The sequence below is a fragment of the bacterium genome (assembly GCA_031082185.1).
Classification (GTDB): Bacteria; Sysuimicrobiota; Sysuimicrobiia; order Sysuimicrobiales; family Humicultoraceae; genus VGFA01.
Genome location: JAVHLI010000005.1, coordinates 109778 through 223323, shown reverse-complemented (window position 1 = coordinate 223323; position 113546 = coordinate 109778). Strand labels below are relative to the sequence as shown.

107 protein-coding genes and 2 tRNA genes (1 of these 109 cut by a window edge) are annotated in these 113546 nt (G+C 67.1%); 84 read left to right on the top strand and 25 right to left on the bottom strand.

What is annotated here, in order from left to right; all coding sequences use genetic code 11:
• The 10 genes from RDU83_07215 to RDU83_07170 all read left to right on the top strand — a co-directional run.
• Positions 1 to 325, top strand: a 325-nt coding sequence (locus RDU83_07215) for an ISAzo13 family transposase (protein ID MDQ7840803.1), incomplete at its 5' end; no start/stop codon positions are given.
• A 156-nt stretch (positions 326 to 481) separates the two neighbouring features.
• On the top strand, positions 482 to 1738 hold the full coding sequence (gene ahcY, locus RDU83_07210) for an adenosylhomocysteinase (GenBank protein ID MDQ7840802.1): 1257 nt from the start codon (positions 482 to 484) through the stop codon (positions 1736 to 1738).
• Positions 1739 to 1791: 53 nt separating this feature from the next.
• A complete protein-coding gene (locus RDU83_07205; GenBank protein ID MDQ7840801.1) occupies positions 1792 to 2553 on the top strand; it encodes a ComF family protein in 762 nt (253 codons plus the stop codon).
• 74 nt (positions 2554 to 2627) lie between these two features.
• On the top strand, positions 2628 to 2753 hold the full coding sequence (locus tag RDU83_07200) for a hypothetical protein (protein MDQ7840800.1): 126 nt from the start codon (positions 2628 to 2630) through the stop codon (positions 2751 to 2753).
• Positions 2754 to 2829: 76 nt separating this feature from the next.
• Positions 2830 to 3840 (top strand): TOMM precursor leader peptide-binding protein, encoded by a 1011-nt coding sequence (locus RDU83_07195; protein MDQ7840799.1) that lies wholly within the window; start codon positions 2830 to 2832, stop codon positions 3838 to 3840.
• Positions 3822 to 5156 (top strand): YcaO-like family protein, encoded by a 1335-nt coding sequence (locus tag RDU83_07190; GenBank protein ID MDQ7840798.1) that lies wholly within the window; start codon positions 3822 to 3824, stop codon positions 5154 to 5156. The genes RDU83_07195 and RDU83_07190 overlap by 19 nt, the downstream gene beginning before the upstream one ends.
• Positions 5157 to 5165: 9 nt before the next feature.
• A complete protein-coding gene (locus RDU83_07185; protein MDQ7840797.1) occupies positions 5166 to 5993 on the top strand; it encodes a SagB/ThcOx family dehydrogenase in 828 nt (275 codons plus the stop codon).
• Entirely contained in the window at positions 5986 to 6723 is a 738-nt protein-coding gene (locus RDU83_07180; protein MDQ7840796.1) for an ABC transporter ATP-binding protein, read from the top strand. Before RDU83_07185 ends, RDU83_07180 begins: the two co-directional genes overlap by 8 nt.
• Positions 6724 to 6730: 7 nt before the next feature.
• Positions 6731 to 7459, top strand: coding sequence for an ABC transporter permease (locus RDU83_07175; protein MDQ7840795.1), 729 nt, complete (start codon positions 6731 to 6733; stop codon positions 7457 to 7459).
• A complete protein-coding gene (locus RDU83_07170; protein MDQ7840794.1) occupies positions 7447 to 8376 on the top strand; it encodes a hypothetical protein in 930 nt (309 codons plus the stop codon). The genes RDU83_07175 and RDU83_07170 overlap by 13 nt, the downstream gene beginning before the upstream one ends.
• Here RDU83_07170 and RDU83_07165 read toward each other — a convergent pair.
• Complete coding sequence (locus RDU83_07165) at positions 8356 to 9318, bottom strand: dihydrodipicolinate reductase (GenBank protein MDQ7840793.1); 963 nt, start codon at positions 9316 to 9318, stop codon at positions 8356 to 8358. The genes RDU83_07170 and RDU83_07165 overlap by 21 nt on opposite strands.
• Before the next feature lie 153 nt (positions 9319 to 9471).
• On the opposite strand from RDU83_07165, the gene RDU83_07160 reads away from it, so the two are divergent.
• Positions 9472 to 10659 (top strand): pyridoxal phosphate-dependent aminotransferase, encoded by a 1188-nt coding sequence (locus tag RDU83_07160; GenBank protein ID MDQ7840792.1) that lies wholly within the window; start codon positions 9472 to 9474, stop codon positions 10657 to 10659.
• 48 nt (positions 10660 to 10707) lie between these two features.
• On the opposite strand, the gene RDU83_07155 is transcribed toward RDU83_07160, so the two are convergent.
• The 5 genes from RDU83_07155 to RDU83_07135 are packed head-to-tail and all read right to left on the bottom strand — an operon-like array spanning position 10708 to position 16263.
• Complete coding sequence (locus RDU83_07155; protein MDQ7840791.1) at positions 10708 to 11502, bottom strand: sugar phosphate isomerase/epimerase family protein; 795 nt, start codon at positions 11500 to 11502, stop codon at positions 10708 to 10710.
• Complete coding sequence (locus tag RDU83_07150) at positions 11499 to 12551, bottom strand: ABC transporter ATP-binding protein (GenBank protein MDQ7840790.1); 1053 nt, start codon at positions 12549 to 12551, stop codon at positions 11499 to 11501. The genes RDU83_07155 and RDU83_07150 overlap by 4 nt, the downstream gene beginning before the upstream one ends.
• Before the next feature lie 24 nt (positions 12552 to 12575).
• The gene (locus tag RDU83_07145; GenBank protein MDQ7840789.1) at positions 12576 to 14279 is read right to left on the bottom strand and encodes an iron ABC transporter permease; all 1704 of its coding nucleotides are present in this window, start codon (positions 14277 to 14279) and stop codon (positions 12576 to 12578) included.
• A 15-nt stretch (positions 14280 to 14294) separates the two neighbouring features.
• Complete coding sequence (locus tag RDU83_07140) at positions 14295 to 15290, bottom strand: ABC transporter substrate-binding protein (protein ID MDQ7840788.1); 996 nt, start codon at positions 15288 to 15290, stop codon at positions 14295 to 14297.
• A 31-nt stretch (positions 15291 to 15321) separates the two neighbouring features.
• Positions 15322 to 16263 carry a MurR/RpiR family transcriptional regulator gene (locus tag RDU83_07135; protein ID MDQ7840787.1) on the bottom strand — a complete coding sequence of 314 codons (942 nt, stop codon included), beginning with the start codon at positions 16261 to 16263 and terminating at the stop codon, positions 15322 to 15324.
• Between the two features lie 93 nt (positions 16264 to 16356).
• Between RDU83_07135 and RDU83_07130 the strand changes: the two genes are divergently transcribed.
• Positions 16357 to 16848: a hypothetical protein gene (locus RDU83_07130; protein ID MDQ7840786.1), complete on the top strand. Its 492-nt coding sequence runs from the start codon at positions 16357 to 16359 to the stop codon at positions 16846 to 16848.
• 22 nt (positions 16849 to 16870) lie between these two features.
• Here RDU83_07130 and RDU83_07125 read toward each other — a convergent pair whose 3' ends face one another.
• The 8 genes from RDU83_07125 to RDU83_07090 form a co-directional block, all read right to left on the bottom strand.
• Positions 16871 to 18217: a 6-phospho-beta-glucosidase gene (locus RDU83_07125; protein MDQ7840785.1), complete on the bottom strand. Its 1347-nt coding sequence runs from the start codon at positions 18215 to 18217 to the stop codon at positions 16871 to 16873.
• 27 nt (positions 18218 to 18244) lie between these two features.
• The gene (locus RDU83_07120) at positions 18245 to 19189 is read right to left on the bottom strand and encodes a carbohydrate kinase family protein (protein ID MDQ7840784.1); all 945 of its coding nucleotides are present in this window, start codon (positions 19187 to 19189) and stop codon (positions 18245 to 18247) included.
• On the bottom strand, positions 19186 to 19659 hold the full coding sequence (locus tag RDU83_07115; protein ID MDQ7840783.1) for a helix-turn-helix transcriptional regulator: 474 nt from the start codon (positions 19657 to 19659) through the stop codon (positions 19186 to 19188). Before RDU83_07115 ends, RDU83_07120 begins: the two co-directional genes overlap by 4 nt.
• Before the next feature lie 61 nt (positions 19660 to 19720).
• Positions 19721 to 20701 (bottom strand): amidohydrolase family protein, encoded by a 981-nt coding sequence (locus tag RDU83_07110; GenBank protein ID MDQ7840782.1) that lies wholly within the window; start codon positions 20699 to 20701, stop codon positions 19721 to 19723.
• A gap of 17 nt (positions 20702 to 20718) precedes the next feature.
• Complete coding sequence (locus tag RDU83_07105; GenBank protein ID MDQ7840781.1) at positions 20719 to 21546, bottom strand: carbohydrate ABC transporter permease; 828 nt, start codon at positions 21544 to 21546, stop codon at positions 20719 to 20721.
• On the bottom strand, positions 21546 to 22472 hold the full coding sequence (locus RDU83_07100; protein MDQ7840780.1) for a sugar ABC transporter permease: 927 nt from the start codon (positions 22470 to 22472) through the stop codon (positions 21546 to 21548). Before RDU83_07100 ends, RDU83_07105 begins: the two co-directional genes overlap by 1 nt.
• A gap of 21 nt (positions 22473 to 22493) precedes the next feature.
• On the bottom strand, positions 22494 to 23774 hold the full coding sequence (locus RDU83_07095) for an extracellular solute-binding protein (protein MDQ7840779.1): 1281 nt from the start codon (positions 23772 to 23774) through the stop codon (positions 22494 to 22496).
• 149 nt (positions 23775 to 23923) lie between these two features.
• Positions 23924 to 25120, bottom strand: a complete 1197-nt coding sequence (locus RDU83_07090; GenBank protein ID MDQ7840778.1) for a hypothetical protein — start codon at positions 25118 to 25120, stop codon at positions 23924 to 23926.
• A gap of 667 nt (positions 25121 to 25787) precedes the next feature.
• Between RDU83_07090 and argF the strand changes: the two genes are divergently transcribed.
• The 8 genes from argF to RDU83_07050 all read left to right on the top strand — a co-directional run bounded on the left by argF (position 25788) and on the right by RDU83_07050 (position 35530).
• Entirely contained in the window at positions 25788 to 26789 is a 1002-nt protein-coding gene (gene argF / locus RDU83_07085) for an ornithine carbamoyltransferase (protein MDQ7840777.1), read from the top strand.
• Between the two features lie 31 nt (positions 26790 to 26820).
• Positions 26821 to 27744 (top strand): carbamate kinase, encoded by a 924-nt coding sequence (arcC, locus tag RDU83_07080; protein MDQ7840776.1) that lies wholly within the window; start codon positions 26821 to 26823, stop codon positions 27742 to 27744.
• Between the two features lie 45 nt (positions 27745 to 27789).
• Positions 27790 to 29130, top strand: coding sequence for a cyclic 2,3-diphosphoglycerate synthase (locus RDU83_07075; protein MDQ7840775.1), 1341 nt, complete (start codon positions 27790 to 27792; stop codon positions 29128 to 29130).
• 50 nt (positions 29131 to 29180) lie between these two features.
• Positions 29181 to 30365, top strand: a complete 1185-nt coding sequence (locus tag RDU83_07070) for a serine/threonine protein kinase (protein ID MDQ7840774.1) — start codon at positions 29181 to 29183, stop codon at positions 30363 to 30365.
• A gap of 129 nt (positions 30366 to 30494) precedes the next feature.
• Positions 30495 to 31976: a sodium:solute symporter gene (locus RDU83_07065; protein MDQ7840773.1), complete on the top strand. Its 1482-nt coding sequence runs from the start codon at positions 30495 to 30497 to the stop codon at positions 31974 to 31976.
• Between the two features lie 45 nt (positions 31977 to 32021).
• Positions 32022 to 33206, top strand: coding sequence for an ABC transporter substrate-binding protein (locus RDU83_07060; GenBank protein MDQ7840772.1), 1185 nt, complete (start codon positions 32022 to 32024; stop codon positions 33204 to 33206).
• Positions 33207 to 33395: 189 nt separating this feature from the next.
• Positions 33396 to 34400, top strand: coding sequence for a GNAT family N-acetyltransferase (locus RDU83_07055; protein ID MDQ7840771.1), 1005 nt, complete (start codon positions 33396 to 33398; stop codon positions 34398 to 34400).
• Positions 34397 to 35530 carry a C45 family peptidase gene (locus tag RDU83_07050; protein MDQ7840770.1) on the top strand — a complete coding sequence of 378 codons (1134 nt, stop codon included), beginning with the start codon at positions 34397 to 34399 and terminating at the stop codon, positions 35528 to 35530. The genes RDU83_07055 and RDU83_07050 overlap by 4 nt, the downstream gene beginning before the upstream one ends.
• A gap of 27 nt (positions 35531 to 35557) precedes the next feature.
• On the opposite strand, the gene RDU83_07045 is transcribed toward RDU83_07050, so the two are convergent.
• Positions 35558 to 36250 carry a hypothetical protein gene (locus RDU83_07045; protein MDQ7840769.1) on the bottom strand — a complete coding sequence of 231 codons (693 nt, stop codon included), beginning with the start codon at positions 36248 to 36250 and terminating at the stop codon, positions 35558 to 35560.
• Between the two features lie 92 nt (positions 36251 to 36342).
• Here RDU83_07045 and RDU83_07040 point away from each other — a divergent pair, with 92 nt between their 5' ends.
• On the top strand, positions 36343 to 37227 hold the full coding sequence (locus tag RDU83_07040; protein MDQ7840768.1) for an EamA family transporter: 885 nt from the start codon (positions 36343 to 36345) through the stop codon (positions 37225 to 37227).
• A gap of 4 nt (positions 37228 to 37231) precedes the next feature.
• Here RDU83_07040 and RDU83_07035 read toward each other — a convergent pair whose 3' ends face one another.
• The gene (locus tag RDU83_07035; protein MDQ7840767.1) at positions 37232 to 37738 is read right to left on the bottom strand and encodes a hypothetical protein; all 507 of its coding nucleotides are present in this window, start codon (positions 37736 to 37738) and stop codon (positions 37232 to 37234) included.
• A 257-nt stretch (positions 37739 to 37995) separates the two neighbouring features.
• On the opposite strand from RDU83_07035, the gene RDU83_07030 reads away from it, so the two are divergent.
• From RDU83_07030 to RDU83_07020, 3 genes are read left to right on the top strand one after another with little or no spacing between them, the layout of a single operon-like run.
• Positions 37996 to 38817 (top strand): radical SAM protein, encoded by an 822-nt coding sequence (locus RDU83_07030; protein ID MDQ7840766.1) that lies wholly within the window; start codon positions 37996 to 37998, stop codon positions 38815 to 38817.
• A complete protein-coding gene (locus RDU83_07025) occupies positions 38814 to 39473 on the top strand; it encodes a phenylalanine--tRNA ligase beta subunit-related protein (protein ID MDQ7840765.1) in 660 nt (219 codons plus the stop codon). Before RDU83_07030 ends, RDU83_07025 begins: the two co-directional genes overlap by 4 nt.
• Positions 39474 to 39482: 9 nt before the next feature.
• On the top strand, positions 39483 to 40484 hold the full coding sequence (locus tag RDU83_07020; GenBank protein ID MDQ7840764.1) for a zinc-dependent alcohol dehydrogenase family protein: 1002 nt from the start codon (positions 39483 to 39485) through the stop codon (positions 40482 to 40484).
• Positions 40485 to 40514: 30 nt separating this feature from the next.
• Here RDU83_07020 and RDU83_07015 read toward each other — a convergent pair whose 3' ends face one another.
• Genes RDU83_07015 through RDU83_07000 form a run of 4 tightly spaced genes read right to left on the bottom strand, consistent with a single transcriptional unit; the run spans position 40515 to position 42736 of the window.
• The gene (locus RDU83_07015; GenBank protein MDQ7840763.1) at positions 40515 to 41051 is read right to left on the bottom strand and encodes a thioredoxin family protein; all 537 of its coding nucleotides are present in this window, start codon (positions 41049 to 41051) and stop codon (positions 40515 to 40517) included.
• Positions 41052 to 41053: 2 nt separating this feature from the next.
• The gene (locus RDU83_07010) at positions 41054 to 41383 is read right to left on the bottom strand and encodes a DUF2703 domain-containing protein (protein MDQ7840762.1); all 330 of its coding nucleotides are present in this window, start codon (positions 41381 to 41383) and stop codon (positions 41054 to 41056) included.
• Between the two features lie 8 nt (positions 41384 to 41391).
• Positions 41392 to 42192, bottom strand: coding sequence for a hypothetical protein (locus RDU83_07005; GenBank protein MDQ7840761.1), 801 nt, complete (start codon positions 42190 to 42192; stop codon positions 41392 to 41394).
• A 10-nt stretch (positions 42193 to 42202) separates the two neighbouring features.
• Complete coding sequence (locus tag RDU83_07000; GenBank protein MDQ7840760.1) at positions 42203 to 42736, bottom strand: nitroreductase family protein; 534 nt, start codon at positions 42734 to 42736, stop codon at positions 42203 to 42205.
• 100 nt (positions 42737 to 42836) lie between these two features.
• On the opposite strand from RDU83_07000, the gene rlmD reads away from it, so the two are divergent.
• A complete protein-coding gene (gene rlmD / locus RDU83_06995) occupies positions 42837 to 44189 on the top strand; it encodes a 23S rRNA (uracil(1939)-C(5))-methyltransferase RlmD (GenBank protein ID MDQ7840759.1) in 1353 nt (450 codons plus the stop codon).
• Here rlmD and RDU83_06990 read toward each other — a convergent pair.
• Positions 44186 to 44623 (bottom strand): hypothetical protein, encoded by a 438-nt coding sequence (locus RDU83_06990; protein ID MDQ7840758.1) that lies wholly within the window; start codon positions 44621 to 44623, stop codon positions 44186 to 44188. The two genes, rlmD and RDU83_06990, sit on opposite strands and share 4 nt — an antisense overlap.
• A gap of 54 nt (positions 44624 to 44677) precedes the next feature.
• Here RDU83_06990 and RDU83_06985 point away from each other — a divergent pair, with 54 nt between their 5' ends.
• From RDU83_06985 to RDU83_06975, 3 genes are read left to right on the top strand one after another with little or no spacing between them, the layout of a single operon-like run.
• Positions 44678 to 45748 carry a D-glycerate dehydrogenase gene (locus RDU83_06985; protein ID MDQ7840757.1) on the top strand — a complete coding sequence of 357 codons (1071 nt, stop codon included), beginning with the start codon at positions 44678 to 44680 and terminating at the stop codon, positions 45746 to 45748.
• Entirely contained in the window at positions 45745 to 46581 is an 837-nt protein-coding gene (locus RDU83_06980; protein ID MDQ7840756.1) for a basic amino acid ABC transporter substrate-binding protein, read from the top strand. Before RDU83_06985 ends, RDU83_06980 begins: the two co-directional genes overlap by 4 nt.
• Positions 46582 to 46588: 7 nt before the next feature.
• Entirely contained in the window at positions 46589 to 47440 is an 852-nt protein-coding gene (locus RDU83_06975; protein MDQ7840755.1) for an amino acid ABC transporter permease, read from the top strand.
• A 23-nt stretch (positions 47441 to 47463) separates the two neighbouring features.
• On the opposite strand, the gene RDU83_06970 is transcribed toward RDU83_06975, so the two are convergent.
• The gene (locus RDU83_06970) at positions 47464 to 49359 is read right to left on the bottom strand and encodes a DUF2207 domain-containing protein (GenBank protein ID MDQ7840754.1); all 1896 of its coding nucleotides are present in this window, start codon (positions 49357 to 49359) and stop codon (positions 47464 to 47466) included.
• Between the two features lie 146 nt (positions 49360 to 49505).
• On the opposite strand from RDU83_06970, the gene RDU83_06965 reads away from it, so the two are divergent.
• The 5 genes from RDU83_06965 (at position 49506) to holA (ending at position 55851) form a co-directional block, all read left to right on the top strand.
• A tRNA-Val gene (locus tag RDU83_06965) sits at positions 49506 to 49580 on the top strand.
• Between the two features lie 395 nt (positions 49581 to 49975).
• A complete protein-coding gene (locus RDU83_06960; protein MDQ7840753.1) occupies positions 49976 to 50470 on the top strand; it encodes a hypothetical protein in 495 nt (164 codons plus the stop codon).
• A 16-nt stretch (positions 50471 to 50486) separates the two neighbouring features.
• Positions 50487 to 52406, top strand: coding sequence for a threonine--tRNA ligase (gene thrS / locus RDU83_06955; protein ID MDQ7840752.1), 1920 nt, complete (start codon positions 50487 to 50489; stop codon positions 52404 to 52406).
• 57 nt (positions 52407 to 52463) lie between these two features.
• The gene (locus RDU83_06950) at positions 52464 to 54875 is read left to right on the top strand and encodes a DNA internalization-related competence protein ComEC/Rec2 (protein ID MDQ7840751.1); all 2412 of its coding nucleotides are present in this window, start codon (positions 52464 to 52466) and stop codon (positions 54873 to 54875) included.
• Complete coding sequence (gene holA, locus RDU83_06945) at positions 54859 to 55851, top strand: DNA polymerase III subunit delta (protein MDQ7840750.1); 993 nt, start codon at positions 54859 to 54861, stop codon at positions 55849 to 55851. Before RDU83_06950 ends, holA begins: the two co-directional genes overlap by 17 nt.
• Here holA and rpsT read toward each other — a convergent pair.
• Positions 55848 to 56087 (bottom strand): 30S ribosomal protein S20, encoded by a 240-nt coding sequence (gene rpsT / locus RDU83_06940; protein MDQ7840749.1) that lies wholly within the window; start codon positions 56085 to 56087, stop codon positions 55848 to 55850. The two genes, holA and rpsT, sit on opposite strands and share 4 nt — an antisense overlap.
• A gap of 98 nt (positions 56088 to 56185) precedes the next feature.
• Between rpsT and murJ the strand changes: the two genes are divergently transcribed.
• The 40 genes from murJ to RDU83_06740 all read left to right on the top strand — a co-directional run bounded on the left by murJ (position 56186) and on the right by RDU83_06740 (position 102118).
• On the top strand, positions 56186 to 57772 hold the full coding sequence (gene murJ / locus RDU83_06935) for a murein biosynthesis integral membrane protein MurJ (GenBank protein ID MDQ7840748.1): 1587 nt from the start codon (positions 56186 to 56188) through the stop codon (positions 57770 to 57772).
• A 78-nt stretch (positions 57773 to 57850) separates the two neighbouring features.
• Entirely contained in the window at positions 57851 to 58882 is a 1032-nt protein-coding gene (hrcA, locus tag RDU83_06930) for a heat-inducible transcriptional repressor HrcA (protein MDQ7840747.1), read from the top strand.
• A gap of 36 nt (positions 58883 to 58918) precedes the next feature.
• Complete coding sequence (gene dnaJ, locus RDU83_06925) at positions 58919 to 60043, top strand: molecular chaperone DnaJ (GenBank protein MDQ7840746.1); 1125 nt, start codon at positions 58919 to 58921, stop codon at positions 60041 to 60043.
• 22 nt (positions 60044 to 60065) lie between these two features.
• On the top strand, positions 60066 to 60932 hold the full coding sequence (locus RDU83_06920; protein ID MDQ7840745.1) for a 50S ribosomal protein L11 methyltransferase: 867 nt from the start codon (positions 60066 to 60068) through the stop codon (positions 60930 to 60932).
• On the top strand, positions 60929 to 61657 hold the full coding sequence (locus RDU83_06915; protein MDQ7840744.1) for an RsmE family RNA methyltransferase: 729 nt from the start codon (positions 60929 to 60931) through the stop codon (positions 61655 to 61657). The genes RDU83_06920 and RDU83_06915 overlap by 4 nt, the downstream gene beginning before the upstream one ends.
• Before the next feature lie 43 nt (positions 61658 to 61700).
• Positions 61701 to 62738 carry an N-acetyl-gamma-glutamyl-phosphate reductase gene (argC, locus tag RDU83_06910; GenBank protein ID MDQ7840743.1) on the top strand — a complete coding sequence of 346 codons (1038 nt, stop codon included), beginning with the start codon at positions 61701 to 61703 and terminating at the stop codon, positions 62736 to 62738.
• 60 nt (positions 62739 to 62798) lie between these two features.
• The gene (argJ, locus tag RDU83_06905) at positions 62799 to 63989 is read left to right on the top strand and encodes a bifunctional glutamate N-acetyltransferase/amino-acid acetyltransferase ArgJ (protein ID MDQ7840742.1); all 1191 of its coding nucleotides are present in this window, start codon (positions 62799 to 62801) and stop codon (positions 63987 to 63989) included.
• Between the two features lie 23 nt (positions 63990 to 64012).
• On the top strand, positions 64013 to 64882 hold the full coding sequence (gene argB / locus RDU83_06900; GenBank protein ID MDQ7840741.1) for an acetylglutamate kinase: 870 nt from the start codon (positions 64013 to 64015) through the stop codon (positions 64880 to 64882).
• 3 nt (positions 64883 to 64885) lie between these two features.
• On the top strand, positions 64886 to 66100 hold the full coding sequence (locus RDU83_06895; GenBank protein MDQ7840740.1) for an acetylornithine transaminase: 1215 nt from the start codon (positions 64886 to 64888) through the stop codon (positions 66098 to 66100).
• Positions 66101 to 66146: 46 nt separating this feature from the next.
• Positions 66147 to 67370, top strand: coding sequence for an argininosuccinate synthase (locus tag RDU83_06890; GenBank protein MDQ7840739.1), 1224 nt, complete (start codon positions 66147 to 66149; stop codon positions 67368 to 67370).
• The gene (argH, locus tag RDU83_06885) at positions 67354 to 68832 is read left to right on the top strand and encodes an argininosuccinate lyase (protein ID MDQ7840738.1); all 1479 of its coding nucleotides are present in this window, start codon (positions 67354 to 67356) and stop codon (positions 68830 to 68832) included. The genes RDU83_06890 and argH overlap by 17 nt, the downstream gene beginning before the upstream one ends.
• Positions 68833 to 68843: 11 nt before the next feature.
• Positions 68844 to 69296 (top strand): arginine repressor, encoded by a 453-nt coding sequence (locus RDU83_06880; protein MDQ7840737.1) that lies wholly within the window; start codon positions 68844 to 68846, stop codon positions 69294 to 69296.
• Positions 69297 to 69359: 63 nt separating this feature from the next.
• Positions 69360 to 70361, top strand: coding sequence for a PhoH family protein (locus RDU83_06875; protein ID MDQ7840736.1), 1002 nt, complete (start codon positions 69360 to 69362; stop codon positions 70359 to 70361).
• Entirely contained in the window at positions 70358 to 71782 is a 1425-nt protein-coding gene (locus RDU83_06870; GenBank protein ID MDQ7840735.1) for an HDIG domain-containing protein, read from the top strand. Before RDU83_06875 ends, RDU83_06870 begins: the two co-directional genes overlap by 4 nt.
• 9 nt (positions 71783 to 71791) lie before the next feature.
• Positions 71792 to 72262, top strand: a complete 471-nt coding sequence (ybeY, locus tag RDU83_06865) for an rRNA maturation RNase YbeY (protein MDQ7840734.1) — start codon at positions 71792 to 71794, stop codon at positions 72260 to 72262.
• A gap of 9 nt (positions 72263 to 72271) precedes the next feature.
• A complete protein-coding gene (locus RDU83_06860) occupies positions 72272 to 72736 on the top strand; it encodes a diacylglycerol kinase family protein (protein ID MDQ7840733.1) in 465 nt (154 codons plus the stop codon).
• A 62-nt stretch (positions 72737 to 72798) separates the two neighbouring features.
• Positions 72799 to 74076, top strand: a complete 1278-nt coding sequence (locus RDU83_06855) for a hemolysin family protein (protein ID MDQ7840732.1) — start codon at positions 72799 to 72801, stop codon at positions 74074 to 74076.
• Positions 74076 to 74699, top strand: coding sequence for a DUF502 domain-containing protein (locus tag RDU83_06850; protein ID MDQ7840731.1), 624 nt, complete (start codon positions 74076 to 74078; stop codon positions 74697 to 74699). The genes RDU83_06855 and RDU83_06850 overlap by 1 nt, the downstream gene beginning before the upstream one ends.
• The gene (locus RDU83_06845) at positions 74696 to 75133 is read left to right on the top strand and encodes a cytidine deaminase (GenBank protein ID MDQ7840730.1); all 438 of its coding nucleotides are present in this window, start codon (positions 74696 to 74698) and stop codon (positions 75131 to 75133) included. The genes RDU83_06850 and RDU83_06845 overlap by 4 nt, the downstream gene beginning before the upstream one ends.
• A gap of 127 nt (positions 75134 to 75260) precedes the next feature.
• Complete coding sequence (locus tag RDU83_06840) at positions 75261 to 76547, top strand: CBS domain-containing protein (protein MDQ7840729.1); 1287 nt, start codon at positions 75261 to 75263, stop codon at positions 76545 to 76547.
• A 6-nt stretch (positions 76548 to 76553) separates the two neighbouring features.
• Complete coding sequence (locus tag RDU83_06835; GenBank protein MDQ7840728.1) at positions 76554 to 77786, top strand: divalent metal cation transporter; 1233 nt, start codon at positions 76554 to 76556, stop codon at positions 77784 to 77786.
• A gap of 3 nt (positions 77787 to 77789) precedes the next feature.
• Complete coding sequence (gene recO, locus RDU83_06830) at positions 77790 to 78530, top strand: DNA repair protein RecO (GenBank protein ID MDQ7840727.1); 741 nt, start codon at positions 77790 to 77792, stop codon at positions 78528 to 78530.
• A gap of 40 nt (positions 78531 to 78570) precedes the next feature.
• Positions 78571 to 78825: a hypothetical protein gene (locus RDU83_06825; protein ID MDQ7840726.1), complete on the top strand. Its 255-nt coding sequence runs from the start codon at positions 78571 to 78573 to the stop codon at positions 78823 to 78825.
• 170 nt (positions 78826 to 78995) lie between these two features.
• Positions 78996 to 79889 (top strand): glycine--tRNA ligase subunit alpha, encoded by an 894-nt coding sequence (locus RDU83_06820; protein ID MDQ7840725.1) that lies wholly within the window; start codon positions 78996 to 78998, stop codon positions 79887 to 79889.
• Entirely contained in the window at positions 79882 to 81993 is a 2112-nt protein-coding gene (gene glyS, locus RDU83_06815) for a glycine--tRNA ligase subunit beta (GenBank protein MDQ7840724.1), read from the top strand. Before RDU83_06820 ends, glyS begins: the two co-directional genes overlap by 8 nt.
• Positions 81994 to 82009: 16 nt before the next feature.
• Positions 82010 to 84904, top strand: coding sequence for a pyruvate, phosphate dikinase (ppdK, locus tag RDU83_06810; GenBank protein MDQ7840723.1), 2895 nt, complete (start codon positions 82010 to 82012; stop codon positions 84902 to 84904).
• A gap of 4 nt (positions 84905 to 84908) precedes the next feature.
• Positions 84909 to 85973, top strand: a complete 1065-nt coding sequence (locus RDU83_06805) for a deoxyguanosinetriphosphate triphosphohydrolase (GenBank protein ID MDQ7840722.1) — start codon at positions 84909 to 84911, stop codon at positions 85971 to 85973.
• 45 nt (positions 85974 to 86018) lie between these two features.
• The gene (locus tag RDU83_06800) at positions 86019 to 87971 is read left to right on the top strand and encodes a sodium-translocating pyrophosphatase (GenBank protein MDQ7840721.1); all 1953 of its coding nucleotides are present in this window, start codon (positions 86019 to 86021) and stop codon (positions 87969 to 87971) included.
• Between the two features lie 78 nt (positions 87972 to 88049).
• A complete protein-coding gene (raiA, locus tag RDU83_06795) occupies positions 88050 to 88646 on the top strand; it encodes a ribosome-associated translation inhibitor RaiA (protein ID MDQ7840720.1) in 597 nt (198 codons plus the stop codon).
• Positions 88647 to 88687: 41 nt separating this feature from the next.
• Positions 88688 to 89341, top strand: coding sequence for a hypothetical protein (locus RDU83_06790; GenBank protein MDQ7840719.1), 654 nt, complete (start codon positions 88688 to 88690; stop codon positions 89339 to 89341).
• A 41-nt stretch (positions 89342 to 89382) separates the two neighbouring features.
• Positions 89383 to 92031: a preprotein translocase subunit SecA gene (secA, locus tag RDU83_06785; protein ID MDQ7840718.1), complete on the top strand. Its 2649-nt coding sequence runs from the start codon at positions 89383 to 89385 to the stop codon at positions 92029 to 92031.
• A complete protein-coding gene (gene lnt / locus RDU83_06780; protein ID MDQ7840717.1) occupies positions 92028 to 94034 on the top strand; it encodes an apolipoprotein N-acyltransferase in 2007 nt (668 codons plus the stop codon). The genes secA and lnt overlap by 4 nt, the downstream gene beginning before the upstream one ends.
• Before the next feature lie 35 nt (positions 94035 to 94069).
• Positions 94070 to 95171 (top strand): peptide chain release factor 2 gene (gene prfB, locus RDU83_06775; GenBank protein MDQ7840716.1). Its coding sequence is split into 2 segments (ribosomal slippage): positions 94070 to 94141 and positions 94143 to 95171, totalling 1101 coding nucleotides; the frame shifts between segments, so codons are not numbered across the junction.
• Positions 95171 to 95860, top strand: a complete 690-nt coding sequence (locus RDU83_06770; protein MDQ7840715.1) for a DUF2993 domain-containing protein — start codon at positions 95171 to 95173, stop codon at positions 95858 to 95860. The genes prfB and RDU83_06770 overlap by 1 nt, the downstream gene beginning before the upstream one ends.
• Positions 95857 to 97824, top strand: coding sequence for a DUF5693 family protein (locus RDU83_06765; protein ID MDQ7840714.1), 1968 nt, complete (start codon positions 95857 to 95859; stop codon positions 97822 to 97824). Before RDU83_06770 ends, RDU83_06765 begins: the two co-directional genes overlap by 4 nt.
• On the top strand, positions 97728 to 98900 hold the full coding sequence (gene csaB, locus RDU83_06760) for a polysaccharide pyruvyl transferase CsaB (protein ID MDQ7840713.1): 1173 nt from the start codon (positions 97728 to 97730) through the stop codon (positions 98898 to 98900). The genes RDU83_06765 and csaB overlap by 97 nt, the downstream gene beginning before the upstream one ends.
• Before the next feature lie 63 nt (positions 98901 to 98963).
• A complete protein-coding gene (locus RDU83_06755; protein ID MDQ7840712.1) occupies positions 98964 to 99227 on the top strand; it encodes a stage V sporulation protein S in 264 nt (87 codons plus the stop codon).
• 9 nt (positions 99228 to 99236) lie between these two features.
• Positions 99237 to 100190, top strand: a complete 954-nt coding sequence (locus RDU83_06750) for a ribose-phosphate pyrophosphokinase (protein ID MDQ7840711.1) — start codon at positions 99237 to 99239, stop codon at positions 100188 to 100190.
• Between the two features lie 7 nt (positions 100191 to 100197).
• On the top strand, positions 100198 to 101697 hold the full coding sequence (gltX, locus tag RDU83_06745; GenBank protein ID MDQ7840710.1) for a glutamate--tRNA ligase: 1500 nt from the start codon (positions 100198 to 100200) through the stop codon (positions 101695 to 101697).
• A complete protein-coding gene (locus RDU83_06740; protein MDQ7840709.1) occupies positions 101666 to 102118 on the top strand; it encodes a protein tyrosine phosphatase family protein in 453 nt (150 codons plus the stop codon). The genes gltX and RDU83_06740 overlap by 32 nt, the downstream gene beginning before the upstream one ends.
• 6 nt (positions 102119 to 102124) lie before the next feature.
• Here the strand turns inward: RDU83_06740 and RDU83_06735 are convergent, their stop codons facing one another.
• Together RDU83_06735 and RDU83_06730 are read right to left on the bottom strand one after the other, a co-directional pair.
• Complete coding sequence (locus tag RDU83_06735; protein MDQ7840708.1) at positions 102125 to 104440, bottom strand: glutamine--tRNA ligase/YqeY domain fusion protein; 2316 nt, start codon at positions 104438 to 104440, stop codon at positions 102125 to 102127.
• A gap of 55 nt (positions 104441 to 104495) precedes the next feature.
• A complete protein-coding gene (locus RDU83_06730) occupies positions 104496 to 105434 on the bottom strand; it encodes a dipeptidase (protein ID MDQ7840707.1) in 939 nt (312 codons plus the stop codon).
• A 279-nt stretch (positions 105435 to 105713) separates the two neighbouring features.
• On the opposite strand from RDU83_06730, the gene RDU83_06725 reads away from it, so the two are divergent.
• The 11 genes from RDU83_06725 to hisIE all read left to right on the top strand — a co-directional run.
• A tRNA-Gln gene (locus tag RDU83_06725) sits at positions 105714 to 105787 on the top strand.
• Positions 105788 to 105858: 71 nt separating this feature from the next.
• Complete coding sequence (locus RDU83_06720; GenBank protein ID MDQ7840706.1) at positions 105859 to 106179, top strand: YerC/YecD family TrpR-related protein; 321 nt, start codon at positions 105859 to 105861, stop codon at positions 106177 to 106179.
• A 120-nt stretch (positions 106180 to 106299) separates the two neighbouring features.
• Positions 106300 to 107541 (top strand): ATP phosphoribosyltransferase regulatory subunit, encoded by a 1242-nt coding sequence (gene hisZ / locus RDU83_06715; protein ID MDQ7840705.1) that lies wholly within the window; start codon positions 106300 to 106302, stop codon positions 107539 to 107541.
• The gene (gene hisG / locus RDU83_06710; protein ID MDQ7840704.1) at positions 107538 to 108188 is read left to right on the top strand and encodes an ATP phosphoribosyltransferase; all 651 of its coding nucleotides are present in this window, start codon (positions 107538 to 107540) and stop codon (positions 108186 to 108188) included. The genes hisZ and hisG overlap by 4 nt, the downstream gene beginning before the upstream one ends.
• A complete protein-coding gene (hisD, locus tag RDU83_06705) occupies positions 108181 to 109512 on the top strand; it encodes a histidinol dehydrogenase (GenBank protein ID MDQ7840703.1) in 1332 nt (443 codons plus the stop codon). The genes hisG and hisD overlap by 8 nt, the downstream gene beginning before the upstream one ends.
• Positions 109509 to 110621, top strand: coding sequence for a histidinol-phosphate transaminase (locus RDU83_06700; protein MDQ7840702.1), 1113 nt, complete (start codon positions 109509 to 109511; stop codon positions 110619 to 110621). The genes hisD and RDU83_06700 overlap by 4 nt, the downstream gene beginning before the upstream one ends.
• Complete coding sequence (hisB, locus tag RDU83_06695; protein ID MDQ7840701.1) at positions 110618 to 111199, top strand: imidazoleglycerol-phosphate dehydratase HisB; 582 nt, start codon at positions 110618 to 110620, stop codon at positions 111197 to 111199. Before RDU83_06700 ends, hisB begins: the two co-directional genes overlap by 4 nt.
• Positions 111199 to 111825: an imidazole glycerol phosphate synthase subunit HisH gene (gene hisH / locus RDU83_06690; GenBank protein ID MDQ7840700.1), complete on the top strand. Its 627-nt coding sequence runs from the start codon at positions 111199 to 111201 to the stop codon at positions 111823 to 111825. Before hisB ends, hisH begins: the two co-directional genes overlap by 1 nt.
• On the top strand, positions 111822 to 112541 hold the full coding sequence (gene hisA / locus RDU83_06685; GenBank protein MDQ7840699.1) for a 1-(5-phosphoribosyl)-5-[(5-phosphoribosylamino)methylideneamino]imidazole-4-carboxamide isomerase: 720 nt from the start codon (positions 111822 to 111824) through the stop codon (positions 112539 to 112541). Before hisH ends, hisA begins: the two co-directional genes overlap by 4 nt.
• Positions 112541 to 113326, top strand: coding sequence for an imidazole glycerol phosphate synthase subunit HisF (hisF, locus tag RDU83_06680; GenBank protein ID MDQ7840698.1), 786 nt, complete (start codon positions 112541 to 112543; stop codon positions 113324 to 113326). The genes hisA and hisF overlap by 1 nt, the downstream gene beginning before the upstream one ends.
• Positions 113323 to 113546, top strand: the 5' portion of a protein-coding gene (gene hisIE, locus RDU83_06675) for a bifunctional phosphoribosyl-AMP cyclohydrolase/phosphoribosyl-ATP diphosphatase HisIE (GenBank protein ID MDQ7840697.1). The gene runs 424 nt beyond the window's last position; the window shows 224 of its 648 coding nt (coding positions 1-224); it begins with the start codon at positions 113323 to 113325; its stop codon lies beyond the right edge, outside the window. Before hisF ends, hisIE begins: the two co-directional genes overlap by 4 nt.

Genomic DNA, 113546 nt, shown 5'->3' with positions numbered 1-113546 from the left:
CGCGAACCGCACCGGGCTCTCGATTACCGTCTGTCACTTCCCGCCGGGAACGAGCAAGTGGAACAAGATCGAACACCGCCTGTTCTCGCACATCGCGATGAACTGGCGAGGCAACCCCCTGGTGAGTCTGGTGGCCATCGTGAGCCTGATCGGATCCACGAGAACCGACGCCGGGCTCAGAGTGAGGTCAGAGATCGATCGCGGCAAGTATCCTATGGGCGTCGTGGTCACCGACCAGCAAATGGCACGCATCAAGCTGGTCCCACATTCCTTCCATGGCGACTGGAACTACACGGTTCGTCCGAACCGGCAGAAGCATACTTAGCTCACTTATTCAGTTACGGCTCCTTAGCAATGATCGGCGGAAGGTCGAAGCGGTTTCGGTACTGGTCTTGTCGGCGCACCCGGCATACGCTACGGTATGTGGGCCAACACTCAGCGGGATCATCCGATAGACACACCGGAGACCTTGGAGGATCGCATGTCACACGATGTACGTGATTTGACCCTGGCCACAGAGGGTCTGCGCCGCATCGCCTGGGCCGAACGAGAGATGCCGGTGCTGCGCCTCATCCGCGAGCGCTTCGTCTCCGAACAGCCACTGGCAGGACGGCGGATCACCGCCTGCCTGCATGTCACGACGGAAACCGCGGTCCTGATGCTGGCACTGCGGGCCGGGGGCGCTGTGGTCACGCTGTGCGCCAGCAACCCGCTGTCCACGCAGGACGACGTGGCCGCCGCCCTCGCCGCCGAGTACGGTATGGGCGTCTTTGCCGTCCGCGGGGAGGACCGCGATACTTATTACCGGCACATTCACCAGGCCCTTGAGATCCGCCCGCACATCACGATGGATGACGGTGCGGACCTTGTCTCGACGCTGCACGGTGAGCGGACCGACCTGCTTGAGGGAGTCCTCGGGGGCACGGAGGAGACGACAACCGGCGTGATCCGCCTGCGCGCCATGGCGCGGGCTGGGGCGCTGCGCTATCCCATCGTTGCGGTCAACGATGCTAAGACCAAGCACCTCTTCGATAACCGCTACGGTACCGGACAGTCCACGATTGACGGGTTGCTGCGGGCCACCAACGTGCTGCTGTCCGGCCGCACCGTTGTGGTCTGCGGTTACGGCTCCTGCGGCCGCGGGGTGGCGATGCGGGCGCGCGGTATGGGCGCGCGCGTAATCGTGACCGAGGTTTCGCCCCTGTGCGCTCTCGAGGCCCTGATGGACGGCTACCAGGTAGTGCCGGCCGCGCAGGCCGCGCCAACGGGCGACATATTCATTACCGTAACCGGCAACACCGGGGTGTTGCGCGCCGAGCACTTCGCGACCATGCACGACGGCGCGCTGCTGGCCAACAGCGGTCATTTCAACGTGGAGATAGACATCCCGGCGCTGGAGGCGATGGCGACGAGCCGGCGGCGGGTGCGCGAGCACGTCGAGGAGTTCGCCATGGCCGACGGCCGGCGGCTCTACCTGCTGGCCGAGGGCCGACTGCTCAATCTGGCCGCGGCCGAGGGCCACCCTGCCTCGGTCATGGACATGTCGTTCGCCAACCAGGCGCTGTCGGTCGCCCACCTGGTCGCCCATGCCGGTCGGCTTGAACCGATGGTGCACCCGGTGCCCGACGTCATTGATGAGGCCGTGGCCCGGCTCAAGCTGGAGGCCACCGGAGCGCGTATTGACACCCTGACCGAGGTCCAGCGCCTGTACTTGGAGTCCTGGCAGGAAGGCACCTAGAGCTTCACGCCTGCGGGACCTGTAACCCGCACCGGCGCCCGCCGATGTGATGGGTGTGGGCAGGTCTGCTAGAACTGCTGATCCCGCTCAAGTGCGAGGGCTGCGGCGCACTGGGGGCGGCCTTCTGCGCCGCGTGCTGCGATCGGATTGAGAGAATCCTGCCGCCCACCTGCGGGCAGTGCGGGGTTCCGCTGCCGGCGCCGGAGGGACACCCGCCGGCTCACATCCCCGTCGTCCCCGTGCCCGCCGTTCGGTGCTCCGCCTGCACCCTCTCACCGCCCCCGTTCGATGCCGCTCGTTCGATGGCCGTCTACGACGGCAGGCTTCGCCGGGCCATCTGCGGACTGAAGTTCCACGGCCGGAAGGCCGCGGCCGGCGTGCTGGGCGGGCTTCTGGCCGCCCTGGCTCCCCTTGAGATCACCCGCGGCGTTGAACTGGTCGTTCCTGTGCCCCTTCATCCGGCCAAGCTCAGGGCCCGCGGCTTCAACCAGTCAGACCTGCTGGCCCGGCCGGTTGCCTCCATGCTGGGTGTGCCCTGCGCCGCCCGGGCGCTGCGCCGTGTTCACCAGGATCATCTTCAAGTGGAGTTGCGCGCCTTCGCCAGGGCGGGCAACGTGCGGAACGCCTTTGCGCCGGGAGATGACACGGTGACCGGGACGGTGCTGCTCGTTGACGACGTCTTCTCAACCGGATCCACGGCCGCGGCGTGCGCCCTCGCCTTGAAGGACGCCGGGGCAGACAGGGTTGTTGTGCTGACGCTGGCCCGGGCCTTGAGGCGGACAGGGTCCGCAACGCCGACCGGTTCGCGCCGATAGAATGGGCGGACCACGGGCCGGGCGCACCGGGGTTGCTCCTGCGCGCATCCTGGCGCCTGAGGAGGTGACCCACAATGGAACTGCAGATGGAACTGCAGATTGTAGAGCTTGAGAGCGTCACCCTGTTCGATCGCGGGGGAGAGTTCTCCCCCGGCTGCTGCTGCTGCTGTTGCTGCAACGGCGGAGACATGTGCATGTGATGTAGGTCGGACGGCCCGTGGGGGCGGTGGCCGTTGCCCCCACGGGCTGTGATCGGGCGCGGCGTGTGAGAGCGGCGTGAGAGGCCCGCCCGGCATTATCGAGGAGGCGCGCGTGGACGCACCTGGACCCTATAGGCCGCTCCTGCCGGATTTCTGGTCGGTGTACGCTGTCGGGGAGAGCGACGTGGAGCTCAGGTCACCGGGAAGATCTGTTCGCCTCTCCGGCTCAGGGGTGGGGCCGCTCCTTCCCGACCTGCTCCCGGTTCTGGACGGCGAGCACACCGTAGACGAGATATGCGCTGAGCTTGCCGGGTGCTCCGCAGAGGTGGTTGAGCGTTTGGTTGCCCAGCTTGCCGCCGGTGGCTTGCTGGTTGCGGGCGGGCGGCTGGGGCAGCCTCAGTCGGCCGACTCAGACGTTATTGAGTTTCTTCGAGCATTGGCCTGCCCGGGCGATGTGGGCCATTTGACCGCCCGGCTGGAGGGCGCCGCGGTCTGCCTGTGGGGAGATGGTCGGATCTCCCGGTCTATCGAGAGGCTTCTGCTGGACTGCCGGGTCAGTACCCAGAGGCTTCCATACGATGGAGGGCAGCCCGCAACCGAAGCCGCGGCAGAGATGGTCGGTCGCGCATCGCTCCTTGTGGGCTGCGGGACGAGCCTGCGCGATACGTCGCTCCTGCAGCTGAACGCCCTCAGTCTTACCACCGGCACACCTTGGCTGCCGGTCATCAACGACGCGGCAGAGCTCACGCTGGGCCCGCTCATCGTGCCGGGTCGCTCCGCCTGCTTAGTGTGCCTGCGGGTCAGGGCCGAGGCCCTGGCGCCGGGCCCTGTTCGGCTGATTCGGGTGGGCAGCCGGCCCATGCTTCCCGCTGCAGTCCAGGTCGCGGCAGGCGCCGCGGTGGTGGAGGTGCTCAAGGCCCTGCTCGGCGCCGACAGGCCCACACTCGAAGACAGGCTGATCAGGATTCACCTGCGCACCCTGGCCTGGACCCGGGCCGACGTGCTCCGGCTCCCTCGCTGCCCGGCCTGCGCATCGGTCCGGCCTGGCCGCCGGCAGGTGTCGGTTACATGCTCAGTGCAGTTGTAGCCGAACTCGACCAAGCGGACGCCGCCGACACTCTGGACAGTGCCGGTCGCCTGACGACCCCGTTGGCAGGCGTCCTCGGAGCGCTGGGTGCGATTCCCATGCCGCCTGACGAGCCGAACGTGGTCTGCGTGGCCGCGGCCGGTACCGATTCCGCCCGCACCGCGCTGCCCGACGGTCGCCGCTCGTTCGTCATCTCCGCCAGCGGCGTGGGACTCGGACATGACCTCGCCGCGGCCAGGGCCGTTGGCGAGGTGCTCGAGAGGTACTCCGCATCGTTTGCAGATCGGGCTGATATCGTGGAGGCCACCTGGCACGAGGTGGGTGGTCCTCACCCTGATGCCTACGCGCTGTTCTCGGCCGAGCAGTGGCAGGACGGGCTGCCCTATGCCAGGTTCGAGGAGGACACCGTCCTTGAGTGGGTGGCCGCGCAGAACCTAACTAAGGGCGGGACGGCATGGGTGCCGGCAAAGAGGGTGTTCCTTGTGGAGCGGGCGGAGCCGTGGCTTGCCAACATCGGCCCCGCGATCTCAACCGGACTGGCGTGCGCCCGCACCCGGAGCGCGGCCCTGCTGGCGGCACTTCTCGAGGTCGTGGAACGGGACGCCTTCGCCCTCACCTGGTGGCGGCGCCTGCCGACGGCCCCGATTCTCCTGCCGCGTTCTGGTCCCCTGGCTTCCATCGTACGCGATCGGTTTGAGCGCAGCGGGCTCACGTTCCTCGCCAGATTGCTGCCGACCGACCTCGGGATCAGCGTTGCTCTGGTCGTCGTGCTCGATCCCAAGGCCAATTCCAGCGTCGCGGCCGTCGGTGCGGCCGCGCGTCTCGACCCGGCGGCTGCGCTGCTAAAGGCGCTTCTGGAGGCGGTCCAAACCCGTACCTGGCTTCGACAGATGGGCGGAGGCACGGGCTTCGATCCCGGAGTGGACTTCGCGAACGTCAGGCGGTTCTCCGATCACGTACGCCTGTACGGTCAGCCGCAATCGCTGGCCTACCTGGACTTCCTGGAGGACTCTGCCGCGACTCCTGTCAGCCTGGAGGATCTCCATGACGAGAGCCGCTCTCCCGACGTGGATCTGGGGTACTGCCTTGAGCGCCTCGAACGGCGAGGCCTGCAGGCGCTCGCAGTTGACCTGACCACGCCGGACCTGGCGGAGTGCGGGTTCGTGACAGCCAGGGTGCTCGTGCCCGGTCTGCTGGACATCGCACCCTCGCATGCCCACCGTTTCCTGGGATACTCGCGCCTCTGGGAGGTGCCGGAGCGCCTGGGCTTGGTGGGAAGGGGTGCGCTCAACCCGTACCCACATCCGTTTCCTTGAGGCGCGCAGATGGCGCTTGAACCTTGCATGATACCCGAACATCCCCTGTGGGAGGTCTTTCATGAGAGCAGCAAATGGAAGCCGTCGGACTGGGCCGAGGTCTCACGGCGTGCCGCGGCCCACGCCAGGGCAGGAGGACCTGCTCCTGCGCGGCCGCGCCGCGGTCCGCTGCTGACTCTGCCGGTGCCGGCGTCCGGAGCCGGCATGGGCGTCGGGCTGGATGCCGCCCTGCGCCGCCGCAGGTCCGCTCGCGAGTTTGCCGGACTCCCACTCGATCTGGAGGAGGCCGGGACACTGCTCTGGGCGGCGGCCGGCATGATCGCTGCCGGTGGGAGCGGCCTCCACGCGCGGCGGACTGTTCCCTCGGCCGGCGCCTGCTATCCAATTGACGCGTACTTCTGGTTCCCCATTCCCCCAGGAGGGGTCCATCCTGGTCCCTACTACTACGACGCCAACGCTCACAGCGCGGCGCTGGTGACCCTTGACCCCCCGGAGTCGAGTCTGAGCGATCTCCTGACTGCCTCTGCCTTTCCTGCGCTCATCGAGCACGCCGGTCTACTGATCGTTCTGGCAGGCGTCTTCGCGCGGACCACGGACAAGTACGGGGCCAGGGGCTACCGGTTTGTGCTCCTCGAGGCCGGGCACGCCGCCCAGAACATTTACCTGGCGGCTGCGGCGCTGGGCCTCGGCGCGGTCGCTTTGGGCGGGCTTGACGACGCCATGCTGGATGCGCTGCTGGGGCTCGACGGGGCGCGTACCAGCGTCCTCTACGCGGTTGCCGTGGGACGGATCCCCGGAGACTGCCCGGGGAAGCAGGGAGACGGGGAAGGTGGCTAACGGGCTGGTGATCCAGGTTAAAGGCCTGTGCAGACGGTACGGCCGTGTCGTGGCTCTGGACGGGCTCGACCTGGAGGTCGGAGCAGGTGAGGTATTCGGACTCCTCGGACGCAACGGCGCGGGCAAGACCACCACCATCGAGACCCTGGTTGGGTTGCAGCGACCCGATGCCGGATGGACCCGCGTGCTGGGGCTCGATCCCCTGAAGGAGGGGTTGCGCCTGAAGCAACGCATCGGGGTGCAGTTGCAGGAGGCGGTCTTCCACCCCTATTTGAAGCTGGGCGAGGCGCTGGAGTTCCTCGGTGCCTTCTACCCGCGGCGGGTTGAGACACGGCGGTTGCTGGCCAGAACCGGGCTGACTGGCCAGGCCGGGATGATGTATGGGCATCTCTCCGGTGGCCAGAGGCGGCGGTTTCTGCTGGCGCTCGCCCTGGTCGGCGAGCCCGAGCTACTGGTTCTGGACGAACCCACGGCAGGACTCGATGCCCACGCGCGCCAGGATCTGTGGGCGCTCATTCGGGAGGCCCGGGCCGAAGGCCGTACGGTGCTCCTGGCCACACACCACCTGGACGAGGCCGAGAGCCTGTGCGGTCGGGTGGCCATCCTCCACCACGGCAGGCTGTTGGCGCAGGGCACTCCGTCGGAGTTGGTAGGGGGGGGCCACGCCTGCCTCGAAGCGGCTTTCCTGGCGCTGACCTGCGATACGCCAACGCCAGAGGACCTCCGGTGATGGGCCTGTGGTGACGGGCCTGTGGCGCCTCACCTTGATGGAAGCCAGACTGTTCTGGCGTACGCCGCAGGCGGTGTTCTGGACGTTCTTCTTCCCAGCCTTCCTGCTGGTGCTGCTGGGCAGCGTGTTCGCGCGGCAACCCGGTCAGATGGCCTTTCTCATCCCCGGAATCCTCGGAATGGTGCTGGCCTCCACCGCATACTACAGCATCGGTGTGGTTGTGACCTACTACCGCAGCACCGGTTTCCTGAAGCGGCTGGCCTTGATTCCCGTCCCAGTGTGGCAGTTCGTCCTGGCACAGATGGTCGTGCGCGGCGCGGTCGTGATCGTGGTGGGCGCCGAACTGCTGGTGATTGGTGCCGTGCTCTTTCACCTCCGCCCGTCCGCGCAGCCGCTCACACTTGCGGTGGTCATGGGGGTGGGTACGGCCGCCTTCCTGGCCACCGGATTCGCGGTAGGAGTGCTGGCCCGCTCCGTCGAGAGCGCCAACTCCATCGCCGCCTTCCTGTTCTTCCCCATGACGTTCCTGAGCGGGGCCTATTTCCCGGTGGAGATGCTGCCGGACGCGCTGCAACCCATCTCCGGCGCGCTTCCACTGACGTACTTCCTGCGTGGACTCAGAACGGCCGCTGGGGGAGGGGGTCCCGCGTCGGTGGCCACGGAGCTGGTCGTGCTCGCACTCTGGGGAGCGGTTGGGGCGGTTGTGTCCGTGCGGCGGTTCAGGTGGACGATCTGATCCAAGCACGGCCCCGCCTGCGCCCAGGGGTCATTCTACGGAGGGAGGATGCGGCGCACGGCATCGGCCGCCGGATCATCCATGCGCCCGGGGGCCGCTGTTTCCTAATCGGTGAACCCGAGGCAGCGGTTCTGGTCCTGATGGACGGTACTCGAACGGTGGAGGAGCTGTCGAGGGCCGCGGCGCCGGATGTGCCTGGCCTGAACGCCGCCGTTGCCGCTCTGTTCGTACGTCGTCTCGCCGGCGCAGGCCTGCTGGCAGACGACGGGGAACTGCCAAGGCCGCATCTGTCCTTCTCGGCGCGTCTGGTGATCGCCGACACCAGCCCACTGCTGTTGCCTCTCTGCCGGCTTCTGCGCCGGGTGCCGGCGCGGGCAGGTACCATAGGGCTCGCGGCGCTGCTCATAGCCGGGGCGGCCGGGATCGCCGTGCGCGGCGATCGCCTTGTCGCCGCGTACGCCGTACTGCCGCTCGCCGCCCTGTTGGGCCCGGAGCACCTCGTCACGATGGCGATACTGGTCTGGCTCCTTGGATTGGGGCACGAGGCGGCTCACGCGGTGACTGCGCTGATGGCGGGCTGCCGGGCGGCCGCGCTGGGCATGGCTGTTTCCCCGTGGCGCGGCGTGACCTTCTTCGCAGAACTCCCTGGTCTGGCTCTTCTCCCGAGGAGTGCGCGGGTCTGGGTCGCTGCCTCCGGGCCGCTCTGGGATGCCGCCGCGGGCATGGGAGCCCTGCTGTTGGGGTGGATATGGCCGGCAAGCAGGGAGGCTGCGGCATTGATTGCAGCCGCAGCGCTCCTCCGCGCCGTCTGGAACCTTCTACCGATGCCCCGGACCGATGGGGCCTACCTGCTCACCCAGCTCGTCCGCGTCCGCGCGTTCCGGCGCGCGGGGGTATCAGCGGTGCAGCGCCGGTAGCCGGTGGACCGCGGTCAGGCCTGGGGGCGCCGCCAGCACGATTGGGATCGCGTTCACCGCCACCGCGCATGTTGCGATGTCGCCGTGGATGCCGCCTGCCACCGTCATGGCAATTGGGGGCTCACCCTCGATCGTCACGGCATCCCGCGGGTTCTGGGCGCCCACGGCCATCGTCAGGTCGAGCGATATGACCGTCTCCTGGCCGCGCTGCCCGTTCGCCACCTGGTGCAGGCCGCGCACCGTGGTCCCCTCCATGACCGGCTCTATCGTCTCGGTGATTGAGTCGAGCGGCCATGCCAGGGCCTCGGCGATCATGGCCACGGACTCGGCCAGGCCCACGTGCCCGATCCGACCTTCTGCGACGCCCTGCTCGAAGGTGGCACGGTCGAGGCCGTCACCCACCTTGCGCTGTAAGGGCTTGCGGCGGAGCCCGGCATCCACCACCCGAGTAATGCGGATGGCGCGAACAGTCCGGCAGGGTGCGGTCAGCACGATGGGCAGCAGGTCCATTACGAATCCAGGGTTGACGCCTACGCCCACCAAGGTGGCGCCGTGGGCCTTAGCAGCCTCGTCGAGCTTCTTGGCTTCGGCGGGATACCGATACCAGGGAAACGCCAGCTCCTCACAGGTGGAAACCACGCAGGCGCCTGCCTCGATGCACGCCAGCAATTGGGGCATGACCTGGGGCATGTGCGACTGGGTTGAGTGCAGGACCACCTGGGGCCTGCGCTCAAGGGCCGCGGTGATGTCCGCCGTGACCGTAACTCCAAGTTCCGCTCGACCCAGCAGGGTGCCCAGGTCGCTTCCTGCCTTGTCCGGGGAGATGTCACACGCCGATACCATCCGATACCCGCGGTCCAACGCCAGGCCCGCGATGCCGGCTCCTATGGGTCCGAGCCCGTACGAGACAACCGTGGCTTGCGTCGCTGCTGTGGGTGTCACCTTCGAGAACCACCTTTCGTGGAATGTGTGGTGCACGCGCGGCCCCAATTGTAGCAGAGGCACCGCTACCGGCCAATCAGGGCAGGAGTGCATTCCCTTTCGCAGAATGGACTCACGTAGGCACTTTTCCACGCATTTTGAAGGAGGTAGCCCGTGAACCTGGACCTGGCATCCCGTATGAGCACGCTGGGAACCGAGACGGCGTTTGAAATGCTGGCCAGGGCCCGGAAGCTCGAGGCCCAGGGTCGCCACATCATCCACCTGGAGATAGGCGAGCCCGACTTCGACACCCCGGCCCACATCACCGAGGCAGCCGTCCGGGCTATCCACGACGGATACACGCATTACACGCCGGCCGCCGGCATATGGGAAGCCCGGCAGGCGGTGGCCGACCACGTGGCCCGCGGGCGCGGTATCGCCGTGGACGCCTCCCAGGTCGTCATCGTGCCGGGTTCCAAGAACGTGCTGCTCTTCGCCATGCTCGCCCTGGTGAACCCGGGCGACGAGGTGATCTACCCGGATCCCGGGTATCCTATCTACCAGTCCGCCGCCCAGTTCGTAGGTGCGACGCTCCGGCCCATTCGCCTTCGAGAGGAGTCCGACTTTCGGTTCGACCTCGACGAGTTCCGCGCGCTGCTCTCTCCCCGCACCCGTTTGGTGGTGCTCAATTCTCCCCACAATCCGTGCGGCTCGCTGCTGACGCGCGCCGACCTGGAGGCCGTGGCCGAGGCCGTTCTTCCGACGCGCGCCTTCGTACTGACCGACGAGATCTACGGCCGAATAGTGTACGAGGGGCAGCACGCGAGCATCGCGAGTCTTCCGGGCATGCAGGACCGGACGATAATCATGGACGGGCTCTCCAAGGCGTATGCCATGACCGGGTGGCGGATCGGCTACGGTGTAATGCGGGCAGACCTGATCGAGCGGATGGCGCAGTTGATGATCAACTCCAGCTCGTGCGCGGCCGCCTTTGCGCAGATGGCGACCATCGCCGCGCTGAGCGGCCCGCAGGACTCGGTGGAAAACATGGTTGCCGAGTTCCGCCGCCGCCGTGACATCATCGTAGGTGAATTGAACGGCATGGATGGCGTAGGGTGCCGGGTTCCCGGTGGCGCTTTCTATGCCTTTCCCAACGTGTCCGCGATTGACACCGACGTCAAGCGCCTGGCCACATTTCTGCTGGAGGAGGGCGGCGTCGCCTGCCTGGCAGGGACGTCGTTTGGCGGGTGGGGCAAGGGGTACCTGCGCTTCTCCTATGCCAACAGCCAGGAGAAGATCCGCGAGGGGATGCGGAGGATGCGCGAGGCGCTGCCGCGATACAGGCCTGCTGCGCAAGCCTGATTCAGCTCGGGCTTGATTCAGCGGCGGTGCGGTGCGGGGCTCGCGGGCTTAGCTGACCGGCGCGCGGTCCAGCCACGCTGCCATGACCCGGTGGTTCTCGGCCAGTACCTCCCGGGCCCTGCCGCGCACGAAGCTCTCGATCGCGACGGTCCCGTCGTAGAAACGCCGCAAGGCTTCCAGCGCCGCCCGTGCATCGAAGATGCCCACAGCCAGGGGAACGTGGGCCTTCTCGTGCGTGGATCCGGAGATGTGGACGTGATAGATGTACTGCTCCAATCCGTCGAACGCGACCAAGTCACCGTTGTAGAGAAGGTGTGCGACGTCCAGCGTCAGCCCGAGTGAAGCCGCGCCGACTCGGCGCACGAGCCCCGCGGCCAGATGGAGGTCTGTTACGATCTCCAGGCGTTTGCGCTCCATGTTTTCAATCCCCACCCGCAGCCCGAGCAGCGCGGCCCTCTCGGCCACCCGACCGAGGAATGCTTCCATTGGGGGCCAGAACGCGTCCGGGTCATCGCCGTTGGAGGAAAGCGCGCCTGGATGCAGGACCACCACCTCGGCTCCCATCTCGGCGGCCTCCTCCAGGGCGGCCAGGTACTGTCGCTGGGACTCGGAGCGGATCCCGGAATTGGTCGAGGTCACGTTGAGGTCGCGTGTGGGGCCGTGTAGCGTCAGGGCAAGGCCTCGGGCGGCCGCCTCGCTCTTCAGACGCAACGGGGCGAAACCTTGGTCCCAGAGGTGCTCGGTCCAGACCTCCAACGCCGCGTATCCCAAGTCGCGCACGAGGTCCATGACCTCAAGCAGGGGAAGCTCGCGCGTGGTCGTCGTGGACGCCGCGATCCTCATCGTTCGAAGAGCATCGCGCGGCGGATACCGACCACAACCTCCGCGCCTTCCTCGTAGTACTGCCCGGGCGGGGCCTGCACGCGGACCGTCAGACCCCCATCCAGCCGGACCTTGTACTCCACCAGGTTACCTAGGAAGTTCCGGACCTCCACGCGGCCGGGCAGTCCCTCATCGGCGGCGAGGGTCAGGTCTTCCGGCCGCACCGCTATTGCGGCCGAGCCCGAGATGCCGGAGGGGTTCTCGGCGCGGCACTCGTAGCCGTCCACCTTTACGTTGGCGATGCCGGGCCCGCCGGCTGTGACCTGCGCCGGGAGGAAGTTCATCTGTCCTATGAAGTCGGCGACAAACCGCGTGGCCGGGTGGTTGTAGATCTCGGCCGGCCGGCCGACCTGGACAATCTGTCCGTCCGCCATGACCGCCAGGCGGTCCGACAGCGCCATGGCCTCGGCCTGGTCGTGTGTGACGTAGAGCACTGGGATGCGCATCCGGCGCTGAAGCTCCTTGAGTTCAAAGCGCATCTGCTCACGCAACTTGGCATCCAGGTTCGACAGCGGCTCATCGAGCAGCAGGATCTCCGGGCGCCCGGCCAGCGCGCGTCCCAGTGCTACACGCTGCTGCTGACCTCCTGAGAGCTGGTGGGGGTAGCGTCCGCCCAGACCCCGCAGCTCCACCAGGTCGAGCACCTCTGCCGCCCGCGACGCGATCGCCTGCCGCCCCTCGCCCGCCACGCGCAGCGGGTACGCCACGTTGTCGAACACGGTCATGTGCGGCCAGACCGCGTAGTTCTGGAAGACCATGCCCAGGCGGCGGCCCTCCGGTGGGACGAACTGGCCCGCGGCCAGGTCGTTGACGACGCGTCCTCCTATCGTGATCCGCCCGCGCGTGGGGAGTTCAAGGCCGGCCACGCAGCGCAGCGTCGTGGTCTTGCCGCACCCGCTCGGGCCCAGCAGCGTGAAGAACTCCTCCGGCCCGATGGAGAACGAGACCGCCCGTGCCGCCACCACGCCGTCGAACGTCTTCCAGAGATCCGAAACCAGCACAGCGTCCATGGCAACCCCCGAGGACCCCATCTGCTAGAATCCTACCTGGCCCCGCGTGGCCTTGCGCACGATCAGGTTGCTTCCCAGGATCAGCACACACACGAGCACCGAGAGTGCCGCGGCGATCTGCGTGTAGCCCGACGACTGCATGTTGAAGATGATCACGCCTATCGTTTCGGTCCGAAGCCCGAACAGCAGGATTGACATGGTCAGCTCGCGGAACGCGGGCATGAAAACCAGGATCCAGCCCGCCACCATGCCGGGCCGCACCAGCGGGATTATGATGTCGCGCATGGCCCGAAGAGGCCCTGCGCCTGAGACGCGGGCCGCTTCCTCCAGCGACTCGTGTACCTGCTGCAGCGTAGCCGAGGTCGTGCGCAGCGAGAGCGGCATGTATGCCACGATGTACGCCAGCAAGATTATCCAGATGGTGCCGTAGAGCGCCACAGGCGGCCGGGCCCACGCCAGGATCATCGCTATGGCGATGACGGTGTGGGGGACGGCGTAGGGAAGCATGCCGAGCGTGTCGAGCGCGGCGGCCCCACGCAGTTTGGCGCGTATGCGGGCGTAGGCCACGAACGTCCCCAGCACCATGGTGATGGTGGCCGCGGACACGCCCAGCAACGCGCTGTTTGCGAGCGCACGGCGGATGACTCCCTGGTTCGCAACGTACGCGTAGTGCTTCAGCGTGAGACTCGCCACTGCCAGGGGCGCGCCGTAGTACTTCAACAGAGAGGTCAGCAGCAAGGAGAAGAGAGGGAGGACCGCGATCACCGCGGCAAACAGGACCGCCAGGGCGAACGCCACGCGGCGCAGCGGTCCGAGACGGATGACCTGCGGATGGATGGACTTACCCGCGATGACCGTGTAGCGCTGCTGACCGCGCTGAAGCCGCCACTGGACTGCCAGCGCGGCGGCGCCGACCGCCACGAGCAGCATTGACTTGGCCGTGGCCAGCGGGAAGTCCGGGATGTTCAGCGAGGCGTATATGCTGGTCGTGAGGACGTAGAACCGCACGCGGATTCCCAGCAGCGCAGGGATGCCGAAGTTGGCGATCGAGTGGATGAAGGCCAGGAGACCCCCGGCCAACAGCGCCGGAAGCACCAGCGGCATGGTAACGTCGCGCATCACGCGCAGGCTGCCTGCACCGCTGGTGCGGGCGGCCTCCTCCAGGCTGGCGTCCATACGCTCAAGCGCGCCGGATACGGTGAGGAAGACCAGCGGGAAGGCATGGATTGCCATCACGAAGACGATCCCCCAGGCGCTGTAGATTGAGAAGGGAGCCTGTTCCAGACCCAGCAGGGCAATGAGAGGGCGCATGAGGTAGCCCTGCGGCCCCAGCAGTTGGGCCCAGGCGATGGCGCCAAAGAACGGCGGGACCGCGTAGGGCATGATCAGCAATGTGCGCAGCCAGCCCTTGCCGGGTATGTCGGTGCGCATGACCAGGAATGCCAGCACCGCGCCTGCGATCATGGCTCCGGCCGCGGAGGCAACCCCCACCCACACCGTGTTGGTCAGGGCCCGGAGATTGCCCGGGTGCACGATGGCCCGCCGGTAGTGGTCCAATCCCAACCCGCCGTCCACGAGCAGGCTGCGGTAGACCACCTGTGCCACGGGCCAGACAACGAGCAACACCATCGCCGCCGCAACCAGGACCAGCAGGGGCACGCGCGGGTCCAGCGCGCGGCTGGGCGCTCGGGCCTGCGCCGGTGGGGGGTGGGGAGCGTCTGATGGCACCCGCGGCACCTGAGGTTAGCGCATCATGATCTGTTCGAACCGCGTCCGGATGTCGGCCGCGTTCTTCGCCGCCCACTCGAACGGGATCGGCAGCGTCTTGATCTCCGAGGCCCGGGGTTGGCCCTTGGGGGGATCCACGTCCTCGCGCACCGGCACCACTCCCTTGGAGGCCAGGAACTTCTGGCCTTCCACGCTGATCGCGTAGTCCACGAAGCGCCTCGCGGCCTCGGGGTTCTTGCTCGACTTGATGATGGCAACCGGGCTCGGAACCGAGACCGCGCCCTCCTCGGGCCAGATGATCGCCAGCGGCGCGCCGTCCTGGATCATGCCGTATACCATGAAGTCCAGCGTCATGCCCACGCCGAACTCGCGCGCGGCCAGCGCGCGCGCCACCTCGGTGTTCCCCCGCAGCACCTGGATGTTCTCTTTGCGCGCGCGCTCAAACCACGCCCAGCCGTACTTCTGCACGAAGGTCGCCACGGTCACGAAGACCGATCCGGAGTAGAGGGGATTGGGCATGGCCGCAGTCTTGCCGAACTTGGGGAAGTCGCTCCAGGATTTCGGCGCCGCGCGCACCGGGATCAGAGTGGTGTTCACCGCGATTATCATGTTTATCAGCCGTCCGGCGATGAAGTGATTGCCGGGATCGCGGAACGGCGCGGGCACATGCCGCGCCTCGGGGGAGCGGTAGGCCAGCAGCAGCCCCTTGTCGCGCAGGGTGATGAAGATCGGCGCGTCCGCGAGCCACAGGAGGTCGGCCCGGATGCCGCCGGTCTCAATCTCGGCAAAGATCCGCATCTCGATCTCGGTGCTGCCCGACCGTAGAACCTCCAGCTTAATCTGCGGGTGCTTCCGCATGAACGCCCCGGCGAACTCGGTTGCCATCTCCTGCGGAACCGATGTGTAGAGCACGACGGTTCCCGAGGCCGGCTGAGCACCGGCGGGCGGGACCATCGTCGTGCCCAGGCAGACGACAAGCAGGGCTACTGCTATCACGGCAAACCTGCGCATCTGACTCACCTCCGACGATGTAGTACGCCTTTCACTCGTTTCCGTGACTTCCCTCGTGAACCTGCGGCGGGGAGTCCTCAAAAACCGCCCGCAAGCGATCCCAGGCCTGGAGCTTGCCCACGGCGTCGTCGGGCATCTGGAGGGCCACCGCCACGGTCAATAGGTTCAGCATGGCCATGGGCACGACCAGCGAATTGACGACGGCCAGATCCCCGCGACGGGCCACGACGAGGCGCGTCGCATGGGCAGCCAGCGGCGAATCGGGCGTATCGGTGAAGACGATGGTGTGCACTCCCCTGCCCCGCGCGTAGCGCAGGGCGCGTACGATGTCCTGGTAGCCCCGGAAGAAACCCACTGCCAGCATCACATCCCTGCGTGAGATGCGGAACAGCACCTCCCAGGCCTCGGTCCCGCCGTGTGTGATCGTCTCGACGTGCATTCCCGTGCGGCGCAGTCTGAAGGCGACGAAGTGCGCCAGCGATCGCGATATCCCCAGGCCGAGTACGTACACTGTGCGGGCAGCGCGCAGGCGGCGGGCGATCTCGGTGATGAGGTTGGGCGACAGCGTGCGGCGCAACTCGCCCAGCGCGGCCAAGTCCTGATCCAACAGCCGGGCCAGAGGGGACGCTTCCGTACGCAGGCGCTGCAGAGCTGAAGCCATGCGGCCGCTGTGGGTGGTTCTGCCCGCACGGATCAGGTCGGCCAGCGCCGCGCGCAGGGCCGGATAGCCCCGATAGCCCAGGGCCCGGGCGAAACGCACGACCGTGGAGTCGCTGGTCTTGAGGCGCCGCGCCAGTTCGGTGGAGGTCAGGAAGGCCGCGTCATCGTAGCTGGCGAGCAGGTACTCGGCCAGCTTTCGCTGGGAGGGCGAGAGGCGCGCGTACGCCGCGTCAATCGCCTCGGGTAGAGAGCGTGTATGCAGCGCCTTCTGCACAATGCCTGTATACGACGAAGGATGCAGAATTCCCTTCATGGCGCAGATCTGGGTGCCTGGGGTGCCTGAAGGATGGCCGGTCGCCGTGCAGAAGAGAGCGCCGGTGTATCCGACACCCTGGGAGAGAGAGCGATGACCAGCCCGAACCACCGTGACCCGGAGTCGCAGCTCGCCCGGATGCACCGTCTGGTGCGCGGGATGTGTCTGGCCGCATTCGGGATGGTGATCGCCATCTGGGTTGCGGTGCCGGTCCTGTTGCCCGGGCCGCGTGAGTCCGACATGGACGGGAGGATTCTCGCGCTCATCTTCTACGCCGTGGGGCTGGCCGACGTCGCCCTGGGCTGGTGGATGAAGAATCTCGCGCTGTCGCCGGGCAGGCATGTCCGTGCCGGTTCACGCGAGGAGGTAGTGGGTGGAGTGGCGGGGCTGTCCATGGTGGCAGTTGCGATGGCCGCTACGCCGGCGGTTCTCGGTGTGGCTCACTTTGCCATCTTTGGCGATCGTGGTGCCTTGAATGTACTGTGCGTGCTGAGCCTGGCTGCCCTGGCGCTTTCTTGGCCGAGTCTTGACCGATGGCAGGAGGTCCTCAGGGTGACGCGTATTGATGAGGATCATCCTGGATAGGGCAGGTGGTCGCAGCGATCCGTCAAGTGAGGTAGTCCAAACACGGGGAATGCCGCCGCCGGTACTCCTCGGCGATCCCAGAGGCCACCTCTGACGATGGGACCAGCGGGTGCATGGCAAGGGCCTCAACCGCGGCGCACCACGACCGCTGCGCCGCTGCTTCCACCGTGGCACGCTCGTAGGCCTTGACGCGGAGGACGAGTTCGCGCACGGCTGCCGGCAGCGGGCCCATCGGCCGGGGCGTGGGACCGGAGGCGCCGATGCGGCAGGGAACCTCGACCACGTCCTCCGGCCCCAGGTCCTCGATGGCTCCCCGGTTCGTTGTGTTGACGATCACCTCGCGGGCCTCTGGATCGAGCATCGCCGCGATGACGCCCAGCGCAGCACGGGCATAGCCGCCCTCCACGTGCCCTCCCATCATGGCCAGATCGCGGTGCACTCCAGTCTCGGCGGCCATGTACGATGAGCGTCGCGCCATGATGGCGGCTTGGTAGTGAGGGAGGGGGTCCTGCCCGGTCTCGACGGCTACCGCAAGCGACCTGCGCAGTTCCGCCGCAACTCTCCCGATCGCCTCTCCGCGCGTCTGCGGAGAGGCGCGCAGGCGTCCGACCAGCGCATCGTGGTGGTAGTAGTAGTGTAGGTACTCGTTTGGCAGCAGCCCCAGGCGTCTGATCTCATCGGGCTCGAACAAGGGCCTCCCATAGATCGCCCGGATCATCTCGTCGCTGGCAAGTATCTCGGGCAGGCGCTCGGCGCCGCCGATCTGGACGCCACGCACCCATCCCAGGTGGTTGAGGCCCAGGTAGTCCAGCCGCAGGTCGGCCTCCTGCGCGCCCAGCGCAGCGGCTATCCGGTCTCCCAGGGCAGGCGGGCCGTCGCAGATGCCGATGACGCGGTGTCCTTCGGCGGCCAGGGCCTGCGTGATCAGACCTGCCGGGTTAGTGAAGTTGATGATCCACGCGGACGGCCGGCGGCTCCTGATTCGCCCGGCCAGGTCCGCCAGCACAGGGATCGTGCGCAGCGCCATCGCCCATCCGCCTGGGCCTGTTGTCTCCTGGCCCACGACGCCCCACGCCAGCGGCACCTGCTCATCAACCACGCGGCCAGCCAGGCCGCCCACCCGAATGCTGGTGATGACCCATGAGGGTGCTTCCAGCGCCTCCTCCAATGACGTGGTTGTTCGGACCTCGAATGGGTGCCCGGCCGTGCTCAGCATCGCGCCTGAGACGGCCGCCACGAGCTCCAGGGCCTCAGGATCCAAGTCGTGGAGAACCACACGCTCAACCGGGAGCCGCGGGCGGCGGGCGATCAGCCCGCCGATCAGGAGCGGTGTGCGCATGCCCCCGCCGCCGATCACGGTGAGGGTCATAGAGTCCCTTCCGTCACCGCGCTCCTCCTAGCATCGCGTCGCCATCGCGGCGCGCAGTTCCCGGAGGGTCGGAAAGGCCGCGGTTCCACCCGGCGCCCGGGTCGAGAGCGCGCCGCAGGTGTTCCCGGCCAGCAGGCAGCGATCCACTGCCTCGCCGCGCAGGTACGCCCAGAGGAAGCCGGCATCGAAGGCATCGCCCGCCCCGGTGGTTTCCACTGCGGCGACGGCGGGCGGGCTGACCCGCAGTAGGCGCCCCTCGTGCATCCCGATGGCGCCTTCGGGTCCCAGCTTGATCACGGGTACGTCCACGAAGCCGGCCAGCACCTCCAGCGCGATCTCCGGTTCCTCGCGCCCTGTAAACCACCGGGCATCGCGCCAGGAGGGCATGAAGATCGTCACGCGCCGCACTACCTCACGGAACTCCACCGAGTCGTACTGCGCCGGGTTCCAGCCGATGTCCAGCGATGTGGTGATCCCCTCGGATCGCAGCCGTTCGAGCAACGGCAGCCGGGCCGCGAACGGCTCTGGCATGCCGGCGAAGTGCACGTGCCTGATCCGCGCACTGCAGTCCCACGGCCAGGCGTCCAGCAACTCTCCGGTTCTGGCCGCGCATCCGGGGTATGTCAGGAACCCGCGGTCGGCCGTGGTGGAGAAGGCCACGGACAGGCCGGCACCCAACTCCGGATGCCGCTTGACCCGCGAGGTGTCCACGCCGGAGCGGCGTAGGTGCTGCAACTGAAAGCGGCCCAGCGGATCTGCCCCGACGTAGGCGACCAGGCCCGTACGCACGCGCAGGCGCGCCAGTCCTGCCGCAGTGATGAAGGCGCCGCCGCCGGCGGTCATGGTGAACTGCTGCGTGCGCACCTCCTCACCCAGACTCGGCGCCGCGTCCAGCCCCGAGAAGATGAGGTCGCAGTAGATGCCGCCCGCGGCGAGGACCTCGGGCGGCACGGCCTTGATTGATGGTCTCATGCTTTGCGGCGCAGCAGGTGCCTGGCCATTTGCAGCAGCGCCGCGCGGTCACCTTCGGTAAGGTGCCGGGCTATGACCAGCAGCTCGTTGAGCGAGAGGTCTCCCTGGTCCTCGGCGACCGACGGGCTGCGGCGCCGGCGCCCAGTCCTGGCCGCTCCCGCCTGGTCGTTGGAGAAGAGCGCCAGGGGCCGTCCGCGCTTCAGGGGGAGCTGCACTGCCCGGGCCTGTGGTTCCTCCTCCGGCAGCGGGGCGGAGAGCTCCTCCACATACTGGAGAAATGCGCTTCCCTTCATACCGAACGCCCGCGCGATCTTGGTGACTATGTCGGTGGACGGGCGCTTGAGCCCCCGCTCGATCTGAGAAAGATACGAGTGTGAGATCCGGGCCAGCGTGGCGACCTCCCGATGAGAGAGGTTCTTGGATGCCCGCAGGGTTTCGATGGCCCGACCGAACTCCAGCCGTGCCCGCATGGCGTGCCTCCTTATCGCTGCCCGTCGGCGCTATGGTGGTGTCGGCTTCACTACCGCAGGGTTAGCCGGCCACCCCCGCGCTTCCTTCCTGGCTCAGTAGCCTGGCGGCGTTCCCGAAGAAGATCAGGCGCAGGCCATCATCCGAGACCCCGAGCTCGCAGCACGCCCTGAACTGCTCGTCGAGGTACCGGCGCGCGAACCCCCTCGGGAACCATGAGGAGTCAGAGCCGAAGATGATCCGTTCCGCGCCCGCGGTATCCAGGAACCTCCTGAGCAGTGATTTGAGATCCAGGTCGTAGGGCATCCAGCGCATCCACTCGTTGCTGCCGGAAGTGTCCACGCAGACGTTCCCGCAGACCCACATAAGGTGGAGGAGCTCGCGCGGGTAGCCACATCCCAGGTGCGGGACCACGAAGGGGATGGATGGGAACCCCCGCGCCACGTCCTGCAGCACGAGCGGGCTGATATTGGGCCCGGTCACGATGCCCTGGTACCGGAGCGGGCCGAAGTGCACCAGCACCGGGATCCCCAAGCGCTCCGCGGCTTCCCACAGGGGCGCGAGCCGATCGTCGTCGAGCCGCTGCCTGTGCAGGGGGGCGATGATCTTATATCCGCGCAGCCCAAGGTGGACGACCGCCCGCTCCAGCTCGGCGGCCGCGCCCGTGGCAAAGGGATCGTGGTGCGCGAATCCGAGGAAACGGTCGGGGCGGCTGCCCACAACCGCGGCCAGCCGGTCGTTCCCTCCGCCGGTCACGAAGACAACCCGCGCCAGGCCGTGGCGTTCCACCTCCTGTGCCCACCGCGCCGCCGTCTCCGCGTCACCACCTTTGGGCTCGGATTCCGGCTCCGGGAACCCCCAGGCCGCGCGCCAGGCCGCCAGGTCGGCCTCCAGCCACTTCTGGACCATGGCCCACCTGGTCTCGCCGTGACGCCGAACGTACTCGGCCCGCACGGGATCTGCGTGGGCGGAGGGCGGCCTGGCTGGGAAATGGGCGTGGAAGTCGAGCACCGGTATCGGGAGTCCGGTCGCGGGCCCAGGCATGGGCTTTCCTCCTCCGCTCAATTTCGGAGCCCAGTAAGGACGATCCCCTCGATGATCTGCCGCTGCAGCACCAGGAAGACCAGCAGGACCGGAATGATCGCCAGGGCCGATCCTGCCATTATCAGGTTCCACGACGAGCCCGCCTCGCCGGAGAAGAGCGCGAGCCCGACCGGCAGGGTGCGCATGTTCGGAGTCTGAATCACGATCATCGGCCACAGGAACGCGTTCCAGTTGCCCAGGAAGGTGAAGATGCACAGCGCCGCCATCGCCGGCCTGACTTGAGGAAGGGCGATCCGCCAGAACAGCCCGAACTCGCCCACGCCGTCTATGCGCCCGGCGTCCAGCAGCTCATCGGGCACGCCCGACATGAACTGCCGGATCAGGAAGATGCCGAAGGCGGTAATCAGTCCCGGGAACATGATTCCCCAGTAGGTGTTGATCCACCCGTTGGCGCTGGACATGATGTACCACGGGATCACCAGCATCTCGGTGGGGATCATCAGGGTGGCCAAGATGAGCACGAAGATGAGGTCCCTACCTGGGAACTTGAGCTTGGCCAGCACATAGCCGACCAGCGCATCGAAGAAGGCCACGCTTACCGTGGTTATGAGTGCGATGATCAGGCTGTTGGCAAACCACCGCGGGAACTGCGTGCGCGTGAGCACCTCCGCGTAGTTCTCGAGCGTGGGCTGCGTAGGCAGGAAGCGCACATCGAAGATCTCCGCCAGCGGTTTCAGGGAGCTGGCGACCATCCAGAAGAAGGGAAAGGCCACAACGAGACTCCCAGCGGCCAGGATCAGGTAACTGAGCACAACCCGCGGATCTCCCCCCGCGCGCCCGGTCATCAGTACTCCACCGGCTTGGAGAGGATCTTCATCTGCAGCAAGGTGATCGTGAGAATGACAACGAACAGGATGGCGGTCGCGGCCGCGGCCTCGCCCATCTTGAACCGTTGGAACCCGAGCTGGTAGACGTAGAGCACCAGCGTGAGGGTGCTGGCCAGCGGGCCGCCCTGGTCCTGGAAAGTCATGTTGAGCACCTGCGTGAATAGCTGCAGGTAGACAATCGTGCTGTACACCATGGAGAAAACCAAGGTCGGGTTGAGCAGTGGCAACGTTATGCGCCAGAACAGCCGCCAGCCGGTGGCGCCGTCTACCTCAGCGGCTTCGTAGTAGACGCGTGGTATCGCTTCCAAGCCGGCCAAGAAGATGACGACCTGGAACCCGAGGTACTGCCAGACAACCATCGCCGCGACGGCGAAAAGGGCCTGGCCGGGGTCGCGCAGGAACCCCTGGGCGGGCAGCCCCATCCCCTGCAGGATCTTGTTGAGCGGGCCGAGATGCACCGAGTACATCCACTGCCACACCCAACTTGCCGCCACGATGGGCGTGATGAACGGCATGAAGTACAGGGCCCGGAAAAGCCCACGAAACCTGACGATTCGCTGCAGCAGGAGCGCCAGCCCGAGGCCCAGGACCATCTGTGCCGGGATCCCCACCAGCACGTAACGCACCGTGTTGATGGCGGCACGCGCGAATCGTGGATCGGCGGCCAGGGTCTGGAAGTTGGCCAGGCCGACGTACGGACGGACCGGCGAGATGATGTTCCACTCGTGGACGCTGATGTACAGCGAGGAGATGGCCGGCAGGATCCGGATTCCCGCGAAGAACAGCAGCGGGACCGCCAGGAACAGGTAGGCCCACAGTGCCCGCTGCTGTCCTATGCGCAACCCGCGCCGCAGTGGACGCGCCGCGGTGACCTGAGTAGCCATCCCGCCTGCGCGACGACCGGGTTACGGCCGCTTGCGCTTGGCCCAGAACTCGTCGAGGATCTTCTGTTCCTTGGCCGCTGCCTCCTCGAGCGCCTGCCTGGGGGGCTTGTTGTTCAGAACCACCTCGTTGACCGCGTCTACCAGCACCTGCCGTTGTGCCGCCTCGTCCACGAAGAACGTGGCGCGCGCGTAGGGCAGCGCCGAGACGAACGGACCCATCACCGGATCCGCGCCCAGGCGCGGATCCTCCACAAGCCGCTTGTAGGCCGGGAGCTCACCCACCGCGTCCAGCCACAGCCGCTGCGTCTGCTCTGAGACCAGGAACTTCAGGAACTGAATCGCCGCCTCGCGGCGCGGCCCCTGCGCGCGCGTGGTAAGACCGTGGACCCAGTAGGAGCCAAAGTTGGACGGCGCCCCGCCTACCGTGCGCCCGGGCAGCGGTGCGACGCCCCAGGAGGCCCGTGTCCCGCGCCGGATCGCGCCGATCGCGAAGGAGCCGTCAACGATCATCCCTGCCCGGCCGGCCATGAAGGCGTTGCGATACCCACCGGCGCCCGGGAAGAAGTCAATGGCGCCTACCTTGGACTTGGTGATCATCTCGGTGTACCAGCGCAGGGCCTCGGCCCCGGCAGGCGTTGCGTAGGTCACGCGCCGGTTGTCGGCGCTGTACGGCGCGGCGCCCCACTGCCGGAACAGTACCTCGCGCAGCAGGTGGTGGTCCTGTCCGGAGGGCGCCACGCCGAAGCCCATCGTGGTGATCCGGCCGCGGTCGTCACGCGCGGTCATCCGCTCAGCGGCCGCCTGGAACTCCTCCCAGGTAACCGGCGGCCGCACTACCGCGGCCGAGCGGAACAGGTCGGCGTTGTAGAACATGGCCAGACTGCGCACCGCCGTCGGGATCGCCCAGTACTTTCCGTCGAGCTTCGACGCCTTGATCATTGGGACGTAGTCGCGCTCGATCTGCACAGGCGGGAATGCATCGGGCGGCAGCGACTGCAGGTAGCCGCTGTCCACGTAGAGCGGCACCCAGCCGTAGAACAGGTTGATCACGTCCGGGCCCTGTCCGGCCGGAACGGCGCTGGCCACCTTCTGGTTGTAGGCGTCGTAGGGGAAGTGCTCGTGGGCGACTTTGACGCCGGGGTACTGGGTCTCGAACTGGGCTATGAGCTGGTCCACAAGCTTGACCTTGCTCTCGAAGAAGTACTGCCAGTAGGTGATCGTCACCCGCGGCTGGCCGATCCCCGCGGCCGGTAGTGCCAGGACCAGGGCGCCGACGATGATCGCAGTCCAGATCCTATTCAAGGTTGGAACCTCCTCAAAGGAACTGGTCGCGGCGGCACCGGCTCCCCGCCGGCAACCGCGCCGCCGTCCCCTGGGTGGTACTCTTCAGGCCGGCGGAACCCGTTTCCTCTGCGCGGTTTTGTTGCGATGGCCGGCCGTACGGCCGGCCTCTACCGCGCAACCGCGAAGTGTACCCTGTCCGCGACGCGGTCCTGGTGGTCCCCGTTTGAGATCGCGGGTGCCAGCGCCGCCCGGACGGTTGCCCAGGTGTCACGCGCCCGCTGCAGGGCCTGGCGAATCCACTCCCGATCGCCTTCGTTTAGGGGCACGTTGGCGCCGATCTTCGCCCAGACGAGAGTTTGGTAGAACCGCAGCGCCGAGGCCGCCACCCACACCTCGCTGCGCACGCTGCCGTCGCCGTTGGGGATGAAGATGTCGCAGATGTTGTCGGTACCGATGCGCACCGGCACGCCGGCGACCATCATGTCCAGCAGCCGGGCGATGGAGTTGTGCAGGGGCGCCGCCATGGGCCGCATCTGGAACATGGACAGCGCCGCCGTCGGGCACGAGATGATACCCACGCGGTAGGCCAGCAGGTCCTCAACCAGGCGCTGGAAGCGGCCTTCCTCGTAGCACGATGGCGAGATGGCGTGCACCGCCCACACCGTCGGGCCGTCTTCTCCGTCCACTGCCGGCGATCCGAGCCACCTGACCGCTTGCACGAGCTGCTCGGTCTCCGCTTCCCTGGGGTCGTTGTCCTGGTCCACCTGGAAGTGCACTGGTTTGCGCAGCGCCTTCCCGAGTTCCAGGACCATACGGACATGCCCGTCGAAGCCAACACGACTGTCTCCGCGGTCCCTGGAAGGCAGACCGCCCAGCACGTCGGCGATCTCTGCCGCCTGCCTGTATACATCCCACCGGTCGGGATTGATCTTCGGGTTCTTGAAGCCGAAGATCGGCGAAACCGCGATCTTGAGGACCAGACGGTCCCGGAACTCCTCGCGCAGCCGCACCGCCTGCTCGATCGCGACCAGGCCGATGTCAGGAGTGGCGTCCACGAACGAGATCACCTCCCGCACGTGCATCGCCACCATCCGCTCCAGTTCGGCCCGCATGCGCTCGTAGAGGCTGTCGGAAGTGTAGGCTAGGCCTTTGTGGAGCTCGCCCACCAGGATCTGCTTCACGGGAAGCGACAGGCCTGCCGCGCCCATCGGGTCTATGTTGGCGTGCTGCAGAAACTCAGGGGCGAAGGTGTTGGCCCGATCCAGGTGCGTGTGGGCATTCAGCCAGCCGCCAAGAGAGCGGGCGGCCGCTTCGAGCGTTCGGTCCCAGTTGCCGTGCTCCACCGTGGCCATACGGGTATCCATGGTCAATGCCACTCTCCTATGTGATGTTCTGGTATTGGAACAGTCGTTGGGAGGTGTCTTGTGGACGCCGCCGCGCGGCGGCAGCAAAACGCCCGCCGTCGCGGCGGGCGGAACATGCGGTCATTGGTCATCGCTTCCTCCTTGTCCGTCTCGCAGGACGGCTCCTTAAAGGAGTTGGTTCGAAGGGCAAGATAGCACGCCGTGGTGCGGTCGTCAACCTCCTGTAGCGGCCAACACCTCCGCAACGGTCCCGTGCGCTGCCGGGCAGGCAGGAACCCAGGTGCGTGCTGTCGAATGCGACGCACCAAATCAGATCGCAACCTGATGCGCGGGTTCTGGCCACTGGCGAGGATTGTGCCGAGACCGACGATGACACCGATAGAGAGTTCCTTGGATTTCCTGGATTTTCTTGATCGGGCGGTACTCCACCGGCAGGTTGTTCTCCCCCATCCCGCTTATCCTGAGTCGCGCACCTCGTTAGTAGGTCCCCACCGATTCACAAGAAGCACCCTCCATGCGCACTACGGCTCCACCTCTTATCCCAGGCCCTTGCAGCACAGCTTGGCCTGCGGCCCCCCCCAGAAACCCTAAGCCCTTTACGCAGTACAATCTAAGCGTCATACTGCCTGACTAAGGAAGTAAGTCGTCTATTGGGAGGGGTCAAGACATGGCCTTCAATCTCAGGAACAGGAGTTTCCTTAAGGAACTCGATTTCACACCTCAGGAGATCAGGTTCTTGCTGGATCTCTCGCTGGATCTGAAGAAGGCCCGCTACGCGGGAACAGAGCAGCAGCGCCTCAAGGGTAAGAACATAGTTCTGATCTTCGAGAAGGCCTCCACGCGAACCCGTTGTGCCTTTGAGACCGCGGCATATGACCAGGGCGCCAGCGTGACCTATCTCGAGCCCACGGGCTCTCAGATGGGCTCCAAGGAGTCCATTCGGGATACGGCTCGGGTTCTTGGGAGAATGTATGACGGGATCGAGTACAGGGGGTTTGGCCAGCAGATAGTGGAGGACCTGGCCAAGCACGCGGGCGTGCCTGTTTGGAACGGTCTGACCAACGAGTTCCATCCCACCCAGATCCTGGCCGACCTGCTCACCATGATGGAACACAGCGACAAGCCCCTGAGCCAGATCAAGTTCGCGTACCTCGGGGATGCGCGGTTCAACATGGGCAATTCCTACCTCGTGGGAGCCGCCAAGATGGGCATGGACTTCCGATCCGTCGCGCCCCGGAGTCTCCAGCAGAATCCTCAACTGGTGGAACAGGCAAGGGAGATCGCCAAAGAGACGGGGGGCAGGATCACCCTTACCCAGGATGTGGATGAGGGCGTGCGGGGATGCGATTTCATCGCGACGGACGTCTGGGTCTCCATGGGAGAGCCGGCGGAAGTCTGGAAGGAGCGGATCAACCTCCTCAAACCCTACCAGGTCAACCGGGCGGTCATGGACAAGAGCGGCAACCCGAACGTGAAGTTCCTTCACTGCCTGCCGTCATTTCACAACCGGGAGACCAAGATCGGCGAGGAGATCTACCAGAAGTTCGCCCTGGAGGCCATGGAAGTGACCGACGAGGTCTTTGAGTCCGGCGCGTCGGTCGTGTTCGATGAGGCCGAGAACCGGGTGCATACCATCAAGGCCGTGATGGTCGCCACCCTAGGGAGTTAGCTCTTACCATACCGAGGACGTGAGGAAGCTCATGAGCAGGAAGCCGGTCGTGTTGATTGCCTTTGGTGGTAATGCACTGATTCAGAAGGGGCAGAAGGGCACAGCAGAGGAGCAACTGGAGAACCTCAGGCTACCCATAAGGGAGATTGTCAAGCTCTCCAGAGACTACAGGGTCGTAATCAGCCACGGCAACGGACCGCAGTCCGGCAATCTCCTGCTGCAACAGGAGAGCTGCAGGGAAGTTCCGGCGATGCCGCTTGACGTCGTAGGGGCTATGACGCAGGGTCAGATCGGCTACCTGATCGAGTCATCTCTAGAGGCGGCATTGGCGGAGGCGGGTGAAGATCGCTTCTTCATTACTGTTCTGACCTTCACTGAGGTGGACCAGAACGATCCGCTGTTCAAGAACCCTACCAAGCCGGTCGGTCCCTTTTACTCGGAGGAAGAGGCAGCCGGGCGGCCCTACATGATGGTCAAGACCGACAAAGGGTACCGGCGCGTGGTCGCTTCGCCCAAGCCGTTGGCCATCACTCAGCACCGCGAGATCAAGCAGCTCGTGGACAACGACTACATTGTTGTCTGCTGCGGCGGCGGCGGAATCCCGGTCGTCAGAGAGGGAGGTAGCCTACGCGGCGTAGAGGCGGTGATCGACAAGGATCTTGCGAGCTCCACGCTTGCCCAGAAGATCAAGGCGGACCTGTTCATCATTGCCACGGATGTCCAGGGCGCGGCCATCCACTGGGGAAAGCCCGAGCAGCGGCTGCTGGGCAAGGTTTCTCTTGAAGAGATGAAAGGATACGTTCAGGAAGGCCATTTCCCCGCTGGCTCGATGGGGCCCAAGGTCGAGGCACTCCTGGGCTTCGTGGAGAGCACCGGAGGTAGGGCCGTCATCTGCCACCTGGATGATATCGACAAGGCGGTAGCCGGGCAGGCAGGGACCGAGATCGCAGTGTAGGCCGCACTTCAGAGATATGTGAGACAGTCGAAACGGAGGGAAGAGATGGCAAGGAAGAACGTAATAATCATCGGCGCAGCGGGAAGGGACTTCCACAACTTCAACACGTACTACAGGGGAAACAAGGACTACAACGTAGTCGCCTTCACTGCCACCCAGATTCCGGACATTGAGGGCAGGAAGTACCCCGGGGAGCTGGCAGGCGCGCTCTACCCTAACGGCATTCCCATCTATTCGGAATCAGATCTTCCCTCGTTGATCAAGGACCTGAAGGTGGACGACTGCGTCTTTTCCTACAGTGATGTGTCCTTCCAGCACGTCTTGACCGTCGGGGCCATCGTGCAGGCGGCCGGTGCCAACTTCGTGCTGCTGGGTCCCAAGGACACCCAGATCAAGAGTACGAAGCCGGTAGTTTCAGTGGGCGCCGTGCGCACTGGGGCGGGCAAGAGCCAGACGTCGCGCAGGATCATCGAACTGCTGATGGCCAAGGGCCTCAAGGTCGTGGCCGTTCGCCATCCCATGCCGTACGGCAATCTTGTTGCCCAGAAGGTGCAGCGGTTTGCTGATCTCTCCGACCTCGAGAAGCACAACTGCACGGTGGAGGAGATGGAAGAGTACGAACCCCATGTGGTTCGCGGCAACGTTGTTTACGCCGGGGTGGACTACGAGGCCATCCTGCGGGCCGCCGAGAAGGATCCCAGGGGCTGCGATGTGATTCTCTGGGACGGCGGCAACAACGACTTCTCGTTCTACAAGTCCGACCTGAACGTGACCGTCGTTGATCCCCTCCGGCCGGGACACGAGATGAGCTTCTGGCCTGGCGCGGTCACGCTGAGGCTCGCCGACGTGGTCGTGATCAACAAGGTGGACAGCGCCGGTCCCGAGGGCCTGGCAACGGTTCGGAGAAACATTGCCGCCGTGAACCCCAATGCTGTTGTCATCGACGCCGCCTCACCGATCGATGTGGATGATCCCTCGGTGATCAAGGGCAAAAGGGTGCTGGTGGTTGAAGACGGCCCGACCCTGACGCACGGGCACATGAAGATCGGAGCAGGCGTGGTTGCCGCCCAGAAGTTCGGCGCAGCCGAGCTTGTGGACCCGCGTCCATACATCACGGGTAGGCTCATCGAGACCTTCAAGACCTATCCGGACATCGGGACTCTCCTTCCCGCAATGGGGTATGGACAGGAGATGCTCAAGGACCTGGAGACCACCATCAACAGGACGGACTGCGACTCGGTGGTCATAGGAACGCCGATCGACTTGAGCCGCATCATCAAGATCAAGAAGCCCGCGACGCGCGTCTACTACGACCTACAGGAGATCGGCCGCCCCAACCTTACGGGCGTCGTGGATGATTTCGTGAAGAAGCATGGACTGGTCTAGAAGGCCGGCAGATGTCGCGCTGAAGCCACAACAACAGGAGGAGAGAAGCAATGCCAAAGATCGTGAATTCCTGGAACGAGTGGGACCCGCTGAAGAGGGTGATCGTTGGAAGGCCTGAGGGCACGAACGTTCCCGCTCCGGAGCCGGCCTGGTGGTACGACCTCCCGCATGGTGGGTATCCGCTGGGATCGTGGGGACCGTTCCCGCAGGAGATGGTGGACGCGGCCAACGGGCAGATGGACTACTTTGTGGCACAGATTGAGAAGCGGGGCGCCATCGTCGAGCGGGTGGACATTCAGCCGTTCATGCTGAACAAGCCGCTTCCGTCGCCGTTGGGTTGGGTGCAGATGAACGCGCACGGCGTCAACAACGTCCGCGACGTCACCGTGATTCACGGCAACTACATCATTGAAGCCACGACCGTCCGCCGTTCCCGCATCTATGAGCGCTACAACCTCCGGCCGATCTTTGAGCGGTACTTCAAGGAGGATCCCGAGGTTGTTCACTTCGCGGCACCCATGCCGATGCTCACCGACGAGTCCTATGTCCGGAACTACTACTACGACTTCGAGAACGTCTGGACGGACGAGCAGAAGCGGCAGAGGTTGCACAACTGGGAGTTCCAGCTGAGCGAGAAGGAGGCCCTTTGGGATGCCGCCGATGCCATGCGGTTCGGCAAAGACGTCTTCCACCAGGGCTCGTGCGTGACGAATAAGGGCGGCATGGACTGGCTGAAGCGCATGTTTGCTTCGCTCGGCCTGCGGTTGCATCATGTGCTGTTCGACACCCCTAAGGAGGCCGACAAGCCGAACAACTACCATCCGTGGCACATTGACGTGAACCTCGTGCCGCTGCGGCCGGGCCTGTGCATGTACAATCCCGATTGGGCCCCGCGCACACCCGAGTTGTGGGAACTGTTCAAGAAGAACGATTGGGAGCTGATCCCCGCGGCTAGGCCGACCTACGTGCACAAGAACAAGGTCTACCTGACAGGGCTGTATGAAGGCAAGTCGTGGATTTCGATGAACACCTTCTCGATCGACCCTAAGACGGTCTGTGTCGAGGCGCACGAGACCGCGTACTGCGACCAGCTAAACAAGCTGGGGTTTGAGGTGGTCCCGATTCCCTACGAGAAGGTGATCCCGTTTGGCGGCGCCCTGCACTGCACGACGCTGGATGTCTACCGAGAGGGTGGGTGCGAGGACTACTTCCCGAAGCAGGTGAAGGGCTACTAGAGGAATCCTGCCGGCAGGGTGGGTCCCGGCGCCCGGGCTCCACCCTGCCGGGTCAAGGCTCAGGGGGTGCTGGACTTCTGCGCTATGCCCGGTGTGACACCACATTAAGCGGCGTATGGAGGTGGAACTGTGACCAATTACGAGTACGGCATCGTCTTCTACCTGGTCGTGTTCTTCCTGCTGGGCCTTGCAATGTACTACCTCGTCAAGGGCAGCGGCAAGCAGTACATCGTAGCGGGCAAGAGCCTTCCCTTCTTCCTGGTCGGGACGACCATGCTTGCACAGTCCCTGGACGCAAACGCTACCATGGGGAACGCGGCCGCGACGTACTCGGGTGGATGGTGGGCGGGCTTCCAGTTCCCGCTCGGGCTCGCCATATGCCTGTTTGTGACGGGGACCTGGTACGCAAAACCCCTGAACAAGCTAAACCTCATAACCTTGCCGGACTTTTACTTCAGGAGGTTCAATCGTCTGGTTGAGGTTCTTGTGGGGCTCCTGATGTCCTTTAGCTTCATCATACTCGTCGCGGGAAACCTGGCCGGGTCCGCGTGGATCATAAGCATGGTCTTCGGGTGGAATTACATCGCGTCCCTCTTCGTCATATCTGCCATCTTGTTCTTTTACACTATCTCTGGCGGCCTCTGGTCAGTGGTTTCCACTGACATTGCTCAGATCTACCCCGCCATTTTCGGATTCGTCGCCGCCTTCGTGTACATCATAGGTACCTACGGCTGGGACTTTTTCGCATCGGCGATCCCGCCCGGGCACTTCGATCTCAGCGGGCTGACGGTGATCAAGAGCGGCGCGCTCGTGAACTGGGCCGGCATTCTCGCCCTAGGCCTGGGAGACGTCGTTGCGCTCGACTTCATGGAGAGGGTCTTCGCTGCAAAGAACCCTAAGACGGCGCAGAGAGCCTGCTACTATGCCGGGGTGCTCACGCTGTTCGTCGGCATAATCGCCTCTTTCCTGGGGCTGATGGCGATAAAGATGGTCCCAAATGCTTCCGACACCAGGATGGTCCTGCCGACGCTGGCAATGGGTCTCCCCTTTATCTACGGGCTGCTCATCCTGGGGGGGATCATCGGCGCCGGGCTGTCCACTGCAGACGGGGGACTGCTAGGCGTGTCTTCGGTCCTGGGCAGAAACATTGTGCAGAGGAACATCCTAAAGGTCTGGAAGAGGAAGTACACCCCGGAGGATAGGAAGGCACTTGACGCCAGGCTCCTCTGGGTCACCCGGCTGGCGGCCATACCCATCATGGCCGCCGCGATGTATCTGGCCGTCGTGAGGCCGGAGCCGGGGATCCTGCTCGTTCTGGCATTCGACGTCGTCTTCGCCGGCTGCTTCGTGCCGCTGACGCTCGGGCTATTCTGGAAGAAGGCCAACGCGAGCGGGGCCCTGGCGGCGGTTGTCGTTGGCTCCGTGCTCAGGTTGATACTCTACTACACTATACCAGAGCATCTGGCCGGTTTGGACACGTTAATACCGCCGGTGGTCTCTCTTCTCGTCATGGTACCCGTCAGCCTAATGACCCAGAAGACTGATCCGCCCAAGCATCAGGCTGTGCATGAAGTGCCGAGCGACGAGGAGGTGCTTTCCACCGCACGCTAACTGGGTGCGGCGCGCCATTTCCGATGGCGCCCCGGAGGGCTCCGCGTGAAGGCGAGTAGGGCGAGTGTCGCGCGAAAGGAGAGTTGGATCGTCAAAATGACTGGTCGATCTTGGCACAGAGGGCAGGCGCTCCGCACGGTCGCGGTCGCGGGGCTGCTTGCGGTACTGCTAACGGGTTGTGGAGGGGGCGGTGCCGGCGGGGAGATCCACATTGGCGTTGCTATCTCCTCGTTCGGACCTTCGGCGGCTGTCAAGGAAGATGTGGTTCGCGGAGTCGAGACCGCCGTCGCGGAGATCAATTCGGCGGGAGGGATCAAAGCTCGCCACCTCAAGGTTGTCATCGAGGAGAGCGGGTCTGACAAGGAGACCGGTTTGAAGGCCGTTCACAGACTGATCGACACCGAGAAGGCGGTACTGATTGTCAACGGAACGAGAAGCGATGTCTTCGGCAACTGGGCCGAGTATGCGCGGTCGAAGGACGTCGTTGTGATCAACGCCACCGCCAGCAGTCCTCTCGTAAGTCGGCTCGGGGGCACAGTGTACACAGTCACCGTGGCGCACGCCGAGCTCGGGGGACAACTGGCCAAGTGGGTGTATGAATCGGGTCATCGAAAGGTGGCAGTCCTGTTTCCGGCCGGACAGCTTGGAAGCGAGATGCAAAGGGGGGCAAGCGAGGGACTCAGACGGCTGGGCGGGGCAATTGTCGCCTCCGTCGGGTACGAGCCCGGCCGGGCTGACTACAGCTCCGACTTGGCCCGCGTCGCCTCTGAGCGCCCGGATGCCGTCATAGCGTGCCTCTCCGGGGAAGAGGGAAATCTCCTGTTCAGGCAGGCTAGGCAGACGCGGATGCTGGGCCCCTGGTATCTCGCCTATCCCTCCCAGCTGAAGGTCGAGGGTCCTTCGCTGGCCGCTGGCCGCGTGTTCGGGATTGAGGTCGCGTACACTCAGCCGTCCGCCGAGAAGTTCCGGGCGCACTACGCGTCACGTTACGAGAACGCCACTCCTTCGCCGTGGGCCGCGTACAGTTTTGATGGCACCTGGATGGTCGCCTATGCCATGCGTAGGGTGGGAACGGAAGCTAGCAAGATAGCACAGGTGTTCGCGCGGGGCGGGAAGGGGTACGCTGGTGCAACCGGCATCCTGGACTTTGACAAGCACGGACACCGGACCGCGCCGCAGTTCGAGAGACTGAAGGTATCAAGTGACGGGAAGCTCATGCCTGCCAAGTAGACATTGCACAGGAGGTATTGGATGACGAACCGCTGATTACCGCAAACCCGCATGGCATGCTTTCCGATAGACGTCGCAGTCCTTGACCATCTCGCGAAACCCGCATACCTTCGAGGTGCGCCGCAGGAGCCGAGGGAATTCCCGGTGCCGGCTCCATGTGTGAGCGGGATAGAGTGAGGTGAGCGCCCTTTGCGCGAGACGGTTGGTCACCGGCCCCCAGCCCCCGCGGTGGTTCGCGAGGCCAGAGACACCGACGAGGCGAGGATCCTGGAGATCGGCAACGCCCTCTTCCCGGACTACCCAGAGACCCTGGACGAGTTCCGAGAGTTCCGGGCGCGGTTGCAGGAGGGTGGGTACTCGTCCATCCTGGTGGTGGCCGAAACCCCGACGGGAGAGGTGGTCGGGCACTCCCATGCCCACCACATGCCAGGGCAGTTCGATCCCGCTCGGTATCGCATGGGCGTCTACACCGACCCTGATTGGCAGGGTCGGTGCATAGGATCCGCGCTGTACTCTCACATGCGAGGGGTGCTCACCACGCGAGGCGCACTGGTGATCGAGTCGTTCGCCCGGGAGACCATGCCCGAGGCAATCCGGTTCCTGGTCCACCGGGGATTTCGGGAGACGATGCGGACCTGGGAGGTCCGGCTGGACCTTGGACGGTTCGACCCGGCGCCGTTTGTGCACTACCTCGAGCACGCGCGAGGGGAGGGCGTCACGATCGTGACGCTGGAGGATGAGCTCCGGCGCGACCCCGGCGCGCTGCGCCGCGCCTACGAGTTGCACAACGCCGTGGTCGCGGACATTCCTATGCCAATTCCGTACACACCAATCCCCTTTGAAGTGTACGTGCGCAGCACCATCGAGTCGCCGCGGGCGTTGCCCGACGCCTACTTCCTGGCGCTGGCAGGCGATGACTACGTGGGCGAGGCCAACCTGCAGCGGCCTGCGCACGGAACGCACCTATACCATGGTGTCACCGGCGTGCTTCCGGCGCACCGTGGGCGGGGCATCGCCGGGGCGCTCAAGCTGGCAACGATCGCCTACGGGCGGCAGCACGGCTACTCGGAGATCCGCACCTGGAACGAGATGCACAACACCGGCATGCTGGCGATCAACGAGCGGCTGGGGTTTACCCGACAGCCTGCCTGGATCACGTTCGAGGCGGCCCTGGATTCCGGAGCCGGGCCGTGAGCGACCTCTCGCTGCCATTCCTACGACTGACGGGTGGTCCGCGTGAGATCGGAGAAGGGCACGGCCGGGCCGCAGCCGACCTCGTCGCCCACAACCTCGACCTATACTTCCGCCGGTTCGCCGGCGAGATCTCCCTGTCGCGAGACGAGGTACTCAGGCGGACGGAGCGATTCTGGCCCGATGTCCGCGCCCGAGACGTCGCCTTTGCCGAAATGGTGGAGGGCCTGGCGTACGGGGCGGGCCGGCCCACAATGGAAGTGGCCGCGCTCAACTTGCGGTATGAGCTGTTCTATGGCGAGTTCTCGCGGCTGGGCAAGCTTGAACTGGGCGGGATGCCTGCGCCCGCAGGAGAGTGCACGATCTTCGCGGTCACGCCGGAGGCGTCGGATGACGGCCACCTTTGGGTCGGCGAGAACTGGGACTGGATCCCCGGGGTGGCCGGAGTGCTCCAGCACGTTACGCATACGGACGGACTGCGCGTGCTGTGCTTCACTGAAGCCGGGATCGCCGGCGGCAAGATCGGTCTGAACAGCGCAGGGATCGGCCTCGCCGTAAGCGGCCTGATCTCCGACGACGACGACTGGACGCGCATGGGCTCTCCATTTCACGTGCGCACCTGGGAGGTTCTGAGCAGCTCGGCGTTGGAAAAGGCCGTTGACGCCGTGGCGCAGGGGGTCCGTGCGTGTTCCGCCAACTTCCTGGTGGCCAGGGCAGGGGAGAGGGGGGAAGGGACGGCAGTGGATCTGGAGGCCGCGCCGCGCGGCGTCTGCACCCTCGAGCCCATCAACGGGATCCTGGTTCATGCCAACCACTTCCGTGATCCCGAGCGTCTCGGGATCTGGCAGCCGATTACCGACGAATGGCGCTCAACCTTCCACCGGTGCGCCCGGGCAGAGCGGCTCCTTTCGGGGGCTGCTTCCCTCGGCCCGATCTCCGCCGGCACCATGCGGACGATCCTGCAGGACCACGAGGGTCACCCCGAGTCGGTCTGCCGGCATTCCAACCCGGCATTGCCGGAGGCCGAGCGCTACCAGACCGGGGTCTCAATCCTGATGGATCTCCACGCCGGCTGCATGCAGGTCGCGGCAGGTCCTCCGTGCACGTTCTCGTACCGCAAGTACTGCGTGTAGCCTGCCGCCGTGAGCGCCTGCGGCGTACTAGCGTGCTTCTCCTGGACCGGGCGGGCCCGGTGGCAGGACCGGGGCAGGCGGGGCCGGTTCTCCGTACCCTCTGGGAGAAGGCCTCCAGGCCGGCGTCTGTGTGGGGGCGACGTAGCGGATCCGTCGGTTCCGGAGGGAGACCGTGCTCTCCATGTATACCGGACGGCTGGTGCGGGCTCTGGCCACGATCGCGATCCGAACGCGCGCCACCTCCGATGGAATCAGTGTCAGGGTGCCCTCCGCGTCGTGATAGGTGATCTGGAGCGCGTCGATCCGCGAGGCCAGATTGTTGACCCCGCGCCCCAACCGGCGCTCGATCTCGCGCTGCCTGGGGTTGTACTGGAAGGCGACCTCGTAGGACTCGGCCCGACGGTAGGGGTTGCCCGGAGGAATTCGCACCATTACCCGGCTTGGGCACAGTTCAAGGGGCGCGCACGCGGCATCGGCCACCACCGTTTCTGCCCAGCGGAGTTCTTCGGTGACCCGTTCCATGGCCCGCCTGGCACCCTGCTGCCCGTCGAGCCCGTCTCCGGCGAGGATCGCCGCCTGCGAGGCCATGCGAACGAGCCCCATCAGCCCGGCTGCGGCCATCGCTGTCAGGCCCAATGCCAGTGCCAACTCGATGAGCGACAGGCCCCTGTGCGCGGCCGGCGGACCGCAGGCAGAATGATTGGGCGTGGTGGCGTACACGCGGGACCCCCTTCGCGACTGCACCGTGCACTGCTGCTATCGGCCGTGGGTGCCGGGTTCTTCGGGGGGGGCGCCCTGCGGCGCCGGGTCCGGTGACCGGGGAACTCGCGGCGCTGGCCGCCGCGCTGTCGTTCGGGATCAGCACGGTCCTGGCAAGGCGCTTCATGGTGGCGGTTGCCCCTGAAGCCGGGGTCCTGGTAAGCATCGCCACAAACGTCCTGATCTTCTCGACCATCCTGGCTGCTGCTGCTCTGGGTGGGCTGCTGCCGGCGATCCACCCGATCTCAATCCTCATGTTCGCCGCCGGGGGGATAGCCGGCACGCTGCTGGGCCGGAATCTCGCGTACCAGACCATCCGGCGCCTGGGACCTGCTCTCTCCACCGCCATCCGGCTGAGCAACAGCATCTTCACGTTGCTGTTCGGCTACCTCTTTCTCGGCGAGCTACTACGCCCCTGGCAGGTCGTTGGGTTGGCCACTGTTACAGTCGGTCTCTGGATCAGCCTTTGGACTGGACGCCAGGCAGGCCGCGTGGGCCCGCGGGCCCTGGACATGGTGGGAATAGCGATGGCGTTGGCAGGAGCCGCCGCGTTCGCCCTTGGCGATACCGCGCGACGGTTCGGACTTATCCTGACGCCGGCGCCGATCCTGGGCGCCGCCGTGGGCGCGGCCACGGCGCTGCTGGCCCATCTGCTCTGGTCGGCCTTCTACCGATCGGCCCGGTGGCCGGCCGGCAGGGATTGGCTCCGCGGCGACCTGCTGGGCAGCGCTCTTTTCAACACCATGGCGATCCTGCTGCTCTTCACGGCACTCCGGCACGCCCCTGTCGCCATCGCGTCGGTGCTGTACAACCTGCAGGCGCTCGTGGTGCTGATCGCCAGTCCGGTCCTCCTGCGCGGTCAGGAGACGATCACAGTCTGGATCGTGCTCGGGACAATGATCGCGCTTGCCGGGACGGCCCTGATCCTGCTGGGATGAGGGCCTATGGTGCTCCTGGCGGATAGGCCAGGGCCGCCTGATCAAAGCGCAGGACGAACTCAGGGAGCGTTCCCACCTGTCCGACCCCGCGCGCGAAAGTCCAAAGCGGGCGTACGATCAGGCGCACCTCGCGCGTACCTGGGACGATGCGGGGGAACGGGTAGAGCCCTGCCAGCGCGGCTGCATCCGTAATCACTGGGTGGAGGATGCCGTCGGCGCTAAGGCGGAGGTTCAGCGAGAGATAGCCTTCCAGGGCCAGGCCAGAGGTGTTGTCCACCTCCAGCCGGATCAGCGTGAACACCCGGGCGGCCGCGCGATGCCAGGCCTGGTGATCTTCTGGGACAAGCGTACGGTAGTACGCGTGGTCCACCAGGCGTGGGGTTACCCACAGCGCGGTGACGGTGACGAAACCGCCGTCTGCGATGGCCACGCCACTGCTGGCCAGGTGGCCTGCGGGCGCCTGTGGCGTGAGGAGCACCGCGAGCAGAACCACCAACCGCACCGGGCCCATGGTGGGCTTCTACGCCGCGCGGCGCCCGGACGCCTGCCTGGGGGGATTCGGAAAGGGCTGACTTGCCGCGATCCCGCCGCCGGTGCATGATGGCTTCAGAGAGGATGCCCTTGGCAACAGCCCCCGATCGCTTCCAGGTATCGTCTCTGGGGTTCTCACCTGCCTATCGCCGTTTCAGTGTCGGCGAGCTGCGTCGCCGCGCGGATGAAGCGCTTGAACTTCTTCGGGAATGCCGCGCCTGCCCGCGCGAGTGTGGGGTGGACCGACTGGAAGATCGTTGGGCGGTCTGCAAGACCGGCCGATTCGCCATTGTCAACTCGTTCTCCCCTCACCTAGGAGAGGAGGACTGTCTGAGGGGCCGGCAGGGAAGCGGCACGATCTTCTTCTCGATGTGCAACCTGAAGTGCGTCTTCTGCCAGAACTACGCGATCAGCCACCTCGGCGAAGGCCGGCCGGTACCGCCTCAGGCGCTGGCAGCCATGATGCTTCATCTTCAGGATGCGGGCTGCCACAACATCAACCTGGTCACGCCAGAGCACGTCGTGCCGCAGATCCTGGAGTCGCTGCCCGTGGCTGTCGAGGCAGGATTGAACCTACCCCTGGTGTACAACACAAGCGCATACGACGCGATGGACTGCCTGCGCCTGCTCGATGGCATCGTGGACATCTACATGCCCGATTTCAAGTGCTGGGACCGCGAGGTCGCCCGCCGCTACCTGCTGACGCGGGACTATCCTGAGGCGGCGCGGGCGTCCATCGACGAGATGCACCGCCAGAGCGGCGACCTGGTCTTCGACGAGCACGGGCTGGCGCTGCGGGGATTGCTCGTCCGGCACCTGGTGATGCCCGATGGTCTGGCAGGGACGGCTGAGGTCATGCGCTGGCTGGCTGAGTCGATCTCCGCGGACACCTATGTCAACCTGATGGACCAGTACGCGCCGGGGGGCAAGGTGGGAGCAGGCCGCTTCCCTGAGCTGAACCGTCGGACAACCCGTGATGAATACCGTGACGCGGTTGCGGCGGCGCGTGGCGCCGGACTCTGGAGGTTTGACCAGCGAAGCAGGAGGGGATGGATATGACCGAGGTGCAGGTGGAACCGTCAGTCGCGGCCCATGTGCGGGTCGCCGTCGTCGAGGCAGCCGGGGTAACGGTGGCGGACCATGATCCAGGACTCTGGGAGGAGATCGAGGCGGTCGGCGCGCGTCTTCGTGCCTCGTACGCCGGGCGCGAGCCTGCGCAGATCGAGGGTCTCCAGCCTGCCAGGGAGCTGTACCGACGGATAGGCGTGGATCCAACAAAGCTGCGGCCCTCCTCCGAAGCGCTGCTGCGGCGTGTCCTGCGGGGCAACGGGCTGCCCAGGATCAACACGCTCGTGGACATCAACAACCTCTGCTCTCTCGAGTTCCTGCTGCCAATCGGGCTGCACGATCTCGATTGCGTCCGAGGGGTCCTTGTCATACGCCGCGGAGGGCCGGGTGAGGGATACGACGCGATCGGCAAGGGGCCCTACAGCGTCGAGGGCCGTCTCACCGTTGCCGATGACGACGGTCCGTGCGGCAGCCCGACCAGCGACTCGCAGCGGACGATGATAACGCCGGCGACCAGGCGCTGCCTGATGATAATCTACGCACCGACCAGCTACGATCCTGCGCGGCTCGAAGCGCACGCCTCTCTGGCCGCCTCGCGGATCAGGGAGTTCGCCGGCGGTACGATAGAGCAATCTGGGCTTCGTTAGGGGGCGGTCATGCGCGCTGCCCGCCTCTACTCCCCTGCCCCAGTCGAGACCGCACCGCTCGTGCTTGAAGAGTGGGAAGCACCGCTCCCCGGCCCTGGTCAGGTGGGCATCCGCGTGCACACCTGCGGGGTCTGCCATACCGACCTGCACATCGTCGAGGGCGACCTGCCTCCCCACCGGTCACCCGTGGTTGTGGGGCACCAGATCGTCGGCACGGTTGACCGGCTCGGTCCGGATGTCACCCCTGGTTTGGAAGGGCAACGTGTGGGCGTGACCTGGCTGGCGCATGCCTGTGGGGCGTGCGCGTTCTGCGCTAGCGGCGAGGAGAACCTCTGCCCGCAGGCCCGGTTCACCGGCTACGACGTTGACGGTGGCTTCGCCGGATACACCCTGGCCTGCGCAGCGTTCGTGGTTCCCGTTCCGCCGACTTTCGACGATGTCGCAGCAGCGCCGCTCCTGTGCGCCGGCGTGATCGGCTACCGGGCGCTGCATGTCGTGGGGCTGAAGCCCGGAGAGCATCTGGCGCTCTTCGGGTTCGGCGCCTCGGCGCACCTGGCGATCCAGGTCGCCCGGCACTGGGGATGCACGGTAGGGGTCGTGACGCGCGGGGCGGAACACCGCACCCTGGCCGAGGAACTGGGTGCGCGCTGGGCGGTCGAGCCCGGCGCCGCGCCTCCGGTGCCCTGCGATCGGGCGATTGTCTTCGCACCTTCAGGTGAGGTGGTTGTAGCCGCGCTGCGGGCGGTGCGGCCGGGCGGCACGGTGGCGATCAACGCCGTGACGCTGGACCGCATCCCTGCGATGCCCTACTCGATGCTTTACGGGGAGCGCGTCCTGCGCACGGTCAGCCATCTGACCCGTGCGGACGCACATGCCTTCCTGCGGCTTGCCGCGGAGATCCCCGTGCGGGTGGATGCGGAGTCACATCCCCTGGAGGCTGCCAACGAGGTGCTGCTGCGCCTGAAGCGGCGAGAGCTGCGCGCGGCGGCGGTGTTGGACTTGGCCGGGTAGCCGGCCGATGGCGCAGCTACCAGGTCTCGCTCAGACGGCTTTCCACTTGATCGTGCAGCCCCTGGGTGGTGTGGTCGCCTCTGCCGGGGTTCCTCCCGCCAGGAGCGCATCCAGCGCGTCTCGGAGGTAGTGGCTGGTTACCAACTCGGGACGCTCGAAGTTGTCGTCGGGCGCACCGTGGTAGCGCAGCACCCGCTCGCGGTCGAACAGGAAGACCTCGGGCGTGCGCGTTGCGCCGTAGCTCCTGGCGACCTGCTGCGACCCGTCGAACAGGTAGGGGAACGGGTACGCCTTCTCTCGTGCGTGCGACCGCATCGCCTCGAACGAGTCGTCGGGATAGGCCACCGGGTCGTTGCTGCTGATCATGACCATCTGGACGCCTCGTTCGGCGTACTCGCGCTGAATGGCTATCAGCCGGTCTTCCCATGCCTTGACGTAGGGGCAATGGTTGCACCAGAACACGACGCCCAGCACCGCTTGATCCGCGAACTGATCTGCCGAGACAGTGGAACCGTCGGTCGCGGGGAGAGAGAAAGGCACTATCCGGTCACCTATGGCCAGGGGCATGATCATCCTCCTCCGTCTGCCCGGCGGGCTGCTTGAAGCGCCCTCCGGATCATTGTGGCCGTTGGCAGAGGCGAGAGCCGGCCGGCCTCCGTGTGGTAGGTGCGGCAGGTCAGCATCGCCTGTCCCTGGGCACCTTCGGGCTGCAGGTCCTCGCCGTTGATGCGGATCGTGGGCGATCCGGGAAAACGGTGGCGGTCCGCGTCTTCCGCCGTGGCGATGCGGACCACCTCCACCTGGTCGGCCAGTCCCTCTTCGCGCATGACCTGCCGGATTCGTTCCAGGGCCTCCGTGTGCGAAGGGCAGTCCTCCCAGTAGAAGAACTCTATCCGCACGGCGGCGTCTACCGCGGCGGGCAGTTCAGGCAGTGGTTTGAGATCTGCAGCGAGATCGTGGCGTCCACGCGGCCTAACCCCATGAACTCCGAAGACGTGTCCGTGATGACCTCGCGCCAGAACTGCCGGCCTCCGACGCCTGCAAACGCGAACCGGTTCGATAGCTCGCCCCATTCGTAGAACAGCGAGAGCTGGTGCAGGATGCCGCCTTCATCCACCAGGGCTGAGAGCATATACGGACCGGGTCCTCCGCGAACGATCGAGGCCCGCTGTGTCGGTGACCACAGCCACCGGGCGATCGCTCTCCTTGATGCGGGATCCCTCAGGTTGGCGGTCTGACCGTACCGGGTCATGGTGTCGGTGACGATGTCCTGGCGGACGCCGCCCACCAGAATGCGTCCACCGGCACGCTCCTCCACGATGAACATGTCCTGGGTCGGCAGAAACTCGCCGGGCCTGGGCTCGGCCTCGACCAGATCGGAGACCGTGCGCCGGATCGAACTCGAGAACGGCCGGAGCAGCAACGGGACATCGAGCTTGGTGAGCGTCGCCTTGCGCCGGCGCGGCTCGCCTGCTGCGGAGCGGGATTCGAGAATGGTGCCGGCGGCGTAGACTTCTATCCGCCCCGTGGTCATGTTGAAGACCATGCGGGCTGTGAAGTCCGCGGTCATCGTGTAGGGCTGGGGGTTGGGGTCGGTAAGGATTCGCGAGACAAGCGCGTCAATCGAGAGGCCTTGCGCGATGGCAGGAAGGGCCAGCACCAGGAGCGCGAGCGCGACGAGAGACGGACGGAGGGGGCTGCGGCTCATGCCGGAAGCATTATAGCAGACGCCGGCCATAACGATTCCAATGCACCAGATCCGCCAGCGGCCTGCGGCCCCGTCCGGCGACCACGCGCAATGCGAGACGCTCCAGGCGTCCCCGCCCGCGCGGGTCAGGATAGCCCAGTGCGATCGCCGTGGCCACCACCGGTCCTTCGGGTAGTCCCAGCGCCGCACGAGTCTCTGCGTCGTGGTGCAGCGTAACCGGACAAGAGGCGATCCCCATGCTCCAGGCTGCCAGCATCATCGACTGCGCACAGCGTCCGGCGTCGAAGATCTGGCCGTGCTCCTCGACGAGAATAACCACCGCGGCCGGGGCGGAAGCCAGGTGTCCGGCAAAGCGGCCGCACCGCGCAAGGCGCTGCAACACCTCGCTATCGGTGACTGCCACAAACTGCCAGGGCTGCCGGTTGCGGGCGCTGCCGCTGCGGCGGCCGGCATTGAGTATCCGCCGCAGCAATCCCGGCTCAATGGCCTGGTTGGTGTACGTCCGCAGGTCGCGCTTGGTGACCACGCAGCGGTAGAGATCCACGCAGGTTTCTTTCGCCGGCAGGACCGGATGTGCCTGCTGGGGATCTGCTGCAGGTGGGCACCGCGCTACGGGAGTGGTACGATTGCGGCCGGAGGTTGGGATGCTGAAGCGCGGAGAGGAAGTCAGGGTGACGGTGGACCGTCTTGCCTATGGCGGGAAGGGGGTCGGCCGCATCGACGGGTTTGTCGTCTTCGTGGCCGGCGCCGCGCCGGGTGATGTCGTGCGCGCGCGCATCGTCCGGGCGCGAAGAACATACGCGGAGGCCGAGGCGGTGGCGGTCGAGGTTGCGTCAGCGGACCGCACCGAACCACGCTGTCCCCATTTCGGTCCCTGTGGCGGATGCGCGTGGCAGCACATAGCGTACGCCGCGCAGGCCAGCGCGAAGGAGTCGATCGTTCGGGAAAGCTTCGCCCACCTGGGCGGCATCACCGGGGCGATGGTACACCCGATCGTTCCTGCGCCGGATCCCTGGTACTACCGCAACAAGATGGAGTTCTCGTTCCATCCGGATGGGGTGCTGGGGCTTCATCGGCGTGGCGAGTGGAACAGGATTGTGCCTGTGGATGCCTGCTTTCTGCAGTCCCCTGAATCGGTCGCGCTGGTGGCCGCGGTGCGGGCGTTTGCGCGGCAACACGGCCTGGCACCGTACGATCCGAAGACCCACGCCGGGTTCCTGCGCTCGCTTGTGATCCGCGAGGCCAGGGGAACCGGCGACCGCCTGGTAGGCCTCCTGACCTCCCCCGGTCCGTTCGCCGCCTCGGCCGCGTTTGTACAGGAGGTGGTGGGGATAGTCCCCGGGGTTACGGGGATCGTGCGGGGAATCGTGACGGCAACCTCTGAGGGCGCTCCACCCTCGGGGGTCGAGACCCTGTACGGCAGCAGTACCCTTGAAGAACGGCTGGTGGGACTGCGCTTCCGGATCGGACTCAACACTTTCTTCCAGACGAACACTGCGCAGGCCGCCCGCATGATCGATTACGTGGTCGAGCGCGCGCAGCCGTTCGCCTCGGCGCGCGTGGTGGACCTCTACTGCGGGATTGGCACCTTCGCACTGCCTCTGTCCCGAGCCGGTGGCCGGGTGGTCGGCATCGAACTGCTGGCTGCCTCGGTGGATGCGGCCCGCGCGAACGCCGCGCTCAACGGCCTGGACGGTGTGGAGTTCACGGCCGGTGACGCGAGATTGATGCTGCCCGCGGTGGTTGCCGGACACGGCACGCCGGACGTGCTCGTGCTGGATCCACCCCGGGCCGGCGCCGGTGGGAAGGTCATGCGCAAGATAGGCCGGAGTGGCGCCCGCCGGATCATCTACGTGTCGTGCAACCCCACGACACTCGCGCCGGACCTCAAAGAACTTATGCCATTCGGGTACGGGCTGGTGGACGTGCAACCGTTCGATCTGTTTCCGCAGACGCATCACGTGGAAGCCATCGCGGTTCTCGACCGCCAAACCTAGCGTGAACCCCGGCGCACGACCCACCGCCCGAAGAACTCATCGTCGCTGATCTGCGCTTTCAGCCAGCGGTCTATCACAGCCACCTGGACTGTGATCGCCGCCGCTACCGAGCCTTCGCGCCGGACTGCCCGGACGACAACAAGGTCGAGCGCCAGCCTGGGATTGGCGGAGGGAGCAATCACGCGCACCACCTCCGGCCTTAGTGCGGAGAGCGTGCCGGCCGTTCGCGTGCGGTATGCTATCTCCGCGCGGCGGATCCCGCCGTTAGCCCGGCGGTCGGTAATCACCAGAGAGATCACCTGGAAGCCCTGGGTCACCAGTGCCCGCCGGTAGTCGTCTGCCAGCGCCCTGTCCAGCCCTGGTGGGGGCGTGGGGATCTCCAGCAGCACCGCTCCAGCGAGCATCCACGTCAGGCACGCCCTCCACCCTGCCATGCCGGATGGTTCGCCGCGGCAGGGGCGGATTCCTCACGGTGCGCGCCAGGCTTGGTGGGTAGGCCCTCGCGCTTGAGCAGGAGGCCTGCCGGTGGCCGCGAACGGTTAGGCGTGCCGCTCCCCCGCGTCTACGTTGCCCGCCGCCTGCCTGAGGAGGCCATGGGGATGTTGCGCGAGCAGGCCGAGATCGCGGTCTGGTCTGCCGATGAGCTACCTCCTCCCAGCGAGGTTCTTGTGCGGGAAGCAGCGGCGTCCGACGGCCTGATCTCGCTGCTCACCGACCGCATTGACGCCGGGCTGCTGGACGCGGCTCCCAGGCTTCGCGTGGTGAGCAACTACGCGGTCGGGTTCGACAACATTGACGTCGGGGCGGCCACCGAACGCGGGGTGATCGTTACCAACACGCCGGGTGCGCTGACCGAGACGGTTGCCGACTTCACCATGGCGCTGCTGTTGGCGGTTGCCCGCCGCGTGGTCGAGGCGGACAGGTACACCCGGGCCGGACGGTGGCAGAGCTGGGGGCCGATGCTCCTGCTGGGTCAGGACGTCTGCGGCGCAACGCTGGGGCTCATAGGGTTGGGCCGCATCGGCACGGCGGTGGCCCGCAGGGCGCGCGGGTTCGCCATGCGGGTTCTCTACCATGATGTGGCTCGGCAGGAGGGCCCGGAGCAGGAGTTGGGCCTGGAGTTCGCCTCACTGGAGGAGGTGCTGCGCCTCTCCGACTTCGTCAGCATCCACGTTCCCCTGGGGCCGCGGACGCGCCATCTGATCGGCGCTCCGCAGCTCGCGCTCATGAAGCCCACCGCGTTCTTGATCAACACCGCCCGCGGGCCGATTGTGGACTCCGGGGCGCTCTACGATGCTCTAGCCGGTCGCCGCATCGCCGGGGCCGGGCTGGACGTGTTCGAGGAAGAGCCCCTCCCGGCAGATCACCCGCTGCTGACCCCGGAGAACGTGGTGGTCGCACCGCACATCGCCAGCGCCAGCGTCAAGACGCGGACCGGGATGGCGCTCATGGCGGCCGAGAACCTTCTGGCCGCGCTTGCCGGAAGGAGGCCGCCAAATCTGGTGAACACCGAAGTGTGGGAACGACGACGCCAGTCCCAACAGGAGGGAAGCAGATGAGAGGACGACCGGTGATCTACATTGTTGTGCTCCTGATCGTGATCGCAGCGCTGCTCTATGTCATGCGAGGGCGCCAGGCGGCCCAGCCGGTCCAGGTGCCGGAGCCGGCCGCGCAGCCAGCCGCCGTATCGGATCTGGGCGGGCGGGAGGTCAAGGTCGGTAGTGACACCACCTATCCGCCCTTTGAGGTCGTAGATGAGAACAAGCAGATCGTCGGTTTCGACCCCGACCTGTTGGCCGAGATCTGCCGCCGAGCGAACTGTAAGGCGGTCTTCACCACGACCGCATGGGACGGTATCTTCGTAGCTCTGGCCCAGGGACAGTTCGACGCCGTGGCATCAGGCGTGACCATCACCGACGAGCGGAAGAAGAGTGTCGACTTCAGCGAACCCTACCTGCGCTTCGGCCAGGTCGTTCTGGTGCGGATGGACGAGACTGCAGTCACCGGAGTTGACACCCTGACAGGCAAGAGGGTTGCGGTGCAGACCGGGACCACCAACGATGAGAAAGCCAGCTCCCTCCTGAAGGAGGGGAAAGTCGGCGACGTACGCCGCTACGAGACCTTTGCCTTAGCTGTCAAGGCGCTCATCAACAAGGACGTGGACGCCGTCATCATTGACAGCTACGCCGCCGACGGGTACATCAACATCACCCCGGACAAGATCAAGAAAGTCGGCGAGCCGTTCACGAGTGAGGCCCTGGGGATCGCCCTCAAGAAGGGCGACGTGGCCCTCAAACAGGCGTTCGACGCGGCCCTGGAACAGATGAAGGCCGACGGGACGCTGGACGGCCTCTACAAGAAGTGGTTTGTGGATAGGGCCCCGGGTCAGTAGGTTTCGCGTGACCACCAGAAGCCCATCCTCCGCCAGCGGACGCGACGGCGGCCGGAGCCGGCTGGCTCCGGCCGCCTTGGAGCGGGTTCCCTGGTGGGTGCTCGTGTTGTTGACCGCGGGGGCCGGCATCGCATTCGTGGTGGCCGGCTCCCAGGTCTACAGGGACACCCTGGCGTTTCTCTGGGACGGGGTGCTCCTAACCCTGCGCCTGACGTTCGCCGCCTACTCGCTGGCGCTGGTCATCGGTCTGGTGGCAGGCCTGATGCGGTTGTCTCGGCAGCCGGTGGTCTACACCGTGGCCACGCTCTACGTCGAGGTGGTGCGCGGCGTCCCACTATTGGTGCTGCTGATCTACATCGCCTTCGTAGCCGCGCCCCTGGCCTCGGCGGCGCTGGCCGGAGCAGCCCGCGCCGCGGGCCTACCCGGGGTCGCCGAGGCGATCACGCGGCTGATCCGAAGCGACCTCAACCGGGCCATCCTGGGGCTGGCGACCGGATACGGCGCCTACCTGGCCGAGATCTACCGCGCCGGTATCGAGTCCATTCCCAAGGGGCAGATGGAGGCCGCCCGCTCTCTGGGCCTGAGCTACGGGCAGGCGATGCGGTTCGTGATTCTCCCCCAGGCGCTGCGCGTCGTGCTGCCGCCTCTAGGCAACGACTTCATCGCGCTGCTGAAGGATTCTGCCCTGGCCTCGGCGATCGCGGTTCCGGAACTGACGCAGGCGGGCCGGCTGCTCTCGGCCAGGACCTTCCGCGCCTTTGAGACCTACAATATGGTGGCGCTGCTCTACCTGATGATGACGCTCGTGGGCTCGATGGGCGTGCGCGCGCTGGAGCGGTGGGCCAAGACCGGCCGGTAGGGCGGTTGCGCGTGCCAGGGCCTCTATCCTGCCCTGCTGCTGCCTCCGCCGCCACCCCCGCCACCGCCGCCGCTGGATCCGCCGCCGCTGCTGGACGAGCTGGACAGCGCCCGCGATAGGCTCTGGAAGTTCTGGAACGACCTGGAGAGCGCCTCCAGGGACCCGAGCCCGGCAGGCGTCAGCCCTGCGCCGCCGCCACCAGAGGCGCTACGGAACCACGTCGGGTGCGGAGCCGTCTGCCCGAGATCGGCGGCCACCAGCTTCAGGTTCTCGATCAGTTTCTCGGCCACGCCGAGCGCGGTGGCGTACACGAGGTAGCTCTCCCACAGCGCCAACACGTTCGGGCCCGCGTCCTTCATGGCGGAGAAATCCTCCATGAACCGCCGGAACGCAGCCCAGCGCTTCACCTCGAGGGCCGCCTCAGGGGTCCGGCGCGAGAGTCCTTTCAGGGAGAGGAAGATCAAGACCATCCCCACGGGGAGCGCCCCAAACGCCGCGAAAACCACGCCCACCGCCGCTGAGGGCACAAACGCCGCGATAACCATACCCACCGCCGGGGCCACGAACATGGTGAGCGCCGTGCCTCCGATGAACCACATCTTAGCCCGCTCACTGGCGGCGTCATCGAGGGGGAAGTGCCGGTCCTCGAACCACTTGCGCAGGTCCGGGCCCCACCGCTCGGTGAAGACCAGGAAGTTGCTCTTTCTTCCAACGATCCGCTTGCCCCAGGCCTCTATCTGGTCGCCGGTCACGTCATCGCCCTTGTGGGCCTTGCGGAAGACTGCATCGAGCACCTTCACTTCAAGAGGCTCCAACGGGCGCTCCCGCCTGGTCGCCTCGGGCGGACTGCCCGACAGGAGGGCGCGGCCCTTGTCGGTGAGCCGGTAGATCAGGTCGGTGCCGCGGAAGAGCCCGGTCCCCAGCACCCCCTGGTCCTGCCGCTCCTCGATCTCCAAGTAGCCCAGGCGCGCCGCCTCCACCAGGGTGGCCGCGAAGGCCCACGGGAGTTCCGCGCTCCGCACGCCGGACTGCGTCAGGATCGCCGGAACCACCGCCGGGGGGAGCAGCCGCGGCGGCTCGCGCTCATAGACGGCCTCGTAGGCCACCTTCGGCTCCCGCCCATAGCGCGCGTAGGTCCACACGTATGCGGCGATCAGGCCTGCTATGAGCAGCGACGGGGCCGCCAGACCTACCAGGAACGCCATCATCCACCGGCGCTCGGTCTCGGACTGTCGGCGCTCGTCGGCCAGGAGGCTCTCGTGGCTCTCGCCCTGTTGCACCGCGGCCTGGGGGAACAGGGCGGGGTCCAGGAGGACCCGCACCTCCACAAACGAGGTCTCGGGGATATCGGACTGTGTGATCTCGGCGCTCCGGAAGTCCGGGGCGATCCGGAGCTCGCCGGGAGTGGCCTTGCTGTGGACGAAGACCTTGAAGAGCTTCTCGCTGGCGCCGGGCGCCTGCACGACGATTCGGACCCGGCCTATGGGCGCGTGGTCTCCCTCGATCGCCTGCCAGTAGAACTGGGCCACATCGGCGTATCGCTGCACCGCCCCGGTGATGCGGTACTTGATCCGAAAGCGCATCGTTGTGTCCGAGGCCGAGTAGCTCCACCGCAGGACCTCCTCGGAGCCATCGCGCGACTGCTTGAACTGCATCGCCTGGCCGCTGCTGGCGTCCCAAACCCCGCCGTAGCGTATGCCGTAAGTCCCGTACTGCCCGGTTGTGCGGCGCCGAATCTCCGCCCACGAAAACGAGCCGACGAAACGAAACGCGCGGACCTCCTCGACCTCCGCGCTTCCCTCGGGCAGCAGGCGGAATGTGACGTCGATCGTGGGGTGGTCGTAGGACTTCGCCCAGGCCTCGACGGCAGGATACGCCACCGCCGCCAGCACAACCAGCAGCGTCAGAAGTTTCCTCACGGGTTTCCCAGGGTTCGCGATGCGCGCCATACCGCCCGTGTTCGCGCAAGGCCGCTCGTCTTCCTGGGTGTTTCCGAAACACCGTGTTGCGGCGTGTGGGGCTTGTCCCTATAATGAGTGCGCACCCGACGGTGTTATCACCCAACGGGCGCTTAGCTCAGAGGAAGAGCGCCTCTCTGACGCAGAGGAGGTCGCAGGTTCAAGTCCTGCAGCGCCCACCACGGCGACTTCTCCAAACAGATTTGACAGCTCCCGGCACTGCGCATAAGATGACGCTGAAGATCGGCAATGACGAGGACGAGTACGCCGGAACCCCGTTCGAACCGCCGGAGACGCGGCGGATGGAGAGAGGCAGGGCCTGGGCTGCGAGCCCTGCCGGACGGATCGGCGGAAGACCCCCTCTGAGCAGCGGGCGAAGGGTGATCGGATCAGTGATCGCCGTCTAAGCCGCCGGGTGCGCCCGAGATCGCGCTGCGAGCGTCCGTTTCGGTTTCCCAGTCGTGGAATCGAGACCGGTCGGGCGATTGTGAGGGTGGAACCGCGGCAACCCGCCCCTCTGGGGCGGGTTCGTGCTTTTGTGGCGTCCCGCGCTTGCTACACGGGAGGAGGCAGCGACGTGACTCATACAGATCGAACGGCACGGTTCAGGTTGCAGCACCTGGCGGTGGGCGCTTTCCTGGTGGTGGCCGTGGCTACTGCAGCTGCGGGCTGCCGGTCAGGCCAGAAGGCGGCGGCGCCCGGCGCATCGCCCGGCCCGGCTCAGGTCGGCGGCGCAGGCATGGCCCGCGTTCAGCAGATCGAGGGTAGCGCCGCGTACCGGGCTGCAGTGGACCGGTTCATTGCCGAGCGGAGAAAGGCAGATCCGACGCTCCGCGAGCTGGTACTCGACACGCCCTCCATCCTGCGGGCGGTTGTCCCGGAGGCCTGGGTGGCGCAGCCGGAGGCGGCGCGCGACGAGTGGGCGCTCGACCTGGCCGCCGGGTTTCAGAAGGTGAGGGTGGAGGCAGGGATCCCGCCCGACGAGATGTTCATGCCCGTTGTCAAGGTATTTCTGGAAGGCGGCGGGGTTGTTGCCGAGGCGTGGCGCAAGAGCACGCGTCACTACCGCTAGACAAGGGGGAACTACCATGGGGTTGATCCACGTCACGCTGACGGGCGGCGAGGAGCACGAGGTATCGGCGGGAACGAGCGCAGGGGCGATGGCCGAGCGGCTCGGTCTGGATGGCGTGCTCGCGGCGCTGGTTGACGGGCAACTGCGCGATCTCCGGTGGCCGCTGGAGTCCGACGCGCGCGTCGAGTTTGTCACCTTTGATGAGCCCGCGGGCCGCGATGTCTACTGGCACTCGACATCGCACCTGATGGCGCAGGCAGTCAAGCAGCTCTTTCCCGAAGCCAAGCTGGCCATCGGGCCGCCGATAGAAGACGGGTTCTACTACGACTTCGACATAGGGCGGCCGTTCGGCCCCGAAGACCTGGAGCGCATCGAGGCGCGCATGAAGGAGCTGGCCGCGGCGGACCAACCGGTTGAGCGCGTCGAGATCCCTCGCGATGAAGCGTACCGGCGGTATCAGGAGCAGGGTGAAGTCTACAAGCAGGAACTGCTCGAAGAGATCCCGGACGGAAACGTGAGTTTCTACCAACAGGACGGGTTCGCCGACATGTGCCGCGGCCCGCACGTGCTCCGCACGGGCGCCGTGGGCGCGATCAAGCTGCTCTCCACCTCCGGCGCCTACTGGCGCGGCGACGAGCGCCGCCCGATGCTTCAGCGTATTTACGGCGTTTCCTATCCTACGCAGGATCAACTCGACGCCCACCTGCACCGCATGGAGGAGGCCCGGCGAAGGGATCACAGGCGCATCGGCAAGGAGTTGCGCCTGTTCCACCTTACCCCGGAGGTCGGGCAGGGACTGCCGCTTTGGCTGCCCAAGGGCGCGACGATCCGGCGCATCATCGAGCGCTACATCGTAGATCTGGAGCTTGCGTCCGGCTATGACCACGTCTACAGCCAGGAGATCGCGAGTTCCGCGCTCTACAAGATGTCCGGCCACTGGGACCACTACCGGGACAACATGTATCCCGCGATGAAGCTCGAGAACGAAGAGCTGGTGCTCCGGCCCATGAACTGTCCCCACCACATCATGGTCTACATGCACGACCAGCGCTCCTACCGGGACCTGCCCGTACGGATCGCCGAGCTCGGCAAGGTCTTCAGGTACGAGCGGTCCGGCGTCCTGACCGGCCTCCACCGCGTCCGGGGCATGACGATGAACGACGCCCACATCTTCTGCCGCGTGGACCAGATCAAGGACGAGATAGTACGGGTGGTCCGGCTGATTCAGAGGGTGTACGCGGATTTCCAGATCACCAACGGCTGGTACCAACTTTCACTCCGCGATCCCGCGGACCACGAGAAGTTCATGCAGAACGACGCGCTCTGGGACCAGGCCGAGAGCATGCTGCGCGAGGCGCTCACCGAGATGGGCATCGCGTTCAAAGAGGCCAGGGGCGAGGCCGCGTTCTACGGGCCCAAGATTGACGTGCAGGTTCCGACCGCATCCGGCAAGGACGAGACGCTCTCGACGGTTCAGCTCGACTTCCTGCTGCCCGAGCGGTTTTCGCTGGAGTACATCGGAGAGGACGGTCGGGCCCACCGGCCGGTGATGATCCACCGTGCGGTCACCAGCACGATGGAACGGTGGGTCGCGTTCCTGATCGAAACGTACGAAGGCCGGTTCCCCCTGTGGCTGTCTCCGGAACAGGCGCGGATCCTGCCGATCGCGGATCGACACGCGGCCTACGCCGGAGCAGTGCTCGCACAGATGGAAGCCGCTGGGGTGCGCGCGGCTGTGGACGGGACAAACCAGCGCATCAGCTACAAGATCCGACAGGCCCAGGTGGAGCAGATCCCCTACATGCTCGTCGTGGGGGACAAGGAGGCCGCATCCGGGGCCGTGGCCGTGCGCAGCCGCTCGGAAGGGGACCTGGGCCCGATTCCCTTGGCCGAGTTCCTGGAGCGGGTGCTGCGCGAGGTGGCCGCTAAGACTTAGTCCCCACCGTAATTCGTGCCGTCCGGCGCCGATCTCCCCTTTGGGAGGTTCTCGCCGGTGCGCCTTTTCAATGCACTCCCGCCGATCGTATGGGCTGCCGCGGCCTTCGCATCGGGCATCATCGCCGCGGACCGCTGGCCCCTGCCCCCAGGACCTGCCTGCGGGCTGGCCGCCGCGGCCGCGGTCCTGTGGATCGCGGCGCTCCTGGCGCGCGCAGCAGGGATCGGTTCGGTGGCGGCCCTGGCCTGCTTCGCGGGTTTGGGGTTCGCGCAGTCGGCGCTGCACGCGGGCCTGGCGCCGTCGTGGCCGGCGGCCGCAGACGGGCAGCAGGTGGAGGCGCGCGGCATCATAGTTGGGCCGCCTGAAGCCGGCCCCTTGGGCTGGCGCGGTGTGGTTCGTCTCCACTCGCTGGAGGCCTGGCAGTCCCCACGTGCACCGCCGTTACCCCCGGCCCATGGGCTGGTGCGCCTGACCGGTCGCGGCCAGCCCCCCGGCGTTGGCGTGGGGGCGGAGGTCCTCGTGCGCGGCCGCTTTCGCCTAGGACGGCCCGCCGGGAACCCGGGCGAGCGCTCTGAACAGGACGCGCTCCGCCGCAGGGGGCTGCTGGGAGTCATCCGCGTTACACCGGGGGGCGGGATCACGGTGCTCCGACCGGGTGTGTGGTCGGTGCGCGGAGCCGTCTCCACCCTGCGCCAGAGCGTTGTTGCCGGCGTCCTGCGGGCGCTCCCGGAGCCCCACGACGGTCTGTTGCTCAGCCTGCTCCTGGGGATCGAGACCCACCTTTCGCCCGAACTGTACCGGCAGTTCTCTCGCGCAGGTCTGGTCCACCTCATGGTAGTCTCGGGCGCACAGGTGGCGATGGTTGCGGGCGCCTGCGCCTGGGCGGCACGCCTGGGAGGGCTGCCGGCGCTCCCGTCCGCGGCTGCCGGCGTCCTGGGCGTGGGCCTCTTTGCGGTGCTCGTCGGCTGGGCGCCCTCGGTGGGACGCGCGACGATAATGACGGTGGTGGGTCTGGCAGCGGCAGTGCTGGGGCGCGGTCGCGACCGTGCCGCGACCCTTGCAGCGGCCGCGCTTGTGCTGCTGGCGAGCCAGCCGCAGGTGCTCTTCGACATAGGGTTCCAGCTCTCGTTCGCGGCCACCTGGGGTCTGCTGTATGTGGCACCCGTGCTTCGCCCGCGGCTTGTCTGCCTGGGGCCATTTCTGGCACCGACGCTGGCTGCCACGCTGGGTGCGCAGCTCGCGGTCGCGCCTCTACTTGCCGCCCATTTCCAGGTGCTCCTTGTGGCCGGCGTCCTTGCCAACGCGCTGGCGCTACCGGTGATCGCGGCGCTGGTCCCGGCGGGTCTCGCGCTCATCCCGCTGGTCGTCGCCGCCCCCGCGGCCGGGGATCTTCTGTTGGGGCTGCTGCGCCTGCCGCTGGACGTGGTGCTGTGGATCGGGTCGCGCTTCGGCGCGCTTGCCTGGGCGGCGGTGCCGACGCCACCGGTTTCCCCGGTTGCGGCGGCGGCCCTGTTTCTGGGCCTGGGTGGCTGGGTGGCCGTGCTTTCGGGATACTGGCAGCCACGCAGGGCGCAACTGCTGGCCATCGCCGGAGTGTGGGTTTGTGCGCTCGCGCTCTGGTACGCTGCGGCCCTACGGCCGCCGTCCGCGCTCGTGGTCACGGTCCTAGACGTGGGGCAGGGCGACGCCATCCTGGTTCAGAGCCCATCGGGCCGCGCCGTGCTCATAGACGGAGGCGGTAATGCGGGCGGCGACCGTATCGGCTGGGACGTAGGCCTCATGCGCGTGGTGCCGGCGCTGCGCCGGGCCGGCGTGCGCCGGCTCGACGCGGTGATCATTTCTCATCCCCACGACGACCACGTGGAAGGACTGGTGGCGGTCTTGGAGAACTTCCGTGTCGGACTCGTGCTGGATCCCGGTGTGGTTCACCCTGCCCCTGCGTACGCCCGCCTCCTTACCGTTGCCGAGGCCAGGCGGGTTCCCCACCGCGTCGCAAGGGAAGGTGTGGGCCTCGATCTGGGAGCGGGGGTGGGGTTGACGGTCCTGCACCCGAGCGATCCAACCCCTCGGATCGAGGGCGAACCGGCACACGCGGGCGCGCTGGTCGCACGGCTGACCTACGGAATGACAGCGGCGTTGCTGACCAGCGACATCGAGGCACCGGTCGAGCAGCACCTCCTGGATCGAGGGACCACACTGGAAAGCCAGGTGCTGAAGGTGGCGCACCACGGCAGCCGTACTTCGACAACACCGGCGTTCCTGGCGCGGGTGCTGCCCGGCATTGCCGTGGTCTCGGCGGGCGCGGACAACCGGTTCGGTCACCCGCATCCGGGCACGCTGGCGGCGCTGGAGAACGCGGGCGCCACGATCTACCGTACCGATCGGGACGGTGCAGTGACGCTCTGGAGCGACGGAATCCGATGGCAGGTGACCACCATGAGGAGCCAGACCCGTGCACTCGGTCGTTGACGGGCCGACGCTGATCATCGGCGACGAGGAGTATCTGGCCGAGCAGACGCTTGCCCGGCTGCTCGACGAGGCGCTCCCATCCGCGGACCGGCAGCTCAACCTGGACGTGCTCGACGGCGGTGCGCCTCTGGGCGAACTACTGACCCGGCTGGACACCGCGCCGTTCTTCGGTCCGCGCCGCGTGGTGGTCATCCGGCGGCTGGAGGCGATGCGCGAGGCCGACCACGAGGCGCTAATATCCTACCTCGATCGGGGAGACAGCCCTACCACCGGCATCTTTGTTGCGCGGGAACTGGACCGGCGCCGGCGGCTGTTTCTGACGTTCAAGCGAGTGGGAACCGTCATCGAGTGCCGCCCCATCCCGCCGCGCGACCGGGGGGCGTGGGTGGCAGCCTTGTTTGTGGCCGCAGGCAAGACCCCGGGCCGCGGGGTAGGGGAGGGGTTGGTGGCAACAGCAGGAGGCAGCCTGCGGGATCTCTACAACGAGGTGGCCAAGGTGGCCGCCTATGTTGGTGAGCGCTCACAGGTGACCACGGCGGACGTGGAAGCCATCGCCAGCCGGCTGGGCGAAGCCTCGATATTCACGCTGGTGGACGCGGTAGGGGGCGGCAATGCCGCGGGGGCGCTGCGCGCTCTCCACGACAACCTCGCAACGCACGAGCCGCTGCAGGTGCTCTTCATGATTGTTCGGCAGTTCCGCCTGATCGTTCGCGCGCACGCTGCCGCGGCCAAGGGCGGCTCGTCCGACCGGCTGGCCGAGCGTCTTGGTGTGCACCCGTTCGTCGCGCGCAAGATCGCGGAGCAGGCGCGCGGCTATCGGGCGGATCAGTTCGCGGGGATCTTCGATGCGCTGGAGGCCGCCGACCGGGCCATCAAGTCAGGGAGCGCTCCGCGGCTCGTCCTGGAAACGCTGATCGTCCGCCTCGCCGGCCGCAGGACTCCGGCGGCGCAGCAGCGGACCTCCCTGCGGGCCTAGCCTGCCTTGCCTGCCGCGCGGCGCATGATGCGGGACTTCCTGCGGGCGGCGGTGTTGGGGTGAATCACATGGCGTGCCGCGGCCTTGTCCAGGGCGGCCTGCGCCGCGCCGATCGCCTCTGGGGTGGTTCCCGATCGCACCAGCGACTTGACCTTCGATTTCACGGAAAGGTTGGCCTGGGCTCGCTTGGCCGACTTCCGAAGGTGCTTGAGTCCGGACTTGATTCGTTTCGCCACGCCGATCCCTCCGGCCGCCGCCTATGTGGCGCGGCAGTCCTGCGCGATTCTAGCATGACCGCTCCAGTGCCACAAGTCGCCGCCGGAGGGCACGGGGCTTGAACGTCCAGCCGCGGCAGCGTCTTGCGCACGCCGCCACGCTCCTGGCCGGCGCCACCGTGGGCAGTCGCGTCCTGGGCCTGCTCCGGGAGATAGTCGTGGCCGCGATGTTCGGTGCCTCCGACGCCAGGGCGGCGTTCGTCATCGGATACTATGTCCCGTTCTTCGTCCAGCGCCTGCTCATAGGCGGCACCCTCAGCATCGTCCTCATCCCAACCATCTCTGACACCCTCGCACGAGGCGACGAGTCGGAGATGCGTCAGGTGACCTCGCGGCTGTTCACCCTTGTCCTGGCGTTCGGCGTGGGGATGGTGGTGGTCGGACAGCTTGCCGCACCCGCGCTGGTCCGTCTGGCAGCGCCGGGCTTTGCAGGGGACCCGGTGCAGCTCGCCCGTACGGTCGCCCTCACCAGGGTTAACTTCCTGGCAATGTTCTTCCTGGCCCTTGCGGTCTTCGCCACCGCGTACCTGCAGGCACTTCGCCGGTTCACCGCCCCGGCAGTGGCTCCGCTGGCCTTCAACGTGGCCATCATTGCCGGGACGGTCATGCTGGGGCCGAGGATGGGGATCACCGGGCTGGCCGTGGCCTGGGTGGCCGGGACCGCCATCCAGTTCCTCGTTCAGGTACCGGCACTGCACGCCGCCGGGTTCCGCTACCGCCCGGAGTTCGACTGGTCCCACCCGGCCATCCGCACGGTGCGGCGGCTGGCGCTGCCGGCGATGCTCGGCCTGGCCATCGTGGAGATCAACGCCTACGTGGGGCGGTTCTTCGCGTCGCTCCTCCCGGTCGTAACCGGCGTGAACGCGGTTGCCGCGCTGGATTATGCCTACGAGATGGTCCAGGCGCCGGTGGGAATCCTGGCCATATCCGTGGCGACGGTGCTCTTCCCGGGAATGAGCCAGCTTGCCTCCGCGGGCGACCGGGTGGGGCTCCGCCAGACCGCGGTGCTGGGGCTGCGCAGCCTCCTGTTTCTCACGGCGCCCGTGTCGCTCGGCCTTGCCGTCTTCGCACGCCCCCTGGTCCAACTGGTCTTCGAGCGCGGCGAGTTCGGCCCCGCCGCAACCGGGGTGGTGGCCGCGTGCCTGGCAGCCTACGCCGCGGGCCTGGTGCCGGTGGCGGCCTACTACGTCGTTACCCGGACGTTCTACTCCCTCAAGAACATGCGCACGCCGGTGATCATCGGTGGCGCAATGGTATTCCTGAACGCCGTCCTGGCTTATGCTTTCATGCAGAGGATGGGCGTGGCAGGGATCGCCCTGGCCTCCGCCGTGGTGGCGTTTGCGAACGTGGGGTTGCTGCTGTGGATGCTGGCGCGTGAGCTGGGCCCTCTGGGTGCCCGTCGGATTGTGGGTACGGCCGGTCGCGTCCTGGTAGCTGCCGCATCTGCTGTTTGGGTGGGATGGATGGTCGCGCAACGCGGGCTCACGGACGGACGCTTCGCGGAACGCGCGGACCTGCTGTTCCTGGCGGTCGGCGTGGGCGCAGCGGTCTTCGTATACCTGGCAGCCTGCGCCCTGCTGCGCGTGGAGGAACTCACGCTCGTACGGGGCCTCCTGCGGCGCAGGTCGGCTCGCCCTGTTCCTTGACACCCCAAAATCCACGATGCTAGGCTGAATCCGGTCGCTGGCACTCTGGGCGGAGGAGTGCCAGCCGCAGGTGGATGGATGTTGAAGCTTGATGCCCGCAGGCGTATCCTGCTCCGCACGGTTGTGGAGGAGCACGTCCGCACCGCCGAGCCGGTGGGTTCGGAACACGCTGCGCTTCGGGGGCGGCTGGCGGTGAGCCCTGCCACAATACGCAGCGCCCTGGCCAGCATGGAAGAACTGGGCCTGCTTACTCATCCGCACACCTCCGCCGGCCGGATCCCCACGGACCGGGGATACCGAGTCTACGTGGACATGTTGCCAAAGGCCGACCCGCTCAGTGGCTCGGCGCGCCAGAAGATACGCCGCCGGCTGGGCGATCCGGTCGAGGAGCCCGGCGATGTGGCCAACGAGGCCGCGCGCGTGCTCGCCGGCATGACCGGGTACGCTTCGGTCGTGGCGGCGCCGGGCCTGGCGGAGCAGATGTTCAGTTCTTTGCACCTGGTGCCGCTGGGCGAACGGCGCGCGCTCGCGGTGATTGCCACGGACGCCGGGGCGCTGCAGGGACGTTCAATTGAGCTCCCTGAGGGAGTGATGCCCGACGATCTCGAGCACCTGTCGCGGGCAATTACCCACCGGCTGCAGGGTTCCCGAGTAGGAGCCCTGACCCACCAGCGCCTGGAGCAGGTTCTCGGCGAGGCCTCCCATCACCACCGCTGGCTGGAGGAGGTCAAGGCCTGGCTATGGCGGGACCTGGCGCGGGGGATGCGGCCGCAGATTCGGGTCGCGGGCGCCCGCCACCTCCTGGCGGAGCCGGAGTTCAAGAGCCCGGATCGGGCGACCCGGCTGTTCGAGGCTCTTGAAGACGAATCGGTGCTGGACCGCGTGCTGGCCGCGGTGCCCGAGGAAGGGGTTTGGATCCTCATCGGCGAGGAGAACCCGCACGAGCAGCTCCGCGCCTGCAGCCTGATCATGGCGGCCTACCGGGCGGGCGACCGGCGCGGCGGCACCGTCGGCATCCTCGGGCCTACGCGGATGCGTTACCGCAGCGCCGTCACCGCGGTGCGATGCGTTGCGGAAAGCCTCAGCGAGGCAATGAGGCCGTCGGCTTAGGGCTCCGGCCTCCATCCCGCCGACACAACCGTGCACATGGATTCTAGAGACCTCTACGAGATCCTCGGTGTTGACCGCCGGGCCAGTCAGGAAGAGATCAAGCAGGTCTACCGCCGGCTAGCGAGAGAGACTCACCCGGATATCCGGCGCGACGATCCCCACGCCACGGAGCGCTTCAAGGACGTCAACGAGGCCTACGCGGTGTTGAGCGACCCGGTGAAGCGCAGCCAGTACGATCGGTTTGGCCAGGTGGGTTCGGAGGCCGGTCCCTTCGGCGGCGCCGCCGGCCCCTTCGAGGATCTCTTTGAGATGTTCTTCGGCGGCCGCGGCAGGCCTGATAGGGCTGAGAGGGAAGGGCCCCAGCGGGGTTCCGACATGCGCTACGACCTGGAGGTGACCCTTGAGGAGGTTGCCTCAGGCGTGGAGCGACGCATCACCTTGGATCGACTTGAGACCTGCCCGGTCTGCTTCGGCACCGGAGCTGAGCAGGGATCGAGCCCAGAGCGCTGTCCGTCCTGCCAAGGGACCGGAGAGGTCCGCCACGCGCAGCGCACGGTCTTCGGCCATCTGACGCAGGTCATGACGTGCGGCCGGTGTGGAGGGACGGGTACCTACATCGTCCGTCCGTGCGCGGGCTGTCGTGGCGCGGGTCGGTCAGAGGCCAGGCGGGAGATCACGGTAACCATCCCCGCCGGGGTGGAGGACGGCATGCACCTGCGCCTGTCCGGAGAGGGCGAAGCCGGCGTGCGCGGGGGAGGCCGCGGCGATCTCTTCGTGGTTGTGCACGTTGCGCCGCACCCGGTGTTTGCCCGTCGCGGGCGAGACCTCTACCGTGACATCGAACTCACCATGACGCAGGCCGCGTTGGGCGACGAGGTGGAGTTCCCAGGCATACACGGCACGGTTCCGGTGACGGTGCCGGCCGGCACGCAGCCGGGCGCGACGATCTCGGTGCGGGGCAGGGGACTGCCCGACCTTCGCGGCGGCCGCGGCAGCCTGCACCTGACGGCTCGGGTTGCCATCCCGACGCGGCTGACGCGCGAGCAGCGGGCGTTGATCGAGGAGCTCGCGCGCCTCGGCGGCGAGCGCCCGCAGGGAGACGAAAAGCGGAAGGGCAAGCGTAAGCCGATCCTCAAGAAGATGCAGGATCTGCTCAAGTAGGTTTGGGCGGCGGGTTACCACGATGCGCTGGATCGAGATCTCCGTGGACGTTCCGCTCCAGGATTCCGAGATGGCGGGTGACTGCCTGCTGGGGCACTGCCCGGCTGGGTTTTCCGAGAGCGCAAGGCCTGGCCGAGGCCGTCGGGTGTTGCGTGTCTACCTGCCCTCCACCAGAGCCGGTCGCAGCTCTCTCTCTCGCCTCAGGCGCGCACTCGCGCGTGAGGCGGCCTCCGGTACCATAGGCGTGCGCGTGGTAGGCGACACGGACTGGGTCAAGATGTGGCGGGCGCACGCGAAGCCGGTGCGGGTCGGCCGCATTACGGTGCAGCCCACCTGGATGCGGTCCAGGATACGCCCAGGACAGGTACTGGTCAGGCTCGATGCAGGGCAGGCCTTCGGCAGCGGCGAGCACCCTTCGACCCAACTCTGTCTGGCCGCGGTGGAGCGCTACGTGCATGGCGGCGAGACGGTGCTCGACCTCGGCACCGGTTCGGGTATCCTGGCCATAGCGGCCGCGCGCCTGGGCGCGCGGCGGGTGTTGGCGATTGACGACGACGATGTCGCAGCATCCATAGCCCGCGCCAACGCGCGCGCCAATGGCGTTCTGCGCATTGTTACGGTTCGGCGCGCGTCAGGCCTGAGTCGCGTGCGCCTGCGCGCGGACCTGATTGTGGCGAATCTCACGCCGGAGATCCTTGCAGGCGTATTCCCCCACGTCGGGCGGTGCTTGGCTCCAGGGGGACGGTTCGTGGGGGGCGGCTTCGGCCCTGCGCGCGTCGCCGAGGTTGCGCGCCTGGCCCAGGTGTCCGGGCTGCGCGTCGTCGGGACAGAGGCGCGGCGCGGCTGGCGCGCCGTGCACGCCGTGCATGCCGTGGCAGGACGGCCTTGACGCGCCGCCGCTTCTACGCCGCGGCGCAGGCACTCGATCAGGAGTCCTTTTCCTTCGCGCCGCGCGAAGCGCACCACATCGCGAGGGTGCTGCGGCTGCGACCCGGTGCCAGGCTGGTCGTCTTCGACGGCCGCCGCGAGGCGGAGGTGGAGATTATCGAGGTTGGTCCCTCGGGCGTTATCGCCCGGCGCACCGGACCACCGTCCGTCTCACGGCGGCCCGTGGAGATCTCACTGATCCAGGGCATACCGCGCGGCGCCAAGATGGATCTGGTCGTGCGGATGGGCACCGAGATAGGGCTCTCCGCCATCCATCCGGTCCACACCGATCGCACGGTGGTTGAACCGAGTGCGGTTCGCGTGGACCGCTGGCGCCGGGTGGCGCAGGAAGCGGCCAGGCAGTGCGGGCGGGGCGATACCCCGGAGATCCACGCGCCCGCGCGGCTCCCGGAGGCGCTGGCGGCCCTGGGTCCGGTGGATCTGTTCGTCGTGCCATGGGAACACGAGGCCCGCCCGATCGGCGAGGTTGTGGCGGCACGCCCGTTCCACACGGCCGCCGTTCTGATCGGGCCCGAGGGCGGGCTCACCGAGGGGGACCTCACCGCTGCCCGCGCCGTCGGCGGTCAGGCGGTCTCGCTCGGCGCGCTGGTCCTGCGCACCGAGACCGCCGGATTGGTCGCGACCGCCATGCTGCTCTACGAGCGATTGCTCCGCCCCCAGACCTAAACTGCCCCTTGCACTTTCATGCACCTCGATGTATAAAGAGTCTATGAAGACACGGGTCAGCATCATCGGCGCATCCGGATACGGGGGCGGAGAGCTAGTCCGTCTCCTGGTCGGCCACCCTGACGTAACGCTGGTCCACTTGACGGCGGAGAGCCGCAAGTCAGAGGCCTACGGCGAGGTCTTCCCCAACCTGCGCGGCTTCGTCCCGCACGTCACGGAGGACGCGGACCTCGATGCCATCGGCGCCGATTCCGACGTCGCCTTCATCGCCCTGCCCAACGGGATCGCCATGACGATGGTCCCCAAGCTGGGTCCGCGGGTGAAGGTGGTGGACCTGGGCGCCGATTTTAGGTTCCACGACCCGGCAACCTACGCGAGGTGGTACAAGGCCGCCCACGCGTGCCCCGAGCTCCTCGAGGGCGCGGTCTACGGCCAGCCCGAGCTGCACCGCGACCGTATCCGCGCCTCGCGGATCGTCGGCAATCCCGGCTGCTACCCGACCGCGGCGCTGATAGCGATAGCGCCTTTCTTGAAGGCCGGCGCGGTGCTCTCTGAGGGTATTGTCGTGGACGCGAAGTCGGGCGTCTCGGGGGCCGGTCGCGGCGCGTCGCTGGGCACACACTTCTGCGAGGTCAACGAGAACGTCAAGCCCTACAACGTCGTGGGTCACCGGCACACGCCGGAGATCGAGCAGGAGCTGTCGGGAGTCGCGGGCGTTCCTGTGGCGGTGGCGTTTGTCCCTCACCTTATCCCCATGACCAGGGGGATCCTTGCCACGGTTTACATGCGGCCCACCCGCGCCCTTACCACCGCGGAGGCAGAGGGGATCCTCGCCGACGCCTACGCCTCCGAGCCGTTCGTGCGGGTTCTCCACGGCGGGCTTCCGGAGACCAAGGCCACCTACGGGTCGAACTACTGTGACGTTGCGGTGCGCGTGGACTCGCACGCCGGCGTGGTCATCGCGATGGCCGCGCTCGACAATCTGGTCAAGGGCGCGGCCGGCCAGGCGATCCAGAACATGAACCTGATGTGCGGGTTCCCCGAAAATGCAGGGCTGCGGGAACCGCCGCTCTATCCCTGATCTTTCTGACGAATATCCAGGGCCGGCGTCATCGCGGGTGACTATAGGAGTGTGAGGATCATGATGGATGGAACCGTGACCAGTCCCTTCGGGTATCGCGCGGCAGGGATCCACTGCGGGCTCAAGCCCAGCCAGCCCGACCTGGCGCTGGTGGTTTCGGATCTACCCGCGACCGCGGCCGGGACGTTTACCACGAACAAGATGCGGTCTGCGCCGGTCATCCTGAGTGAGTCGAGGCTCGCGTCAGGCCGCGCGCAGGCGGTGCTGGTGAACAGCGGCAACTCCAACGCCTGCACCGGAGAGAGGGGCGATGTTGACGCGCGGGCTATGACCGCGGCCGCATCCGCCGCGCTGGGCATGCCCGAGGACCTGGTGGTGGTGGCCAGCACCGGGGTCATCGGCCGCCCGCTTCCGGTCGAGCGCATCACCGCGGGTATGCCGGCACTGGTGGCAGCGTTGGGCTCCGACGGCATGGCCGCGGCCCGTGCGATCATGACCACCGACGCGTTTCCCAAGACCGCGGCCGCTCAGGTTGATCTGGGTGACGGCGTGGTGACCATCGGCGGCATCGCGAAGGGCGCGGGAATGATCCATCCCAACATGGCCACGATGATCGCCATCATGACCACCGACGCCCCGGTTGAGGCGGCCGCCCTGCGGGCTGCTCTACGGAACGCCGTGGGCCGGTCCTTCAACTGCATCAGCGTGGACGGCGATACCAGCACCAGCGACAGCGTCTTCCTGCTTGCCAACGGTGCTGCCGGCGTGGCTCCGCTGGCCGAGAGCGGAGTGCGCTACGAGGCGTTCCTGTCCGGCCTCACCGACGTGGCCGGTCGGCTTGCGCGGCTGATCGTCAAAGACGGCGAGGGGACGACTAGGGTGGTGGAGGTGGCGGTGCGGGGTGCGGCGTCCGACGCCGACGCCCGCCTCGCGGCCGGCGCCGTGATGACCTCACCCCTGGTCAAGACCGCGTTCCACGGCGCGGAGCTCAACTGGGGCCGGATTTCCGCGGCGCTGGGCCGGAGCGGCGCGGAGGTCGCGCCCGACCGGCTGGCCATCGCCATCGGCGATGTTTGGGTAGTACGCGGGGGCGTTGGGATTCCAGAGGCCTATCCTTCGGCCGGGTTGGTGGTGAAGGCGTCCGAGGTCCGCGTGACGATTGATCTGGGTCTGGGAGTAGGCACCTTCACAGGATGGACCTGCGATCTATCGGAGACCTACGTGAAGATCAACAGCGGTTACCTGTCGTGAACCGCAAGGAGGAAGAGTAGCCGATGCCAGTTGCTGATCCGGTATCAGAGGGAAACATGCTCGCGTCCGGGCTGCGGTACGCCGCTGCCTGGCGCGGCAAGACCGTGGTCGTGAAGTACGGGGGCAGCGTGCTCAACGCCGGCGACGCCGGCACCGTCGTCGAGGATCTGGTGCTTCTCAAGGGCGCCGGCATCAACCCGGTGCTGGTGCACGGCGGTGGCCCCGAGATAACGCGAATGCTCGACCGGCTCGGAAAGGAAACGCGGTTCGTTCAGGGGCTGCGCGTCACCGACGCCGAGACCATGGAGATCGTCGAAATGGTCCTGGCCGGACGCGCCAACAAGGCGTTGGTAACAATGATCTGCAGCGCCGGTGGTAGTGCGGTCGGGCTGTCAGGCAAGGATGCCGGACTACTGCAGGCGCGACGGCTTCAGGCGCCGGAGGGCCTCGGCTTCGTCGGTGAGGTGGTCGGGGTTCAAGGGGCAATCATCCAGACGATCAGCGACGCCGGGCACATACCGGTGCTCGCTTCGGTTGGGGTCGGTGAGGGCGGGGAGAGCCTCAACCTCAACGCGGACCACGCGGCCGGCGCGCTGGCAGCGGCGCTGGGCGCGAGCAAGCTCGTTATTCTGACCGATGTACCCGGCGTGATGCGCACCGGTCCTGGCGAGCAGGAGATGCTCTCCACCCTGTCGGTAGCAGAGGTCCGGCAGTTGATGGCCGACGGCACTATCTCGCGCGGCATGATCCCCAAGGTGGAGGCCTGTCTGGACGCATTGGACCGTGGGGTGCCCAGCGCCCACATCATCGGTACCAGCACACCGCATGCGCTCTTGATAGAGCTGTTCACCGAAGACGGAATCGGCACAATGATCACGATGCAGGCAGGGTGAGGCATGACCACGGAACAGACGATCGCCTTAACGCAGCAGTACCTGATGACGACCTACAGACGCGCCCCCGTGGCCTTTTCCCACGGCGAGGGCGTCTGGTTGGTGGACCTAGAGGGCAGGCGCTATCTGGACTTCATCGGCGGGATCGCGGTCAGCGCGTTGGGTCATGCTCACCCGGCTCTGGTGGCGGCGATTCAGGCCCAGGCCGCGAGAATGCTGCACGTGTCAAACCTTTACCACATTGCCGAGCAGGCGCATCTGGCACAGTGGCTCGTAGAACACTCGGCCTGCGATCGAGCCTTCTTCTGCAACAGCGGGGCCGAGGCCAACGAGGCGGCGATCAAGCTGTCGCGGAAGTGGGGAAAGCGCGATGGCGCGAACCGCTATGAGATCATTGTCGCACACCAGTCCTTCCACGGTCGCACCATGGCCACGCTGGCGGCGACGATGCAGCCCAAGTATCAGGAACCCTTTTCCCCACTTCCGCCGGGATTCGTGCCCGTGCCGTTCAACGACCTGGAGGCCGCTCGGGCGGCGGTTACCGAACGCACGTGCGCGGTACTGCTCGAGCCGATCCAGGGCGAGAGCGGTATCCAGCCCGCAACCCTCGAGTACCTCACCGGGGTGCGCGGCCTGTGCGACGAGCGCGGGCTGCTGCTCATGCTCGACGAGGTGCAGACCGGGATAGGCCGTACAGGAACCCTCTTCGCTTATGAACAGTACGGCATCGTCCCCGACGTCCTCACCCTGGCCAAAGGACTGGGAGGCGGGTTTCCCATCGGGGCGATGCTGGCCAGGGAGTCCGCGGCCGCATTCTCTCCAGGCGATCATGGCAGCACGTTCGGCGGGAACCCGCTCGCCTGCGCCGCTGCCCTGGCGGTCCTCGAGGTCATCTCGGGTGAGCGCCTGGCCGAGCGCGCCGTAGCCATGGGCGCGGTTCTTGCGGCAGGGCTTCGGGCACTGGTGGCCGGAGGCCGGGCAAAGGCGGTGCGCGGACGGGGGCTCCTGCTGGCGCTGGAGCTTAACGGCGAAGCCGCACCGGTGGTGGACGCGTGTCGGCAGGCCGGTCTGCTTGTCAACGCGGTGGCGCCCACGGCGCTGAGGTTCGCGCCACCGCTCGTGGTGCAACAACCCGAGATAGAGCAGGCGCTGGAAATCCTGGGCCGCGTGCTGGAGGCATCCCAGGCGCCTGCCGGCACGGGGGCGCCGGTTCTGTAGCACCTACGCTCGGAAGCAGCTCTAGGGAAGGGGCGCTGTAATGGAGATCGGGAAGGTGGCGCTATCGTATTCAGGAGGACTGGACACCTCGATTGCCATACCCTGGCTGCGGGAGACGTACGGGTGCGAGGTTATGGCGGTGATCGCCGACGTTGGCCAGGGCGAGGATCTCGATGCGATCCGTGCCAAGGCGCTCGCCAGCGGCGCATCGTCCGCGCACGTGGTGGACGTGCGGCGGGCCTTCGTGACCGACCACATCGTGCCCATGGTCCAGGCGGGTGCGGTCTACGAGGGACGGTACCTACTGGGCACCGCGCTGGCACGACCGCTGATTGCGCAGGCGCAGGTCGAGACTGCGCTCGCCGAAGGTGCCGATGCCCTGGCCCACGGTTGCACGGGCAAGGGCAACGACCAGGTTCGATTCGAGCTGGCCTACCAGGCGCTCGCCCCGCACCTGCGCGTGATAGCGCCCTGGCGGGAGTGGCAGATCCGATCGCGCGATCAGGCGATCGAGTACGCCGCGGCACGCGGCGTGCCTGTGACGACAACTCTGGCCAAGCCCTACAGCGTGGACCGCAACCTCTGGCACTGCAGCAGCGAGGGAGGAATACTGGAGGACATCTGGGCCGAGCCGCCGCACGACCTCTACCAGTACACCGCCGACCCCCGCACCGCGCCCGATGCGCCCGACTACGTGGAGATTGAGTTCGAGACCGGCAGGCCGGTCGGCCTGGACGGCATGCGGCTTGACCCCCTGACCCTCATCGAGCGCCTGAACGCGCTGGCCGGTCGGCATGGGATCGGCCGCGTGGACATCGTGGAGAACCGGCTGGTGGGCATGAAGGTCCGCTGCGTCTATGAAACGCCCGGAGGGACAGTGCTGACGGCCGCCCACCACGACCTCGAGGCGATCACCGTCGAGCGCGACTGTGCCCACCACAAGATCCAGATCGCCCAGCGGTACGCCGAGTTGATCTACTACGGCCAGTGGTTCTCCCCACTGCGGCAGGCCTTCGATGCCTTCGTTGTATCTACTCAGCGGACCGTCACCGGGACCGTACGCCTGCGCCTGTTCAAGGGTAGCGTCCTGCCGGTCGGCCGGAAGTCCCCGCACTCACTCTACAACCTTGAACTGGCGACGTTCGGCGAGGACAAGGTCTACGATCAGCGGCAGGCCGGAGGTTTCATCGCGCTGTGGGGACTGCCGACCAGGGTCTTCGCCCAGGCCAACCCGCACCTCGTGCGGAGTCAACGTGACCAGGCCGGCTGATCCCGACACCCATTACCTGATGTGGGGAGGGCGGTTCACGGAGCCTCCGGACCCCCGCGTCGGTCCGCTCCTCACCTCGCTTCCGGTGGACCGGCATCTGCTGAGGTGGGATCTGCTGGCCAGCCTGGCGCACCTGACCTCCCTGGCCGAGGCAGGCGTGGTCCCGCCGCCGGCAGCGGCGGATCTGGCGCGGGCGCTCCGCCAGATGCTGGATGAGGCCGAGGCCGGCACGCTGGTCCCCGGGGACGGGTTCGAGGACGTGCACTCCTTCATCGAGGCCGCCCTGACCGCCAGGCTTGGCCAGGCAGCCGGCTGGCTGCCCACCGGCCGCAGTCGGAACGACCAGGTCGTGACCGCAATGCGCCTCGACCTCAGGGATCGAATCACCTGCCTGGTCGAGGCGGTGAGCTCGCTTCAGGAGGCACTCCTGGAGCGAGCCCGCGGGGCGGTTGACGTGCTGGTTCCGGGCTATACGCACCTCCAGCGCGCCCAGCCCGTGGTGCTGGCCCACCACTTGCTGGCCTACTTCTGGATGTTGGGCCGGGATGCCGGGCGCCTGCGCGACGCCTACCGGCGTCTTGACGCCTCCCCCCTGGGGTCCGGTGCGATCGCCGGTACAGGCTACCCCCTGGAACGTGCGCGACAGGCCGAGCTCATGGGGTTTGCTGGAATCAGCGAGAACAGCGTTGATGCCACCGGCGACCGGGACTTCGTGTTCGAGACGGTGGCGGCGGTGACCGGGCTGCTTGTTCACCTGTCGCGCTGGGCCGAGGAGCTGGTGCTGTGGGCCACCCGGGAGTTTGGGTTCATCAGCTTGCCCGATGCCCTCGCCACCGGCAGCAGCTTGATGCCCCAGAAGAAGAACCCCGATCTCCTAGAGCTGGTACGGGCCCAGGCCGGGGTGGTCCTGGGCCCGCTGGTAACGCTGGCGGTGGTTCAGAAGGGTGTGGCGTTTGGCTACAGCCGTGACCTCCAGGAGGATAAGGCACCTGTGCTCACTGCTTTCCGCTCGGCCGGGATGGCGCTTGCCGCGATGACCCTTGTGGTGGAGCGGATGGTGATCCAGCCGGGCCGGATGAGGGAGGCCCTGCGGGGCGGGCACCTCACCGCCACCGAGGTCGCTGACTACCTGGTGCGGCGCCGGGTCCCATTCCGCGAGGCGCATTGCCTAGCCGGCCAGGTTGTGCGCGCGGCCGAGATTGCCGGCTGCGAACTGTGGGAGTTGCCGATGGAGGGCTACCGCCGGATCTCCCCGGAGTTTGACGACGGTGTGCTGGACGCGGTCACCCCCGAGGGCGCCGTCGCTTCCAAGGATGTGCCCGGGGGGACGGCGCCCGCAAGGGTCCTCCAGGCCATGGAGTCGGCCCGCGCCGCGCTGGGGGTGCAGCGCTGCTGGCTCATCCAGGTTCGGGCTGCTCAACAGGTAGCCATCGCCTGCCTGTTGAGCGCCGCCCCAGGATAGGAGGCCTATCTGTGCGGAAGAGGGACCGCCTCCTGCTTGAGATCGTTGCCCGCCACCCTATCAGGACTCAGTCGGGGTTGGTGACGGCGCTGCGTCGTGCCGGCGTCAAGATAACGCAGGCCACCGTTTCACGGGACATCCGGCGCCTCGGTCTGATCAAGGTCCAGACCGGCGTCCGTGGCTACCGGTACCAGGCTCCTGCGCCGGCACGCCCACCGGCCGGTGAGGCCGAGGCCAGGCTGCGCCGCGCCTTCGCCGACTACCTGGTGAACGTGGAGGAGGGCAGCGGTCTTGTGCTGGTCAAGACCACCTTCGGCAGCGCCGGCGCCGTGGCAGAGGCCATTGATGTGGCTGCCTGGCCCGAGGTCGCCGGAACCGTGGCCGGCGACAACACCATCCTGGTAGTACCGCGCCGACTTGGTCAGCGCGCCGCCCTCCTGCGCCGGCTCCGCGCGCTCAGCTGAGGCGGTTCCCTTGGGAGGAGGGCCCCTGCCGGCTGCCGAAGCTGGTCGCAACAGGAGGCCCGATTGGCGCAGCCTGGTACAAGCGAAGTCACAGTTCCCCTTCCCCACGGCACCGACATCGTGGCCGTGCTCGGGCAGCAAGACGCGCTCCTCCGGATCGTTGAGGAGGAGACCGGAGCGTCGGTTGCAATTCGCGGCGATGCGCTGGCAGTTCGCGGTTCGCCCGCCCAGGTGGATTCGGCCGTCCGGATGCTCGGACAGTTGATCGCTACCGCCAGGTCCGGGCAGGTGGTGCTCCCTTCAGATGTACGCCGTATCCTGCGCCGGGGTCAGGCCCCAGGTGCGGCCGGGGAGGTAACGCTGGGGGGCGAGACACTTGTCGTTACCGCCGGAGGCAAGCAGGTCGTCCCGCGTACGAGTGGGCAGCGGGCGTACGTCGAGGCCATGAAGCACCACGACCTAACCTTTGCAGTTGGCCCGGCAGGTACCGGCAAGACCTACCTGGCGGTAGCCATGGCGGCGGTTGCGCTGCGCGCCCGCGGCGTGCAGCGGATCGTGCTGACACGACCGGCGGTCGAGGCGGGGGAGAAGCTTGGGTTCCTGCCCGGAGACATTGCAGCCAAGGTAGATCCCTATCTGCGCCCGCTCTACGATGCCCTCTACGAGATGGTCGGGCCCGAACGGTTCGTACGGCTCAGCGAGCGCGGGGTGATCGAGGTGGCGCCCCTGGCGTTCATGCGCGGCCGGACCCTCAACGATGCCTTCATAATCCTGGACGAAGCGCAGAACACCACCCGGGAGCAGATGAAGATGTTCCTGACGCGGTTGGGGTTCGGATCCAAGGCGGTCGTCACCGGAGACATCACGCAGATTGACCTCCCACGCGATCGGGCCTCGGGCATGGTTGAGGCGCGCGAGATCTTTAAGGGGCTGCCGGGGATCGCTTTCGTCGAGCTCACCGAGGGGGACGTCGTGCGGCACGAGCTGGTCCAGACGATCGTGCGAGCCTACGAGCGGTTCGAGGCCACCCGGGCCGAGGGCCCATCCGGGGCACCGCCGTCATGAGGGCCTCCTCGCTGATCCGCCCCATGTGGATGAGGCGGGTTCTGATAGGTCTGGCGACCCTATTCTGCCTGGTCTTGATCATCGGTCTGGACTACCTCCCTGCGGGGATAGCCTGGACCGCCCTCGCCGGTGCGGCTTTAGTTGTGGGACTGGTGCTGGGCGTGACCGGGATCTATCTGTGGCAACACCAGCGCGATATCTGGGAGACCGACCGGCTCCTGGTCCTCTGGAGCCTGGTGGCGATCGGCACGCTTGGCCTCGCGCAGGTCTTCGGTGCGCCCCGCTTCAGTAACTACCTGGCTCCTGCGCCGGCAGGGGCGATGCTGCTGTCCATACTGTTGCGTCCCAGGCCGGCCCTGTTCTCGTCCGCAGCTTTCGCCGTCCTGGTTGGCCTTGCCGCCGAACAGCAGTTCCCGACGGTTGTGATTGTGTTCATCGGCGGCCTGGTCGGCGTCTTTGCCTGCCGTCGGGTCCACCACCGGTCTGATTTCGGCGCCGCCGGGCTACTCGTGGGCGCCTCCAGCGCGATCGCCGCCCTGGCCACCGGGCTGCTGGAGGGTCTGCGCATCTACCCGGCCATTGCGACCAACGCCGCCTACGCCTTTGGCAGCGGCCTGCTCGCGGCGGTCGTCACCGTTGGGGTCCTTCCCTTTCTGGAGCAGTTCTTTGGGTTGATCACCCCGATCAAGCTCCTGGAGCTGGCCAGCCCGGCGCACCCCCTGCTCCGGCGTCTCCAACTGGAGGCACCCGGGACATACCACCACAGCCTCATGGTGGCCAACATGGCCGAGGCCGCGGCCGAGGCCGTGGGTGCCGATGCGCTGCTGGCTCGCGTGGGCACCTACTACCACGACATCGGCAAGCTTCGCCGGCCGGCGTTCTTCGTAGAGAACCAGGGCGGTATAGATAATCCCCACGACAAGATGACGCCGAGCCTCTCGGCGCTCACCGTCAGCGCCCACGTCCGGGACGGGATGGACCTCGCGCGCGAGTACGGCCTTCCCCAGCCTGTGGCCGACTTCATCCCCCAACACCACGGCACCGCGCTGCTGACGTACTTCTACCACCAGGCCCTGGAACGCGGAGACCCCCTGGACGAGTTCGCGTTTCGATACGAGGGGCCCAAGCCCCAAACTTCGGAGGCGGCCGTAGTGATGCTGGCCGACGCGGCAGAGGCGGCAGTCCGGTCTCTTAACCGGCCCACCCCGGACCGGCTGGAGGACGCGGTGCGGAGGATCATCCGAGACAAGCTCGAGGACGGCCAGCTCGACGAGTGCGGCCTGACCTTTCGCGACCTGGGCCGGATCGCCGCTGCGTTCGTGCGGATCCTGGCAGGGGTGCTTCACCCGCGCTTGGAGTACCCTGATCTCGAGGGGGAACTGGCGCGGCGACGCCGCGACCGCCCGGCCAAGGCGCGCTGAGGGGGCTTGATGCGGGTCCACATCGTGGCGGCAGGCGTCCGGCACTCAATCCCCCTGAGCCTGCTTCGGGAGGCGGCTCTGTCGGCGATGAGGGCCACGCGGTGTCCCCGCAGGGCTGAGATTGAGGTCGCCCTTGTGGACGACGCCATGATCAGCCGGCTCAACCGCCGGTTTCTGGGTCACCGGGGGCCTACCGACGTGCTGGCGTTCCCGGGTGAGCCGGCCCCCTCGGCAGCGCGGACTTCCCCGGGGGAGACGGCCTCCCGCGGCCCCGTGCTGGGTGAGATCGTGATCTCGGTGGAACGGGCCCGTGCCCAGGCGCGGGACGCCGGCTGGCCGGTCCGCCGGGAGGTGGTGCTGCTGCTGGTGCACGGCCTTCTCCACCTGCGTGGCTACGACGACCACGCGGCGCGGGACGCAGGGGTGATGCGGGCGCGCGAGCGACAGATACTGGAGCGGATCTTCGGAGCAGGAGGGTAGGGTTGGAACATGCGGCACACCCTGTGGCAGAGTTTTGAGTACGCGGGCCGTGGGCTGGTGGCGGCCATGGTCTCCCAACGAACCATGAGGATTCACGTTCTCGTCGCGTGCGCGGCCTCTGCCGCGGTGATGTGGCTGGAGCTGCCGGCCTCGGATACCGCCGTTCTCATTGTGGCGATGGCCGGCGTGCTGGCCGTTGAGCTGTTGAACACGGCGGTGGAGGCGGTGGTGGATATGCACGCCGGCGGCCGGCACGATGCACTGGGCGGGCGGGCCAAGGACATGAGCGCGGCGGCGGTGCTGGTTGCTGCGGTAGGCGCCGCCCTCGTGGGCGTCGTCACTCTGGGACCGCCGGTGGCGATCGCGATCGGTATGGGCAGCGCCGATGCCCTGTTCGCCGGCCGGGTAGTTGCACTGCTTGGGGTATTGATCTGCGCGGCTCTGGCCATTTGGCAGGCCGGTTCGCGACGGTAGGTCTGTGATATAATCAAGGCGATTGGGCTGTCGCCAGGCCAAGAAGGCAGGCAAAACTCTCCTTGGACGCGTCAAGTTATGCGGGTACGCTGGCCCTTGTTGGATTCCTATTGCTGCTCCTGGCGTTCTTCTGGGGTGCGGAGACGGCGCTGTTCGCCGCCAACCGCCTGAGGCTCCGGAATCTTGAGGAGAAGGGTAACCGCGCTGCCCGCACCGCGCTCAGCCTGATCAAGCGCCCGGCCCGCATCCTGTCGGCCCTGCTGATCAGCAATAACGTCGTGAACACCGGTCTGATCGTCGTAGCGACCACGGCGTTCATTGGGCTGTTGGGGGCGGAGTACGGATCACTGGCGGCCTTCGTGTTCTCGACCTTCCTCATCCTGCTTGTGGAGATCGTCTCCAAGTCCATCGCGGCGCAGCACGCCGACGGGGTTGCACTCGCCACGGCCCGTCCCGTCACGTGGCTATCGGTGCTGCTGGCGCCCTTGATCCTCCTCATCTCTTTCGTTACGAATCTGCTGTCCAGGCTGTTTGGCGGCCGCGTGCACCCCGACGCCTCTCTGGTGACGTCTGAAGAAATTCAGATGCTCGTGCAGATCGGCGAGGAGCAGGGGGTCCTGGAGCAAGAGGAGCGGGAGATGATTCACTCGATCATCTCCTTCGGCGACACGGTGGTACGCGAGGTCATGGTTCCGCGGGTAGACATGGTGAGCATTGAAGCCGACGCGCCGGTTGACGAGTTGCTGTCCATCGTCCGGGAGCACGGACATTCGCGCATCCCTGTTTACGACGACAACTTCGACAACATCGTCGGCCTGGTGCACGTGAAGGAGCTGTTGTTGGGATTCCGCGAGGGACGCCTGGTCGGCAAGGTGCGAGACTTCATGCGCCCCGCCTACCTGGTTCATGAGACCAATCGAGTCGACGAGCTGTTCCGGGAGATGCGGCGCAAGAAGATGCACATGGCCGTTGCCGTGGACGAGTACGGCGGCACAGCAGGCCTCGTGACGATCGAAGATCTCCTGGAGGAGATCGTAGGCCCGATCCAGGACGAGTACGATTCCGAGGAGGCACCGATCAAGATCGTCAACGAGCGGGAGGCGCTGGTCGACGGGCGGGTGCACATCGAGGAGGTGAACGAGGCTCTGGGGCTTACGCTGCCGGTCGGCGAGGTGGACTCGGTCGGCGGGTTCTTGTACAGCCGGTTGGGCCACATGCCGGCGCTCGGCGACCGGGTCGCCTACGAAGGGGTCGAGCTCACGGTGGAGTGTATCGACGGCCTGCGCATTGAGAAGGTGAAGATCACCAAGGCCGGATCCCGGGCGGAGCCCGACGACTGATGCGACACCACTTTCGGAGGCACCTGGTTGCGGGACTTCTGGTGATTCTGCCGGTGGGCGTCACCGTGTTTGTCCTGCTGGCTCTCTTTCGCTTCCTCGACAACCTGCTGGGTCCGATCTTCACTTACATGGTTGGGACTCGAATCCCGGGGCTGGGCCTGGTGGCCGGGATCCTGCTGATCCTCGCGACGGGCGCACTGGCCAGCAACATCATCGGGGGCCGCGTGGTGCGGGTGTTCGATGGGTTGATGATGCGCATACCGCTGGCCAGGATCGTTTACTCGGCCACCAAGCAGATCAGTGGTGTTCTCCTCCAGCAGAAACGAGGTGCGTTCAAGCAGGCCGTGCTGGTGGAATGGCCGCGGCAGGGCCTCTACACCGTGGGGTTCGTCACGGGCGAGACGCGAGGCGAAGTGCAGCAGAAGACCGCGGAGAGGGTGATCAATGTCTTCGTGGTCACCACCCCGAACCCCACGACGGGTTTCCTCTGCCTGGTGCCCGAGAGCCAGGTCACGCCCCTGGAGATGAGCGTGGAGGACGCTCTGAAGCTCGTCATCTCTGCGGGCATTGTGGAGCCGCCCCAGGCCGAGGTCAGCCAGTTGCCGCCGGGCGGTCCCGATTGAAGCGGTCGCGCTCCGACGCTGGCTCACGGCGGACGTCGGGATCCGCACTCGAGATGCTGGTGCGCGCCGCGCGGGCGGCCCGCCGGCGCGCCTACTCGCCCTACTCGCGCTACACCGTGGGGGCCTCGGTACTGACCGCGTCCGGAGCGGTGATCTCGGGGTGCAACGTGGAGAACGCGTCGTACGGACTGTCACTGTGCGCCGAGCGCGTCGCGATCCACCGCGCCGTCGCCGAGGGGCACCGCCGGATGCGCGCGGTGGCCGTCGTCACGGACTCCCCCTCTGCCATGCCCTGCGGTGCCTGCCGGCAGGTGATGCACGAGTTTGGGATCCGGGAGGTTATCGTGGCCGGGCCCAGAGGCGCACCCCGGGCCTTCCGCCTGGACGACCTACTGAGTCTTCCCTTCGATTCCTCCCACCTCAAACCACACTAGCCGGACGGTCCGCGTTGTGAGTCGCGGCCGCCCTTCCTTGACGATCCTCTACGGCTGCCCGTATATTTAGTCAAAGGCTGAGTGGGGTGTTCCATGAGCGCAAACGAAGCAACGCAGGAGCCTCCCCTTGCATGTCACATCCATACCCTTCAGCCGGTTGCTGGGCAGGCGGGTGCAGGATGCCGACGGCTTCGTGCTGGGGCGTCTGGCAGACCTGGCCGCGGAGGTCCATCCGACACGTCCGCGCATCGTCGGCCTACTGCTTGACGCAGATCGTCCTCGCGTCGCGCTGATTCCCTGGAGCGCGGTCCGCACACTGGAACCCACGATCACGCTCGCCACCGCACGGGCCGCCCTCAGCCCGCGCCCCCTGCAGCCCGACGAGATTCCCCTGAGGGAAGCCCTGCTGGACAAGCAGGTGGTGGACACCCACGGCCTGCGGATCGTGAAGGTCAACGACCTGTTTCTCTCCCCAGGCGACGGCGAGCTTCACCTGACCGGCGTGGACGTAGGGCTGAGCGGTCTTCTACGCCGCCTGGGCGCAGAGGGCGCAGTACGGTCCATGCTGCGTAGACTTGGACGCCCGCTCGCCGACCACGTCTTGCCGTGGACCGTCGTGGCCGCGCTGGGCGGACCGGTCACACCCCTGAAGCTGCGCATCTCTAGGGAGCGGTTGGAGGCAATCCACCCGGCCGATCTGGCAGAGCTGCTGACCGAGATGGATCGGGAAGAGCGCATGGAGGTCATGTCGGCCCTGAGCCAGGAGGATGCGGCCGAGGTGCTGGAGGAGGCCGAGCCCGAGGTACAGGCCAACATCCTGCGGTCGCTGCCGGCGGAGCGGGCTTCGGATATCCTGGAGGAGATGGAGCCCGACGAGGCCGCGGACGCGCTGGCGGAGCTTCCCGCGGAGACCGCCTCAGACCTGATAGTCCGTATGGAGCCCGAAGCCGGCGCCGAGGTCACCCGGCTGCTCGCCTACCCGCCGACATCGTCTGGTGGGCGCATGACGCCCAACTTCATCGCCATACCGGACTCCTTCTCCGCGGGCCAGGCGATTGCTCACCTCCGCGAGATGGCCCCTGACGCCGAGTCGATCTACTACATGTACGTGGTTGACGCCGCCGGAAAGCTGGCGGGTGTTCTCTCGCTGAGGGGGCTGCTCATCGCTGACCCGCAGACCCCTGTGATCGAGATCGTCTCTCCCGAGGTGATAGCGGTGCGCTCGGACGAGAGCGATGAGGCGGCCGCGGCGTTGCTGATAAAGTACGATCTCCTGGCCGTACCGGTGCTGGACGCCGAGGACCGCCTCCTAGGCACCGTTCTGGTGGACGACGTCATGGATCTCCTGGCCGAGCGCCTGGGCGGGCGAATGCCGCGACGCTTGGAACGTCTCCGCAGACTGCGGCGGAGGTAGGCGGGCTTGCCCTGGCTCAGACGCCGCTGGATGGGCCTCGCGCTGTTCCTCACGGTGGCGGGCCCCGGGATAATCACCGCGGCCGTGGACAACGATGCCAACGGCATCGCCACGTACTCGACCGCCGGCGCCCATTTTGGCTACGCCCTGCTCTGGTCCCTTCCGGTCGCCTTGATCGCCCTGATCGTCATCCAGGAGATGGTGGCGCGCATGGGCGCGGTGACCGGCATGGGACTGGCCGACCTCATACGCGAGCAGTTCGGGATCCGGGCGGCCGCCGCGATCATGGGCGCGCTGTTGCTGGCCAACGTGGCCAATACGATCGGGAACTTCGCGGGCGTGGCCGGTAGCCTGGAGATCTTCCGGCTGCCGCGCATGGTGGGCGTTCCGATCGTGACGGTGGCAGTGGCCGTTCTGGTGTTGCGCGGGGGCTACCGGCTGGTTGAACGCATCTTCCTGGGCGCGTCCGCTATGTACGTGCTGTATGTCGTCTCAGCCGTGCTGGCCCGTCCGGATTGGGGCACGGCATTGCGCTCCGCGGTGGTGCCCACCTGGCGGCCCGGGCCCGAATACGTGTTCCTGCTGGTCGCGTTGATAGGTACGACCATAGCGCCGTGGATGCAGTTCTACCACCAGTCATCGGTGGTGGACAAGGGTTTGACCGCGGACGACCTTCGTCTGGAGCGCGTGGACGTGACGCTGGGAGCGCTCATCACCGCGCTGGTCGCGGGCTCGATCATCGTCGCCACCGCTGCCACGCTCTTCCCTCATGGCATCCAGGTGGAGCGGGCCGAGGACGCGGCGCGTGCCCTGGCCCCGCTGGCCGGGGAGTATGCTTCCCTCCTGTTTGCCTTGGGTCTGCTCAACGCCGCCATTTTCTCGGTTGCGATCATCCCCTTGTCCACCGCCTACGCGGTGTGCGAGGCCTTCGGTTGGGAGGCCGGTCTGGACCGTTCCTTTTCGCAGGCGCCCATATTCTACGGCCTGTTTCTCGCGGTGCTGGCCGGCAGCGCGCTCGTCGTCCTGTGGCCGGGGCTGCCCCTCGTTCCGGTAATGGTTGCGTCGCAGGCGCTCAACGGCATCCTCTTGCCGGCGGTGCTCGTGATCATCCTGCGCCTTGTCAACGACCGGCGCCTCATGGGGAGCCGGGTGAACAGCCGTGGCGCCAACCTCATAGCCGGTACGACAACGGTGCTGCTCGTCCTACTGACCGTGATGCTACTTGTGAAGAGCTTCTAAGGAATGGGGCTTTACAAGATAGAGGCCGTCGTCCTGCGCCGTCGCAACCTGGGGGAGGCGGACCGGCTCGTTACGGTTCTTTCCCGGGACCGGGGCAAGCTTGTGCTCGTGGCCAGGGGCGCGCGGCGTCCCCGCAGCCGGCTGGGCGGCCGCCTGGAGCCTCCGACGCGGTTTCGCGCGCTGGTGGCAGAAGGCCGTACGCTCGACGTGGTCTCCCAGGTGGAGGTGCTCGATGCCCATGCCGCTCTCCGGAACGATCTCGAACGCATGGGCTACGCAGCCGTGGTGCTTGAGATGGCGGACCGCGCCCTGGCGGAGAGGCACCCGCACCCCGACGTCTACGGGCTGCTGCGCGACGCCCTGACCCTGCTGGGAGGCGGCCACGAGTGCGCCGGTTTGTGGTTTGCCGCCAGGCTGCTCGCACTCACAGGCCACCGTCCCACGGTGAGTCGCTGCCCGGCCTGCGGCCAGCGTGTACGCGGCGCCGCCGCCTGGAGCAATGTGCTGGGTGGGTGCGTGCACGCCGCCTGCGGATCCGCGGATCCCCGCGCGATCCCGGTAGGGGCAGCTGCGCTGGCCCTTCTGCGGTTCCTGCTCGATGCGCAGCCGTCTGCGGTCCGCCGCCTGGTGCCCCCCTCCGTGGTGCGGTCCGCTGTGGCCGGGCTGCTATTTGGCTACGCGGAGGCGTGTTGGGAGACCCGATTGCGATCTCCCGCGGTCGTTCGAGCGCTCTCTGTGGTATAGTCAGCGTGGTTGAGCGGTTGAGTAGAGAGGAGGTACCCGCATGGACATTGATCTCGACCGGGCGCGGAAGGCAATCATAGACCTGGGCGCTGCCCTTGCCGAAGCCCGCGGCGTGGTCCAGCCCGGGGCGGCTTCCGTTGTGCGCCTCAAGACGGAGTCGGACGTGATCGAGCTGCCGATGTCGTGGGCGGTTGCGGGGTTGGTGGCGTTCGCCGCCGCCGCGGTGGTTTCGGCCCTCCCGGTTCCCTCAATTCGCCGGTGCTCCCGCGACGAGGAGCCGCTGGGTATCGGCTAGGCGCGTTGACCCGATCCAGTGCGATTGATAGAATAGCGAAGTATTCCACGCAGCCGCATCTGTACGACGGTGCGAACAGGTGCGGCTCGGGGTATCAGGCCGCCCAGGGAATCAGGGTGGAACCGCGGAGCCTCCGTCCCTGAGACGGGGCTCTCTTCTTGTGCATGCCAATGGCAAAGCGCACGCAGGCACTCAACTTCCAGGAGATGACCCTCGCTCTGGACCGGTTCTGGGCGCGGGAGGGCTGCGTGTTGGAGGAAGCGTACGACGTCGAGGTGGGCGCCGGCACGCTACATCCGGCCACGTTCCTCCGCACCCTGGGGCCCCAGCCCTGGCGCGTGGCGTATGTTCAGCCCAGCCGGCGACCTGTGGACGGACGCTACGGCGAGAACCCCAACCGGTTGTACAAGCACTACCAGTACCAGGTGATTCTCAAGCCCGCGCCCGATCGGGTGCAGGCGCTCTACCTGGCCAGCCTGGAGCGGCTGGGCCTGCGGCTGGACCATCACGACGTCCGCTTCCTCGAAGACGACTGGGAAGCTCCCACGCTGGGCGCGTGGGGTGTGGGCTGGCAGGTGTTCCTGGACGGTCAGGAGATCACCCAGTTCACCTACTTCCAGCAGATGGGAGGGCTCGATCTGGATCTCATCTCGGTCGAGTTGACCTACGGCCTGGAACGGCTGGCCATGTTCCTGCAGCGCAAGGCGTCGGTATTCGATCTGACCTGGGCTCCCGGCGTGACCTATGGGTCGCTCCGCCGCGAGGAGGAGCGGCAGCACTCGGCCTACGGATTTGAGCACGGGGATGCCACAATGCTGCGTGCCCTGTTCGAGGCGCATGAGGCCGACGCCCGCCGTCTGCTCGATATCCCGTTGGTCCTGCCGGCTTACGATGCGGTGCTCAAGTGCTCCCATCTTTTCAACCTGCTCGACGCCCGGGGCGCGGTTGGGGTGGCCCAGCGCGTCGAGCTGATGAGCCGGACGCGCGCGCTGGCCCGGGCATGCGCGTCCGTCTATCTGCGGCAGATCACGGCGGCAGACACGAAGGAGCCGAACGGTGAGTAGGCGATCCGCCGTAGCGCGGTCTTCCTCAGATCGGCTGCTCCTGGAGATCGGGACCGAGGAGCTTCCACCGGCAGCGGTGCGCCCTGCGCTGGAGCAGTTGCAGCGCGACGCGACGACCGCGCTGGCGGACGCGCGGCTGGACGCCGAACGTGTGCATACCACCGGCACGCTGCGCCGACTCGTGCTGATTGCAGACGGACTAGGTACCTTGCAGCGCGACTTGGTCGCCCAGGTGCGCGGTCCCGCGGCCAGGGTCGCCTACGATGCGGCGGGGCAGCCCACGCATGCGGCACTGGGATTTGCACGGTCCCAGGGAGTTCCGGTGGAGTCCTTACGGGTGCTAGAGGTCCAAGGCGGCCGGTACGTGGTTGCCGAGGTGCGGGAGGCGGGGCGCCAGGCAACGGATGTTCTCGGCGAGCTGTTGCCGCGCCTGGTGGCGGGCCTCTCGTTCCCCAAGACGATGCGGTGGGCGGCGCACGGTTTCCGCTTCGGCCGCCCCATTAGGTGGGTTGTTGCCCTGCTGGATGGACGGGTTATCCCGCTGGAGATCGCCGGCATCCGGGCAGGGCGGCGCACCGCCGGGCACCGTTTCCTGACACCTGGCCCACTCACCGTCCGGGAGGCGGCTGCCTACGAAGACACCGCGAGGCAGGCGTACGTTGTGCTGTCCCAGGAGGAGCGGCGCGCCCGCATAGCCGGCGGCGCCACCGCGCTGGCCGGCGCCATGGGCGGCCGGCCGGTGCTTGACCCGGCGCTCCTCGATGAGCTGGTGTGGTCCACCGAGCACCCCACCCCGGTGCTTGGGACGTTTGATCCGGCACTTGTCGCGGCGCTGCCGCCCGTCGTGGTCCTGGTGACGCTGCAGCACCATCAGAAGTGTTTCGGCATCGTGGATGGCTCGGGCGCCCTGATGCCCGCGTTCGTCACGGTTCGGGACGGTGGGAGTTCCCACCTGGACACGGTGCGCACCGGCCACGAGTGGGTGGTGCGGGCCCGGCTCCAGGACGCACGGTTCTTTCTGGAGGAAGACCGCCGGGGTGGCTTCGAGCAATGGAACGAGGCACTGGTCCGCATCGCCCACATCACGGGGCTGGGGACGATGGCCGACCATGTGGCGCGGGTGCGCCGCCTGGCCGGATGGCTGGCCGGTGCCGCCGGCATCTCGGAGCAGGACCGCCACACGTTGGATCGGGCCGCGGAGCTGTGCAAGGCCGATCTGACAACGTCCCTTGTGAGGGAGTTTCCGGAGCTACAGGGTACGATCGGAGGCATCTACGCGAAGGAGAGAGGCGAGACCGCAGGAGTCGCAGCTGCCGTTCTGGAGCACTACGGCCCCAGGGGCGCCGGCGCGGACCTGCCGCGCAGCATACCAGGGGCGCTGCTGTCGGTGGCCGACCGCGCAGTGCTGCTGGCCGGCGCCGTACTGGCCGGACTTGAACCCAGCGGATCCCAGGATCCCCACGGCCTCCGTCGGGCCGCGGCCGGGGTTACGGCCGTCCTCCGGGAAGGGGGCCTGACGATCTCCCTTCGACAGTTGTTCGACCAGGCCGCCCTGATGTTCAACGCGCCGGATGAGGCCCGCGCCCAAGCCGTGGAAACCTGCCTAAGAATCGTGCGACAGCGGCTCCAGGGCATGCTGGTCGACGATGGCATCGCCTACGATACGATCAACGCGGTGGCCGCGGTGGGTGCCGATGACGTTCCCGATCTCGTCGCCCGCGCGCGCTCTCTGCACGAGTTCCGCTCGCTACCCGCGATGTCGCTTCTTGCGACGGGCTACCTGAGGGTTCACCGCATCCTGATTCAAGCGGGCACGGGGGTTCCGAGGGAGTTCCGGGAGGAGCTGCTCGCGGAGCCGGCGGAGATCGAGCTCCACCGTGCGTGGTGCCGGGCCCATCCCAGGTTGACGGAGGCCGCGGACTCCAGGCACTACTCGCTGGCCCTGGAGGAGATCGCGGCCATGGCAGACTCAATAGACGGTTTCTTCGACAAGGTGCTCGTGAACGCGCCCGATCCGGTGCTCCGCGAGAACCGCCTGGCCCTGTTGGAAATGGTGTCCGGCAGTTTCAAGAGGATCGCCGACTTCAGTGTGCTCGTGATCTAGAAGGGAGTGAGAGTAGATGGCAGCAGCAAGAAAGGCCGCGGCCGCCGAGTTGCGGTGGACGCAGCTCTTCGAGGAAGGCGACGCTTCGATGCGCGAGTTGTTGGGCGGCAAGGGGGCCGGGCTGGCCGAGATGTGCCGCGTGGGCCTGCCGGTGCCCCCCGGATTCACCATCAACACGAAGGCCTGCGTGCAGTACATGCGGACGGGGCGGAAGATTCCTGCCGGGTTGCTGGACGAGGTGTGGGCGCGGATGCGCGCCATCGAGGAGAAGGTGGGCAAACGCTTCGGAGATTCCGCCAACCCGCTGCTGGTTTCGGTGCGGTCGGGCGCGGTCTTCAGCATGCCCGGGATGATGGACACGGTACTCAACCTGGGCCTGAACGACCGAACCCTCGAGGGTTTGGTCCAACAGACGGGTAACGAGCGCTTCGTCCGCGATGCCTACCGCCGGTTGATCCAGATGTTTGGGAAGACCGTCCTGGGCATCCCCGGGGAGAAGTTTGAGCACATCATCCAGCGCGTCAAGGCGCGCAGGCGGGTAGTTGAGGACACCGACCTGGGTGCGGACGACCTCCGCGGAATCGCCGACGATTTCCGTCGCCTGATCAAGACCGAGCGGGGCACCGAGTTCCCGCAGAACCCGCGCGAGCAACTCCGGATGGCGATCCTGGCGGTGTTCAACTCCTGGCAGGGCAAGCGGGCTGTTGACTACCGCAACTTCCACGGGATCGCCCACGACTTGGGCACCGCCGTGAACGTGCAGGTCATGGTTTTTGGCAACATGGGGTTAGACTCCGGGACCGGCGTGGCGTTCACCCGCAACCCGGCAACCGGCGAGCGCGGCGTGTTCGGCGAGTACCTGATAAACGCGCAGGGCGAGGACGTGGTCGCAGGCATACGCAACCCCAAGCCGATTGCAGAACTGGCCAAGGATCTTCCGAAGGCCTACGAGGAGTTCCTGGGCGTCTGCGAGATGCTCGAGCGGCACTACAGGGAAGTGCAAGACTTGGAATTTACGATCGAGCGCGGCCGCCTGTGGATACTGCAGACGCGGAGCGGCAAGCGGACGGCGCAGGCCGCGGTTAAGATCGCCGTGGAGATGGCGGGGGAGGGGCTCATCTCAAAAGAGGAGGCGCTGCTGCGCGTTGAGCCCGGCCAGATTGACATGCTGCTCCATCCTCGGTTCGATCCGCGCGCCAAAGAGGCAGCGGCGGCAAGCGGCCGGCTCCTTGCACGCGGCCTGAACGCCTCTCCAGGCGCGGCCGTGGGCATGGCGGTTTTCGATGCGGACACCGCCGAGGAGTGGGGGAAGTCCGGCAGGCCCGTTATCCTGATCAGGCCCGAGACCAACCCTGACGATGTGCACGGGATGCTCAGCGCCAAGGGGATCCTGACGAGCCGCGGCGGCGCCACTAGCCATGCGGCGGTGGTCGCGCGCGGGCTCGGCCTGCCGTGCGTGGCAGGCTGCGATGCGCTCCGAGTTGACGTCGAGGCCCGCCATCTCTCGGTGGACGGAAGGAAGATCCGCCAGGGCGAGCACGTCTCGATTGACGGCGGCACCGGCGAGGTGTTCTCAGGGGAGCTGCCGACCATAGAGCCCCGGCTTGAAGATCAAGCCGAGCTCATTGAGCTGCTGTCCTGGGCGGATGAGGCCCGCCGCCTGGGCGTCTGGGCGAACGCCGACTACCCGCGCGACGCGGTTCGCGCCCGCGGCTTTGGCGCGGAGGGAATCGGGCTATGCCGGACAGAGCACATGTTCTTCGAGGAGGACCGCCTGCCTACCGTGCGCCAGATGATCCTGAACGCCGGGGAGGCCCAGGCGCTTCTGGACAGGCACCGGGCCGCGGAGCGGGCGGCGGCCGACCGGCCCGAGGACAAGAAGCTCAAGGCCGACGTTAAGGCGGCAGAGCGGGCACTACGGGCTTCCCAGGCGGCCCGCCTGTACAAAGCCGCGCTGTCCACGCTCCTGAAGCTGCAGCGTCGGGACTTCGAGGGGCTGTTCCGGGCAATGGACGGCCTGCCGGTGATCGTGCGGCTCATTGACCCTCCGCTGCACGAGTTCCTACCATCGCACGACTCGCTGCTGGAAGAGACGAGCGCGTTGCGCGCTCGGATCGAGGCCCTGGAGGGCGTTCGCCGGTGGCGGCCCATGAAGGGCCAGCCCTCGCTGGGCACGATGCGCGCCGCGCTGCGCCGCAAGGAGACGCAGCTCCAGGCCGTGAACGCGATGCGAGAGGCCAACCCGATGCTGGGGCTGCGCGGGATCCGGTTGGGGCTAACCTATCCGGCGATCATCGCGATGCAGGTCAGGGCGATCATGGAGGCGGCCTGCCGCGTGACCAAGCGTGGTGTTGTCGCGGTACCGGAGATAATGATCCCGCTGGTCAGTCACGTCAACGAGTTGCGCGAGACGCACCGCGAGCTGTTGGAGGTGGTTCGCGACGTGTTTGAGCGCGAGGGCGTCAAGGTTGTCTACAAGTTCGGGACGATGATCGAGCTGCCGCGGGCCTGTTTCGTGGCCGGCGAGATCGCGCAGCACGCCGAGTTCTTCTCGTTCGGCACGAACGACCTCACGCAGACCATCTTCGGCATTTCCCGTGACGACGCCGAGGGCAAGTTCCTGCTGCAGTTCGTGGAGAAGGGAATTCTGCCGAAGAACCCGTTCCAGACGATTGACCGCGCCGGTGTGGGCGAGGCGATGAAGATGGCCGTGGCAGGCGGGCGCGCCAAGAACCCTGGGCTGGAGATCGGAATCTGCGGCGAGCATGGTGGGGATCCCGAGTCGATCGAGTTCTGCCACGCATTGGGGCTCAACTACGTGAGCTGCTCGCCGTACCGTGTGCCCGTGGCCAGGCTGGCCGCAGCCCGGGCCGCCCTGCGGGATCGCATGCAGGCGGCAAGGGACGTCTAGAAACGTGCGCGGGCGCGAAGAGACCGAGAGGTGGGAGGCCGCGGCCTTGCAGCCGCGCGCCTCCCGCGCGGCGGAGTCGCGCGGGAGGGCCGAGCCCGAGCCCGATGACCCGCTGCGGACCGCCTTCCAGCGCGACCGCGATCGGATCGTGCACGCCAAGGCCTTTCGCCGCCTCATGCACAAGACCCAGGTGTTCCTGGCGCCTGAGGGCGATCACTACCGCACGCGGCTCACGCACACGCTGGAGGTGGCGCAGATTGCGCGAACGATTGCCCGGGTCCTGCGCCTCAACGAGGACCTGACCGAGGCGATCGCGCTGGCGCACGACCTGGGCCACCCTCCGTTCGGTCATGCCGGTGAGGCGGCCCTGAACGAGGCGATGGCGCCGTGGGGTGGGTTTCGTCACGACCAGCAGAGCCTGCGCGTCGTGGACCGCCTCGAGTACCGCAACCGGGCCGACGGCGCCACCGTGGCCGGGCTGAACCTGACCTGGGAGGTTCGGGACGGGATCGCCTGCCACTCCAAAGGTCTCCGTGACCTGGAGGCCGTGGGAGAAGGCGCGGAGGGACCAGCCACGCAGGAGGGCCGGCTCGTCCGGGCGGCCGACCGCTTGGCCTATCTGCACCACGACACCGACGACGCTATCCGGGCAGGGATGATACGGGAGGCCGACATACCGCGTGAGATCACCGCGGTCCTGGGCGAGCCTCGTGCGCGTTGGCTGGACGCGATCGTTCATGACGTCGTGGCGGTGGCATCCAGCACCGATGCGGTTGACCTGTCTGCTCCGATGCGCGAGGCCCTGAACGGGCTCAAGGACTTCCTGGCGGAAAGGGTTTACCACAGCGCTCCATCCAGGATGGAGGCCGTACGGGGCCGGCGCATGCTCCGCCTCCTGTTCGACTACTTCACGGCTCATCCTGGAGAGATCCCCGGCGATCCGATGGGCAATGGATCCGCGGAATCCCCTCACAGGGCCGCCTGCGACTTCGTGGCCGGCATGACCGATCGGTACGCGGTCCGCACCTTCGCCGGGCTCTTCATGGTGGCGGGGATTGACGGCGGTTAGGACTTCGGGTTGCACACAGAAACCCGCTGGTTGGGGGAGGCAGTGATGGAGCTACTGTGGTGGGGGCCGATAGCAGGGGTTGTGGCGCTGATCTACGCCGCGGTTTTGGCGCACCGGGTGAGGGCACACGATCCCGGCACGCCCGAGATGCAGGCCATCTCCGGTGCTATTCGCGACGGGGCGATGGCATTCTTGGCGCGGGAGTACCGGGCCATTGCGCTCTTCGTGGCTGTGCTGTTCGCTGTTCTGGCATCGGGCCTGGTGCCGGGGATTGCGCTTCGGACCGCGGTGGCATTCCTCCTGGGCGCAGGGTGCTCGGTGTCCGCCGGGTACTTCGGCATGCGCGTGGCTACCCTGGCGAACACGCGCACCGCCCAGGCGGCGCGGTCAGGCTTGGCCCCTGCGGTTGCGGTGGCGTTCCCCGGCGGCGCCGTGATGGGGATGACGGTAGTGGGGCTGGGATTGCTGGGGGTAGGCGTTCTCTACCTGCTCTTCCGCGATGCCAACCAAGTTATCGGTTTCTCGCTCGGTGCGTCGTCCGTTGCGCTGTTCGCGCGCGTGGGCGGCGGCATCTACACCAAGGGCGCCGACGTGGGAGCGGACCTGGTCGGCAAGGTAGAGGTAGGCATCCCGGAGGACGATCCGCGCAACCCCGCGGTTATCGCGGACGCGGTGGGCGACAACGTCGGGGACGTGGCCGGCATGGGCGCGGACCTGTTCGAGTCCTACGTGGGCACCGTAATCGCGGCCATTGCAATTGGGTTCGTGCAGCTGAAGGAGCCTGGGGCCCTGACCGCGGTGTTGCTGGCCTGCGCGGGCATCGCGGCCTCGATCGTCGGGACGTTCTTCGTGCGTGGGGCCGATCCGCAGCGGGCGCTGCGCCGCGGGATGCTGGCCAGCGCCGCGGTCATGGTCGGTGCCGCCTTCTTGGTCGTGCGGGCGACGCTGGGGGATCTGAGCTACTTCTGGGCGGTTGCCATGGGGCTGGCGTCCGGCGTCGTGATAGGGCAGGTGGCGGAGTACTACACCTCGGGCCGCGAGGTCAGGAACCTGGCCGCTTCAGCCGTGTCCGGTCCGGCCCCGCTGATCATCGAGGGCACCGCGCAGGGAATGCTGAGCACGGTGCTGCCGCTGGTGGTGATCGCGCTTTCCACCATTTTCGCCTTCCATCTTGCGGGTTTTTACGGCATAGCGCTGGCGGCAGTCGGCATGCTATCGATAACCGGCATGACGGTGTCCGTGGACGCGTACGGGCCCATTGCCGACAACGCCGCGGGTATCGCCGAGATGAGCCACCTGGGACCCGAGGTGCGGCAGGTGGCCGACTCACTGGACGCGGCGGGGAACACGACCGCAGCCATAGCCAAGGGGTTCGCCATCGGTTCCGCCGCGCTTACGGCGCTGGTACTGTTCTTCTTCTACCGCCAGGCGGTGGGCATTCAGACGATTGACTTGATGAGCCCCGAGGTGCTCGCCGGCCTTCTCCTCGGCGGCGCAGTCCCGTTCCTGTTTGCGGCGCTGGCGATGCGGGCGGTGGGCCGAACCGCACAGACGATGGTCGGCGAAGTCCGCCGGCAGTTCCGCAGCATCAAGGGACTGATGGAGGGGGAGGCAAGGCCTGACTATGCCCGATGCGTGGACATCGCCACCCAAGGCGCGCTCAGGGAGATGGTTATCCCTGGGCTGCTGGCGGTCCTGATCCCGATCGCCGTGGGTGTGCTCCTGAGCAAGGAAGCCCTCGGCGGGCTGCTGGGGGGCGCCATCGTGACCGGGGTGCCGCTTGCGCTCTACCTGGCCAACTCGGGTGGGGCATGGGACAATGCGAAGAAGCACATCGAGGCCGGGCACCACGGCGGCAAGGGGAGTGATCCGCACAAGGCCGCCGTCATAGGCGACACGGTGGGGGACCCGTTCAAGGACACCGCGGGGCCGGCCTTGAACATCCTGATTAAGTTGATGACGGTGGTTGCCCTGGTATTTGCTCCTCTGTTCCGCTAGTGGGAGCGTACGGGAGGAGGGTGCGGAGCCGCCGAAGAAGCATCGGGTATTCCTAGGAAACCCGACAGGAGGCGAGTCATGGCTGAGCGCAAGCGGACCGGGGAGATGCCGGTTCGCGTCCAGGGGAAGCACATCGCCGTGACGGACGCGCTGCGGGCGTATGCCGAGCAGAAGCTCGCGAAGCTGCCGCGGTACTTCGATCGAGTCCAGGATGCGCAGGTAGTGCTGAGCGTAGCCCGCGACAGGACCAGGGGGCGCGCGCAGGTGGTCGAGGTGACGGTGTGGTGCGACGGGCTGGTGCTTCGCGCCGAGGAAACCACCGAAGACATGTACACCTCGATTGACCGCGCCGTGGACAAGTTAGAGAGGCAGATCGAGAAGTATCGCAGCCGGATCACCGAGAAGCGGAGACTTGACGAGTCGCGCCGGCGGCGCCGAGCTCAGAAATCCGCGGAGTCGGTGCTGGAGGCCCAGGGAACGGAAGTTCCCGCGGAACCACAGATCGTGCGTGTCAAGAGGTTCGCGATGAAGCCGATGACGCCCGATGAGGCCGTGCTCCAGATGGAGCTGTTGGGGCACTTGTTCTTCGTCTTCCGTCACGCCGGGACGCAGGACATCAACGTGTTGTACAAGCGCCGCGACGGCGACTACGGGTTGATTGAGCCCGAAGCTTAGCCGCGGCTCGTTCCTGACCAGCCGGACGCCGGAGGTGCCCAGTGGCCCGTGAACTCGGTCGTACCGAAGCGGATCAGGCAGAGGAGATCATACGCCGCCTCCGGGGGGTCGTGGCGGCGAGGGTAGTGCCGACGCCTGAGGGCCAGATTGACGTGATCCACGTTCTGGGGCAGGCGGACCGCAGCCCCAAGCTGATCGCGCTGGACGTCGTCTCCGCTCTGGCGGCCGAGATGGGTGCTTCACTGGAACCTCGCCAGGTCCGGGTTGCGGCGATGCGGCCGGAGGAGAACACCTCGGCGGTACCCCAGGCGCGGCTCAAGTTCGTGGGTCTCTCGCAGAGCATTATTCGGGACTGCGCGGAGATTAGGGTGCACCTTGAGGACCGCGGGATGCTCTACGAGGGGACCGCGGCAGGGCCCAACGTCTCCCGGCACCGCTTGGGCCTCGTGGCGCAGGCGACGTTGCGTGCGGTCGAGGTCTTCCTGAGGGCTCAGGGGATGCTGGTCTTCGAGGGCGCGGCGGTGCTACCGGTGGCTGAGCAAGAGGTGGCTGTGGTCACCGTCACCCTGGCAGGGACCGATCACGAGATCCTGGCGGGCGCGTCGGTCGTGCGCGACGATCCCCGTGAGGCGGTCGTGCGCGCGGTGCTGTCCGCGGTGAACCGTCCCATTTCCTGGTTGGCCGCCCACCGCTAGAGCTCAGGCGCGCTCCCCTACTCCGGCCTGCGAGGTGTGTTATGCGAGGGTTATTAGGCCGGCTCCTGGGCGATCCGAGCGAGCGCGAGGTGGCGCGGCTGCGCCCCACCGTCGAGGAGATCAACAGCCTGGAGCCGGAGTTCCAGCAGTTGAACGACGAGGCCCTGAGGGATCGCGTCGCCATCTGGCGCGATGGGGTTACCGGGGCGATCGAGGGCCTGGAGGGTGACGAGCGCAAGGCGGTCCAGGCGGCCGCCCTGGACGAGCTGCTGCCCCCGGTGTTTGCCGCCGTGCGGGTGGCCAGCCAGCGCACCATAGGCCAGCGACACTTCGACGCGCAGCTGATCGGCGGGGCGGTGCTCCACCGAGGCAGAATCGCCGAGATGAAGACCGGCGAGGGCAAGACGCTGGTGGCGACTCTTCCGATGGTTCTCAACGCACTTACGGGTCGCGGCGCACACCTGGTCACGGTGAACGACTACCTGAGCCGGCGCGACGCGGGATGGATGGGGCCGATCTACCATCTCCTCGGGTTCTCGGTAGCGGCTATAGGGCACGAGTTCTCCGGGCTGTACGATCCTGCCTACAACGATCCCAAGGCGCACCATGACGATCGCCTGAATCACTTCCGTCCGGTCAGCCGGCGCGAGGCCTACGCGGCGGACATCACCTACGGCACCAACAACGAGTTTGGCTTCGACTACCTCCGCGACAACATGGTCCTGCGTGAGGAGGACCTGGTGCTGCGTGCACTCCACTACGCCATCGTGGACGAGGTGGACTTCATCCTGATTGACGAGGCCCGCACCCCCCTGATCATCTCGGGAGTGGTTGAGGGAGGGGTCGAGCGCTACCAGCGCTTCGCCCGCGTCGTGCCCCGGCTGCAGCGCGACGCGGACTACACCGTGGACGAGAAGCTGAAGAACGCGATTCTGACCGACGAGGGCGTGGCCCACGCCGAGCGGCTGCTGGGGATTGATGACCTCTCCGACCCCGAGCACGGTGACCTCATGCACCAGCTGCACCAGGGACTTCGGGCGCACGCCGTCTACAAGCGTGACGTGGAGTACGTGGTGAAGGACGGTCAGGTTATTATAGTGGACGAGTTCACCGGCCGCCTGATGTTCGGCCGGCGCTACTCCGACGGGTTGCACCAGGCCATCGAGGCCAAGGAAGGTGTCAGGGTGGAGCGTGAGAGCCAGACCCTGGCCACGATCACGTTTCAGAACTACTTCCGCATGTACGAGAAGCTGGCGGGCATGACCGGTACCGCTAAGACCGAGGAAGAGGAGCTGTCCAAGATCTACAACCTGCCGGTGGTCATGGTCCCCACGCACCGGCCGATGGTCCGCGCAGATCACCCGGACATGATCTACAAGACGGAGAAGGGCAAGTGGAAAGCGGTGGTCGAGGAGATAGCCGGGTGGCACGGCCAGGGCCGGCCGGTCCTGGTCGGCACGCGCTCGATCGAGAGGAACGAGCATCTCTCGGAGCTACTGCGCCGCCGGGGGATCCGCCACGAGGTGCTCAACGCCAAGCAACACGAACGCGAGGCGGAGATTATCGCGCAGGCGGGCAGCGTAGGCGCGGTGACGATCGCGACCAACATGGCCGGCCGCGGGGTGGACATAGTCCTGGGCGGGAATCCGCCGGATCCCGTCGAGGCCGAGCGCGTTTGTGCGCTGGGCGGTCTCCATGTCCTCGGGACCGAACGCCACGAGGCGCGCCGTATTGACAACCAGCTTCGCGGGCGCTCCGGCCGCCAGGGTGACCCGGGGTCCAGCCGGTTCTACATCGGGCTGGACGACGAGCTCATGCGCATCTTCGCCGGGGAGCGCATCGCAGGCCTGATGGATCGCCTGGGGTTGGACGAGGACACCCCAATTGAGCACAACCTGATCTCCCGGCAGATCGAGTCGGCCCAGAAGAAGGTCGAGCAGTACCACTTCGACATGCGCAAGCACGTGCTCGAGTACGACGACGTCATGAACGTCCAGCGTAGAGTGATCTACGCCGAGCGGCGCAAGGTGCTCGCAGGCAGCAACATCCGCGAGAACGTGCTCGACATGATCACCCGCCTCGTCGAGACACAGGTTGAGGCGATCTGCGTCAAGGATGTCCACCCCGAGGACTGGGACCTTGAGGGTCTCCGCGCGGAGATAGGCCAGATCATCCCGTCCCTGACCGGCCTGCAGTTCGAATCGCTACGCGGGCTGCGCTCCGACGAGGTGGCCGACCGCGTGGCCGACGCGGCCTTGGAGGCATACGAGCGCCGCGAATCCGAGATCGGCGCCGCTACGCTCCGCGAAATCGAGCGGCTGGTGCTCCTCCAGACCTTGGACCGCAAGTGGATAGATCACCTGCACAACATGGACGCCCTGCGTGAGGGAATCGGCCTGCGCGCCTATGCGCAGGCGAGTCCCCTGATCGAGTACCAGCGGGAAGGCTATGATCTGTTTCAATCCACGCTCCAGGCCATCCAAGAGGAAGCCGTTAGGATGCTCTTCCGCCTGGAGGTAGTCCCACAGGAGCGCGCGGTCGCGCGTCCAGTCATGCCGGCGCGTGAGCCGGGTGTCCACGGCGGCAAGTCCGGAGCCGGCGGCGCCGGCCAGCCCAAGGTCGGACGGAACGATCCCTGCTGGTGCGGGAGCGGGAAGAAGTTCAAGAAGTGTCACGGCCGGGAGGCGTGAGGGCACCCGGCAGGCGTCTCCGGATCGGTGGTGCCCTAACCAGCGGGCTGCTGTTTGCCCTGGCTTTCCCTGGTCCGGACCTCGGCTGGCTGGCCTGGATCGCGCTTGTACCGCTTCTGCTGGCCATCCGCGACCTTTCTCCCACGCAATCCTTCCGGTACGGTCTTCTGGCAGGGCTGCTCGGGTTCGGCCTTCTGCTGGAGTGGATCAGGGTCTTTGGACTGCCGGCCTGGGGACTGCTCACGGCCGCCCTTGCATTGTACCTGGGTGGCTTCGCAGCCGGTACCTCTTTCCTCGTCCGCGGAAGGCCTGCCGCGCTGCTGTGGGCGGCGCCGCTCACCTGGGTGGCGGTCGAGCTGGTCCGTTCGGTCGGGCCGCTCGGGTTTCCCTGGGGCCTGCTCGGTCTGACCCAGTACCGGACGCCGGTCGTGCTGGGGCTGGCTTCGGTGGTCGGGGTCTACGGGATCTCAGGGCTGATCGCCCTGGTGAACGCCGCCGTGGCGGTTGCGCTCTCGCAGCGCCGGATTGACCGCGGATCGGGCAAGGCGATGGCCGCGGTGGCGCTCGTGGTGGCTGCTGCGCTTGCATCCGCCGCGGTCTCCGTTGGAGCGGTTCGGGAAGGAGCACGGCACGCCGAGCACCGTACCGTTGCGGTAGTACAGCCCAATGTGTCCCCGCTGCAGAGGGGAAGTCCCTCGGATGTTGCGTGGCTCGTCGCCGGGCTGGTGCGCCAGACCGGCGAGGCGAGGTCTGCCGGTGCGGAGATCATCGTCTATCCCGAGACCGCGGTGCCCACCGATCTCGGCGAGGTCCCCGAGCTGAGGGCGGCCATGGCACAAGGTGCAGCCGGGGCACTGGTGGTGGCCGGCGCAACCCTCCGGGGCCCGCGCAACGGGGCGGTTGTGCTGGACCCCGAGGGAGAGCCGCTGGGCACCTACGCCAAGCAGCGGCTCGTCCCCTTTGGCGAGGCCGGTGTGGTCCCGGGCGTTGATGCGCAGCCGGTGCGGACGCCGGAGGGGACGATCGGCTTAGTGATCTGCTACGAGTCGGCGTTCCCTTTCATGGTTAGGTCCACGGTTGCGGGCGGCGCCGACCTGATCACGGTGCTCACCAACGACGGGTGGTTCGGGCGGGGCGCAGGACCTGCTCAACACTCTGCCCACGCGGTCGTTCGGGCTGTTGAAACCGGCCGCAGCGTGGCGCGCGCCGCGAACACCGGCTCCTCGATGCTCATCGGTCCGGATGGCACCGTTCTGCGCTCGCTGCCTCTCGATACCGCGGGCGTGCTGGTGGCATCGCTTCCTGTTGGCGGTCCGGCGACGCCGTACGTATCATGGGGCTGGATGGTGGCGCCACTGGCCGTCGCGGTGTGGGTGCTGGCCGCGGCGCCGGAGGGCGTCGCGGTCCTGCGCCGGCGGCCGGCCGCTGCATGGAGATTGGTTGCAGCCATGGCCATCCCCGCGGTGCCTTGGGTTCTGGGGCGCCTGCTCTCTCCCGGTGGTGATGGGCCAGGTCCTCTGGTGGCCTTGGGCGTGCTGCTGGCCTCCATGCTGGTGGGGCGGGGCCACCTGCTGAATCGCCGGGGAATCTGGGCCTCGGCAGCCGTCTCGCTGGGGGCCACGGGCCTTCTTGTTTGGGCGATACGGGCGGCCTACGCGCAGTACGGGTTTGTGGTGCCGGTCGGAGTTCCCGCGGGCGGGTGGCTCATCGGCATCCTGGGGTATATGCTGGGCGGGATCGCGGTCGAGGCCTGGCTGCGCGGCGCGGTATTCGCCGCGGCCCGGGAGTTGGGTGGGTGGGTGTTCGCCGTGGCGGTGTCAACCGCCATGGGCGTTGGTCTCTACCTGGGCTTAGCCCGGGTCCCCCAGGAGATCCTGTTCTGGTACCTTATCACCAGCGCCGGATACGGCCTGCTGCGCGTTCGCACAGGGGATGCGGTGGGCCTGGGTCCGGCGCGCGGTCTGGGTGACGCCGCGATTCTTGCGCTCTCGGGGCTGCGGTAGAGCCCGTCCGGGCGTTCTGGTATAATGCACTCGCCATGATCCAACTCGACGATCTGCACGTTCGGCTCAACGAGAGCCGCCGCCGCCTCCAGGACCTCCGGGGGCATCTTTGACCTGCCGGCCAAGCAGACCCGCATTTCCGAACTTGAGGTAGCCATGCAGCAACCCACGCTCTGGGCCGACCCGGAGCGGGCCCGGGCCGTGGGAGTGGAGCTCAGCCAGATTCGCACCACGGTGGAGACGGTGGGCGCCCTGCAGCGGCAACTTGACGACCTTGAAGCTCTCCTGGAACTCGCAGCCGAGTCCCCTCAGGATCTCGACCCCGCCGACATCGAGGCCGAGGCGCGCGCGGTGGCAGACGCCCTGTCCCGGATTGAGACCGCGGCGCTGCTTTCGGGCCCCCACGACGCCTCCAACGCGATCCTCTCGATCCATGCGGGTGCCGGCGGTACGGAGTCCCAGGACTGGGCCTCGATGCTGCTGCGGATGTACCTGCGTTGGGCCGATGGAAAGGGATACACCGTGGAGATCGTGGACCTGTCGTCTGGCGAGGAAGCCGGCCTCAAGAGCGTTACCGTGATCATCAGCGGTCCCTACGCCTACGGCCACCTCCGGACGGAACGGGGAGTCCATCGTCTGGTGCGGCTTTCGCCCTTCGATGCCGCGCACCGACGGCACACCTCGTTCGCGCTGGCGGACGTTATTCCCGAGGTGGACGGCGTGGAAGTGGAGATGCGCGAGGACGACGTGCGCGTCGAGACCTACCGGGCCGGCGGCGCCGGCGGACAGAACGTCAACAAGGTGGAGACCGCGGTTCGCGTGATCCACGTGCCCACCGGAATCGTTGTGCAGTGCCAGAACGAGCGGTCCCAGCACGCCAACAAGCTGACCGCGCTGCGCGTCCTGAAGTCCCGTCTGGTGGAGGCGGCCGAGGCGCAGCAGCGCGAACGCCTGGTCGAACTCCGCGGGGAGTACCGAGAGGCCGCCTGGGGGAACCAGATTCGTTCCTACGTCCTGCATCCCTATCAAATGGTCAAGGACCACCGGACGGGCGTTGAAACCGGCAACTCCGCCGCAGTGCTGGACGGCGCGCTCGACCAGTTCATCGAAGCTGCGCTGCGCGCGCAGGCGGTCTGATGCGCCGAGCCGTCTGGTGGCTGATCGGGATCGCCGCTCTTGCGGCGCTGTGGTCGTGGGTGCCTTCGGCCTTCGTCCGGCATCAGGTGGCCGCCTCGATCCGCTCGCAACTAGGCCCCCCGGGGCAGTTGACGGTCAGGGCACGCACCACGGCGTGGTCGCTCGCGCGTGGCCGCGTGAACCATTTGGAGATCGAAGCTCGGGACCTGTCCCTGGGCAAAGTCCCTGCCCGCCGGTTCCGCGCCGTCATGGCCGGTGTCGAGATGGCAGGGTCGGGCCAGGGCGGAGCGGCAATCCGCAGCGTGGAGTCCGGCAGCGCGGAACTCGAGATCGGTCAGCCGGATCTGGAGCGCCTGCTGGCAGATCACGGTATCGTCGGCCCCGTGGTAACGATTGACGCCGTTGGGATCACCGCGACGGGCCTGGTGCGTGCCGGACCGGTCGCAGGGCCGGCGAGGGTCCGCGGGCAGTTCTACGCCGTCTCCGGAACCGATCTCCACTTCCGCGTGGCGTCCCTGGAGGTGAACGGAATGGAACTGCCTCCGGCGCTCGCCAACGCGGTGCTGGCCGTGGCCTCGCAACCCATTCTGTCGCTGCGCGGCCTGCCGGTGCCCGTTCAGATTGAGCGGGTGATCTCGGAGGCAGGCCGGGTTGTCGTATTCGCGCAGGTCGTGGGATCCCTCCGGTGACGCGGCGCGCCCTGGTCTGGCTGGTTGTGCTCGGCCTTGTAGCCTCCGCTGTCGTGCTGGCCACGCGCCACCGCCTTGAATCTCGGTACCGCGCCGTTGAGATCGTGCTGGACGGCGATGATTGGGTGGCGTTGATCCGGCGCGAGGGCCGCCCGGTTTCCTCGGTGATGGCCGACCTTCGTCGGCGCGGCGCGGTCTCGGTGGCGCTCAGCGACAACACCCTCAAGAAACTCGTCGGGGAGGGCGCGGTCAGCTACGCCGGCGGCGGTCCGCTCGCCTCCGCGGGAAGACTGGCCGCACTGCGTGAGCCTTTTACCGGTTTGGCGGCCAGGGGAGAGCTGCGCGAGGACGCGGTCTACATTTCGGGACCGCCGGAGGCGATGGCGTTCGTCCGAGGGCGCCTGACCGCGCTGCTGGGCCCGGATAGGGTGCGCGCACTAGACGGCGCGATAGAGGTTCTGGGCACGGTGCCCGATCTGGAGGAGTTGGGTCTGGGGTTCCGGCCCGCGGACGCCGCTCCCTACCGGACGGCGGGTTTGGAGGTGGTGCTGCGCCCGCGCAACTTCCGCGGGCTTACTTCCGAGAGCCTGGGTGTGATGGTCGAGAGCTACGCGGCAACAACGTCCTCGCCGATACTGATCTTCGCGCTCGCCGAGGTCTTGGGCTACGAGGGGCTGCTCACGGAAGCCGCGGCCGCCTACCAGCAGGCCGGAGTTCGCTACGGCCGGATCGAGGTGTTCACGGAGCGCCGGAAGCAGAAAGGCGAGGACCGCCTCACCGCCCTGTTGCGGCCGTCGGTGATCCGCGTCTTCAGCATCACCCCGGAAGAGCTGCTGGTGCTGCAGCCCGATGAGGTGGTAGACAAGTTCGTGCGCGCGGCGGCGGAGCGCAACATCCGGCTGCTCTACCTCCGGCCGTTGCTCGCGACGCCCGCCGGTACACCGGCGCTGGAGATCAACCTGGGCGTGGTAGAGACGGTCGCCCGGGAGTTGCGGGCGCTGGGCTTCGCTACCGGTCGGGCACGGCCGCTTCCGCCCCTGGAGGTGCCGGCTCCGCTGATCTGGGTGGCGGCGCTCGGGGCCGCTGCTCTGGGCCTGCTGGTCATGGACGACCTGGCGCGAGTGCTCGGCACCCGTGTTCCACGTGGCGCGTACGGTGTGATTCTGGGCGCAGCCGTGCTGCTGAGCGTGCTGGCCGGGTTCACCCGGTTTGACGCGCTGTGGAGGCAGGTGTTGTCGCTGGCCACCGCGGTGGCAGGTGCTGCCGGCGCGACCGTGTGGGCACTGCCGCGCTCCAGGAAGTCGGGCGCCGGCGCCGTTGCCGAGGGATGGCTCACGCTCTTCCGCGCCGCCGCAGTGGCGACCGCCACCGGCGTCTTCGTGGCCGCGCTGCTCAGCAGATGGGAGTTCATGCTGGCCTTCTCTGCCTTCCTGGGGGTGAAGGTTGCGCACGTAGCGCCGGTGGTGCTGGTGGCCCTGATGCTGGCGTTCGACCGGCGGGAGGGCGACTGGCGCTCAACCGTGCATGAACTGAACGACTGGGTAGCTCAGCCGCTCCGCCTGGGGGCGGCGCTGGCCGTGCTCGCAGCCGGTCTTGCAGGGGTCATGCTGCTGGCGCGAACCGGCAACATAAGCCTGCCCCTCGCCGGAGCCGAGGAGCAGCTTCGAACGGTCCTGGAGAACCTGCTCGTGGCCCGCCCTCGCACCAAGGAGTTCCTGATCGGCTACCCGGCGCTGGTAGTAGCCGGTGTTGCGGCCTCGTTGGGATGGAGGCGGGTCGCGCTGGCATTCGCGCTGGTAGGTACCATCGGCACCGCCGGCGCGATCAACTCGTTCTCCCACCTGCACACCCCTCTGGTCTACACTGTGTGGCGGACAGGGAACGCGCTCCTCTTGGGCGCGGCCCTCGCCGTCCCTGCGGTCATGGTGCTCCTCTGGCTATCGCGGCGACCGGACCGGTCCTAGTCAGCGGCTACTACGGCTTCGGCAACCTGGGCGACGAGGCCGTCCTGGCCGGGCTCATCGCCGGGCTGCGCGCCGCCGGGGTGGACCTGCGGCTGGTGGTGCTCTCCGCCGACCCGGCGGAGACGGCAATCCTGCACGGGGTGGAGGCCCATCCACGCTCCCCTCGTGCCGTATGGCAGGCGCTGGCTGGTGCGCGCCTGCTGATCAGCGGAGGCGGATCCCTGGTCCAGGACGTGACCAGCGCGCGCAGCGCCCTGTACTACATCGGCACCATGCTCGCAGCTTCCATGCGTCGGGTGCCGTTCGCGGTGGTCGGGCAGGGGGTCGGGCCGATCCACCGGCCGTGGGTAAGAGGGCTGGCAGCCAAGGCGTTCAACCGCGCGCAGGCGATCAGCGTGCGCGACGCAGCGTCAGCCCGCGCGCTCCGGGCGATGGGAGTGGTCCGCTCGGTAGACGTGGGAGCGGACCTGGCCTCGCTGTTGATTCCATCCCCGCCCCAGCGTGCGGAAGACTTGCTGACCCAATCCGGACTGGACGGCTCGGCCCCGCTCCTGGGAGTTGCGGTGCGCCCGTGGAAGGGTCTGGCAGAGGTCTCGACCATGGGTAGGGCAGTGCGGCGCTTCGCAGGGGCGCACGGCGCGCAGGTCGCGGTCTTCCCGTTTGACCGGACTCGCGATCTGGAGATCAGCCACGCCGTCGCAGCGGCCTCCGCCGGCCGCGTCGTGCAGGCCGCGACCCCCCAGGACCTGCTGGGTCTGGTGGGTGCGATGGACCTGATGCTGTGCGTCCGCCTGCACGCCCTGATCTTTGCGACGCTCCAGGCCGTGCCTGCGGTGGCTCTGGCCTACGATCCCAAGGTGACCGCGTTCGCGTCCGGGATGGGCCTGCCAGGTCCCCTACCCGCTGATGCCTCAGAGCAGGCCCTTGAAGAAGCGCTGACCGCCGCCTGGCGGGCGCGCGCAGTCGCGCGCGCCCGCCTGCGGTCGGCCGTTCCTGCCCTGAGGCAGGCGGCCGCATCCGGTATCGGCAGCGTCGTGAGGCTGCTGGCAGGAGTTCCGACCCAGGGAACGGAATAGCCATCCGGATATCGAATACGCCGTAGGCTTTCCGTCGCTGCATTCGAGGAGGCGCCGTCCACCATGCCGGAGGTGCTCAAGGTCTCCGCGGACTCCAAGCCAAAGGCAGTGGCAGGGGCAGTGGCCGCAGTGGTGCGCGAGAAGGGGTCGGTCGAGCTTCAGGCCATCGGCGCGGGTGCGGTGAACCAGGCGGTCAAGGCGATCGCGATCTCCCGGGGATATGTCGCGCCCAACGGGATAGACCTCGTGGCCATCCCGGCTTTCACAAAGGTCGAGATAGACGGGGAGGAGCGGACCGCAATCAAGTTCCTCATCGTGCCGCGGTAGAGTTCGCCAATGGATGCTACCGACTACGGGAAGCTGAAGCTTTTCTGCGGCAGCTCGGTGCCCACCCTGGCCCGGGAGATCGCCGACTACCTGGCCATCCCCCAGGGGAAGGTGATGTTGACGCGCTTCGCCGACGGAGAGGTTTACTGTCGCTTCGAGGAGAACGCGCGCGGCGAAGACGCTTTCGTGGTTCAGTCCACCTGCCACCCCGTCAACGAGCACCTGATGGAGCTCCTGATCATGGTGGACGCGCTCCGCCGCGCCTCCGCCGGGCGCATCACCGCCGTGATCCCCTACTACGGCTACGGCCGGAAGGATAAGAAGGACGCGCCGCGCGAGCCGATAACCGGACGGCTTGTGGCGGATTTGCTCACAACGGCCGGCGTAAGCCGGGTCCTGACGGTTGACCTGCACGCAGGTCAGATCGAGGGCTTCTTCACCATCCCGGTGGACCATCTGCGGGCGCTCCCCCTGTTTGCGGACTATCTGGCGCGCAAGGGCCTGGCCAACGGGGTCGTGGTGGCGCCCGATGACGGCGCGGTGCGCCGCAGCAAGCAACTGGCCGACCGGCTGGACCTCCCCCTGGCCGTGATATTTCAACGGCGCGTGGGCACCGATGCCAAGGAGCCGGTACAGGTCGTGGGTGAAGTCCAGGGGCGGACGCCAATACTCATAGAGGACATCATTGACACCGCCGGGACCGTGGACCGTGCTATGGACGTGCTGCTCGCGCAGGGCTGCGTGCCCGAGATCTACGTGTGCGCGACCCACCCGGTCTTTGCGGGCCCTGCGTTCGATCGCCTGTCCCGGCCCGAGATCCGCGAGGTGATCGTGACGAACACCATTCCGTTCCCGGCGGGGGGGCCGCCCGCGAAGGTCACCCTGCTCTCGGCGGCGCCTCTGCTGGCGGAGGCGATCCGCCGCATCCACCTGAACCAGTCCGTCAGTTTGCTGTTTGTCTGATCCCGGCATGGCCCAAGTCCGCACGCGCTACGCGCCATCCCCCACCGGGTACCTTCACATGGGCGGGGCCTGGATGGCCTTCTTCAACTGGCTGCACGCCCGCAGCTCCGGCGGGCAGTTCATCCTGAGGGTGGAGGACACCGACCGCACCCGCTCCACCCAGGAGTACGAGAACTCGATCTTCGAGGACTTCGGCTGGTTGGGGATCGCCTGGGACGAGGGACCTGACATGGGTGGGCCCCTCGGTCCCTACCGGCAGACCGAGCGCGACGGCATCTACGCGTGTTACGCGCAGGAGCTGCTCGACCGCGGCGCGGTCTACCCATGCTACTGTTCCTCCGACGAGCTGGAGGCCGAACGGCAGCAGGCCGCCGCAGCCGGGCGGTCGCACCGCTACTCGGGCCGCTGCCGCGATCGCAGCATCGCGGATCGCGCGGTCCTGGAGGCCGCGGGTGTGCGCCCCTCGCTCCGACTGCGCGTGACAGGGGCCCACGACCCCATTGTTGTGGACGATCTGGTGCGCGGCCGCGTGGTCTTCGACCCCGAGCACCTGGACGACTATATCATCGTCCGCTCGGACGGCACGCCGCTGTACAATTTCGCCAACGTGGTGGACGATCACCTGATGCAGATCACCCACGTGATCCGCGGCAGTGAACACCTCTCGAACACGCCCAAGCAGTTCGTGATGTACCGGGCGCTCGGCTGGACGCCGCCTGCCGTGGCCCATCTGCCTACGATCCTGGGCGCAGACCGAAAGAAGCTCAGCAAGCGGCACGGCGACACCGCCGTGCGCGAGTACCGTGGGCAGGGCTTCCTGCCCGAGGCGATCCTCAACTTCTTCGCGCTCATGGCATGGCATCCCGAGGCCGAGCGCGAGGTGTACGCCTTGGAGGAGATGATACGGAGATTCCGCCTTGAAGATGTGGGCCGCGCGTCGCCGACCTTCGATCTGGACAAGCTCACCTGGCTGAACGGCGTGTACATGCGGGGGCTGATCGAGCAGGACCGTGACCGCGTCGCAGAGCTGTGCGCCCGGGTTCTCATCCAGGAGGGCCTGCTGGCAGGCGAGCCCACGCCAGAGCAACGGCGGTACCTGGCGCAGGTGATCGGGGTGGTAGGGGACCGGTTGAAGGCCGGCCGCGATATCGTGGCCTACGGCGACTTCTTCTTCCGCGAACCCGTCTACGATTCCGAGGCCGCGGCCAAGTACCTCACGCGGGTAGCGGCGCCGCTGCTCTTCGAGTACGCGGACGCGCTCACCGCGCTGGATCCCTTCGAGAGGGGAAGCATCGAGATCGCGCTACGCGAGGTCTGCGCCCGTGCCGGCGCGGAAGCCCGCGCGCTGGTCCACCCGGCGCGTGTTGCGCTCACGGGCAAGACGACCGGCCCCGGCCTGTTTGAGCTGATCGAGGTTCTGGGTAGGGAGCGGGCTGTCGAGCGGCTGCGTCGGGCGGCAGGGGGGTGTGACGACGATGGAGCAGATCAAGAACTTCGCGCAGATTGACGAGCGGCTGGGTACCGGCGGGCAGCCGACCGAGGCCCAGTTGCGCGAGGTAGCGGAAGCCGGCTATGAGGTAGTGGTGAACCTCGGACTGCTCGACCCGAGGTACTGCCTGCCGGACGAGGCCGGTCTGGTCGAGTCGCTTGGGCTGAAGTACCATCACATCCCCGTGAAGTTCGACGCCCCGACGGTCGAGGATTTTCAGAGGTTCCTGGTCTTGATGGACCGCTGCCCTACCAGGAAGACGTTCATTCATTGCGCGGCCAACTACCGGGTATCGAGCTTCGTGGCGTTGTATGGGCAGTTGCGCTTGGCATGGACCGTGGAACAAGCGGACGCGCATGCCCGGCGGTTCTGGGGCCTGGACGAGGTGTGGCTGGGGTTCATCGAGGCGTGCCGGAAGCAACTGGGGCTGGATGGCTAGCCCTCCCTAGGAATCACCGCCCAGCTTGCGCGCGACCAGGTCCTGCACCAACTGCGGGTTCGCCCGACCCTCGGTTTCCCGCATCACCCCTCCGACAAAGAAGCCCGCGAGCGCCGTCTTGCCTTGTCGAAATGCCCTAACCTTGTCCGGGTTATCGGCGACGAGTCGGTCCACGATCGGCTCGATGACACCTGCATCGCTGATCTGACGAAGGCCCTTTGCCTCCACGATCTCGACAGGTGCGGCTCCGGTTTCCTGGGCTTCGGCCAGCACGTCCTTGGCGATGCGGCTGTTGATGGTTCCCGCTTGGATGAGGGCCACCAGCGCCGCAAGTTGGGCCGGGGAAACCCTGGTGTTGCCCGCGCGGATGGCCGGGCCCAGGTCGTTGACGACCCAGATGGCAATTGCGGCAGCGTCTCCATGCCTTGCGGCCTCTTCGAGGTAGGCCGCAAGCCGCATTTCCCGTACCAGGACCGATGCTCCGGTTTCACCCACGCCCAGGGCCGCAAGACGGGCGTGCTCGTCCTGCTGCTGTGGGGTGAGCTCTGCCCGGGTCTTCGGCTTTGACTCAGCCCCCCCTGCGGGCTTGGGCTGGACCTTGGCATACCCCTTGGGTTTCTCCCTGGCCTTTGTCCAGGAGTCGCGCAACGCCACGATGCGGTTGAAGACAATGCGGCCAGGTCTGGAGTCCACCGGGTCCGGCCAGAAGTATCCCAGTCGCTCGAACTGGTACCTGGTGTCCGGGGGATCCTGGAGCACGCTGGGCTCAATGAAGCCCTCGAAGATGGCCAGCGATTCCGGGTTCAGGTGGTCGGTGAACTCGCCCTCGGCGGCCTCGGGATCGGGCACACGGAAGAGGCGGTCGTAGAGACGCATCTCTACCCCCACCGCGTGCGGCGCACAGACCCAGTGAATGGTGCCCTTAACCGGGCCTCCCGCGGGATGTTTGCCGAGAGTGTCGGGGTCATAGGTGCAGCGCAGCTCGGCGATCTCGCCGGATGCGTCCCGCAACACCTCGTTGCAGCGGATCACGTAGGCGTGCCGCAGCCGCACCAGTCCTCCCGGGATCAGGCGGTGGAACCCATTGGGCGGATCTTCCATGAAGTCGTCGCGCTCGATGTAGAGTTCTCTCGAGAACGGCACCGTCCTTGATCCCTCCCTGGGCACGTCGTGCGGCCAGTAGGAGGCCTCGATGTGCCGGACCTCTCCTGTGGGGTAGTTGGTGACCACCACCTTGAGGGGCCTGATCACGGCCAGCACGCGGGGGGCGCGGTAGTTGAGGTCGTCACGCACGGCTGCCTCGAAAAAGCCCAGGTCCACGCGGCTGTTGGCCTTGGCCACGCCGATGCGGTTGGCGAACTCCCGGATGGCTTCAGGGGTTACACCGCGCCGCCGGAGGCCCGAGACCGTAGGCATGCGCGGGTCATCCCATCCCTTCACGTGCCCTCCGTCTACGAGCTTGATCAGCTTGCGCTTGGACAAGACCGTGTAGTCCAGGTTCAGCCGGGCGAACTCGTACTGGTAGGGGCGGGGCGATTCGGGCAGGCCGCACTTCCCGCGCAGGTTCTCCAGTAGCCAGTCGTAGATGGCACGGTTGTTCTCGAACTCCAGGGTGCAGATGCTGTGCGAGATGCCCTCGACGGCGTCGGAGAGCCCATGCGCGAAGTCGTAGAGCGGGTAGAGGCACCACGCGTCGCCTCTGCGGTAGTGCGATGCGTGCACGATCCGGTAGAGCACCGGGTCGCGCATTTTCATGTTGGCGCTCGAGAGGTCAATCCTGGCCCGCAGCGCGTGCGCGCCTCCTGGGAACTCGCCCGCCCGCATGCGCTCGAAGAGGTCCAGGTTCTCCGCCACGCTGCGGTCACGGTAGGGGCTTGGCGTTCCGGGTTCGTTCACGGTGCCCCGGTACGCGCTGGTCTCCTCATCGCTGAGGGTCTCCACGTAGGCCTTGCCGTCCCTGACGAGCTGCACCGCCATCTCGTGGAGGCGCTCGAAGTAGTCGGATGCATAGAGCTCCCTGGTCCACTGGAAGCCCAGCCACCGCACGTCCGTCTTGATCGCCTCGACGTACTCGATCTCCTCGGTCTCGGGGTTGGTGTCGTCGAAGCGCAGGTTGCACTCCCCGCCGTAGTCGAGCGCGAGCCCAAAGTTGAGGCAGATGGACTTGGCGTGCCCGATGTGCAGGTAGCCGTTGGGCTCGGGCGGAAAGCGGGTGACGATCTTTGAGGCGCGCCCCGCCCGGAGATCTTCTTCGATGATCTCCGTGATGAAGTTGGGATTGACGCGCCGCTCTTTGGTCGGGATGTTCGTCTCGTTGCTCATGGTGACTCCTGCGCTCCAGGATACACCCTCAGACAAGTGGCAGAAAGGGTGCGGCTCAGTTCTTCCAGACCTGACGGAATACCCGCAGCGCGTTCCCACCGAGGATCTTGTGAATCTGCTCCGCGTTGTAGCCGAGCCGCAGCAGCCCAATGGTCAGGTTTGGGAGCCGGGAGACGTCTTCGAGCCCACGAGGGGTCTGGGGTATTCCGTCGTAGTCCGCACCCAGAGCTACATGATAGACTCCCATCACCTTGACCATGTGATCAATGTGGTCAAGGACCCGCTCCGCAGTGGCCTCGCCAAGGATTTCAGGCCAGAAGTTGACGCCGACCACGCCGCCCCGGCCGGCGATGGCTCGGAGTTGCTCATCGGTCAGGTTGCGCGGATGTGGACGGAGCGCAGCCGCATTGGAATGGGAAGCAATGAGCGGACCTCGGGTCGTTCGCATCGTGTCCCAGAATGCGGCCTCCGAGAGGTGCGACACGTCCACGATAATGCCGAGCTCCTCCATGCGTCGCAGGACCGCCCGGCCCGCGTCCGTCAGCCCGCCGTGCTCCCGGCCTAGTGCTCCGTCTCCCAGAATGTTGCTGGCGTTCCAGGTAAGCCCCAGCATCCGGACGCCCTGAACGTAGAGCGCGTCGAGGACCCGGGGATCGCCGCGCAGAACCTCGCCACCGTTCTCGATTGAGAGGACCGCCGCGATCCTGCCTACCCGCCGCGCCGCATCAATCTCTTCGACCGTCGTGACAAGTCCGATCTGCGAGGCATTGGCCGTCATAGCGTCGTGGAATGTCCGGATCAGCGCCCAGGCCGGTGCCGGTCCCTGGTCTGGCGCGGTGTAGGCCGCGAATACCTGCACTCCGACCCCGCCTTCGCGCAGGCGCGGTAGGTCGACGTGGCCTCGTGCCGAGCGCTCCGCCAGGGTGCGCCTGCGGGCGTGCAGGTCGAGCAGGGTGTCGCAGTGCAGATCAACGATGGTGGCCGTCCTATGCACTTCAGGCGGCTGGTTTCCCGCCCGTCCCACAGCCGATCCCGCATGCCATGAAGACGGCAGGCCTAAGATGATCAGACCGCAGGCGAGCAGGGCGACCTTCCTCGCTCTCACAGTAGGTCGCATTTTCACCACTGATTCGCAATCTCCCTTCGTGCCGAACCTCGGCGCGGCTGAAGGCGGGAGTGGGAGGTGTGAAATGCATGCCGTGCTTGACCCTGTTTCGGGACCTTCACTATAATCGTGGGGGAACGCTGCGGTCTGCTCGCGGCGTCAGCGTACTGGGGGATCGTCTAGCGGTAGGACGACGGGCTCTGGACCCGTTAGCGGGGGTTCGAATCCTCCTCCCCCAGCCAACCCACGGCAGGGAACCGCCTCGCACAGACGAACCAAGGTGTGACCTTCCATCTCCCGGCAAGGAGGCGCCATGGGCCGCCGCCGTGCACCCACCGTGAATCCTCGGCTGCGCGATGCGCTGGCCGATCAGCTCTGCCGAGCCGTGCTCACCCTGCGCACGGTGGAGGAGGGCTACCGCCTCCTCGAGGATCTCTGCACCGTGGCGGAGATCAAGGCGCTGGCTACGCGCCTGGAAGTTGCTCGCCTCCTTGCGGCCGGGCACACCTACGACGAGATCGTCCGGCGCACGGGGGCCAGCAGCGCAACAATCAGCCGCGTACGCCGTTTCCTCGAGTACGGGGCCGACGGCTACCGCACCGTTCTGGCGCGCCTCAGCCGGCCCGGGCGCTAACACCACCGCGCTTGACACCACCGCGCTTGACACCACCGCGCTTGACACCACCGCGCAGAGCGTGCTAGGGTAACCCTGTTTTGTACTTCAGCGCTTTATCACGGTAAAGGAGCAGAGACAGTGAGGATCCGCGCTCGGGAGCGGCCGCGATGGCGCACCCTGCCTGCGGGCATGCGCGATCAGGCCGCTGCGGAGGTCGCCGCCCGCCGCCGGCTGGAGGGGCAGTTGCTCGCCCTCTTCGCGCGCTGGGGTTACGCCGAGGTCGCCACGCCCACCCTTGAGTTCTACGAAACGTTTCTGAGGGGAGGGGGGCCAGGCGCAGGCGACCGGCTGCTCAAGATGGTGGACTGCGGGGGAGAGGTGCTGGCGATGCGGCCGGAGATGACAGTACCGCTGGCGCGGTTCGCGGCCACCCGACTCCTCCCGGCAGGCAGGAGCCCGGTGCGGCTCGCCTATGTGGCCCCGGTGTTCCGCGGGCAGGAGCGCGAATCGGGCCGCGAGAGGGAGTTCGTTCAAGCGGGGGTGGAACTGATCGGCGCAGGTGGTCCGTGTGCCGACGCCGAGGTGATCGCGCTCGCCGCAGAGGCGCTGCGGGCCGCGGGCGTTGCTGGCGTGGTCATCAGCGTGGGACACGCGGGATTTCTCCGCGGGGTGATGAGTGCCCTACCGGAAGCGGCGGCTGAGGGAGTGCGCGACCTGCTCTACCGCCGCGCCTTCGCGGACCTGGACGAAGCGGCCTTGCCAGACCCGGCCCGCGAGGTGCTGCGCTCGCTGCCTGCGCTGCGCGGCGCGGGCGCCTTGGATCAGGCGGCGGGACTGGTCACGAACGGAGAGGGTCACGCATCGCTGGAAGCGCTCGGCGCGACCCTCGATACAGTCGCGGTTCACGCGCCGGAGGTCCAGATAGAGGTGGACCTGGGCCTGATCCGGGACTTCGACTACTACAGCGGCGTGGTGTTTGAGGCCCATGGTCCTCGCGCCGGCCTGCCGCTCCTCGGCGGCGGGCGGTACGATGGCCTGCTGGCCGGTTTTGGACATCCCTCCCCGGCAACGGGATTCGCCCTGGGCGTCGAGCGGCTCATTGAGGTTGCGGAGGAGGCAGACAACAGCGTTGCTCCCATCGTCGTCGCCTACGACGAAGGCTGCTACTCGGTGGCCGTGGCAGCGGCGGCCAGGCTACGTGAGGCCGGCATGTCGGCGGTTGTGGATCCAGCCGGAGAGGTGTCCGCTACGGGGAAGGGCTTCTGTATCGTTCTTGCGGGCGGTGAAGGCCTGCGCGTGCGGCACGGCGGCCGCGAGGAGGCGGCCACGGGTGAGACGGTTGTCCAGGTCGTCCGCACGGTCATGGCGGCGCGGCCATGAAGCCGATTGCACTCGCCATGCCGACCGGCCGGCTACGGAGCGACTCGGAGCGGATTCTCCGTGCGATCGGCCTGCTTCCGGACTGGTTCGAGGCGGACCGGCAGCTGCTTGTGGAGACCTCCGGCGGCGCGCGGATCCTGTCAGTTAAGCCGGCCGATGTGTTGACCTATGTCGAGCAGGGCGCGGCGGACGCGGGCATCGTCGGCCGAGACATGATCCTGGAGCAGGCCCGTGATGTCTACGAGCTGCTCGACCTGGGATTCGGCGCCTGCCGGGCGGTGGTGGCGCTGCCTGCGGCGCGCGCCGCGGGCCTGTGGCAACCAGGGCGCGTACTGCGCATCGCCACTCAGTACCCGCGTCTCACCGCCCGCTATTTCGAGGCCGCGGGCCGGCCGGTGGAGGTCGTGGTCGTTTCCGGTACGGCCGAGCTGGCGCCGCTGGTAGGACTGGCCGACGGCATCGTGGACCTGGTCGTGACCGGGCGGACGCTGCGGGACAACCACCTAGCAGAGGTCGCGGAGATCGCGCGGTCCACCGCCCGCCTGGTCGTGAACCGCGGCAGCCTCAGCCGGTCGCCGCGGGTTGCGGATCTGGTCGCGCATCTGCGGGCATATCTGACGGTCGGGGTGCCTTCGGTTCATGTCTAGTCCGTTCCGGCCGACCGTGACACACCTGAGCAGCATGCCGCCGGAGGAGCGCCTGCGGCGCCTGCGGCGTTCCACGGCTACCATCTTCGGCGCAGAGATGCGGGCCTATGCCTGCCGCGTTCTAGAGGACGTGGCGGCGGGCGGCGACGAGGCCGTTGCGGCGTACACGGCCCGCTGGGACGGTGTAGAACTGGCGGGCGATGGGTTTGCCGTTCGCAGGGAGGAGATCGAAGCCGCCCGCGACGCGGTGGAAGGAGCTCTTCTCGAGGCGCTGGAGGCCGCGATCGGGCGCGTCCGGCGCTTCAACGAGTGGCTCCTGCCGCCTGAGATGGCGACCACTCAGATTGAGGTTGGGATCACAACCGGCGTCCAGTACCGGCCGTGCCGCTCCGTCGGGCTGTACGTTCCATCGGGCAAGGGCAGCTTCCCGTCCATGCTGATCTCCATGGGGACCCCGGCGGTTGTGGCCGGCGTCGAGCGAATCGCCGTTGTGCTGCCGCCTCGGCCGGATGGGAGCGCTGATCCGGCGGTGCTGGTTGTGGCCGATCTCCTGGGTATCCGGCAGATCTTTCGCTGCAACGGCGCCGCCGGGATAGCGGCGTTGGCTGTGGGGACCGCGACGATTCCCCGCACCGAGCTGGTGGGCGGGCCGGGGAGCCCGGTGATAGCCGCAGTACAGCAGGCCGCTGGCGCATTTGGGGCTGTGCCGCTGGCAACACTAGGACCCAGCGAGGCGATCGTGCTGGCGGATGCGACTGCCGATCCCGCAACCGTGGTAGTGGACCTGCTAACCGAGGCGGAACACGGCGCGGATTCCGCGGTCATGTTGGTGGCGACAGATGCCGCCTTGGCCGGGGTGGTGGCAAGCCTGCTGCCCCAGTACCTGGACCGGCTGCCCGAGCCCCGGCTCTCCTTTGCCCGGGCAGCGCTCACCGATCTGGGCGGGTTGTTCCTGGCCACAGACCTCGACGAGGCGCTCGCCTGGATCAACTCTTATGCTCCGGAGCACCTGCAACTCGCCGTTGCCGATCCGCTGGCCGTCGCCGGGCGAGTGCGCCATGCCGGAGAGATCTTGCTTGGGCAATCCACGCCCTTCGCTGCCGCGAACTACGCCATCGGAACCCCGGCTGCCCTGCCGACCGGTGGCGCGGCTCTGGCGGCTTCAGGGGTTACGGTGCTGTCGTTCCTGAAGGCCACCGCGATCGCCGGCCTGACGCCGGACGGCCTGCGCGCGGTCGCGCCGGTTGCGGCGCGCCTGGGCCGGTACGAGGGGTTTCCCGCCCACGTGCAGGCGATTACGCACCGTGAGCCTTGCCTCGCATGACGACCACCTGCTCGCCGCCCGAGATGCCCGACAGGGGCGTAGCGCGCGTGCGGTCTGACGTCCGGTCCCTGCGCGCCTACCGTCTGTCCTCGCCCGCGGTCCCGGATGGGGAGTTAGTGCGCCTGCATCAGAACGAGGCACCCGATGACTGGCCGGAAGACCTCAAGCGCGAGATCGCCGACCGCCTGGCGACCCTGCCCTGGCACCGGTACCCGGCGGCGCGCGCTGAGGCGGTCTGCGAGTCCCTGGGCCGGATGCAGGGCACGTCGGCTTCCATGGTCGCGGCTACCGCAGGATCCAACGAGGCGCTGGCCGCGGCGTTCGCCGCTTTCGCGGCCCGAGGTACGGTGGTGATGCCGTCCCCCACGTACTCGATGGCACCGATCCTGGCCGTCGGGGCCGGCGCACGGGTAGTCGAGGTGGCCCTGGGACCGGGGTTTGCGCTCGACGCCGGTGCCGTGCTGCGGGCCGCGCGGGCCCACCGCGCCGAGGCGATCTACATGGCCTCGCCCAACAACCCGACCGGCGGCGCGCTGGCTCCTGAGGCGGTCGCCGAAGTGATAGACGGCGCGCCGGGCGCGGTCGTGCTCGACGAGGCCTACTGGGAGTTCGCGAAGACCTCCTGGCTTGAGTCCGTCCACGCCCATCCGCACTTGGTGGTGGTACGAACCTTCAGCAAGGCGCTGGCCGGAGCCGGGCTGCGTGTGGGGTGGATCACGGCGCAGGCACCGCTGGTCGCGGAGCTACTGAAAGTGCTGCCCCCGTACAACCTCAACGTCTTCGCCCAGGTGGCGGTACCGGTCCTCGCGGCGCGCCGCGACGTAGCCGCGTCGCGAGTGAGGACAATCGTCGCCGAGCGCGATCGCGTTGGTCGTGCCCTGTTGGCGATGGGCGCCCGCGTCTACCCAAGCGAGACCAACTTCCTACTGTTCGAGCCCGGGCGACCGCCGGCGGAGGTCCATCACAAACTGGCGGAACGCGGGGTCCTGGTGCGTGACGTCTCAGCGGCCCCGGGCCTGGCCGCGTGCCTGAGGGTTTCAATAGGGGCGAGCGCCGACAACGATCGGTTTTTGGGGGCGCTGGCGGAAGTACTGAAGGAGGGACCATGAACAGGACGGCTGTGGTTGAGCGGGCGACCGCCGAGACGCGTGTTACCGCTGAACTGACGCTTGAGGGGACCGGGCGGGCCTCACTCGAGACCGGTGTGCCTTTCTTCGATCACCTGCTGTCGGCAATGGTCCGGCATGCCGGTTTCGACCTGGTCCTGCGCGCGTCCGGAGACCTCGAGGTGGATCCTCACCACACAGTCGAGGACGCGGCCATCGTGCTAGGCTGGGCGTTCCGGCAGGCGCTCGGGTCCGGCGAGGGGATTGCCCGGTACGCCTCCGTCCACCTGCCGATGGACGAGGCCCTGGTGCTGTTGGCGCTGGACATCTCCGGCCGACCTTTTCTGAGCTTCGACGTTGCATTTCCCACCGATCATGTCGGAGGTTTCCCCGTGGATCTGGTCGAGGAGGCGTTGAGGGCGTTCGCGGCCCACGGCGCGGTGACGCTGCACGTGGACCTGGTGCGCGGCCGGAACACCCACCACATCGCGGAGGCGGTGTTCAAGGGTCTCGGAGTGGTCCTCGGCCGTGCCGCGGTGGTTGTCGGAGGAGGCGTTCCTTCCACTAAGGGCGTCCTTTGATGCGAGTTGCGCTGATTGACTACGGGGCCGGCAACCTGCGGAGCGCCCATCGGGCGCTGGAGGCCGCGGGCGCCGAACCGGCCGTGGTCAGTGGACCCCGGGGGCTTCAGGACGCGGACGCGATTGTCGTGCCCGGCGTCGGCGCGTTCCCGCCGGCCATGGCCGCGCTGCACGCGGCCGGGATGGTGGAGCCGCTGCGCGCGGCTGCCGGCAGCGGCGTGCCGCTCGTCGGGATCTGCCTGGGGATGCAGCTCCTCTTCGACCACAGCGAGGAGGGCGGCGGAGCGACCGGGTTGGGTCTGCTCGCCGGTGAGGTGCACCGCCTGCCGGCGGGCGTGAAGGTCCCCCACATGGGCTGGAACACCCTGCGGCCGCGGACCTCGGATCCGATCCTGCGCGGACTACCGGAGCAGGCGCACTTCTACTTCGTGCACTCGTACGTGGTGGCGCCGGTCGATGCGGGCGTGGTGGTTGCGGAGACCGTCTACGGGGCCTGGTTCCCCGCGATCGTGCACAGTGGAGTCATCTGGGGACTGCAGTTCCATCCCGAAAAGAGCAGCCGGTTGGGCGCGCAGATTCTGCGCAACCTCCTGGCCCTTCTGTCAGCTTCCCGGGGGCGGCGATGACCGTGTACCCCGCGATTGACCTGATGGCCGGAAGCGCCGTCCGCCTGAGGCAGGGCGATCCGGCACGGCAAGTTGTGGTGGCGCAGGACCCGGTGAGCCTGGCGCGGCGCTGGGAGGCCGAGGGCGCGGACTGGCTGCACCTTGTGGACCTCGACGGCGCGTTCTCCGGCCACCCGTGCCACCTCGATCTCATCGGGAGGATCTGCGGCGCCGTGGAGATACCCGTTCAGGTCGGCGGCGGCCTGCGGTCGCTGGCCGATGTTGACGCCGTTATGGCGGCCGGCGCCGCCCGGGCGATCCTCGGCACGGCCGCCCTCCAGGTCGGGTTGCTGGAGGAGGCGCTGGCGAGGTTTGGCGACCGGATCGTCGCGGCGCTGGACGCGCGCGACGGAATGGTTGTCACCGAGGGATGGCAATGCACCTCCAGGGCCTCGGTCGTCGAGACGGCCCGCCGGCTGGCGGCCGCAGGTGTGCACAGGTTCGTCTATACCGACGTGGCTTGTGACGGTATGCTGGCCGGTCCCAACATGAGTGGTCTGGCGGCCGTTGTGGCAGCGTCGCGCGTGCCGGTGGTCCTCTCAGGAGGGATCGCGACGCTCGACTATCTCCGCAGGGCAGAGGCCGCCGGCGCAGACGGCGCGATCGTGGGGCGGGCGCTCTACGACGGGCGGTTCACCCTGGCGGAGGCCGTTGCCGCCGCGGCGGGGTCAGGGTGATGTTGGCCAAGAGGGTCATCCCATGCCTGGACGTGCGGGCCGGCCGCGTGGTCAAGGGCCGCGCCTTCGTGGATCTCCGCGACGCTGGCGATTCGGTTGAGCTGGCGGCCCGGTACGACCGCGAGGGCGCGGACGAGTTGGTGTACCTGGACATCACGGCCTCGGTCGAAGGCCGCGGCGCCCTGTTGGACGCGGTGGCGCGCACCGCCGCCGAGGTGTTCATACCTCTGACCGTGGGCGGCGGCGTCCGCAGCGTGGCCGATGTCCGGGACCTGCTGCTGGCCGGCGCGGACAAGGTTGCCCTCAACACCGCGGCGGTGGCCCGGCCGGCTCTCATCGCGGAGGCGGCAGACCGGTTCGGCAGCCAGTGCGTGGTCGTAGCGATAGACGCGCAGCGGATCGGCGGGGGAGATGGAGCTTACGAGGTTATGACCCACGGCGGCCGCCGGAGCGCCGGGATGGACGCGGTGGCCTGGGCGATCGAGGCCTCGCGGCTGGGAGCCGGGGAGATCCTGCTGACGAGCGTGGACCGCGACGGTACCACCCAGGGCTACGACCTGGAACTGACGCGCCGCGTGGCGCAGGCCGTCGGCATTCCGGTGATTGCCTCGGGAGGCGCCGGAATGCCCGCGCACCTCTGCGAGGTGCTGACCGCAGGGTGCGCTGACGCTGCGCTGGCCGCCTCGATCTTCCACTACGACCGGTATCCTATTCCGGTGGTGAAGCGGGCGCTGGCCGCCGCCGGTGTTCCGGTGAGGCTCGAAGGGCAGGCGGGAGATCCGTGAGCGATGGGGCACCGCTGATCCCGGCTGAGGGATTGCCTGACTGGAAGGACGGGCTGCTGCCGGTCATCGTGCAGGATGCACGCTCGGGCGAGGTCCTGATGATGGCATGGATGAACCGCGACGCCTGCGAGCGCACCCGGGCGACCGGCGAGATGTGGTTCTGGAGCCGGTCGCGCCGGGCGCTGTGGCGCAAGGGCGCGACCTCCGGACACACGCAGCG

What these genes read in the sequence shown, in the direction of transcription:
- hrcA (MDQ7840747.1), top strand. Translation starts at nt 57,851, where the DNA reads ATGTTGAAGCTTGATGCCCGCAGGCGTATCCTGCTCCGCACGGTTGTG.
- recO (MDQ7840727.1), top strand. Translation starts at nt 77,790, where the DNA reads ATGGGGCTTTACAAGATAGAGGCCGTCGTCCTGCGCCGTCGCAACCTG.
- RDU83_07020 (MDQ7840764.1), top strand. Translation starts at nt 39,483, where the DNA reads ATGCGCGCTGCCCGCCTCTACTCCCCTGCCCCAGTCGAGACCGCACCG.
- RDU83_07035 (MDQ7840767.1), bottom strand. Translation starts at nt 37,738, where the DNA reads ATGGGCCCGGTGCGGTTGGTGGTTCTGCTCGCGGTGCTCCTCACGCCA.
- hisB (MDQ7840701.1), top strand. Translation starts at nt 110,618, where the DNA reads ATGAACAGGACGGCTGTGGTTGAGCGGGCGACCGCCGAGACGCGTGTT.
- RDU83_07005 (MDQ7840761.1), bottom strand. Translation starts at nt 42,192, where the DNA reads ATGAGCCGCAGCCCCCTCCGTCCGTCTCTCGTCGCGCTCGCGCTCCTG.
- hisF (MDQ7840698.1), top strand. Translation starts at nt 112,541, where the DNA reads ATGTTGGCCAAGAGGGTCATCCCATGCCTGGACGTGCGGGCCGGCCGC.
- RDU83_06735 (MDQ7840708.1), bottom strand. Translation starts at nt 104,440, where the DNA reads ATGAGCAACGAGACGAACATCCCGACCAAAGAGCGGCGCGTCAATCCC.
- RDU83_06825 (MDQ7840726.1), top strand. Translation starts at nt 78,571, where the DNA reads ATGGACATTGATCTCGACCGGGCGCGGAAGGCAATCATAGACCTGGGC.
- argB (MDQ7840741.1), top strand. Translation starts at nt 64,013, where the DNA reads ATGCCAGTTGCTGATCCGGTATCAGAGGGAAACATGCTCGCGTCCGGG.
- RDU83_06820 (MDQ7840725.1), top strand. Translation starts at nt 78,996, where the DNA reads ATGGCAAAGCGCACGCAGGCACTCAACTTCCAGGAGATGACCCTCGCT.
- thrS (MDQ7840752.1), top strand. Translation starts at nt 50,487, where the DNA reads ATGGGGTTGATCCACGTCACGCTGACGGGCGGCGAGGAGCACGAGGTA.
- RDU83_06755 (MDQ7840712.1), top strand. Translation starts at nt 98,964, where the DNA reads ATGCCGGAGGTGCTCAAGGTCTCCGCGGACTCCAAGCCAAAGGCAGTG.
- RDU83_07115 (MDQ7840783.1), bottom strand. Translation starts at nt 19,659, where the DNA reads ATGCGGGCACGGCTGGAGTTCGGTCGGGCCATCGAAACCCTGCGGGCA.
- raiA (MDQ7840720.1), top strand. Translation starts at nt 88,050, where the DNA reads ATGGCTGAGCGCAAGCGGACCGGGGAGATGCCGGTTCGCGTCCAGGGG.
- RDU83_07015 (MDQ7840763.1), bottom strand. Translation starts at nt 41,051, where the DNA reads ATGCCCCTGGCCATAGGTGACCGGATAGTGCCTTTCTCTCTCCCCGCG.
- RDU83_07090 (MDQ7840778.1), bottom strand. Translation starts at nt 25,120, where the DNA reads ATGGATACCCGTATGGCCACGGTGGAGCACGGCAACTGGGACCGAACG.
- secA (MDQ7840718.1), top strand. Translation starts at nt 89,383, where the DNA reads ATGCGAGGGTTATTAGGCCGGCTCCTGGGCGATCCGAGCGAGCGCGAG.
- dnaJ (MDQ7840746.1), top strand. Translation starts at nt 58,919, where the DNA reads ATGGATTCTAGAGACCTCTACGAGATCCTCGGTGTTGACCGCCGGGCC.
- RDU83_07025 (MDQ7840765.1), top strand. Translation starts at nt 38,814, where the DNA reads ATGACCGAGGTGCAGGTGGAACCGTCAGTCGCGGCCCATGTGCGGGTC.
- RDU83_07120 (MDQ7840784.1), bottom strand. Translation starts at nt 19,189, where the DNA reads ATGAGACCATCAATCAAGGCCGTGCCGCCCGAGGTCCTCGCCGCGGGC.
- RDU83_06895 (MDQ7840740.1), top strand. Translation starts at nt 64,886, where the DNA reads ATGACCACGGAACAGACGATCGCCTTAACGCAGCAGTACCTGATGACG.
- ahcY (MDQ7840802.1), top strand. Translation starts at nt 482, where the DNA reads ATGTCACACGATGTACGTGATTTGACCCTGGCCACAGAGGGTCTGCGC.
- RDU83_07190 (MDQ7840798.1), top strand. Translation starts at nt 3,822, where the DNA reads ATGCTCAGTGCAGTTGTAGCCGAACTCGACCAAGCGGACGCCGCCGAC.
- RDU83_07105 (MDQ7840781.1), bottom strand. Translation starts at nt 21,546, where the DNA reads ATGACCGGGCGCGCGGGGGGAGATCCGCGGGTTGTGCTCAGTTACCTG.
- RDU83_07125 (MDQ7840785.1), bottom strand. Translation starts at nt 18,217, where the DNA reads ATGACCCTCACCGTGATCGGCGGCGGGGGCATGCGCACACCGCTCCTG.
- RDU83_06700 (MDQ7840702.1), top strand. Translation starts at nt 109,509, where the DNA reads ATGACGACCACCTGCTCGCCGCCCGAGATGCCCGACAGGGGCGTAGCG.
- RDU83_07100 (MDQ7840780.1), bottom strand. Translation starts at nt 22,472, where the DNA reads ATGGCTACTCAGGTCACCGCGGCGCGTCCACTGCGGCGCGGGTTGCGC.
- RDU83_07130 (MDQ7840786.1), top strand. Translation starts at nt 16,357, where the DNA reads ATGACCAGCCCGAACCACCGTGACCCGGAGTCGCAGCTCGCCCGGATG.
- RDU83_06990 (MDQ7840758.1), bottom strand. Translation starts at nt 44,623, where the DNA reads ATGGCAGGGTGGAGGGCGTGCCTGACGTGGATGCTCGCTGGAGCGGTG.
- hisG (MDQ7840704.1), top strand. Translation starts at nt 107,538, where the DNA reads ATGAAGCCGATTGCACTCGCCATGCCGACCGGCCGGCTACGGAGCGAC.
- argC (MDQ7840743.1), top strand. Translation starts at nt 61,701, where the DNA reads ATGAAGACACGGGTCAGCATCATCGGCGCATCCGGATACGGGGGCGGA.
- RDU83_06850 (MDQ7840731.1), top strand. Translation starts at nt 74,076, where the DNA reads ATGCGACACCACTTTCGGAGGCACCTGGTTGCGGGACTTCTGGTGATT.
- hisD (MDQ7840703.1), top strand. Translation starts at nt 108,181, where the DNA reads ATGTCTAGTCCGTTCCGGCCGACCGTGACACACCTGAGCAGCATGCCG.
- RDU83_07075 (MDQ7840775.1), top strand. Translation starts at nt 27,790, where the DNA reads ATGGCAAGGAAGAACGTAATAATCATCGGCGCAGCGGGAAGGGACTTC.
- RDU83_07200 (MDQ7840800.1), top strand. Translation starts at nt 2,628, where the DNA reads ATGGAACTGCAGATGGAACTGCAGATTGTAGAGCTTGAGAGCGTCACC.
- RDU83_06860 (MDQ7840733.1), top strand. Translation starts at nt 72,272, where the DNA reads ATGCGGCACACCCTGTGGCAGAGTTTTGAGTACGCGGGCCGTGGGCTG.
- RDU83_07150 (MDQ7840790.1), bottom strand. Translation starts at nt 12,551, where the DNA reads ATGGACGCTGTGCTGGTTTCGGATCTCTGGAAGACGTTCGACGGCGTG.
- argJ (MDQ7840742.1), top strand. Translation starts at nt 62,799, where the DNA reads ATGATGGATGGAACCGTGACCAGTCCCTTCGGGTATCGCGCGGCAGGG.
- RDU83_07070 (MDQ7840774.1), top strand. Translation starts at nt 29,181, where the DNA reads ATGCCAAAGATCGTGAATTCCTGGAACGAGTGGGACCCGCTGAAGAGG.
- RDU83_07155 (MDQ7840791.1), bottom strand. Translation starts at nt 11,502, where the DNA reads ATGAGGATCGCGGCGTCCACGACGACCACGCGCGAGCTTCCCCTGCTT.
- argF (MDQ7840777.1), top strand. Translation starts at nt 25,788, where the DNA reads ATGGCCTTCAATCTCAGGAACAGGAGTTTCCTTAAGGAACTCGATTTC.
- RDU83_06800 (MDQ7840721.1), top strand. Translation starts at nt 86,019, where the DNA reads ATGGAGCTACTGTGGTGGGGGCCGATAGCAGGGGTTGTGGCGCTGATC.
- RDU83_06740 (MDQ7840709.1), top strand. Translation starts at nt 101,666, where the DNA reads ATGGAGCAGATCAAGAACTTCGCGCAGATTGACGAGCGGCTGGGTACC.
- RDU83_07185 (MDQ7840797.1), top strand. Translation starts at nt 5,166, where the DNA reads ATGGCGCTTGAACCTTGCATGATACCCGAACATCCCCTGTGGGAGGTC.
- RDU83_07135 (MDQ7840787.1), bottom strand. Translation starts at nt 16,263, where the DNA reads ATGAAGGGAATTCTGCATCCTTCGTCGTATACAGGCATTGTGCAGAAG.
- RDU83_07140 (MDQ7840788.1), bottom strand. Translation starts at nt 15,290, where the DNA reads ATGCGCAGGTTTGCCGTGATAGCAGTAGCCCTGCTTGTCGTCTGCCTG.
- RDU83_06770 (MDQ7840715.1), top strand. Translation starts at nt 95,171, where the DNA reads ATGCGCCGAGCCGTCTGGTGGCTGATCGGGATCGCCGCTCTTGCGGCG.
- rlmD (MDQ7840759.1), top strand. Translation starts at nt 42,837, where the DNA reads ATGCTGAAGCGCGGAGAGGAAGTCAGGGTGACGGTGGACCGTCTTGCC.
- hisH (MDQ7840700.1), top strand. Translation starts at nt 111,199, where the DNA reads ATGCGAGTTGCGCTGATTGACTACGGGGCCGGCAACCTGCGGAGCGCC.
- gltX (MDQ7840710.1), top strand. Translation starts at nt 100,198, where the DNA reads ATGGCCCAAGTCCGCACGCGCTACGCGCCATCCCCCACCGGGTACCTT.
- RDU83_06980 (MDQ7840756.1), top strand. Translation starts at nt 45,745, where the DNA reads ATGAGAGGACGACCGGTGATCTACATTGTTGTGCTCCTGATCGTGATC.
- hisA (MDQ7840699.1), top strand. Translation starts at nt 111,822, where the DNA reads ATGACCGTGTACCCCGCGATTGACCTGATGGCCGGAAGCGCCGTCCGC.
- arcC (MDQ7840776.1), top strand. Translation starts at nt 26,821, where the DNA reads ATGAGCAGGAAGCCGGTCGTGTTGATTGCCTTTGGTGGTAATGCACTG.
- ybeY (MDQ7840734.1), top strand. Translation starts at nt 71,792, where the DNA reads ATGCGGGTCCACATCGTGGCGGCAGGCGTCCGGCACTCAATCCCCCTG.
- RDU83_06750 (MDQ7840711.1), top strand. Translation starts at nt 99,237, where the DNA reads ATGGATGCTACCGACTACGGGAAGCTGAAGCTTTTCTGCGGCAGCTCG.
- RDU83_06870 (MDQ7840735.1), top strand. Translation starts at nt 70,358, where the DNA reads ATGAGGGCCTCCTCGCTGATCCGCCCCATGTGGATGAGGCGGGTTCTG.
- ppdK (MDQ7840723.1), top strand. Translation starts at nt 82,010, where the DNA reads ATGGCAGCAGCAAGAAAGGCCGCGGCCGCCGAGTTGCGGTGGACGCAG.
- RDU83_06920 (MDQ7840745.1), top strand. Translation starts at nt 60,066, where the DNA reads ATGCGCTGGATCGAGATCTCCGTGGACGTTCCGCTCCAGGATTCCGAG.
- RDU83_06720 (MDQ7840706.1), top strand. Translation starts at nt 105,859, where the DNA reads ATGGGCCGCCGCCGTGCACCCACCGTGAATCCTCGGCTGCGCGATGCG.
- RDU83_07110 (MDQ7840782.1), bottom strand. Translation starts at nt 20,701, where the DNA reads ATGCCTGGGCCCGCGACCGGACTCCCGATACCGGTGCTCGACTTCCAC.